The 86,300-nt window shown below is 70.6% G+C and carries 88 protein-coding genes and 1 pseudogene (1 of these 89 only partly in view); 41 read left to right on the top strand and 48 right to left on the bottom strand.

Annotation, left to right across the window (positions count from 1 at the left end):
- Positions 1-536: pseudogene (locus tag FDA94_RS39380) on the top strand (LLM class flavin-dependent oxidoreductase); the annotation flags it as partial.
- On the opposite strand, the gene FDA94_RS23375 reads toward FDA94_RS39380, so the two are convergent.
- A complete protein-coding gene (locus FDA94_RS23375; protein WP_137249214.1) occupies positions 533-904 on the bottom strand; it encodes a hypothetical protein in 372 nt (123 codons plus the stop codon). The pseudogene FDA94_RS39380 and the gene FDA94_RS23375 sit on opposite strands and share 4 nt — an antisense overlap.
- A gap of 9 nt (positions 905-913) precedes the next feature.
- Positions 914-1,114, bottom strand: coding sequence for a carbonic anhydrase (locus tag FDA94_RS23370; protein WP_212735460.1), 201 nt, complete (start codon positions 1,112-1,114; stop codon positions 914-916).
- A 133-nt stretch (positions 1,115-1,247) separates the two neighbouring features.
- On the opposite strand from FDA94_RS23370, the gene FDA94_RS23365 reads away from it, so the two are divergent.
- The gene (locus FDA94_RS23365; protein WP_137249213.1) at positions 1,248-3,983 is read left to right on the top strand and encodes an alpha/beta hydrolase; all 2,736 of its coding nucleotides are present in this window, start codon (positions 1,248-1,250) and stop codon (positions 3,981-3,983) included.
- On the opposite strand, the gene FDA94_RS23360 is transcribed toward FDA94_RS23365, so the two are convergent.
- Entirely contained in the window at positions 3,944-4,633 is a 690-nt protein-coding gene (locus tag FDA94_RS23360; protein WP_137249212.1) for a GNAT family N-acetyltransferase, read from the bottom strand. The two genes, FDA94_RS23365 and FDA94_RS23360, sit on opposite strands and share 40 nt — an antisense overlap.
- Positions 4,634-4,650: 17 nt before the next feature.
- On the opposite strand from FDA94_RS23360, the gene FDA94_RS23355 reads away from it, so the two are divergent.
- On the top strand, positions 4,651-5,259 hold the full coding sequence (locus tag FDA94_RS23355; RefSeq protein ID WP_137249211.1) for a DNA-3-methyladenine glycosylase family protein: 609 nt from the start codon (positions 4,651-4,653) through the stop codon (positions 5,257-5,259).
- Here the strand turns inward: FDA94_RS23355 and FDA94_RS23350 are convergent.
- The gene (locus FDA94_RS23350; RefSeq protein ID WP_137249210.1) at positions 5,247-5,783 is read right to left on the bottom strand and encodes a GNAT family N-acetyltransferase; all 537 of its coding nucleotides are present in this window, start codon (positions 5,781-5,783) and stop codon (positions 5,247-5,249) included. The genes FDA94_RS23355 and FDA94_RS23350 overlap by 13 nt on opposite strands.
- A gap of 109 nt (positions 5,784-5,892) precedes the next feature.
- Between FDA94_RS23350 and FDA94_RS23345 the strand changes: the two genes are divergently transcribed.
- The gene (locus tag FDA94_RS23345; protein WP_137249209.1) at positions 5,893-6,444 is read left to right on the top strand and encodes a 1,2-dihydroxy-3-keto-5-methylthiopentene dioxygenase; all 552 of its coding nucleotides are present in this window, start codon (positions 5,893-5,895) and stop codon (positions 6,442-6,444) included.
- On the opposite strand, the gene FDA94_RS23340 is transcribed toward FDA94_RS23345, so the two are convergent.
- The 3 genes from FDA94_RS23340 to FDA94_RS23330 all read right to left on the bottom strand — a co-directional run bounded on the left by FDA94_RS23340 (position 6,428) and on the right by FDA94_RS23330 (position 9,073).
- Positions 6,428-7,762 (bottom strand): NAD(P)/FAD-dependent oxidoreductase, encoded by a 1,335-nt coding sequence (locus FDA94_RS23340; RefSeq protein WP_137249208.1) that lies wholly within the window; start codon positions 7,760-7,762, stop codon positions 6,428-6,430. The two genes, FDA94_RS23345 and FDA94_RS23340, sit on opposite strands and share 17 nt — an antisense overlap.
- 19 nt (positions 7,763-7,781) lie before the next feature.
- Positions 7,782-8,204: an ATP-binding protein gene (locus FDA94_RS23335; RefSeq protein WP_137249207.1), complete on the bottom strand. Its 423-nt coding sequence runs from the start codon at positions 8,202-8,204 to the stop codon at positions 7,782-7,784.
- Between the two features lie 101 nt (positions 8,205-8,305).
- A complete protein-coding gene (locus tag FDA94_RS23330; RefSeq protein ID WP_137249206.1) occupies positions 8,306-9,073 on the bottom strand; it encodes a SigB/SigF/SigG family RNA polymerase sigma factor in 768 nt (255 codons plus the stop codon).
- Positions 9,074-9,257: 184 nt separating this feature from the next.
- Between FDA94_RS23330 and FDA94_RS23325 the strand changes: the two genes are divergently transcribed.
- Positions 9,258-9,599, top strand: a complete 342-nt coding sequence (locus FDA94_RS23325) for an STAS domain-containing protein (protein ID WP_232320143.1) — start codon at positions 9,258-9,260, stop codon at positions 9,597-9,599.
- Here FDA94_RS23325 and FDA94_RS23320 read toward each other — a convergent pair.
- A complete protein-coding gene (locus FDA94_RS23320; protein ID WP_232320142.1) occupies positions 9,596-10,291 on the bottom strand; it encodes a GAF and ANTAR domain-containing protein in 696 nt (231 codons plus the stop codon). The two genes, FDA94_RS23325 and FDA94_RS23320, sit on opposite strands and share 4 nt — an antisense overlap.
- A gap of 68 nt (positions 10,292-10,359) precedes the next feature.
- Between FDA94_RS23320 and FDA94_RS23315 the strand changes: the two genes are divergently transcribed.
- The 3 genes from FDA94_RS23315 (at position 10,360) to FDA94_RS23305 (ending at position 14,110) form a co-directional block, all read left to right on the top strand.
- On the top strand, positions 10,360-12,135 hold the full coding sequence (locus FDA94_RS23315; protein WP_137249205.1) for a SpoIIE family protein phosphatase: 1,776 nt from the start codon (positions 10,360-10,362) through the stop codon (positions 12,133-12,135).
- A gap of 9 nt (positions 12,136-12,144) precedes the next feature.
- Positions 12,145-12,951, top strand: a complete 807-nt coding sequence (locus FDA94_RS23310) for an MEDS domain-containing protein (protein WP_137249204.1) — start codon at positions 12,145-12,147, stop codon at positions 12,949-12,951.
- A 115-nt stretch (positions 12,952-13,066) separates the two neighbouring features.
- Positions 13,067-14,110, top strand: coding sequence for a glycosyltransferase (locus FDA94_RS23305; protein ID WP_137249203.1), 1,044 nt, complete (start codon positions 13,067-13,069; stop codon positions 14,108-14,110).
- 186 nt (positions 14,111-14,296) lie between these two features.
- Here the strand turns inward: FDA94_RS23305 and FDA94_RS41160 are convergent, their stop codons facing one another.
- Complete coding sequence (locus FDA94_RS41160) at positions 14,297-15,310, bottom strand: PucR family transcriptional regulator (protein ID WP_281286613.1); 1,014 nt, start codon at positions 15,308-15,310, stop codon at positions 14,297-14,299.
- An 83-nt stretch (positions 15,311-15,393) separates the two neighbouring features.
- On the opposite strand from FDA94_RS41160, the gene FDA94_RS23295 reads away from it, so the two are divergent.
- The 4 genes from FDA94_RS23295 to FDA94_RS23280 all read left to right on the top strand — a co-directional run bounded on the left by FDA94_RS23295 (position 15,394) and on the right by FDA94_RS23280 (position 19,407).
- Entirely contained in the window at positions 15,394-16,305 is a 912-nt protein-coding gene (locus tag FDA94_RS23295; protein WP_137249201.1) for a proline dehydrogenase family protein, read from the top strand.
- Positions 16,305-17,957, top strand: coding sequence for an L-glutamate gamma-semialdehyde dehydrogenase (gene pruA, locus FDA94_RS23290; protein ID WP_137249200.1), 1,653 nt, complete (start codon positions 16,305-16,307; stop codon positions 17,955-17,957). The genes FDA94_RS23295 and pruA overlap by 1 nt, the downstream gene beginning before the upstream one ends.
- A 15-nt stretch (positions 17,958-17,972) precedes the next feature.
- Positions 17,973-18,818 carry an ROK family protein gene (locus FDA94_RS23285; protein ID WP_212735459.1) on the top strand — a complete coding sequence of 282 codons (846 nt, stop codon included), beginning with the start codon at positions 17,973-17,975 and terminating at the stop codon, positions 18,816-18,818.
- A gap of 205 nt (positions 18,819-19,023) precedes the next feature.
- Positions 19,024-19,407, top strand: coding sequence for a pyridoxamine 5'-phosphate oxidase family protein (locus tag FDA94_RS23280; RefSeq protein WP_137249199.1), 384 nt, complete (start codon positions 19,024-19,026; stop codon positions 19,405-19,407).
- 45 nt (positions 19,408-19,452) lie between these two features.
- On the opposite strand, the gene FDA94_RS23275 is transcribed toward FDA94_RS23280, so the two are convergent.
- Positions 19,453-20,499 carry a hypothetical protein gene (locus tag FDA94_RS23275; protein WP_137249198.1) on the bottom strand — a complete coding sequence of 349 codons (1,047 nt, stop codon included), beginning with the start codon at positions 20,497-20,499 and terminating at the stop codon, positions 19,453-19,455.
- An 81-nt stretch (positions 20,500-20,580) separates the two neighbouring features.
- Positions 20,581-21,120: a TetR/AcrR family transcriptional regulator gene (locus FDA94_RS23270; protein WP_137249197.1), complete on the bottom strand. Its 540-nt coding sequence runs from the start codon at positions 21,118-21,120 to the stop codon at positions 20,581-20,583.
- Positions 21,121-21,196: 76 nt separating this feature from the next.
- Here FDA94_RS23270 and FDA94_RS23265 point away from each other — a divergent pair, with 76 nt between their 5' ends.
- Both FDA94_RS23265 and FDA94_RS23260 read left to right on the top strand, forming a co-directional pair.
- Entirely contained in the window at positions 21,197-22,249 is a 1,053-nt protein-coding gene (locus FDA94_RS23265; protein ID WP_137249196.1) for an aldo/keto reductase, read from the top strand.
- Positions 22,250-22,258: 9 nt separating this feature from the next.
- Positions 22,259-22,690 (top strand): DUF3592 domain-containing protein, encoded by a 432-nt coding sequence (locus FDA94_RS23260; RefSeq protein WP_137249195.1) that lies wholly within the window; start codon positions 22,259-22,261, stop codon positions 22,688-22,690.
- Here FDA94_RS23260 and FDA94_RS23255 read toward each other — a convergent pair.
- Genes FDA94_RS23255 through FDA94_RS23235 form a run of 5 tightly spaced genes read right to left on the bottom strand, consistent with a single transcriptional unit; the run spans position 22,674 to position 28,674 of the window.
- Positions 22,674-23,711, bottom strand: coding sequence for a YihY/virulence factor BrkB family protein (locus FDA94_RS23255; RefSeq protein WP_137249194.1), 1,038 nt, complete (start codon positions 23,709-23,711; stop codon positions 22,674-22,676). The two genes, FDA94_RS23260 and FDA94_RS23255, sit on opposite strands and share 17 nt — an antisense overlap.
- 19 nt (positions 23,712-23,730) lie before the next feature.
- Positions 23,731-24,591, bottom strand: a complete 861-nt coding sequence (locus tag FDA94_RS23250; protein ID WP_137249193.1) for an LLM class F420-dependent oxidoreductase — start codon at positions 24,589-24,591, stop codon at positions 23,731-23,733.
- A gap of 19 nt (positions 24,592-24,610) precedes the next feature.
- Positions 24,611-25,153 carry a DUF305 domain-containing protein gene (locus FDA94_RS23245; protein ID WP_137249192.1) on the bottom strand — a complete coding sequence of 181 codons (543 nt, stop codon included), beginning with the start codon at positions 25,151-25,153 and terminating at the stop codon, positions 24,611-24,613.
- Positions 25,150-26,433: a DUF1996 domain-containing protein gene (locus tag FDA94_RS23240; RefSeq protein WP_212735458.1), complete on the bottom strand. Its 1,284-nt coding sequence runs from the start codon at positions 26,431-26,433 to the stop codon at positions 25,150-25,152. Before FDA94_RS23240 ends, FDA94_RS23245 begins: the two co-directional genes overlap by 4 nt.
- A gap of 60 nt (positions 26,434-26,493) precedes the next feature.
- Positions 26,494-28,674: a discoidin domain-containing protein gene (locus FDA94_RS23235; protein WP_246060106.1), complete on the bottom strand. Its 2,181-nt coding sequence runs from the start codon at positions 28,672-28,674 to the stop codon at positions 26,494-26,496.
- Positions 28,675-29,128: 454 nt separating this feature from the next.
- On the opposite strand from FDA94_RS23235, the gene FDA94_RS23230 reads away from it, so the two are divergent.
- Positions 29,129-29,989 (top strand): RpnC/YadD family protein, encoded by an 861-nt coding sequence (locus tag FDA94_RS23230; protein WP_137249191.1) that lies wholly within the window; start codon positions 29,129-29,131, stop codon positions 29,987-29,989.
- A 3-nt stretch (positions 29,990-29,992) separates the two neighbouring features.
- Here the strand turns inward: FDA94_RS23230 and FDA94_RS23225 are convergent, their stop codons facing one another.
- From FDA94_RS23225 to FDA94_RS23195, 7 genes are all read right to left on the bottom strand, one after another.
- Positions 29,993-30,943, bottom strand: a complete 951-nt coding sequence (locus FDA94_RS23225; protein ID WP_137249190.1) for a serine hydrolase domain-containing protein — start codon at positions 30,941-30,943, stop codon at positions 29,993-29,995.
- On the bottom strand, positions 30,940-31,401 hold the full coding sequence (locus FDA94_RS23220) for a Clp protease N-terminal domain-containing protein (RefSeq protein ID WP_137249189.1): 462 nt from the start codon (positions 31,399-31,401) through the stop codon (positions 30,940-30,942). The genes FDA94_RS23225 and FDA94_RS23220 overlap by 4 nt, the downstream gene beginning before the upstream one ends.
- A 1-nt stretch (position 31,402) precedes the next feature.
- Positions 31,403-31,621: a winged helix-turn-helix domain-containing protein gene (locus FDA94_RS23215; protein ID WP_062330290.1), complete on the bottom strand. Its 219-nt coding sequence runs from the start codon at positions 31,619-31,621 to the stop codon at positions 31,403-31,405.
- A gap of 33 nt (positions 31,622-31,654) precedes the next feature.
- Entirely contained in the window at positions 31,655-33,046 is a 1,392-nt protein-coding gene (gene rox, locus FDA94_RS23210) for a rifampin monooxygenase (RefSeq protein WP_137249188.1), read from the bottom strand.
- 78 nt (positions 33,047-33,124) lie between these two features.
- Entirely contained in the window at positions 33,125-33,874 is a 750-nt protein-coding gene (locus FDA94_RS23205; RefSeq protein WP_137249187.1) for a lysophospholipid acyltransferase family protein, read from the bottom strand.
- A 28-nt stretch (positions 33,875-33,902) separates the two neighbouring features.
- Positions 33,903-35,555: a thiamine pyrophosphate-binding protein gene (locus FDA94_RS23200; protein WP_137249186.1), complete on the bottom strand. Its 1,653-nt coding sequence runs from the start codon at positions 35,553-35,555 to the stop codon at positions 33,903-33,905.
- 11 nt (positions 35,556-35,566) lie between these two features.
- Complete coding sequence (locus FDA94_RS23195; RefSeq protein WP_137249185.1) at positions 35,567-36,340, bottom strand: cyclase family protein; 774 nt, start codon at positions 36,338-36,340, stop codon at positions 35,567-35,569.
- Positions 36,341-36,460: 120 nt separating this feature from the next.
- Here FDA94_RS23195 and FDA94_RS23190 point away from each other — a divergent pair, with 120 nt between their 5' ends.
- The 9 genes from FDA94_RS23190 to FDA94_RS23150 all read left to right on the top strand — a co-directional run bounded on the left by FDA94_RS23190 (position 36,461) and on the right by FDA94_RS23150 (position 42,351).
- Positions 36,461-36,748, top strand: coding sequence for a hypothetical protein (locus FDA94_RS23190; protein ID WP_137249184.1), 288 nt, complete (start codon positions 36,461-36,463; stop codon positions 36,746-36,748).
- A 12-nt stretch (positions 36,749-36,760) separates the two neighbouring features.
- Positions 36,761-38,155: a sensor histidine kinase gene (locus FDA94_RS23185; protein WP_137249183.1), complete on the top strand. Its 1,395-nt coding sequence runs from the start codon at positions 36,761-36,763 to the stop codon at positions 38,153-38,155.
- Complete coding sequence (locus tag FDA94_RS23180; protein ID WP_137249182.1) at positions 38,152-38,814, top strand: response regulator transcription factor; 663 nt, start codon at positions 38,152-38,154, stop codon at positions 38,812-38,814. The genes FDA94_RS23185 and FDA94_RS23180 overlap by 4 nt, the downstream gene beginning before the upstream one ends.
- Positions 38,815-38,904: 90 nt before the next feature.
- Positions 38,905-39,387: a hypothetical protein gene (locus FDA94_RS40010; protein ID WP_212735457.1), complete on the top strand. Its 483-nt coding sequence runs from the start codon at positions 38,905-38,907 to the stop codon at positions 39,385-39,387.
- Positions 39,384-39,947, top strand: a complete 564-nt coding sequence (locus FDA94_RS23170) for a class F sortase (RefSeq protein ID WP_212735456.1) — start codon at positions 39,384-39,386, stop codon at positions 39,945-39,947. Before FDA94_RS40010 ends, FDA94_RS23170 begins: the two co-directional genes overlap by 4 nt.
- A gap of 55 nt (positions 39,948-40,002) precedes the next feature.
- Positions 40,003-40,995, top strand: coding sequence for a dihydroxyacetone kinase subunit DhaK (dhaK, locus tag FDA94_RS23165; protein ID WP_137249181.1), 993 nt, complete (start codon positions 40,003-40,005; stop codon positions 40,993-40,995).
- Positions 40,995-41,582 (top strand): dihydroxyacetone kinase subunit DhaL, encoded by a 588-nt coding sequence (gene dhaL, locus FDA94_RS23160; RefSeq protein WP_212735455.1) that lies wholly within the window; start codon positions 40,995-40,997, stop codon positions 41,580-41,582. Before dhaK ends, dhaL begins: the two co-directional genes overlap by 1 nt.
- Positions 41,582-41,962, top strand: coding sequence for a dihydroxyacetone kinase phosphoryl donor subunit DhaM (gene dhaM / locus FDA94_RS23155; RefSeq protein WP_137249180.1), 381 nt, complete (start codon positions 41,582-41,584; stop codon positions 41,960-41,962). Before dhaL ends, dhaM begins: the two co-directional genes overlap by 1 nt.
- An 11-nt stretch (positions 41,963-41,973) precedes the next feature.
- Positions 41,974-42,351: a cupin domain-containing protein gene (locus FDA94_RS23150; protein WP_137249179.1), complete on the top strand. Its 378-nt coding sequence runs from the start codon at positions 41,974-41,976 to the stop codon at positions 42,349-42,351.
- Here FDA94_RS23150 and FDA94_RS23145 read toward each other — a convergent pair.
- Positions 42,335-42,631: a VOC family protein gene (locus FDA94_RS23145; RefSeq protein ID WP_137249178.1), complete on the bottom strand. Its 297-nt coding sequence runs from the start codon at positions 42,629-42,631 to the stop codon at positions 42,335-42,337. The two genes, FDA94_RS23150 and FDA94_RS23145, sit on opposite strands and share 17 nt — an antisense overlap.
- A gap of 120 nt (positions 42,632-42,751) precedes the next feature.
- On the opposite strand from FDA94_RS23145, the gene FDA94_RS23140 reads away from it, so the two are divergent.
- Positions 42,752-43,588 (top strand): alpha/beta fold hydrolase, encoded by an 837-nt coding sequence (locus FDA94_RS23140; protein ID WP_137249177.1) that lies wholly within the window; start codon positions 42,752-42,754, stop codon positions 43,586-43,588.
- 63 nt (positions 43,589-43,651) lie between these two features.
- On the opposite strand, the gene FDA94_RS23135 is transcribed toward FDA94_RS23140, so the two are convergent.
- A complete protein-coding gene (locus tag FDA94_RS23135) occupies positions 43,652-43,906 on the bottom strand; it encodes a Smr/MutS family protein (protein WP_061297662.1) in 255 nt (84 codons plus the stop codon).
- A gap of 202 nt (positions 43,907-44,108) precedes the next feature.
- Between FDA94_RS23135 and FDA94_RS23130 the strand changes: the two genes are divergently transcribed.
- On the top strand, positions 44,109-47,360 hold the full coding sequence (locus tag FDA94_RS23130; RefSeq protein ID WP_281286612.1) for a S8 family serine peptidase: 3,252 nt from the start codon (positions 44,109-44,111) through the stop codon (positions 47,358-47,360).
- 48 nt (positions 47,361-47,408) lie between these two features.
- On the opposite strand, the gene FDA94_RS23125 is transcribed toward FDA94_RS23130, so the two are convergent.
- Positions 47,409-47,837 carry a CBS domain-containing protein gene (locus FDA94_RS23125; RefSeq protein WP_062355288.1) on the bottom strand — a complete coding sequence of 143 codons (429 nt, stop codon included), beginning with the start codon at positions 47,835-47,837 and terminating at the stop codon, positions 47,409-47,411.
- 134 nt (positions 47,838-47,971) lie between these two features.
- Here FDA94_RS23125 and FDA94_RS23120 point away from each other — a divergent pair, with 134 nt between their 5' ends.
- Positions 47,972-49,297, top strand: coding sequence for an aminopeptidase P family protein (locus FDA94_RS23120; protein ID WP_137249175.1), 1,326 nt, complete (start codon positions 47,972-47,974; stop codon positions 49,295-49,297).
- Here the strand turns inward: FDA94_RS23120 and FDA94_RS23115 are convergent.
- The gene (locus FDA94_RS23115) at positions 49,291-49,947 is read right to left on the bottom strand and encodes a L,D-transpeptidase family protein (RefSeq protein ID WP_170991081.1); all 657 of its coding nucleotides are present in this window, start codon (positions 49,945-49,947) and stop codon (positions 49,291-49,293) included. The two genes, FDA94_RS23120 and FDA94_RS23115, sit on opposite strands and share 7 nt — an antisense overlap.
- A 96-nt stretch (positions 49,948-50,043) precedes the next feature.
- Here FDA94_RS23115 and FDA94_RS23110 point away from each other — a divergent pair, with 96 nt between their 5' ends.
- Positions 50,044-50,682, top strand: a complete 639-nt coding sequence (locus FDA94_RS23110) for a 4'-phosphopantetheinyl transferase family protein (protein WP_137249173.1) — start codon at positions 50,044-50,046, stop codon at positions 50,680-50,682.
- Here the strand turns inward: FDA94_RS23110 and FDA94_RS23105 are convergent.
- Complete coding sequence (locus FDA94_RS23105; protein ID WP_212735454.1) at positions 50,679-51,617, bottom strand: cation diffusion facilitator family transporter; 939 nt, start codon at positions 51,615-51,617, stop codon at positions 50,679-50,681. The genes FDA94_RS23110 and FDA94_RS23105 overlap by 4 nt on opposite strands.
- A 60-nt stretch (positions 51,618-51,677) precedes the next feature.
- On the opposite strand from FDA94_RS23105, the gene FDA94_RS23100 reads away from it, so the two are divergent.
- The 5 genes from FDA94_RS23100 (at position 51,678) to FDA94_RS23080 (ending at position 56,757) form a co-directional block, all read left to right on the top strand.
- A complete protein-coding gene (locus FDA94_RS23100; protein ID WP_137249171.1) occupies positions 51,678-52,133 on the top strand; it encodes a MarR family winged helix-turn-helix transcriptional regulator in 456 nt (151 codons plus the stop codon).
- 25 nt (positions 52,134-52,158) lie between these two features.
- Positions 52,159-52,797 (top strand): LppX_LprAFG lipoprotein, encoded by a 639-nt coding sequence (locus FDA94_RS23095; protein WP_137249170.1) that lies wholly within the window; start codon positions 52,159-52,161, stop codon positions 52,795-52,797.
- A 22-nt stretch (positions 52,798-52,819) separates the two neighbouring features.
- Positions 52,820-54,313 carry an MFS transporter gene (locus FDA94_RS23090; protein ID WP_246060105.1) on the top strand — a complete coding sequence of 498 codons (1,494 nt, stop codon included), beginning with the start codon at positions 52,820-52,822 and terminating at the stop codon, positions 54,311-54,313.
- A gap of 147 nt (positions 54,314-54,460) precedes the next feature.
- The gene (locus FDA94_RS23085) at positions 54,461-54,913 is read left to right on the top strand and encodes a DUF6220 domain-containing protein (RefSeq protein ID WP_137249169.1); all 453 of its coding nucleotides are present in this window, start codon (positions 54,461-54,463) and stop codon (positions 54,911-54,913) included.
- Entirely contained in the window at positions 54,910-56,757 is a 1,848-nt protein-coding gene (locus FDA94_RS23080; protein WP_137249168.1) for a multicopper oxidase family protein, read from the top strand. The genes FDA94_RS23085 and FDA94_RS23080 overlap by 4 nt, the downstream gene beginning before the upstream one ends.
- Here the strand turns inward: FDA94_RS23080 and FDA94_RS23075 are convergent.
- From FDA94_RS23075 to FDA94_RS23015, 13 genes are all read right to left on the bottom strand, one after another.
- Positions 56,754-57,401 (bottom strand): response regulator transcription factor, encoded by a 648-nt coding sequence (locus FDA94_RS23075; protein WP_137249167.1) that lies wholly within the window; start codon positions 57,399-57,401, stop codon positions 56,754-56,756. The genes FDA94_RS23080 and FDA94_RS23075 overlap by 4 nt on opposite strands.
- The gene (locus FDA94_RS23070; RefSeq protein WP_137249166.1) at positions 57,392-58,639 is read right to left on the bottom strand and encodes a sensor histidine kinase; all 1,248 of its coding nucleotides are present in this window, start codon (positions 58,637-58,639) and stop codon (positions 57,392-57,394) included. The genes FDA94_RS23075 and FDA94_RS23070 overlap by 10 nt, the downstream gene beginning before the upstream one ends.
- Positions 58,640-58,775: 136 nt before the next feature.
- On the bottom strand, positions 58,776-60,182 hold the full coding sequence (der, locus tag FDA94_RS23065; protein ID WP_083950127.1) for a ribosome biogenesis GTPase Der: 1,407 nt from the start codon (positions 60,180-60,182) through the stop codon (positions 58,776-58,778).
- A gap of 16 nt (positions 60,183-60,198) precedes the next feature.
- The gene (gene cmk, locus FDA94_RS23060; protein WP_246060104.1) at positions 60,199-60,876 is read right to left on the bottom strand and encodes a (d)CMP kinase; all 678 of its coding nucleotides are present in this window, start codon (positions 60,874-60,876) and stop codon (positions 60,199-60,201) included.
- A 65-nt stretch (positions 60,877-60,941) separates the two neighbouring features.
- Entirely contained in the window at positions 60,942-62,030 is a 1,089-nt protein-coding gene (locus tag FDA94_RS23055; protein ID WP_137249165.1) for a prephenate dehydrogenase, read from the bottom strand.
- Positions 62,031-62,046: 16 nt separating this feature from the next.
- Complete coding sequence (aroH, locus tag FDA94_RS23050) at positions 62,047-62,406, bottom strand: chorismate mutase (RefSeq protein WP_137249164.1); 360 nt, start codon at positions 62,404-62,406, stop codon at positions 62,047-62,049.
- A gap of 32 nt (positions 62,407-62,438) precedes the next feature.
- Positions 62,439-64,310: a pseudouridine synthase gene (locus tag FDA94_RS23045; protein WP_137249163.1), complete on the bottom strand. Its 1,872-nt coding sequence runs from the start codon at positions 64,308-64,310 to the stop codon at positions 62,439-62,441.
- Positions 64,307-64,849 (bottom strand): SMC-Scp complex subunit ScpB, encoded by a 543-nt coding sequence (gene scpB, locus FDA94_RS23040; RefSeq protein WP_137249162.1) that lies wholly within the window; start codon positions 64,847-64,849, stop codon positions 64,307-64,309. The genes FDA94_RS23045 and scpB overlap by 4 nt, the downstream gene beginning before the upstream one ends.
- On the bottom strand, positions 64,842-65,678 hold the full coding sequence (locus FDA94_RS23035) for a segregation and condensation protein A (RefSeq protein WP_137249161.1): 837 nt from the start codon (positions 65,676-65,678) through the stop codon (positions 64,842-64,844). Before FDA94_RS23035 ends, scpB begins: the two co-directional genes overlap by 8 nt.
- Before the next feature lie 26 nt (positions 65,679-65,704).
- On the bottom strand, positions 65,705-66,595 hold the full coding sequence (locus FDA94_RS23030) for a ParA family protein (protein WP_062432285.1): 891 nt from the start codon (positions 66,593-66,595) through the stop codon (positions 65,705-65,707).
- 103 nt (positions 66,596-66,698) lie between these two features.
- Positions 66,699-67,616 carry a site-specific tyrosine recombinase XerD gene (gene xerD, locus FDA94_RS23025; protein WP_137249160.1) on the bottom strand — a complete coding sequence of 306 codons (918 nt, stop codon included), beginning with the start codon at positions 67,614-67,616 and terminating at the stop codon, positions 66,699-66,701.
- 15 nt (positions 67,617-67,631) lie between these two features.
- Positions 67,632-68,243: an NUDIX domain-containing protein gene (locus tag FDA94_RS23020; protein WP_246060103.1), complete on the bottom strand. Its 612-nt coding sequence runs from the start codon at positions 68,241-68,243 to the stop codon at positions 67,632-67,634.
- Complete coding sequence (locus FDA94_RS23015) at positions 68,240-69,901, bottom strand: CTP synthase (RefSeq protein ID WP_137249159.1); 1,662 nt, start codon at positions 69,899-69,901, stop codon at positions 68,240-68,242. The genes FDA94_RS23020 and FDA94_RS23015 overlap by 4 nt, the downstream gene beginning before the upstream one ends.
- 142 nt (positions 69,902-70,043) lie before the next feature.
- Here FDA94_RS23015 and FDA94_RS23010 point away from each other — a divergent pair, with 142 nt between their 5' ends.
- Together FDA94_RS23010 and FDA94_RS23005 are read left to right on the top strand one after the other, a co-directional pair.
- Positions 70,044-70,706, top strand: coding sequence for an acyltransferase (locus FDA94_RS23010; protein WP_246060102.1), 663 nt, complete (start codon positions 70,044-70,046; stop codon positions 70,704-70,706).
- 39 nt (positions 70,707-70,745) lie between these two features.
- The gene (locus tag FDA94_RS23005) at positions 70,746-71,336 is read left to right on the top strand and encodes a DUF4126 domain-containing protein (RefSeq protein WP_137249157.1); all 591 of its coding nucleotides are present in this window, start codon (positions 70,746-70,748) and stop codon (positions 71,334-71,336) included.
- On the opposite strand, the gene FDA94_RS23000 is transcribed toward FDA94_RS23005, so the two are convergent.
- The gene (locus FDA94_RS23000; protein ID WP_137249156.1) at positions 71,308-72,075 is read right to left on the bottom strand and encodes a class I SAM-dependent methyltransferase; all 768 of its coding nucleotides are present in this window, start codon (positions 72,073-72,075) and stop codon (positions 71,308-71,310) included. The two genes, FDA94_RS23005 and FDA94_RS23000, sit on opposite strands and share 29 nt — an antisense overlap.
- A gap of 28 nt (positions 72,076-72,103) precedes the next feature.
- On the bottom strand, positions 72,104-74,215 hold the full coding sequence (gene uvrB, locus FDA94_RS22995; RefSeq protein ID WP_137249155.1) for an excinuclease ABC subunit UvrB: 2,112 nt from the start codon (positions 74,213-74,215) through the stop codon (positions 72,104-72,106).
- Between the two features lie 166 nt (positions 74,216-74,381).
- On the opposite strand from uvrB, the gene FDA94_RS22990 reads away from it, so the two are divergent.
- Complete coding sequence (locus FDA94_RS22990; RefSeq protein ID WP_137249154.1) at positions 74,382-75,155, top strand: sporulation protein; 774 nt, start codon at positions 74,382-74,384, stop codon at positions 75,153-75,155.
- A gap of 55 nt (positions 75,156-75,210) precedes the next feature.
- Here the strand turns inward: FDA94_RS22990 and coaE are convergent, their stop codons facing one another.
- The 5 genes from coaE to polA all read right to left on the bottom strand — a co-directional run bounded on the left by coaE (position 75,211) and on the right by polA (position 81,927).
- Positions 75,211-75,792, bottom strand: coding sequence for a dephospho-CoA kinase (gene coaE / locus FDA94_RS22985; RefSeq protein WP_137249217.1), 582 nt, complete (start codon positions 75,790-75,792; stop codon positions 75,211-75,213).
- 2 nt (positions 75,793-75,794) lie between these two features.
- Positions 75,795-76,292 carry a GNAT family N-acetyltransferase gene (locus FDA94_RS22980; RefSeq protein WP_137249153.1) on the bottom strand — a complete coding sequence of 166 codons (498 nt, stop codon included), beginning with the start codon at positions 76,290-76,292 and terminating at the stop codon, positions 75,795-75,797.
- A 96-nt stretch (positions 76,293-76,388) separates the two neighbouring features.
- Positions 76,389-77,855, bottom strand: a complete 1,467-nt coding sequence (gene rpsA, locus FDA94_RS22975; protein WP_030450235.1) for a 30S ribosomal protein S1 — start codon at positions 77,853-77,855, stop codon at positions 76,389-76,391.
- A gap of 188 nt (positions 77,856-78,043) precedes the next feature.
- Positions 78,044-79,156, bottom strand: coding sequence for a polysaccharide deacetylase family protein (locus FDA94_RS22970; RefSeq protein ID WP_137249152.1), 1,113 nt, complete (start codon positions 79,154-79,156; stop codon positions 78,044-78,046).
- A 95-nt stretch (positions 79,157-79,251) separates the two neighbouring features.
- Positions 79,252-81,927, bottom strand: coding sequence for a DNA polymerase I (polA, locus tag FDA94_RS22965; protein ID WP_137249151.1), 2,676 nt, complete (start codon positions 81,925-81,927; stop codon positions 79,252-79,254).
- A 75-nt stretch (positions 81,928-82,002) separates the two neighbouring features.
- On the opposite strand from polA, the gene FDA94_RS22960 reads away from it, so the two are divergent.
- The 5 genes from FDA94_RS22960 to FDA94_RS22940 all read left to right on the top strand — a co-directional run.
- Positions 82,003-82,392: a PaaI family thioesterase gene (locus tag FDA94_RS22960; RefSeq protein ID WP_137249216.1), complete on the top strand. Its 390-nt coding sequence runs from the start codon at positions 82,003-82,005 to the stop codon at positions 82,390-82,392.
- A gap of 490 nt (positions 82,393-82,882) precedes the next feature.
- Complete coding sequence (locus tag FDA94_RS22955; protein ID WP_246060101.1) at positions 82,883-84,037, top strand: branched-chain amino acid ABC transporter permease; 1,155 nt, start codon at positions 82,883-82,885, stop codon at positions 84,035-84,037.
- 9 nt (positions 84,038-84,046) lie between these two features.
- On the top strand, positions 84,047-85,036 hold the full coding sequence (locus tag FDA94_RS22950; protein ID WP_137249150.1) for a branched-chain amino acid ABC transporter permease: 990 nt from the start codon (positions 84,047-84,049) through the stop codon (positions 85,034-85,036).
- The gene (locus FDA94_RS22945; RefSeq protein ID WP_137249149.1) at positions 85,026-85,949 is read left to right on the top strand and encodes an ABC transporter ATP-binding protein; all 924 of its coding nucleotides are present in this window, start codon (positions 85,026-85,028) and stop codon (positions 85,947-85,949) included. Before FDA94_RS22950 ends, FDA94_RS22945 begins: the two co-directional genes overlap by 11 nt.
- Positions 85,946-86,300, top strand: the 5' end (the start) of a protein-coding gene (locus FDA94_RS22940) for an ABC transporter ATP-binding protein (protein ID WP_137249148.1). 425 nt of this gene lie beyond the right edge of the window; 355 of the gene's 780 nt are visible here — the first part of the coding sequence; its start codon is at positions 85,946-85,948; its stop codon lies beyond the right edge, outside the window. The genes FDA94_RS22945 and FDA94_RS22940 overlap by 4 nt, the downstream gene beginning before the upstream one ends.

The following is an 86,300-nucleotide window of genomic DNA, read 5'->3' as shown; positions in this document are numbered from 1 at the left end:
CCGCCCTCGACCGGGCCGGCCCCGGCCGCGCGGGCTGGCACACCTCCGGCCAGCTGCGCCCCCGGCTGCCCGGACGTCCCCTGGTGACGACCCTGGCCGGGCCGGGCCTGCCGGTGGAGGTCGCGGCCCGCGCCGCCGACGTCGTGTTCGTCACCCCGCACGACCGCAGGGAGGCCGCCTCGGTGGCCGAGCGGGCCCGGCGGGCGGCACCCGGCGTGACGGTGCTGGCCGACCTGGTCGTGTTCCTGGACGGCGCCGGCCTGAAGGACCGCCTCGACGACCTCGACGGCGCCGCCTTCGACAGCGACGCCCACGTCTACTCGGGCTCGGCGACGGGCCTGGCCCACCTGCTGCTCGACTGGCAGGCGGCCGGGGTCGACGGCTTCCGGCTCCGGCCGGGCGTGCTCCCGCACGACCTGCGGGCCATCACCCGGCACCTGGTGCCGGCGCTCCGCGCCCGGGGCGCGTTCCGCTCGGCCTACCCGGTCGGCGACCTGCGGGAACGCTTCACCCGCCGGTACGCGCAGGTGTCCTAGACGAACTCCTGGCGGGGCGGCGCCACCGGCAGCCGCCCCACCTCGGCGGCGACGCCGACGATGCGGGCGCGGGCCTCGGCCCCGGCCGAGACGGGGGCGTCGCCGTCGACCGCGCCCGCGGCCTCCGAGAGCGACAGCCCCGCCTCCCGCAGCCGGGCCCGCAGTTCCCCGCTCTCGCGCCCGAGTGATGCCAGCCGGCCTTCGGCCGTGCCGAGCTCGATGGCGGCCGACAGCACCTGGGCGAGCAGCCCGGCCGACGCGCCACGCCACTCCGCCAGCAGCCGGGTCCTGCGGTTTCGCGCCTCCGCGGGATCGGCGGCGGCGAGGAGGCGCAGCTCGCGCGTCAGGGTCCGGGTCGCGGGGGACATCTCAGGCCTTCACCTCGCGCGGGCGGCCGGGTCGGCGAGGATCCGGCCGGCGTCGCCCTCCGTCAGGCTGAACAGTCCGTAGACGTTGAGGCGGGCGTCCATGCAGGCCGGCACGGCGACGCCCAGCGCGGGAGGCAGCGGGAGCGTGCCCTTGTCGAAGCCGGCGGCGTAGGTCTCGGCGCCGGCCAGGAGTCGGTCGGTGACGGTCATGGCAGCCACATTTACCCATATTTCCTACAGAGTCAATAGGAAATTCCGGCGAAACATGATCAGGAGCCTCCGGTAACAAACCGCTCATACCGTCCAAATCGCAACACCCGGCTCGTACGAGTAAGGCTCCCCCTTGCGTCACACCCTCCGCGGCACGGCCGCGTTAATGTCCCTCGCCTGCGTGGCCACCTTCACCGCCGCTCCCGCCTTGGCCGCCGCCGAGAACGACTGGACGGTCGACCGCGTGGCAGGCGGTTACAGGGTCACCGTGAACCTCGACGAAAAGCTCCCGATGGACTCGAGCGCCCCCTCGCTGCTCGCCGACGGGAAGGTGCTCGGCCCGGCCACCGAGTCGGCCGACGGGAAGTCCCTCTTCCTCGTCACCGCCGACCCGGCCGTCGCCTCCGCCGACGCGATCACCACCGACGTCCTCGACGAGGCCCCGGCCGCCAGGGCGCAGGCGGCGGCCACCCTCGCGGAGGTCCAGAAGACCGTCCTCCCGGACGACCCCTCCACGCCGGGAACGTTCCAGGTCAAAGAGGGTGTTTACGACTTCGGTGACCAGGCCGTCCCGCTGCTCAACATCGGCGGCATCCGCGGCGAGCTCACCGGCAAGATCTATCTGCCGGTCTCCCGCGAGCGGAAGCCGCTCGTGATCTTCCTGCACGGCCGCCACACCTCCTGCTACGGAACCGGGACCGCCAACCCCAACCGCTGGCCCTGCAAGCCGTCTCCCGACAGCACCTCGCAGCGCGCCACGATCCCCAGCTACATCGGCTACGACCTGCCGGCCCGCGCCCTCGCGAGCAACGGCTACGCCGTCGTGTCGATCTCGGCCAACGCGATCAACTCCAACGACAACCAGCTCGCCGCCGACTACGGCGCGCAGGCCCGCGGCCAGCTCGTCCTCGACACGCTGACCATGCTGGAGAACGCCGACGACGGCGACCCGGTCGAGTACCACGACGCCTTCACCGGCCGCGACGTCACGCTGGCCCAGGCGCTGACGGGCGCGGTGACCCCGGCCGACCTGAAGCGGGCCTTCGACTTCCAGAACGTCGGCATCATGGGCCACTCCCGGGGCGGCGAGGGCGTGGTCGCGGCGGCCACGCTGAACGACGCGCTGCCGCTCTACAAGCAGTTCGGCATCAAGGCGGTGCTGCCGCTGGCGCCGGTCGACTACGACCGCATCTCGCTGCCCAACACCGTGACGGCCACGATCCTTCCGTACTGCGACGGCGACGTGGAGAACCTCATGGGCCAGCACATCGTGGACGACTCCCGGCACGGGTTCGACGACAGCGTGCTGCGCTCGGCCGTCCTGGCGCAGGGCGCCAACCACAACTTCTTCAACACGATCTGGACGCCGGGGCTGTTCCCGGCCGCCACCGGCGACGACTGGTCGGTCGGCGGCACCGGCGCCAACGACCCGGTCTGCAACCCGGCCGCGTCCACCACCCTGCGCCTGACCGCGCCGCAGCAGGAGAAGGTCGGCGCCGTCTACATGGCGGGCTTCTTCCGGCTCGTGCTCGGCGACGAGAAGCGGTTCCTGCCGCTGTTCGACGGCTCGTCCGTCTCGGTCCCGTCGATCGGCTTCTCGGACGTGACCAGCGCCGCCACCCAGCCCGCCGCCTCCCGCAGGGACCTGGCGACCTTCGAGAAGCCCGAGGCGAACGTCTCGGTCACCGGTGAGGCCGCGCTCTGCTCCAGCATGGGCGGCTCCGGCGGTCTCCAGATCCCGCAGGACCAGCCGTTCTGCGCGACCGCGACCAACCAGGCGGCGCTCCCCCACTGGTCACCCGCGACGTGGGCGTTCAACATCCCGTCGTCGCCGATGATGCGCCTGAAGTCGGGCACCGTCACCGTGGCCGCCGGCGCCGACCTGTCCGGTTACGAGCAGCTCTCGGTCAAGATCGCCGCCGACGAGACCGTGGCGACCGCCACCGACGTCACCATCACCGTCACCGACGGCGCGGGCAAGACCTGGTCGTCGCCGGTCTCGGCGCTCAACTCCCGGGCCGTCACCCGCCTGCCCGGCTCCACCTCGGCCTGGCTGAAGAAGATCATCCTCCAGCAGGTCACCGTCCCGCTCGGCACGACCGGCCTGAACCTGAAGGACATCAGCCAGGTCTCCTTCACCGGTACGGGCGTCTACCTGTCCGACCTGTCGGCAGAGAACCGGGCGGTCGGCGCCCGGGTCCCCAAGCAGCAGATCGCGGTGGACGTCGCGCCCGCCCGGGTCGACGAAGGTTCCGGCCCGGGCACGGCGTCGATCGCCGTGGCACTCTCGGCTCCCGCCGACCACGAGGTCACCGGCTACGTCAGCGTCTTCGGCTCGGCCACCGGCCGCGCCGGGATCTCGATGAAGAAGGTCGTCTTCGCGCCCGGCCAGACCTGCGTGACCGTCCCGGCGGGCATCCTCGGCGACACGGTCGCGACGAGCACGGCGTCCACGTCGTTCAAGGTCTCGGTCACCAACACCGCCGGCGCGGTCATGGGCGACGGGGGCTTCGGCACCCTCACCGTCCGCGAGGACGACGGCGAGGTCACCACCCCCGCCTACGGCAAGCCCGGCGACGCGTGCGCCGAGTACGCCGCCTCGCTCACGCCGGGCAACCTCATCGTGACGAACGCGGTCGTCGCGGGCGGCTCGAACCCGGTGAAGGCGAGCGGCTACCGGGCCGGGGAGAGCGTGCAGTTCACCCTGGACGGCGCGGTCCTCGGCCGCGCGGTCGCCGACGCGTCCGGCACGGTCGCCTTCACCGCGGCGATCCCGGCGGGCACCCCCGCCGGGAAGGTCACGATCAGCGGCGTCGGCGCCGGTTCGGGCTACACCGCCTCGGCGGTGTCGCGGGTCAGGGCCTCCTGAGGCCGCAGCACCCGGAACGTCACGTTCCGGGTGACGGTGAACCCGAGTGACCCGTACAGCCGGACGGCGTTGACGTTGGCGGTGGCGGCGTGCAGGAACGGCCGCTCGCCCCGGGCGCGAACGCCCGCCACCACCGCCGACACCAGCCGCGACGCCAGACCCCGCCCCCGGTGGGCGGGGTCGGTGCACACGGCGCTGATCTCCGTCCAGCCGGGCACCCGCAGCCGCTCCCCGGCCATCGCGATCAGCCTGCCCTCCTCGCGGAGGCCCAGGTAGACACCCATCTCGATGGTCCGGGGGGCGAACGGCCCCGGCTGCGTCCGGGCCACCAGATCCAGCATCTCCGGTACGTCGCCCGGCCCCAGCACGCTCAGCGAGGGGTCGGCGGCTCCCTTCACGGCGGAGCCCTCCATCTGCACGCCGGGCAGCTCCAGGAACGTCTCCCAGCCCTCGCCCGCCTCGCCCTGGTTGATCGTCAGCACCTGGCCGCCGAGGTCGGCCCAGTCGCCGGGGCCGAAGGCGTCGGGCACCGCCGCGAAGGGCGACACGTCCAGGGGATAACGCCTGGTCCGGCCGCTGACGACGGCGAGGTGGGCGTGCGGCCCGGTCAGCGCGGCCCAGACGGGGTTGGCGAGAATGTCGGTTTCCACCGCTCCATAATGGCCTGATGAGGCCCTACGACCATCTGGCGGGCGACCCCGTGCTCGCGCGCCTGATCGGTGAGGTGGGCGAACCCGACCCGTACGCGTGGTTCAGTCCCGGGCGGTTCGGCCCGACGAACTTCTCCGGCATGGTCCTGCACGTCGTCAGCCAGCAGATCTCCACGGCCGTGGCGTTCACGTTCTTCGACCGGATCAAGGCCGCGGCCGGCGGTTTCCCCACGCCGGAGTCGATTCTGGCCATGGGCGCCGAGCGGCTCAGGGCCTGCGGGCTGTCGGGGGCGAAGACGGCCTACCTGCTCGACTTGGCCCACCGGCAGGCCGACGGCCTGCTCGACCTGGAGAACCTGGCCGGTCTCGGCGACGACGAGGTCGTCAAGACGCTGACCGAGGTGAAGGGGGTGGGCGTGTGGACCGCGCAGTCGTTCCTCATCGCCCAGCTCCACCGGCCCGATGTGCTGCCGGCCGGCGATCAGGGCATCAGGCGGGCCGTCGAGCGGGCTTGGCAGCTGGAGGGGCTGCCCTCCATCGCGGAGGTGCGGGCCAGGGGGCTGCCATGGGCTCCCTATCGGACGTACGCCGCCGCCCTGCTGTGGCGGTTCTTCTACGGCGCGTAGACCAGGTCCCACTCGTGCGACAGGGCCGCGTAGGTGGTCACGTCGTGCCAGCGGCCCTGCGTCCGGAACAGTTGCCGCAGGGTGGCCTCGGGGCGGAGCCCGGCGTCGAGCATGATGCGCTCCATCAACGGCTGGTCGTGGCGGTGGCAGGCCCAGATCCGGTGGATGCCGAGGTGGGCGAAGGCGTACTCGATGAGCAGGCGGCCCGCCTGGGCGCCGCGCCCCTGGATGGGCGAGCCGGGCAGCAGCACGAGACCGGTGATCATGGCGTTGCTGCCGTAGTCCTCCAGCAGCAGCCCGATCAGCCCGTGGACGGCCTCGTCATCGGGTTCGGTGATGGCCAGGGTGATGCGCCGGTCGGAGCGCAGCCCGGCCAGGAAGGTGGCCCGCGCCCGGTCCTCGTCCATGCGGTCGACGCCCAGATAGCGGGTGAGGACGGCGCTCGTGTAGACCTGCGTGTAGACCTTCAGGTCGGCGGGCCGCAGGCTGCGGAGTCGTACGTCGGTTCCGCGCACATCGATCATCGGACGAGTCTTCCCAGGTCACTGAAGTGTGATGTCATGATCACGGAGCGTAGCAAATGACGTGATCATGCTATGGCGATCACCGGGCCGTGGTGGTTCCCTGGGAGGCATGACCTACCTCACCGTCTACGGCGAAGACGCCGAACTCCTCCAGCGGACCGAGAACCCGGCCGAGATCGCCGCCACCCTGGGCGAGATCGGCGTCCGCCTGCGCCACTGGGACGTCGTGGCGACCGGCCCGTCCGCCGACGACGTGCTGGCGGCGTACGCCGAGCAGATCGCCAAGGTCAACGCCGAGGAGAGCTACACCTTCGTCGACGTCGCCCAGCTCGGCCCCGACGCCGACCCGGAGGTCGCCGCCGGCGCGCGCGCCAAGTTCCTCAACGAGCACACCCACGACGACGACGAGGTGCGCTTCTTCGCCCGCGGCGCCGGGATCTTCTACCTGCACGTGAACGGGAGGGTGCACGCCGTGCTGTGCGAGGCGGGCGACCTGCTGAGCGTGCCGGCCAAGACCACCCACTGGTTCGACATGGGCACGCGGCCCGACTTCTGCGCGATCCGCTTCTTCCACGACGACGACGGCTGGATCGGCGATTTCACCGGCGACGCCATCTCGTCGCGGATCCCCGACTTCGACGCGATCACCGCCGGGCGTTAGCGGCCTCCTCCTGGCTCCTGGTCGCGAACTCGAACTCCTCGCGCGGCCGGGCGAGCGCCCCCAGGGCGACGACCTCGCGCTTGAAGAACAGGGCCAGCGTCCAGTCCATCAGGATCCGGGCCTTCCGATTCAAGGTCGGCATCCGGGTCAGATGGTAGGACCGGTGCATGAACCAGGCCGGGAAGCCGCGCACCTGGACGCCGTAGATGTTCGCGACCCCCTTGTGGAGCCCGAGCGAGGCGACCGAACCGGCGTTCTTGTGCCGGTAGGGCCGGCGCTGCCGGCCGCGCATGGTCGCGATCAGGTTGTCGGCGAGCCGTCTGCTCTGCCTGACGGCGTGCTGGGCGTTCGGCGGGCAGTACTCGCCGGGCCGGGTCAGGTCGGGGACCGCTGCGGAGTCCCCCGCCGCGAAGGCGAAGTCGGTGCCGTCGATCAGGAGTTCGGCCGAGGCGGCCACGCGGCCCCGGTCGCCCGTCGGCAGGTGCTCGACCAGGGGGTTGGCCTTCACCCCGGCCGTCCACACCAGCGTCTCGCACGGGATCGACTCGCCGTCGTCGAGGACCACGACGTCGTGCTCGACCGACTTCACGCGGGTGTTCAGCCGTACGTCGATGCCGCGTTTGCGCAGCTCGTCAGTGGTCCATCTGCCCAGCTCCGGGCCGACTTCGGGCAGGATGTGGTCGCTGGCCTCGACCAGGATCCAGCGCATCGAGTCGCGGCTGATGCCGTGGAAGTAGCGGCACGCGTCGGCCGTCATGTCCTCCAGTTCGGCCAGCGCCTCCACCCCGGCGTAGCCCGCCCCGACGAAGACGAAGGTGAGCGCGCGGGCCCGGACCTCCGGGTCGTCGGTCGAGGCGGCCGTGTCGAGCTTGCCGAGGATGTGGTTGCGCAGGTGGGTGGCCTCTTCGACGGTCTTGAAGCCGATGCCGTTCTCGGCCAGGCCGGGGATCGGCAGCGTCTTGGTGATCGACCCCGGGCAGAAGACCAGGTAGTCGTAGCCGAGGACCCGCTCAGGCCCTTCCATCGGCGCGAACCGGGCCGACTTCCCGGCCAGGTCGATGTCGCAGATCCGGCCGCTCAGGATCTTGCACCGGGGCAGCACCCTGCGCAGCGACACCACCACATGCCGGGGCTCCAGGTTGCCCGCCGCCGCCTCGGGGAGGAACGGCTGATAGGTCATGTAGGAGTCGAGATCGGCGATCGTGATGCCGACTCTGCCCTGCTTGAGCTCCTTGCGCAGCCTGCGCTGGAGCCGGAGGGCGACGTACATGCCGACGTTGCCCCCGCCGACCACCAGAATTCTGGATGAAGGGGTCATTCCAGACCCGTACCCCGCCTCAGAGGGGGAAACGCATCACCACGGTCGACCCGGTCTCGCCGGTCACCACGCGCATCTCGCTGCTGAGCCGCCGGGCCACCCACAGGCCCATCCCGCTCGTCGCGTTCTCACGCGGCGGGGTGAAGCCCGGGGGCGACTCGGACGACAGATGCCAGTGCCGGCCCTCGTCGTGGACGTCGGCGATGAGAAAACCGGGTTCGAACGAGACCCTCAGCCGCGCCTTGGTGGCGCCGTGGGTGACGGCGTTGGTGGTGACCTCGTTGAGGGCGACGAGGAAGTCGTTCACCCGGTCTTCCGGCATCCCCCCGCGTCGGGCCAGCGCAGCCGCGAACTCCCGCACGTCGGGCAGATCGGCGAGGGAGAAGGTGATCTCCTTCGCGGCACCCGGTGCGGGAGGCGGCGCGACGCCGTCCTCGTTCACCCGCTAACGCCTTCCAGTAGTGGCGGCACTCCGAAGAAAGATACCCCGGGCCATCACGGCACGTTGCCCGATATCCCGGGGAATCGGGTCGAAAACCGCCATTAGGCGACAAGCTCCGCGCGCAACTGGTCGAGAACCTTCCGCAGAATCCGCGACACATGCATCTGGGAGATGTCGAACTCGGCGGCGATCTCCGCCTGCGTCATGTTGCCATAGAACCGTAGCAGCAGGATGTTCTTCTCCCGCTCCGGCAGTTCGTCGATGAGGGGCTTGACCGCCTCGCGGTCGATGAGGGTGGCCAGGCTGTCGTCGCTGTCGGGGATCACGTCGCCCAGCGCGGCCGCGTCGTCGTCGGCGCCCATCGGCGCGTCGAGCGAGAGCGTGCTGTACGCCGACGAGGCGTCCAGCGTGAGGAGCATGTCCTCCTCGGAGATGCCCATCCTCTCGGCCAGCTCGGCGACCGTGGGGAACCGGCCGTTCTCCTGGGTCATGTCGGCGACCAGGCGGTTGAGCTCCGACCGGCGCTCCTGGTAGATCCGGGGCACCCGGACGGCCCAGGTGCGGTCGCGGAAGTGCCGCTTGACCTCACCGGTCATGGTGACCATCGCGTAGCCGCGGAAGCTGTGGCCGAGGGTGGGGTCGAAACCGTTGATGGCCTTCATCAGCCCGACGTACGCGGCCTGGAGGAGGTCTTCCATCGGCTCGCCCCGGTGGAGGTAACGCCGGGCGATGTCGCGGGCCATGGGGCGGTGCATCTCGACGATGATCTCGCGCAGCCGGGCGGCGCGCTCATCGGTGGTGCCGGGCTCGTTGAGCTCGACCAGCAGGTCTTCGGCGGTGATTTCGGCGGCCATCAGGTCGGCAGACATGTCGCTGTCTCCTAGGGGAAAACGCGAGACCCCCGAAAACGCGGAAAGGTCCGCGCAGACAGACGTCTCGCTCAAGAAAACGAGACGAAGCCCTCTGCTGGACCTCTTCCGCCATAATGCCCCGAATCGGGGCGTTACACAACTCCCGGGAGGACAGTAAGGTTGCGTCGAAGGAGGCGAGGCGGTGGCAACCCTGACGATGCGATCGAGTGCCGTGGCGGATTTCGTGGTGATCCACATCGACGGGATCCTCGACGCCACCACACGTGAGCAGTTCTCCGACCACCTCGACGCGGTCGCCGACGACCACGGGCCCGACATGATCCTCGATCTGGGCGGCGTGACGTTCATGGACTCGCGGGCGCTGGGGCTGATCGTCCACCACTGGCAGCGGGCGACCGCGGCGGGCGGGCACTTCGCGCTGGTCAACGTGCAATACCCGGCCTCGAAGGTGATGTGGGTGACCGGCCTCGCGCAGCGCCTGCCCATGTTCGAGACCGTCGACGAGGCCGTCGCGGCGGTCTAGTTCTTCGCGTTCTTCTGCTGGTGCTCGGTGACCAGCAGCTTCGCCAGGTCGGCGACCTTGACCTGGTGGTGCTGGGAGATCCGGCGCAGCTCGTCGAAGGCCTCTTCGGGGCTGCATCCGCTGGCCTGCATGATGATGCCCTTGGCCTGGTCGATCAGGGCCCGGCCGGCCATCGCCTCCTGCATCTGGGCCGCGCCCGTCAGCACGTCGTCGAACTCCCAGATGTTGGCCAGCGCGACCGTGACCTGCTCGCGCAGCAGCTCGGTCAGCGGCACGTGGTCGGCGAACACGCCCGGCCGCACCCCGTAGAGGCCGATGACCACGATCGCGCCGTCGACCTCGACCGGCAGCACGAGGATCGAGCGCACCCCGTGGCGGACGGCCGCGGCGGCATAGCGGGGCCAGCGCTGGTCGCGCATGACGTCGCCCACCACGATCGGCCGGCCGCTGCGCAGGGCCTCCCGAGAAGGGCCTTCGCGCAGGTCGCGCTCACGGTCGCTGACGGCGATGAGTTCGCTGTGCGAGGACGCCAGCAGCACCCGGTCGTCCATCCAGAGCTCGGCGGTGCCGCCCGCGCAGCCGGGCACGCCCCTGGCGATGGCCTCGGTAACCCCGCGGAGCACGCTCTCGGCGGAGGTTCCCTCGGTGACCCGTCCGAGGGCGGCGAGATCACGGGCGAGAATGGGAATCACAGGGAACACCATTCCCCTAGTTTGAGGTCTAATCATCCGATGACGGATGCGAGAGGGAGCACACACCGGTGACCGACCTGGAGCAGCGGCTGGGCGAGTTCGCGGCGCGGGTCGCCGACCTGCCCCGCAGCCACGAGCTCGAGACCGCCGAAGGGCTCGTCCGCGACGCCCTGGCCGAGCTGGCGAAGGCGAAACGGCGGCGTGACGGCGGCCCTCAGCGCGAGCAGAAACTGCTCCGGCAGATCTTCCGCACCCTTCCGATCCCGGTGATCGTGATGGACACCGGCGGAACCGTCCGCCGGATCAACAACGAGACCACCCGGCTGCTCGGCAGCCCGGCCGGATACCTGATCGGCCGGGCGTTCCCGCTGCTCATCGAGTCGTCCCGGCGGGCCGTCTTCCGAGCGAGGTTCGCCGAGGCGCTGCGCAGCGAAGAGAGCACGACCTTCGAGACGCGGCTGGCCCACCAGGGCCGGGCCCACACGGTCCGGCTGGTGCTGAGCCGCCTGCGGATGCCCGGCGAGCCGCAGGAGATGGTCGCCGCCGTCGCCCTGCCGACCGACGTCCAGCTGACCGGCCCCGACAGCGGCAAGGACACGCCCGACGAGGCGCTGTTCCTGGAGGCGGCCCGCCGCCACGAGCTGTCGGCCCAGCTCACCCGGCTGCTGCTCGACGACGAGAGCCTCCGCGAGCCGGTCGCGCTGATCCGCGCGGCCCGGCTGCTGGGCGCCGAGACGGCCGACTGGGTGATCGCCGACATGGTCCGCGACGGCGGCCTCCACCGCGCCGCCGTGATCGCGCCGTCGACCCAGCCGGTGGCCAAGCTCCAGCGGGCGGTCGAGGCCCGCGACCCGGCCGAGGCGCCGCTGGTCGCCCGCGTGCTGGCCACGCGCAGCGGGGTCGTCCACGAGATGCTCAGCGACGACAGCCTGCTCGGCGCCGACGTGCTGACCCAGATGAAGGCCGGCTCCCTGCTCTCGGTCCCCATCCAGTCCGACGACGAGGTCGCGGGGGTGCTGACCCTCGTACGGCTGCGCGACCGCCCGCCCTTCGGCCTGGCCGACCTGGGGCTGCTGGAGGAGATCGGGGCCCACCTGGGGCTGGCCCTGCGCGCCCAGCGGAGCTTCCAGCGCAGCTCCAACGCCGCCGACGCGCTGCGCAGCGGCGTGCTCCCCCGGTCGCTGCCCGAGGTGGCCGGGTTCGAGACGGCCGCGATCTACCACCCCGGTTCGGCCATGCGGGCGATCGGCGGCGAGTTCTACGACGTCTTCCCGATGAAGGGCGGCTGGGGCTTCGTCATCGGCGGCGCGGCCGGACGCGGCGAGGAGGCCGCCTCGGTGACCTCGCTGGTCCGCAACGGGATCCGGGTGCTCAGCGCCTTCGAACGCGACCCCGGAGAGGCCCTCCGCAAGGTCAACGACGCCCTGCTGGCCCAGCACACCGGCCTGTTCGTGATGGCCGCCGCCGGCTTCGTCCGCGGCCGGAAGGTCCGCCTGGCCTCCGCCGGGCACCACCCGGCCGCGCTGCTCCAGCCCGACGGCGGGGTGCGCTTCACCGAGGGCGGCGGGGTGCCGCTCGGCTTCGAGGAAGGGGCCGTGCCTGCCACCGAGGAACTGACCCTGACCTCGGGAGAGACGCTGGTGCTCTACTCCGACGGCCTGGTCGGCACCCGCAGCTCGGCCGGGGAGAACTACGGCGAGGCCCGGCTGACCGAAGTGCTCGCGCGCTGCGTCAACCAGCCGCCCTCGGCGGTGGTCAAGGCGATCGAGGAGGACCACCGCGCCTTCTGCGACGACGAGGTCGTCGACGAGGTCACGGTTCTCACCCTGCGTCGTTCCCGCTAGCCTTGCCTGGTGCAGCCCGGTGACCACAGGTCCGTCGCCTATTCCGACGAGGCCGAGTTGGAGCCCGTGCTGGCCCCCTTCATCGGCGAAGGGCTGGCCGGCGCGGACAAGGTGCTGTATTTGACCGATGTGACCCATCCGGCCGTCGTCACGGGGCTGCTGCGCGGCTGGGGCGTCGACACCGCCGGGGCCGTGGGCTCCGGGCGGCTCGACATCCGCCGGCTTGAGGCCTTCGACCCGGGCACGCTGGTCGCCGACGTCGCCGCCGAAGCCGAACAGGCCAGGTCAGAGGGCTACCGGGCGCTGCGGGTGACCGGCGAGATGAGCTGGGCCGTCCGCGTCGGCACCGACCGGCTGACCGAGTTCGAGACCGGCATCCAGCGGGTCTACGACACCGGTGCGGCGCTCGGGGTGTGCCAGTTCGACAAGCGGCTGTTCGCGCCCGGCGTGCTGGCCGACCTGCTCCGGCTGCACCGGCCCGACGACGGCGACCTGCTGCTCGAAACGGCCCTGCTGCGCATCCGGCGGACCTTCGGCCCCGACGGCATCCAGGTCGAGGGAGAGGTCGACGCGACCTCCTCGGCCGATCTGGCCCGCCAGCTTTCCCAGGCGACCGGGACGGTTCCCGGAGATCTTCACGTCGACCTCCACGGGGTCACGTTCATCGACCTGGCCGGGCTGCGGGCCCTGGTCGACACCGCCAAGACCCTCGGTGACCAGCGCGAACTCGTGCTCGGCCCGGTGCCGGAACACGTCAGCCACCTGATGCGCCTGATCGGCTGGCACACTTCGCCGGGCCTGCGCATCGACGCCTGATTCATCTGAAAACTTGCGTTTAAAGCTCATCGGTGTACGGTAAAGACCACAACACAGTTCGTGCCTAAGACGCAGGCACACCCCTTTCATCGCGCTTATCGCCATGAGGTGTGCCATGCATATCGCCATTGTCGCCACGAACAACCTTTCCGTCACCGCCCCCGCCGTCGCCCGTGAACTGGGCCGGGGTCACGAGGTCACCGTCTACACGCGGGACGACGCGCAGATCAAGGGCGTACGGGTCGAGCGGGTGCCCGCCGGGCCCGACAAGAACCTTTCCGAGAGCGACCTGCTCCCCTACATCTCCGACTTCAGCGACGGCCTCAAGCAGCGCTGGAACGCCGAGCGCCCCGACGTCATCCACGCCCACTCATGGACCGGCGGCCTCGCGGCCATCGCCGGCTCCGACGGCCTCGACGTCCCGGTGACGCAGACCTTCCACCACGACGACCGGCCCTCGGCCCAGGTCCTGCGCCTGGAGCGGGCGATCGGCCGCCGGGCCCGCGCGGTGATCGCCGCCTGCGCCGGCGAGGAGTCGCAGCTGATCCAGATGGGCGTCCCGCGCCGCAACATCTCGATCGTCCCGGGCAGCGTCGACATCGAGCGGTTCCGCCGCCAGGGCCCGGCCTTCCCGCGTGACGGCCGCCCGCGCCTGCTGCACGTGGGCGCCACCGGCGCCGGCGCCGTGGTGAACTCCCTGACCTCGATCCCCGACGCCGAACTGGTCGTGGCCGGCGGCGACGACCCGGTCCTGGAGCGGCTGCGCATGCTGGCCCGCGCCCGCGGCGTCGAAGACCGGCTGACCCTCCTCGGCGACGTCCCCCACAACGCGATGCCGAAGCTGATCCGCAGCGTCGACGTGGCCCTGTCGCTCCAGCCGACCGTGCCGACCGGCACCGCGGCCCTGGAGATCATGGCCTGCGGCGTCCCGGTGATCGCCTCCGCGTCCGGAGCCCACCTCGACTCGGTCGTCGACGGCGTGACCGGCTTCCTGGTCCGCCGCCCCGCCGAGGTGACCACCCGCATCCGCGACCTCCTCGGCGACCGCACCCTCCGCTCGGCCCTGGGTTACGCCGGCGCCGACCGCGCCCGCTCGCGCTACTCGCTGGAGCGCGTCAGCCAGGAGCTCCTTCGCGTCTACGAAAGCGCCTGCGCCTGAGACCTCTCCCCTGAGGGAAAACCCGAGCGCCCGCGATGCTCCGGCCATCGCGGGCGCTCGGCCCGTTATAAGACTTCTCTGTTACGGCTTCGCCCGGTCGGCACCGACCGCCAACGAGGGCCGGCCCCCGTAACCGGCGGCAGGCAGCCGCTTCGGCGGGCCTGGCGACGAACCGTCTTTGGCCATTCACAACCTTCTCGCCTTGAGCGACAGGTGCAGCAGTAGGCGGTCCTGGCCGTTGGAGAGGTCCTTGCCGGTGAACTCCGCTGCTCGGCCCAGGCGGTAATAGAGGGTCTGGCGGTGGATCCCCAGCGCGGCCGCCGTCTTCTGCACGTGGCCCGCCCGGTCGAGGTAGGTCTCCAGCGTGGCCGCCAGCTCCTCCGGGAGGGCGGACGTCTCGCCCGCGAGTTCCGCGAGCTCGTGGTGGGGCAACCTCACCAGGTAGCGGTAGACGCCCAGCTCCGACCAGTGGGCGACGGGCTCCCCCGTCTTCTCGGCCACCCGCAGCGAGCTCAGGGCCTCCCGCCAGCTCTCCCACGCGTCCTCCGGGTCCTGACGCGGGTCTCCCGCGCCGACGGGGACGCCGTACATGGCGTTCAGGCGGGTGGCCGCCTCGCGGGCGCGGACCGGTGGGGCCAGGAACGCCGGGTGGGCGCCGGCCTGGCCGGTCAGCACGTCGCGCGGCAGCGACCAGGAGACGGGGACCTCGGCCGGGCCGGCCGCCACGGCCAGCGCGACCAGCGGGCCCTCGATCCCCCGGGCCGCCTCCAGGCGGGCCTGCGGGTTCGGGGAGAACAGGTCGTCGAGGGGGGCGCGGCGGATCTGGGCCTCGTGGGCCAGCGCCGCCGCCAGGCGGGCGAACAGGGGCGCGGCGCGGTCGAGCAGGGCGTCGGGGAGCCTGCCGCTGTCGAGGAGCCACAGGTAGCCGTAGGTGACGCCCTTGTGCCGCAGCGGGACGCAGACGCGGGCGAGGAAGCCGGGGGCCTCGGGGATGCGTACGGGATGGTCGGCCGTAGCGATCCCGTAGGCCTCGAAGTGGGCCCTGGTCGCGGCGGTGGCGCGGCGGCGGAGGATGGACTCCTGGCGGACCTCGTCGACCACGCCGCTCTGCACGCCGTAGGCCACCAGCTCGAAGGCGCGGTCTTCGACGGTGACCGACGCGTCGAGCAGGCGGGCGATCTCGTCGACCAGGTCTTGCATGCTGACATTATTGTGCATTTGTCTGAAGAGACTTGGCCGGATGTCCGTGGAAGGGTACTTTCCGGGCGAATTACGCTGTGTGCATGCTCGGTTCCACGCTCCTCGCCGTGTCGAGGAATCCGCTCGCGCGCAAGGCCGTCACGGCCCTGCCGCCAACCCGGCGCGTCGTCGACCGGTTCGTCGCCGGAGAGGCCACCGCCGACGCCGTGGCCACGGTCGAACGGCTGACCCGGTCGGGGCTCATGGTCACCATCGACCACCTGGGCGAGGAGGTGCGCGACACCGACGCCGCCGTGACGACCACGAAGGCGTACGTGGAACTGCTCGACGCCCTCGCCCCGCTGGGGCTGGGGCACCGGGCGGAGGTGTCGGTGAAGCTGTCGGCCGTCGGGCAGGCGCTCGACGACTCGATGGCCCTCGAACACGCCCGGGAGATCTGCGAGGCCGCGCTGGGCGCGGGGGCCACGGTCACCCTCGACATGGAGGACCACACCACGGTCGACTCCACCCTGGGCATCCTGCGCGACTTGCGGGCCGACTTCTCCGACGTCGGGGTGGCCATCCAGGCCTACCTGTTCCGGAGCGAGGCCGACTGCCACGACCTGCGCGACTCGCGGGTCAGGCTGGTGAAGGGCGCCTACCGGGAGCCGGCGTCGGTGGCGCACCAGAAGAAGAACGACGTCGACCTGGCCTACGTGCGCTGCCTGAAGGTGCTGATGGCGGGCACCGGGCACCCCATGGTGGCCACCCACGACGACCGGCTGATCTCGATCGCCGAACTGCTCGCCGACCGGCACGAGCGGGCCCGCGACACCTACGAGTACCAGATGCTCTACGGCATCCGCACCGACAAGCAGCAGGCGCTCGCCAACTCGGGCGCGCTGGTCCGCGTGTACGTGCCCTACGGCGACGACTGGTACGGCTACTTCATGCGCCGCCTGGCCGAACGACCGGCCAACGTGGCCTTCTTCCTGCGTTCCCTAGGGGGTAAGTGATGGACGCCGTCTCCACGGTCCCGGTCCCGGTCAACGAGCCGGTCCGGTCCTACGGCCCCGGCAGCGCCGACCGCGCCATGCTGGAGGGGCGGCTGAAGGAACTGGCCGCCACGAGCATCGACCTGCCGATGACGATCGGCGGCGAGCGCCGCATGGCGGGCGGGGCCCCCATCCCCGTGGTCCAGCCGCACAACCACGCCTCGGTCCTCGGCACCACCAACGACGCCACCCCCGCCGACGTGCGGGCGGCCGTCTCGTCCGCCCTGGCGGCGGCCCCGGCGTGGCGGGCGCTGAGCTTCGACGAGCGGGCGGCGATCTTCCTGCGCGCGGCCGAACTGCTGGCCGGGCCGTGGCGGGCCACCCTGAACGCCGCGACCATCCTCGGCCAGTCGAAGTCGGCCCAGCAGGCCGAGATCGACGCGGCCTGCGAGCTGATCGACTTCCTGCGCTTCAACGTGGCCTTCGCCCGGCAGCTCCTCACCGAGCAGCCGGTCTCCTCCCCCGGCGTGTGGAACCGGATGGAGTACCGCCCGCTTGAGGGCTTCGTCCTGGCGATCACGCCGTTCAACTTCACCGCCATCGCCGGGAACCTGCCCGCATCGGTGGCGCTGATGGGCAACGTGGTGGTCTGGAAGCCGTCTCCCACGCAGCAGTTCGCCGCCCACTTCACGATGGCGCTGCTGGAGGAGGCCGGCCTGCCCCCCGGTGTGATCAACCTGGTGACGGGCAACGGCTCGGCGGTGTCGGAGGTGGCGATGACCCACCCGGCGCTGGCCGGCGTCCACTTCACCGGCTCGACGGCGACCTTCCAGCACCTGTGGGCGACCGTCGGGGCCAACATCGGTCACTACCGGGCCTACCCGCGCCTGGTCGGCGAGACCGGCGGCAAGGACTTCGTGCTCGCCCACCCCTCGGCCGACCCGGCGGCGCTGACGACGGCGCTGATCAGGGGCGCGTTCGAATACCAGGGCCAGAAGTGCTCGGCGGCGTCGCGGGCCTACGTGCCGCGCGCGATGTGGAACACGATGAAGGACGACTTCGTCTCCCTGGCCGAGTCGCTGACCGTGGGCGACGTGGCGGCCGACCTGTCGACGTTCATGGGCGCCGTGATCGACGCCCGCGCGTTCGCCAAGCACAAGGCGGCCATCGATCGGGCGCGGGCGGCCGACAACATCGCGGTCCTGACGGGCTCCTACGACGACACCACCGGCTACTTCGTGCGGCCGACCGTCCTGGAGTGCGGCGACCCGACCGACGAGATCTTCACGACCGAGTACTTCGGCCCGATCCTCGCCGTCCACGTCTATGACGACTTCGAGGCCACGCTCGCCCAGCTGGAGTCGGCCACGCCGTACGCCCTGACCGGCGCCCTCATCGCCCGCGACCGCTACGCCATCGCGTCGGCCTCGGAGAAGCTCCGGTACGCCGCCGGCAACTTCTACGTGAACGACAAGCCGACCGGCGCGGTGGTCGGGCAGCAGCCGTTCGGCGGCGCGCGGGCCTCGGGGACCAACGACAAGGCCGGCTCGATCCTCAACCTGATCCGCTGGGTCAACGCCCGGACGATCAAGGAAACCTTCGTGCCGCCGGTCGTCCTGCCGCCCTACCGGGGCGACATCCCCCAGACCGGCTGGCAGCAGCCGGAGCTCTGACGGCAGACTGTCGGGGTGATCAGGTACGGAGCCGTCGAAGCGGGCGGTACGAAATGGGTGTGCGCGCTCGCCGACACCGACGGAAACATCGTGGCCACCGAGGTGGTCCCGACGACGACCCCCGACGAGACCATCCCGGCCGCCGTCGACTTCTTCCGGCGTCATCCCGCCCCCGCGGCGGTCGGCGTCGCCACGTTCGGCCCGGTCGACCTGTCGACCGGGCACATCACGGCCACGCCCAAGCCGGGCTGGTCGGGCGCCGACGTGGTGACGCCGTTCCGCGAGGGGCTGGGCGTCCCGGTCGGGCTCGACACCGACGTCAACGGGGCGGCGATCGGTGAGTGGCGCTACGGCGCGGGCCGGGGGCTGCACACGCTGGCCTACATGACGGTCGGCACCGGCATCGGGGTCGGCGTCGTGGTCGACGGGCGGCCCCTGCACGGGCGGACCCATCCCGAGGCGGGGCACATGCTGGTCCCCCACGACACGAAGCGCGACCCGTTCCCGGGGGTGTGCCCGTTCCACGGCGACTGTCTCGAAGGGCTGGCGTCGGGGACGTCGATGCGGCAGCGCTGGGGGCGTCCCGGGCAGGAGCTCGGCGACGGCGAGCCGTGGGAGCTGGAGGCCGACTATCTGGCGAAGGCCGTACACAACCTGGCCTCGACCCTCTCCCCCCAGGCCGTGATCATCGGCGGCGGGGTCGGCGGACGGCCGGGGCTGCTCGACCTCGTGCGGGCCCGCGCCGCCGAGCTGGCCGGGGGCTACCCGCTCGACACGCTCATCGCCGCGCCGGGGCTGGGGAACCTGTCGGGGGTGACCGGCGCGGCCGAACTGGCCCGCCAGGCGCTGAACGCTACCTGAGGACCGGCCGAAGCCCCAGGTGTCGCCCGCGTTGTCGGCGGCCGGCCCGATCAGGACGATCGCGTAGACGATGTGGTCGTTCACGAACGGGTTGGCCGCCAGGGGCAGCGCGTCGACCCACCCGTCCGTCAAAGGACCTTCGGCCCGCCTGGGAGGGGCCCATCGGCCATGTCCGGTGGCCCGCGCGGCGTCCACAGTGGAGGCCATGAGCACCCTGCGCACTCTCACCGCCGACGAATGCCTCGCCCTGATCGCCCCCGGCGGCGTCGGCCGGATCGCCTTCAGCGGCTCCCACGGGCCGACCATCCTCCCGGTCAACTACCGCCTCGACGACGGCGTGATCGTCTTCCGCACGCGCACCGGCGGCGCCATGGACGACGATCTGCGCACCCACGTCGACGACCTGGAGATCGTGGTCGCCTTCGAGGTCGACGCGATCGACCCGGAACACCGGGAGGGCTGGAGCGTGCTGGTCCAGGGCCCCTGCCACCACGCGCCCGGCGCGCCGGGCGACTCGTGGGTCGAGGACCGCGACCACCTGATCACCATCAGGCCGCAGCGGATCACCGGGCGGCGGCTGGAGGCCTAGCGCGTGATGCGGATCTTCCGGTACGCGGGCCGGCTTCGCCGATCGTCAGTCGACGGCGCAGGTCTGGTAGCCGCGACTCACCGTCGTGATGACGCCGTTGACGCCGACGACCTCCAGACGCCAGAGGGCCGAGTCGCCCATGCTCGAACTGACCACCTTGTGCACGGGTGCGCGGCCGCCCGCCGAGGAGGTGATCATGACGGTCTTCCACGGCTCACGCGCCCACCCGGCCTCCTCAGTGAAGCGGGACCAGGCATAGGTGAGCTGTCCGGAGGTGTTGCTCTCGGCGTAGCCCTCCAGCCGGTACTTGAACGGGGTCCAAGGAGTGCACGTGCCGGCGGTGCGGGTCAGGGAGGCGAAGTCGGCGCCGATGCGGTGTTCGCCCGCGCACACCGTGCGGTAGGCCCCCCACTCCACCGCGTCGACATGGGTCTCGGGGCTGACGATCCGCACCGCGATCCAGTCGGCCCCCAACGGATTGGCGACCGGCAGGCGATGGAAGGGAGTGCTCACGGTCTTGGCGCCCGGTTCGGTGAAGACCACCTCGTGCACTCCCTGGGCGCCCCGCAGGTCCGCGCCGTCGTTGGTGATCCACCGGTAGCGGACGGTCTGCGCGATCGGCGAGGTGATCTGCGCGGTGGCCGTGTGCACGACACCGGCGCCGCATGGGCCGAGGTGTTCGGCCGCCGGCTGGATTTCCGGCGCGTGCGGCATGGGCTCGTCGCAGGCCAGGGTGTACGGGATGGTCGCCGTGCTCCCGACGCCGGTCAGCCGGATGGTCGTGGACTTCGGCCCGCGCCCCCAGTAGTGCGTCTTCGTGGTGGTCACGGTCATGGATCCGGCCTCGGCGAAGACCACCTGCTCAACGCGGCCGGTGCCCCATTGGTAGGCGACCGCGCGGGGGCCGTCGACCGTGATCGTGGCGCTGAGGGTGATCTGCGCGGGCTCCGGGTAGCAGGAGCCGGTGTGCGAGGACGGCTGTGCTCCCACGGCCGCCACCGTGGCGTTCGGAATCGGGGTTTCCGCGTAGGCGGGAGCTGCGCCGGCCGTCAGCACGGCCGTCAGCGACACCAGGACACTCCATAACCGCATGTCTCGTCCTTCCAGGAGGGATCGAGATCATCCTGAGGAGGCCAGCTTGCGGCCGGATGGTGGATGAGTTGGAGCGATTCTCTAGCGCGGCCGGGCGCGGAGCCCGTCGAGGATGAGCGCCAGCATGCGGGGCGACCGGTCCTCCGGGCCCGGCGCGGCTCGCCAGAGGGCGCCGCTGAGCTGGAGGAAGTCGCCGGGATCGGCGTCGTCGCGGATGCTGCCGTCCTTCTTGCCCGCGTCGAGGATCTCCGCGATCGCGGCGACAACCGGGCCGTAGGTCCGCTCGGTGATCGCCTGGTGGGCGCCGGGGCTGAGGGCGTCGCCGAGGCCGTGCTTCCTCCGCATGGCCTCGACCAGGTCGGTGGTCCAGCGGCGGAGCGCCTCGATCGGCGGATGCGCGGCCAGCAGGTCGGGCACGGTGCCCAGGATGCGGTCGACCTCGTCCTGGTAGACGGCCAGGAGCAGCGCCTCGCGGGTCGGGAAGTTGCGGTAGAGGGTGCCCGCGCCGACGCCGGCGCGCTGGGCGACCTGGTTCATCGACGTGCCGCCGTCTTCGGCGAACGCCTCGCGGGCGGCCGCGAGGATGCGCATCCGGTTCTCACGGGCGTCGGAACGGACCATCGAGCTCCCGCCTTGCTATGTGGAGAACTCTCCACTACGTTATCCGGAGAGTTCTCCACATAGTTTAGAGGTACAGATGCGCTACATCAAACTCGGCACGACCGGCCTCGACGTGTCCCCCATCGCGATCGGCGCGATGACCTACGGCGAGCCCGGCCGGGGCCACCCGGTGTGGTCGAGGGGCGAGGCCGAGGCGCGGCCGCTGATCAGGCACGCGCTGGAGGCGGGGATCAACTTCTTCGACACCGCGAACATGTACTCCGACGGGTCGAGCGAGGAGATCCTCGGCCGGGCCCTGCGCGACTTCGCCGACCGCGACGCCGTGGTGATCGCCACGAAGCTGCGCCACCCGATGCGCCTCGGGCCGAACGGCCGGGGACTGTCACGCAAGGCGATCATGACCGAGGTCGACCACTCGCTGCGGCGGCTCGGGACCGACTACATCGACCTCTACCAGATTCACCGCAACGACCGTTCGACGCCGTGGGAGGAGACCCTCGACGCGCTGAACGACCTCGTGAGGGTCGGCAAGGTGCGCTACCTCGGCGCGTCCTCGATGCACGCCTGGGAGTTCGCCAAAGCCCTCCACCTGCAAAGACAACATGGGTGGGCGCGGTTCGCGTCGATGCAGGACCACTACAACCTGCTCGCCCGGGAAGAGGAGCGGGAGATGATCCCGTTGTGCCTCGACGAGGGCGTCGGCACCGTCGTCTGGTCGCCGCTGGCCCGTGGCCGCCTCGCCCGCGCGTGGGACGACGCCAACGCGACGGCGCGGTCCGCGACCGACGGCGCGTTCGCGGACCTGCTCTACCCACCGGCGGACGAGGCCGCCAACCGCATGATCGTCGACGCCGTCGGGCGGGTCGCCGACGCGCACGGCGTGAGCCGGGCGCAGATCGCTCTCGCCTGGCTGCGCCGCCAGCCGGTCGTCACCGCGCCGTTGGTCGGCGCCGGGTCGACCCGGCAGATCGACGAGGCCGTGGCGTCACTGGACGTCGAGCTCTCCGACGACGAGGCACGGGCGCTGGAAGCCCCCTACACCCCGCGATGGGACTGGCAGGGCGTCTCGGACGAGGCCCAGTTGCAGGCCATCCGTGACCGGATCCCCGGCATGGCGCTGTCTCGTTAACCTGCCGGGGTGGAACGGGTTGTCCTGGGGCTGATCCTGGAGTTCGTCGGCCTTCATCTGCTGGCTCAGGGCCAGGCCGTGGCGCGGGCGGCGCGGGCCTTCCTGGCGGTCGCGGTCCGCGCCGAGGGCGAGGTGATCGCGCTGCGGGTCAGCCGTGAGGGAGTGGCGCAACGGCCCCGGCCGGCCCACGTCTACCTGCCGGTGCTCCGGTTCCGCACCGCCGAAGGCAGGGTGGTGGAGGCCCGCTCGCCCGTCGGCGGCAACCCGGCGCCGGCCGCGAAGGGCGACCGGGTCGGCGTCCTCTACGACCCGGCCGACCCGAGTGACGTCCGCATCGACACCGTCACCGGCCACGGCACGACGGCCGGGCGGTGGCTCACGGGCCTCGGGGCCGGGCTGCTGGTCGTGGCGTTCGGCGTGGTCGTCAGCGCCGCTTGGTGACTCTCGCCACCAGCACCCGGGCGGCGGCCAGGAGGGCCATGCCGACCGCGCCCACGATCGGCTCCCGCTCCTCCTCCTTCGTGGGGCCGGGGTCGGGCATGGCGGGTTCGGTCTGGTGGGTGCGCGAGGCTTCGAGCTGGGCGGCGAAGGCCAGGCCGAGGAACAGGGCGATCGAGGTCAGGAACGACCAGAGCAGCAGCGCCATCACCGCCGTCAGCGGGCCGTAGGTCTCGCCGAAGCTCTCGTTGAGGCTCGTGTAGAGGGCCAGGCCCATGGTGAAGGTCGTCCAGAGCACGAGGGTGACGAGCGCGCCGAAGGCCAGCCACGTGTGGCCGGGCTGCCGGCGGCGGGGCGCGGCGCGGAAGATGACCGAGGTCGCCACCAAGGCGAGCAGGAAGCCCAGCGGCCATCTGACCAGGTCGAAGGCGAAGCGGAGGCCCGGGCCCCAGTCGTACACGCGGGTGAGGGCCTCTTTCAGGGCGTCGCCGCCGACCATGATGACGAACCCGGCCACCATGAAGGAGCCTGCGGTCGTCGCCAGGACGAGCCCGCGCAGGTATTTGCGGTGGAAGGGGCGGTCGCGTTCGATGCCGTAGATGCGGTTGGCCCCGCGTTCGACCTGGGCCATGGTGCTGACCAGGGCGAACACGGCGGTGCCGAGGCCCAGCCACAGCGCGACCGCGTCGGAGCGCGAGCCGCCGTCGAGGATGTCGCGGACGGCCGCGACGCCCTCTCCCGGGCTCAGCCGGCTGAGGGTCAGCGCCAGGACCTGGCCGAGCTCCTCGGTGTGGACCACCGAGGAGAGCCCGACCAGGGCGATCGCGCCGGGGATGACCGACAGGCACATCTGGAACGCCAGAGCCCGCGAATGGCTCATGCCGTCGCCGTAGCGGAAGCGCACGAACGAGTCGCGGGCGAGCCGCCAGGCGCCGTAGGCGCGCAGAGCGGCCCACGCGTCGTCGGCGGAGAGGTCGTCGCCGGTCATGGACTGGGTTTGGGGGACGAGGGTCGCTGAGCCCACGCCGCCAAGTTACCCAATCTCAGATCAGCTGCACGACCGGGACCACCTCTGAGCCGATCTGCTCCAGCGGGGTCAGCTCGTACACCCCCTTGACCTGGCCGATCGCCAGGCTGAAGCCCATCTCGGCGAAGCCGCCGAGGTCGTCGACGATCTTCTGCGTGCCGTGGGTGGTGTCGTAGGCGTAGTAGACCGTCTTCTGGATGTCGTCGTAGTTGCGGCCGACCGCCTCGCAGTGGCCGCGCAGCACGTCGAGCTTGTGCTGGAGCTGGTCGGACGGGAACAGGTTGCAGGCGTCGCCGTACTGGGCGACCAGGCGCAGCGTCTTCTTCTCGCCACCGCCGCCGATCATGATCGGCGGGTGCGGGCGGGTGAGCGGCTGCGGGGAGTTCAGCGGCCGCTCCAGCTGGAAGTGCTTGCCGCGGTACGGGCTCTCGTCGCCGTCCCACATCCGCAGGCAGATCTGCAGCGCCTCTTCGAGCTGCTCGAAGCGCTCGGCCACCGGCGGGAACGGGAAGCCGAGGCCCTTCGACTCGTCCTCGTTCCAGGCGGCGCCGATGCCCAGCCAGGCCCGGCCCCCCGACAGTACGTCGAGGGTGGTCACGATCTTGGCGAGCAGACCCGGCTGCCGGTAGATGACCCCGGTGATCAGGGCCAGCAGCCGCGCCCGCGAGGTGTGCGCGGCGATCCAGCCGAGGGTGGTGTACGCCTCCAGCATCGGCTCCTCGGGCGCGCCCACGCCCCGGATCTGCCAGAAGTGGTCCATCACCGCGATCGTGTCGAATCCGGCCTGGTCGGCGGTGGTGACGATCTGGGCGAGCCGGTCACTGAGCACCGGGTCGCCGGGGTAGGTGAAACTCGGGATCTGAAGTCCAACCTTCATGCTTACATTCTTACCGCGATTACCTCGCAAGCTCCGACAGGGCCGCGAGCTGATCCGTGCGCGCCGCCGTCATGTCGGCCGCCAGATCGAGCGCCTCCTCGGCCGCGCCGGCCTTCTGCTCACTCGCGGTCACCATGGCCGACTGGTCGAGGTGGCCCTTCAGGCTCTTGACCAGGATCCGATCGAACGCCTTCCCCTTCGCCTTCGCCGCCGCCTCGATCACGATCGGGGTCGGCATGCCCGGCATGTCGTGCCCCTCGTGCGGGTTGGGGCCCGCCTTCGCGCTGGTCAGGATCGCGCGAAGACGGGCCAGTTCGGCCCGGTGGCCCTGGCCGACGGACCCCGCCAGGTCGGCGAGCACGGGGTCCGCGGCCCGGCCGGGGGCCAGGTCGAGCACTTTCAGCATCCGCTCGTTCATCGCCGCCATGAGCTGCGCCCACGCCACATCCGTCGGGTTGTACGCCGCCACGGCCACCACCGGCTTCGGCGGGGGCGGAGGCGGCGGCGCCTCGGACGTGCACGCGACCGCGAAGATCAGGGCGGCGAGAACGAGTCTTCTCATGGCCGGCCGTTGGCCCCGCACTTGATCACCGGACGGATGCAGTCACGCACCCGCTGCCACATCTCGGCCTCGGGCCAGGCGTTGAAGAAGTCACCGTGCATGGTGAACCCCCGGCCGGACGAGAGGCGGATCCGCGACGGGTCGCCGCTGACCGGGTAGCGGAGCACCTGGCGCAGCTTCGGCACCGGCACCGGGTGGGTCGACGGGCACGCCTGGTTGACCGGGTAGGCCATGTGGCTCTTGTGGTCGGGCGAGTCGAGGTTCACCCCGTCCCAGCACTGCGGGAAGTCCAGATAGGACTCCAGCATCGTCCCGGCCGGGCAGTTCACGAAGTCCTTGGACGCGCCCGCCTCGTTGGCGTGCAGACACGACCACCGGGCGATCGTCGTGCTGTCGGGCGCGGTGGCCTTGGCGTTTCCGGCGACGATGCGCAGGCCCAGGGGCAGCGGCTGGATCTGCGCGGTGATGTCGGGCCGCACGCCCTCACCGAGGTAGTAGAACGTCGTGATGACCGGTTCGACGGGCTGGTCGTTGACGTAGAGCGTCGGCACCCAGTACGACGACAGGTCGATGCGCGGGTTGCAGTTGGAGTCGCCCGCGAGGAGCGATTCCACGGTCGAGTTGGCGTTCGTCGTCAGGTTGCCGAAGAACGAGTGCATGTGCGAGGCGCCCGGCAGGTTCGGGTAGATGATCGGGTCGTCGGGCAGCCGGTGGGTGAACGGGCAGTCGGCCAGGAACTCCGACACCCGCACGATCGGGCCCTGCGGCTGCGAGGGGGTGGGCGTCGGGGTCGGCGTGGGGCCGCCGCCGGGGCCGTACACCTCGAACTCCCAGAGCGACACGCCGTAGCCGGTGGCGCGCGCGGTCGTGTAGACGCGGATGTAGCGGGCGGACGTCTGGGTGAAGCCGATCGTCTGCACGCCGCCGGTCTGGGCGGTGCGGGTGGCGACCGTGGTCCAGGTCGTGCCGTTGGACGAGGTCTGGAGCTGGTAGGCGGTGGCGTAGGCCGCCTCCCAGCGCAGCACCACCTGGTTCATCGACGTGGCGGCGCCGAAGTCGACACGGAGCCACTGCGGGTCGGAGAACAGGCTGGACCAGCGGCTGCCGGCGTTGCCGTCGACCGCGTTGGCGGCCACGTGGCCGCCCTCGACGGAGGAGGCCGTGGCGGTCTTGCCCTGGGAGATGGGGGCCGCTTCGGCCCGTTGGGTGACGATCGTGAGCATCGCCAGGATCAGCACGCCGACGGCGGCGATCCTGGCCCACGTGATGGTCAGGGACATCGCGTTACTCCAATGGTGGGGGGTGCCCTCCGGGGGGCACGCGCCCCCCGGAGAGGTCGATCACTGGTACACGCGCACGTAGTCGACGAGCATCTGCTTCGGGAAGCCGGTGGAGGCGTCCGGCGGACCCGGCCAGTCGCCGCCGACGGCGAGGTTGAGGATGATGTAGAACGGGTGGTCGTACACCCACGGCCCGCGGGTCGCCTCGACCTGGGCCTTGCTGAGCGCGAAGACCTGGCGGCCGTCGACGCTCCACGTCATGCCCTGGCTGTTCCAGTCGAGCGACCACACGTGGTAGTCGTCGGAGAAGTCGGCGCCGTTCGGCAGGGTGTTCGGCGCCCCGATCCCGCCGCCGCCGTTGTAGGCCGGCGCGTGGATCGTGGTGTACGACGTCTTCACGTCCTTGCCGAGCACCTCGACGATGTCGATCTCACCGTTGTACGGCCACGGACGGCCGGTCAGGAAGTCGGCGCCCATCATCCAGAACGCCGGCCACAGGCCGTTGCCCTTGGGCACCTTGATCCTGGCCTCGACCCGGCCGTAGGTGAAGTGGAACTTCGTGCCGGTGTTCATCCGGTGCGAGGTGTACTGGCAGGTCCCGCCCGGGCACGACGACCCCGGCGTGACCTCCTGGCGGGCCTCCATGACCAGCTGCCCGGCGCCGTTCATGTTGGCGTTGTTGTTGTTGGTGTAGTACTCCAGCTCGTTGTTCGGGCCGGTGCCGGGGTCGGGCCGCCACTTGGCCGCGTCGGGCTTGGTGCCCGCCGCGCCGTTGAACTCGTCGCTCCAGACCAGCTGCGGGGGGTTGCGCGGGTCGGGCGGCGCGGCGGGCGGGGTGTTGGGGGCGCCGCCGGTGCCGTACACCTGGAACTCCCACAGGCTGTAGCCATAGGGGGTGGCGCGCTGGGTGCCGTACATCCGGACGTAACGCCCGCTCCCGGTCACGGGGATCGACTGCTTGAAGCCCGTCCCGGTGGTCGTGGAGTAGATGTTGGTCCAGTTGGTGGCGTCGTTGGAGGTCTGGATGTTGAACGACCGCGCGAACGCCGGGTCCCACTGCAGGACCACCCTGCTGATCTGGGCCGCCGCGCCGAGGTCGACGTAGATCCAGCCGGGGTCGACCCAGCCCGTGGTCGAGCTCGTCGCCCAGCGGCTGGCCGGGTCGAGGTCGAACGCGCGGGCCGGCGTGCACTCCCAGCAGTTCCCGTCGCTCTGCGACGTGGAGGCGACGGCGGGCTTGTTGTACGACAGCAGCCGTTCCCCACCCGGGTCAGGTGATGGAGAGGGACTCGGGCTGGGGCTGGGGCTCGGCGACGGGCTCGGCGACGGAGACGGGGACGGGCTGGTGGTGGTGCCCGTCCTGACGGCGATCTCGAAGAGGCTGACGCCGAAGGGCAGCGCCCGGTTCGACATCACGATCCGCAGGTAGCGGCCGCTGCCGCTCAGCGTGACGTTCTCCGTGCCGCCGGCGCCGGTGGTCGTCGCGTAGATCTGGGTGAACGTGGTGTTGTTCGGCGAGACCTGCACCTGGTACGTCCGCGCGAACGCGGCCTCCCAGACCAGGGTCAGGCCGCAGATCGACGTGGTGGCACCGAGGTCGATCGTCACCGACTGGGGCTCGCCGTAGGCGCTGGCCCACCGCGTGCCGGCGACGCCGTCGACGGCGTTGGCCGCCACGAAGGTCCCCTCGGTGGAGGTCGCGGTGATCGGCTTGCCGAGGGCGGCGTTGCCGCCGCACGTGCCGGTCGGGCCGGTGGACCCGTAGATCTGGAACTCCCAGAGGGAGTAACCCCAGGCGGTGCCCCTCTGGGTGCCGTACATCCGGACGTAGCGCCCGGTGCCGGTCACGTTGAGGGTCTGGACGCCGCCCGTTCCGGCGGTGGTGGTGTGGATCGTCGTCCAGGTGGTGCCGTTGGCGGAGGTCTGGATCTGGAACGCGCGCCCGTAGGCGGCCTCCCAGTTCAGCACGACCTGGCTGATGGTGGCCGAGGCGCCGAGGTCGACCTGGATCCACTGGGGATCGGAGAAGGCGCTGGCCCACCGGGTGCCGGTGCTGCCGTCGACGGCGGCGGACGCCGCGAAGGCCCCCTCGACGGAGGAGGCGGTGGCGGTCTTCCCCTGCGAGATCAGGGCGTCGGCGGCCTGGGCCGGCTGGATGGCGACGTAGGAGGCGAGCAGCGCCAGCGCTGCCGCGATGAGCACGCCCAGGCGTAACCGGCCCGGACTGCGCGATGAACTCAACGTGTCTCCTCGGGAGGGCGGGGGGTGAAGTTCGGGGAGCGCTCCCTGGGCCCTGAGGTTCTCCTTTTGTTCCGATATCTGTCAAGTATCAAATTAACTCTGACGTAACGAATACGAAAGAGTTAACTGAATCGGAGAGCGCTCTCCCGTTGCGATCATGACCCGGACGAGGAGCGTTTGAGCTTTGAATATCCGATGGAACGGTTTCCGGTGACGTCACGGGCCGATTCGCTGACTGGGGCCGGTACGAGCCATTGACGAGCACAGCCAGCCCGGGCCACCCTGGTGAGGGAACGTTCTCTTCATGATCGTTTAACCGCTACCCGGAGCGGTCGCCATAGATTCGTGCACCAGCTTGTACGTCCACTAGACCTATAACGCTTCGATAACACACCGGGTTTTCCCGGTCGCGGTGCGTAATGTCTCAGGCATGCCTCCGACCACCGAGCACGAGATGTGGCTGGACCTGTTCGCCAACAACCCCCGCCTCGCTCCCGACCTTTTGCTGGAGACCTTCGGCATCGACCTCCCCCACTACGAGGAGGCCCGGGTCGAGACGCCGGTCATGAACGAGACCACACCCGTCGAGCTCCGGGCCGACCACGTGATCGTCCTCCGCAATCGGGGGCGGCCGGTTCTCGTCTGCGTCGTCGAGATGCAGCGCGACCACGATTCACGCAAAGAGTGGACCTGGCCGAAATACCTCACGGCCGCCCGGGCCCGCCACAGGTGCCAGACGATCCTGCTGGTGATGTGGCCCCACGCCCATGGAGCCGAACGCGTCTCCACGCCGATCGCCCTGGGGCCTTCGTCCGTGGTGACGCCCCATGTCATCGGACTGTCCGCCATCCCCTTGGTGACAGACGAGGCGCAGGCCATCGCCAACCCCGAGTTGGCGACCCTTTCGGCGCTGGCCCACGCCGAGGGCCCTCACCGCGAAGCGGTCCTGGCCGCGACCAGCGCGGGCGTCCTGGCATTCGGGAAAAAGGACGCCAAAGAAGCCAGAACGTACACTGACTATCTCTCTGAGGCGTTGAGCGAATCGGCCTCCGAGCTGTGGAGGACACTGATGGGTGTGGCATCCAAGGAATACCGGAGCGCATGGGCCCGCGGCTACGTCGCGGAAGGCAGAGCGGAAGGCAGAGCGGAAGGCAGAGCGGAGGCCGTTCTGGCGATTCTCGCGCACCGGCAGCTCGTGGTGACCGACGAGATCCGCGACCGCATTCTCGCCTGCACCGACCCCGACCTCACGCGAACGTGGCTGGATCGCGCCTTCCACGTCGACAGTGCCGAGGAACTCCTCCGGGACGCGTGAACTTCACGACCGGAAGGCCGCCTCCAGCAGCTCCGTGAAGATCGCGATCGGGTCTGACCAGTCGCCGTTCGTGTTGGCCACGAGGATCTTCCGGCCGTCGCGGCTGCCGTACGCGTACGTCCACGACCCGAAGATCGCGCCGCCCATCCCCCACACCGTCTCTCCACCCGACAGCGTGAGCGACGAGATCCCCAGGCCATAGCGGCCGGTCTCCAGCCAGTCGGTCGTCGGGACCGTCGTGAACATCTCGTCCTGGAGGTGCGGGGGAAGCAGGTCGCCCCGCAGCAGTGCGGTGAAGAAGTCGCCCAGGTCGGGGATGGTGGAGATCATCCCGCCCGCCGCCCAGAAGGGGGACGGGTTCAGTTCCGTGAGGTCGTGGGTCTCCGCGTCCGGGGAAGGGTCGTGGAGGCGGCTGTAGTGACGGCCGTGCGGGCCACGGAAGCCCGCGTCGTCTCCGACCGGCAGGTAGGTGCCGGGAAGGGCTTCCGTGATCCGGCCGAGCGCCCGGCTCAGCGGCCGGCCGGTGATCGATTCGATGAGCTGCCCGATGAGGGCGTAGTTGGTCTGGGAGTAGTGCCACCCCTCGCCCGGAGGGAACGCCGGAGGTTTTGCCAGGCCGATGGCGACCAGCTGGGCGGGGGTCGGGCATTCGTACTGGTTGACCTCGTCCTGGAACCGCAGATAGTCGGCCAGGCCGCTGGTGTGTGACAGGAGCTGGCGCAGGGTCGTGCCGCCCGGCTGCGGGTCGTCGAGGCCGGCCAGGCCGTCGGCGACCAGGGTGAGCATCAGGGTGGCGACGAAGGTCTTGGTCGTGCTGCCGATGCGGAACTCGTGGTCGCGCTCGCGGGGTGCGCCGGCCGTGCCGAACCAGCGCTCGTCGCCGTCGCGGAGCTCGGCGGCGATGCCGGGCAGGCCGCCTTCGGCGACGGCGCGGTCGAGGATGTCCTGGATCACGCGGGCTCCCCGGAGAAGCGAGCGAGAAGGGCGGGCCGGTCGAACCCGGCCAGGGCCAGCGCCCGGGGGACGGTGCCGATTTCGGCCTGCAGGATGCCGAGCAGAAGGTGGACCGGGCGCAGGTCCTTCTTCCTGCGCGCCCAGGCGAAGGCGCGGTCGAACGCGAGCTTGGCCGACGCGCCCAGGGTGGTCGGCGGGTCGCCCACGCGGGTCGGCTTCGGCAGGTGGTACGCCGCCGCCGACACCCCGACCGTCTGGAGGCTGTGCTCGAACTCCTCCTGGAGGGCGGCGCGGATCTGGTCGTAGCCGAGCCCGGCCGCGATGAGCTCGGCGTTCTCCCCCACGACGGCGATGCCGAGCAGGAGATGGTGGGCTTCCAGGGTGGCCGAGCCGTCGTCGAAGGCCTCCAGCCGTGCTTGCTGGATGACCGAGTTCAGGTAGTGGTCGATGGCGGCCACGTCAACGCCTCCTCAGTGACACACCGGCTTCGATGAGCCGTTTGGCGTGTTTCTTGTGGACCGCCTGGCGGGTGATCCCCAGCGCCTCGGCCACTTCGGGCCAGCTCCATCCGTCGCGCATGGCCTGCTCGACGGCGGCCTCCTCCAGTTGGTCGGCGAGACGGCGGAGCGCGGCCACGGCGGCCAGGGCGTCGGCGGGATCGCTGAGTTCGGGCGGCATGCGAGCAACCGTAGTTGACTAATTTCGGATTAGTCAACCGGAGTTGCTAGCACCGAACCACTTCTCCAGATGCGCGTTCAGGTCCTGCTGGTCCTCCCCCACCCAGGCCACGTGCCCGTCCGGCCGCAGCAGCGCCGCCGGAACGCCGAGGTCCTCACGGAGGACGTCGACCCGGTCGGCCCACCCCTCCACCGAAAGCCGGCCGGCCAGCAGACCCCGCCCGCCGTGCATCGACGCGTAGAGCGACCCGTGGTTCCGCATCCGGCGGCCGAGCAGGTCGTGGCCGTCGCCGAAGTCGTAGCGCACCCCGATCGCGGTGATCTTCTCCAGCAGGAAGCGGGTCACGTTCTCGAAGTCCATCAGCTGCGACATCAGCGTCCTGACCGCCTGGGGTCCCGGCTCGGTCGACAGCAGGAGCATCTGGGCGGCCGTGTTGACCAGCACGTCGGCCGCCACCGGGTGGCGTTCCGCGTGGTAGGTGTCGAGCAGCCCCTCCGGAGCCCACCCGTTCACCTCGGCCGCGAGCTTCCAGCCGAGGTTGAAAGCGTCCTGCACCCCGAGGTTGAGGCCCTGCCCGCCGGTCGGCGGGTGGATGTGCGCGGCGTCGCCCGCCAGCAGCACCCGGCCGACGCGGTAGCGCTCGGCCAGCCGGGTCGCGTCGCCGAAGCGGGAGAGCCAGCGGGGCGAGTGCGCGCCGAAGTCGGTGCCGGCGTAGGCCACCAGCTGGCGGCGGAAGTCCTCCAGCGTCGGCGGCGCGGTGGAGACCTCCGCGGCCGGGACGCCGACCCGGTAGACGCCGTCGCCCTGCGGGATCGCGCCGAACTTCAGTTCCTTCGTGCGGACCTCGGCCACCACGGCCGCGATCGTCTCCGGCGACGCGGTGAGTTCCATCTCGCCGAGCAGGGTGTCGACCCGGCTGGGCTCGCCGGGGAAGGCGACGCCGAGCAGTTTCCGCACGGTGCTGCGGCCCCCGTCGCAGCCGACCAGGTAGCGCGCCCGAAGCGAGGTGCCGTCGGCCAGTTCGGCGGTGACGCCGTGGTCGTCCTGGGTCAGGCCGGTCAGTTCGGCGCCGCGCCGGATCTCGGCGCCGAGGCCGGTGGCGTGCTCGGTGAGCAGACGTTCGGTGACCACCTGCGGGATGCCCAGCAGGTAGGGGCAGGCGGTGTCGAGCACCACCGGCCACGGTTTGACGATGCCGGCGAAGTGGCTGGTGAGCGGGTACTGCTGACCGTGCGCGAGGAACCGGTCGAGCAGGCCGCGCTGGTCCATGATCTCCAGGCTGCGGACGTGCAGGCCGAGCGCCTTGGAGTGGGTGACCGGTTCGGCGAGCCGCTCCACGAGGACCGTCTCGACGCCGTGCAGGCGGAGTTCGGCGGCCAGCATCACTCCGGTCGGCCCCGCGCCGACGATGATGACGTCAATCATGAGCGGTGATTCTGCAGGACACCCCGGGTCTTGTGGCAAGACCCGGGGTGCGCTATAGCTTGGAAGTGGCGGGGAGGTTCAGTCGCCGCGGTTCTCGCGTTCCTTGCGCTCCGCCTCGTCCAGTGCCGCCGCCTCTTCGGGGGTCGGGGCCGTGCCGCCGAGATGGGCGGGCTGCCACCAGGCGCCGGTTCCGTCGTCGGGGTAGGACCGCTGGGCCTTGTCGACCAGTTCCGACAGGCGGCGGTGGAGTTCGGCGGCCGCGGCGTCCATGTCTTCACGGCGCTGCGGGCGCATCGGCTCGCCGATCGAGATCGTGACCGGGATGTTCCGCTGCGCGATCTTCCGGGGGCGGCCCTTGGTCCAGAGCCGCTGGGTGCCCCACAGCGAGATCGGGACCAGCGGCACGTTGGTGGCGGCGGCCATGCGGATCGCGCCGTTCTTGATGTCTTTGACGGTGAACGACTGGCTGATGGTCGCCTCGGAGAACACGCCCACGACCTCGCCCGCCTTGAGGGCCTTCAGCGCGGCGATGTAGGCCCCGGCGCCCTCGGCGCGGTCGACCGGGATGTGGTGCATCCCCCGCATCAGCGGCCCGGAGATCCGGTGGTCGAAGACCTCCTTCTTGGCCATGAACCGCACCAGGCGCCGCGACGGCCGCGCCGCGAAACCGGCGAAGATGAAGTCGAGATAGCTGATGTGGTTGCTGACGAGGACCGCTCCGCCGGTGGTCGGGACGTTGTCGGCGCCCTCGATGTTGATCTTCATTCCGAGGACCTTGAACATCGTCAGGGCAGCCCCGATCACCGGGGGATACACGATCTCAGCCATGCGAGAACCGTAACCTACGCGCGCCCGGTCAGTGCCCTCTGAACGCCTCCTCCAGCCACCACGAGCCGCGTTCCCGCGTCACCTTCGCGTGGATGAGAAGCGGCAGGTCACGCGGCCCGTCGAGCCACTCACGCACCGCATCCAGATCGGCCGTGGAGGTGACCGTCACGGCCGCGCAGCCGAACCCGCGCCCGATGGAGGCGAGGTCGACCGGCGGGAAGGTGACGGTGTCGTGCGGGGCCCCGCGGAAGTGGTGGACCTCGGCGCCGTAGCCCTCGTCGTCGTACACGACCACGACCATCGGCAGCCCCAGCCGCACGACGGTTTCGAGCTCGGCGACGCCCATGAGCGCGCCGCCGTCGCCGAGGGCAGCGACGGGCAGCCGGTCGGGCCGTGCGAGCGCCGCGCCGATCGCGGTGGCGAGGCCGAGCCCGATCGACTGGAACGACTGGGTGAAGCAGAACCCGTGCTCGTCGGGGACGTCCAGGAACATCGCCGGATATCCCATGAAGTTGCCCGAGTCGACCGACACGATCCGTTCGGCCGGCAGCAGCTCGTCGAGCCGGATCGTCAGGGTGCGGGGGTCGATCCGCCCCGCGCCGCTCTCGTCGTCGTAGGCGACGTCCTGCCAGCGCCGTCCCGCCGCGATGCGTCCGGCCAGCTCATCGCTCCGGTATCCGGCGCGCTGAGCCTCGATCAGCTCCGTTACGGCTGTCGCACACCCTGCCACCTCCCCGACGACCCCGAAGCTCACCGAACGGTGCGCCCCCAGGGCCGAGGCGTCGAGGTCGACCTGCACCACGGTGGCCGTCGGGGAGATGAGCGCGCCGTGCCGCATCGTCCACATGTTCAGCGCGCACCCCCAGCCCACGATGAGGTCGGCGTCGCGGATCAGCTCGGCCGCGAGCGGCGTGGCGAACCCGCCGGAGACGTCCAGGTCCCAGGGGTTGCCCTTGAAGAGGCCGCGCGCGACGGCGGAGGTCGCCAGCAGCGCCCCCACCCGCTCCCCGAGCGCCTCGAGCTCCCGCCGGGCCCGCCGGGCGCCGCGCCCGGCGACGAAGACCGGCCGCTCGGCGGCGGCGAGCGCTTCGGCCAGCCGCTCGAACGACCCGAGGTCGGCGGACACGAGCGGCGCGTCCTCGTGCGCCGCGAAGGGCTCGACCGGCCCGGGGGCGTCGTTTCCGGCCCGCTGGGCCTGCACGTCGAGCGGCAGGTTCAGCAGCACGGCCCGCCGCTCGCGCCGGGCGAGCCGGTAGGCGGCGGTCGCCTCGGCGACGGCCGTGCCGGCCGAGGTGATCCGGCACGACAGGGCCCCGACGGCATGGGCGAGCGCCGCCTGGTCGACCCAGAAGTTGGACAGCGGCGAGGTCACCTCACCGGCGAGCACGAGCAGCGGGGTGCGGCTCTTGGCCGCCTCGGCCAGCCCGGTGATCATGTTGGTCAGCCCCGGCCCCTGGTGCACGGTCACCACGCCGACCTCGCCCGACATGCGGGCGTAGGCGTCGGCCATGGTGGCGGCGCCGCCCTCGTGGCGGGCCGCGACGTAGCGCGCTCCCCCGGCCACGAGGGCGTTGGTGACGTGGAAGTTCCCCGAGCCGACGACCCCGAAGACGGTCCGGACCCCTTCGGCGGCCAGCGCCCGCCCGATCGCCTCGTCGGCGTTGACGTCGGGCGGATTCACGGCGCGAGGCTTCACCGCTCGACCAGGGCCAGCACCCGGACCGGCGACCCCGACCCGCCCGCGATCGGCAGCGGCGGCGCGACCACCACGGCCCCGGTGACCGGCAGCCGGTCGAGGTTGCGGAGCTGGGTCAGGCCGTACTTCCCGGCGCCGAGCAGGAACGAGTGGCACGGGAAGGCCGGGTCGAAGGAGTGGGCCGCGCCCGCGTCGGTGCCGACCGTCTCGACGCCGAGCCCGACGATCGGGGTCTGCTCGGCCAGGTAGCGGGCGCACTCGACCGAGATGCCGGGCGTGTGCGGGCCCGTCTCGTTGGCGTTGAGGAACTCGGCCTGGTCGTGGGCGCGGACGTCCCAGCCGGTCCGGTAGAGGAGCCAGCCGCCTTCGGGCAGCGGGCCGTGCTCGGCCTCCCACGCCTTGACGTGCTCGATCTCCAGCAGGAAGTCGGGGTCGGCGGCGGCCTGCGCGGCGAAGTCGAGCACGACGGCGGGGGCGAGCAGCTTCGAGGGGGCGACCTGCGAGACGTCCTCGCCGTCGCGGGCGGTGACCCAGTGGACCGGCGCGTCGAAGTGGGTGCCGGTGTGCTCGCCGGTCGAGATGTTGTTCCAGTACCACCCGGGGCCGCGGTCGTCGTACCGGCTGATCTCCTGCAGCGTGAACGGCACGGTGTTTCCGAACGGCTCGGGGAGCATCAGGATCGGGGTCGACTCGGCCAGCGGCGCGGTCAGGTCGATCACCTCGATCGAACCGCCCTGGATGCCTTCGACGAGATCACGCAGCACCGACATGAGAGAACCCTTTCCGTGAGCTTCCGGTGATCTTCCTACAGGTTCGGCGGCGCGGGGAAGATGAGAGTCTTCTCATCGTCCTCCCATGATGTTCTCCCGAAACGGCCCGACACTGGGGCCATGGGTCGCAGGGTGTCGGTGCTGTTGCTGATCGCCGGGGCGGTGGTCGCCGCGCTGGCGGTGTCCGGCGTCTTCGCGGCGTTCGGCGACGACGGCCCCCAGCTGGGCGGCCCTGTCGTCGTCACGGTCGAGCCCCCCGAGGCGAAGCCGGTCGAGACGCCCGCACCCCGCCCGTCGACGTCCCCGGCGAAGAAGACTCGTGGCGAACCGGTCAAACCGCCACCCCCGAAGCAGGGCGGGGACGACGACGACGGAGATGACGACGATGACGACGGTGACGACGACTGATCGCGGGGTTCGATGAGCGCCCGTGCCCGGATCGTGGGCTGGATGCTCTTCCTGGTGGCGCTCGCCCTGTCGGTGTCGTTGTCGGCGACGTGGAGCATCCTGCTCAGCCGCCTCGACGCCCGCGTCAGCGCCGAACTGGAGAACGAGACCGAGAAGCTCCGCCGGTACGTCGCCAACGAGACCGCCGCCGGCCCGCCCGCCAGCGTGAAGACGCTGCTCGACGGGTGGCTGTCGGTGAACCCGCCCGACCGGTGGGAGACCTACTTCACGGTCGTCGGCGGCCGCATCGAGTCGATCCCCGGCGGCGACCGTCCCCCGGCCGCGCTCGACGCCGACGAGGACCTCGTGCGGAGCGTCGCGCGGGTCACCGATCGGCCGGTGGCCGGCTGGACCGACAGCGCGGCCGGGCGGGTGCGCTACGCGGCGATCCCCGTCCAGATCACCGGCGACCAGACCATCGGGCAGTTCGTGGTGGCGGTCTTCTACGACCACCATCGCGAGGAGGTCGTCGCGTCGGTCCAGGTCCTGGCGATCACCGGCCTGGCTGCCCTGACGCTCGCGGGCGCGGCCGGATGGTTCGTGGCCGGACGGGTGCTGGCCCCCATCCGCCTGGTGCGCCAGACCGCCGAGGCCATCTCCGACAGCTCCGACCTGACCCGGCGGCTGGAGGTCACCGGCAACGATGACGTGGCGGCGCTGGCGGCGACCTTCAACCACATGCTCGACCGGCTCGACCAGGCCTTCGCCGCGCAGCGCACGTTCGCCGACGACGCCGGCCACGAGCTGCGCACCCCCATCACCGTGATCCGGGGCCACCTGGAGCTGATGGGCGACGACCCGCACGACCAGCGCGACACCCTGGCCCTCGTCAACGACGAGCTGATCCGGATGAACCGCCTGGTCGACGACCTGCTGACGCTCGCCAAGGCGGGCCAGCCGGGCTTCCTCACCCTCGAACCGGTCGAGCTGGCCGAGCTCCCGGTGGCCGTGGTGGCCCGTGCCCGCGGCCTGGCCGACCGCAAGTGGCGCGTCGACGAGGTCGCCGAGGAGTACGCGATCGCCGACCAGCAGCGGCTCACCCAGGCGTTGATGCAGCTCACGGCCAACGCGGTGCGCCACACCCAGGAGGGCGACCTGGTCGCGGTCGGGTCGGCGGTCCGCGACGGGCACGTCGTGCTGTGGGTGCGCGACAGCGGCCCGGGGGTGCCCGTGGAGGACCGCGAACGCATCTTCCGGCGGTTCGAACGCTCCCGCGTCACCGGTGAGGGCTCTGGTCTGGGCCTGTCGATCGTGCGGTCGATCGCCGAGGCGCACGACGGCCGGGTGTTCGTGATGGACGCCCCCGGCGGGGGCGCCCAGTTCGTCCTGACGTTCCCGATGGTGGCGGAGAAAATGGAGATGGCGTGAACAGCATCCTGATCGCCGAAGACGAGGACCGCATCGCCGCGTTCCTGGAGAAAGGCCTGCGGGCCAGCGGTTTCGTCACCACCGTGGTGACCGACGGCCTGGCCGCCTACGAGCACGCCAGGGCCGGCCACTACGACCTGATGATCCTCGACCTCGGCCTGCCGCTGAGCGACGGCTTCACCGTCTTACGCCGCCTGCGCGCGGCCCGCGCCGAGATCCCCGTGATCATCCTGACCGCCCGCGACAGCGTCGGCGACACGGTCGCGGGCCTGGAGGGCGGCGCCGACGACTACATCGCCAAGCCGTTCGCGTTCGAGGAGCTGCTGGCCCGGGTCCGGCTGCGGCTGCGCAGCGAACGCGCCCCCGAGGCCACCGTGCTGCGCGTCGGCGACCTGGCCCTCGACCTGCGCACCCGTCGCGCCCACGCGGGGGAACGCTCCATCGACCTGTCGACCCGGGAGTTCGCGCTGGCCGAGGCGTTCTTCCGGCATCCGGAGCAGGTCCTGTCGCGCGAACAGCTGCTCAGCCAGGTCTGGGGCTTCGACTTCGACCCCGGTTCGAACGTCGTGGACGTCTACGTGCGCTACCTGCGCCGCAAGATCGGCTCCGACCGCATCGAGACCGTGCGCGGCACCGGCTACCGACTCAAGGCCCGATGAGACCGCTCTCACGCGGCTCTCAGAGAAGCCCAACCCCCGCTCACGAGGCTGATCTCAGCACCGGAACACGAACCCGAACAGGGAGCTGAGATGAACCTCGAAGCACGCCGAGCCCTCCTGGCCCTCGCCGCCTTCGCCACCGTGGGCGCCGCCACCGTCGCCCTCCCGTCCGCCGCTCAGGCGGCCCCCATGTGGACGGCCACCACGGCCGACGACGATGACGACCGCGGCGACGACGACGACGACCGCCGCGGCGGCGACGACGACGACGACGACGACCGGCCCAGCGGCGGCGTCGAGACCGGCAAGGGCGGCGCCTCCGACGACGACGATGACGACCGGGCGCGGGGCGGGGTCGACGCGGGCGCCGGCGGGACCCAGGACGACGATGACGACGACCGGCCCAGCGGCGGCGTCGACACCGGCATGGGCGGCACGGCCGACCTGCGATTCGTCTCGGCCGAGGAAGGGACGAACCCGTGGGTGCCGCTCGGCGTCGCCGGGATGGCCGGCGTGGGCGCCGTCACCGGTCTGATCGTGCTGGCCCGGCGGCGTCAGGGCGCCCAGTCGTGAAGACGTACACGATGAGGGCCGGGGCTTTTCTGGCCGGTGCGCTGCTGCTCGCGGCGTGCGCCGGGGAGGGCGCACCGCCGGCGCGGGCGGCCGTGGCTCCCGCGAGTGTGGCGCCCGCCAAGGACGTCGCGAACCCGACCCGGGTCCGCATCCCGGCCATCAAGGTCAATTCCGCGATCATCCCGCTGAGGCTCGACAAGAAGGGCAAGCTCATCGCCCCGAAGCGGTTCGACGTGGCGGGATGGCACAAGTCGGGCCCGGAACCGGGTGAGAAGGGCGTCGCGGTCATCGCCGCGCACGTCGACTCGAAGTCGGGCCCGGCGGTCTTCTACCGGCTGCGCGAGCTGAGGGCCGGGCACAAGATCACCGTCAACCGGGCGGACGGATCGAGCGTGACGTTCACGGTCTACCGGGTCGCCCGCTATCCGAAGAACAACGTCCCGAACAAGCTGGTCTACGCCTCCGGCGGCGGCGCCCAGCTCAGGCTGATCACCTGCGGCGGCACCTTCGACCGCAGCCGGCGCTCCTACCGCGACAACATCGTGGTGTTCGCCCGCTGATCGCCGGGAAGGGGAAGCCGTGAGAACGGCTTCCCCTTTCGCCGTGGAGGCACACGTGAAGAAGCTCATCAACGCCGTCGGCGACGTCGTGCCCGACACGCTCAGGGGCATGGCCGCCGCTCATCCGTCGCTGCGCGTCGACGTCGAGAACCGGATCGTGCTGCGCGCCTCCGGCCCCACCTCGGGCAAGGTCGGCCTGGTCTCGGGCGGCGGCTCGGGCCACGAACCGCTCCACGCGGGCTTCGTCGGCTTCGGCATGCTCGACGCCGCCTGCCCCGGAGAGGTCTTCACCTCCCCCGTCCCCGACCAGATGATCGAGGCCACCAAGGCCGTCGACGGCGGCGCCGGGGTGCTCCACATCGTCAAGAACTACACCGGCGACGTTCTCAACTTCGAGATGGCCGCCGAACTGTGCGCCGACGAGGGGGCCAGGGTGCTGAGCGTCCTGGTCGACGACGACGTCGCCGTACGGGACTCGACCTACACCGCGGGCCGCCGGGGCACCGGCGCGACGGTGTTCGTGGAGAAGATGGCCGGCGCCCTGGCCGAGCAGGGCGCGCCGCTGGAGGCGGTGGCCGCGATGGCCCGCACGGTCGACGACCGCAGCCGCTCGTTCGGGGTGGCGTTCTCGGCGGGCACGGTCCCGGCGGCCGGCAAGCCGACCTTCGACCTGGGCCCCGCCGAGATCGAACTCGGCATCGGCATCCACGGCGAACCGGGCCGCTCACGCGAGCGGTTCCGCGAGGCGCGGGAGCTCGTCCGCCTGGCCATGGACGCCCTCAACACCGACCTCCCCTTCTCCGGCGACGTGCTGGTGATGGTGAACGGCATGGGCGCGACCCCCCTCATGGAGCTCTACGTGGCCTATGGGGAGGTCGACGCGTACCTGCGGGAGAAGGGCGCGACCGCCACCCGGTGCCTGGTCGGCAATTACGTGACCAGCCTCGACATGGCCGGGTTCTCCATCACGACGTGCCTGCTCGACGCGGAGCTGACCTCGCTCTGGGACCACCCGGTGGAGACCCCGGGCCTGCGGTGGGGACGCTGATGGACACGGCCTTCTTCCTGCGCTGGATCGCCGTCGTCACCGAGCGGGTCCGCGCCGACCGCGACCACCTGACCGACCTCGACCGCGCCATCGGCGACGCCGACCACGGCGCCAACCTCGACCGGGGCTTCACCGCCGTCGAGGAGGCCCTGGCCGCCAAGCCCCCCGAGACCCCCGCCGACGTGCTGACGACGACGGGCACCACGCTGATCCGCAAGGTCGGCGGGGCTTCCGGTCCTCTGTACGGCACTCTGTTCCGCACCCTCGGCCGTTCGGTCGGCGACGTGCCCGAGGTGAGCCGGGAAGAGCTGGCCGAGGCGTTCGCGCAGGCCCTGGCCGCCGTGATGAAGCTGGGCTCGGCCCAGGAAGGCGACAAGACGATGATCGACGCGCTGGCTCCGGCCGTCCAGGAGATGAGAACGTCGTTCGACGCCGCGGCACGGGCGGCTCTCGACGGCGCGCGGGCGACGACCCCCCTGCGCGCCCGCAAGGGCCGCGCCAGCTACCTCGGAGACCGCAGCATCGGCCACCAGGATCCGGGCGCGACGTCGATGGCCCTCATGATCGACGCGCTGAGGGCGGCCTGATGGTCGGCATCGTGCTGATCTCGCACAGCGCCGGCCTGGCCGAAGAGGCGGTGGCCCTGGCGGTGGGCATCGCCGGAGAAGACGCCCCGATCCGCCCGGCGGGCGGCACCGACGACGGCGACCTGGGCACCAGCCTGACGAAACTGGAGGAGGCCGTCGCCGAGGTCGACCAGGGCGACGGCGTGGTCGTCATCATGGACCTGGGCAGCGCCGTCCTGACCGCCCGCACCTTCATCGAAGACCGCGCCGATGTGGTCCTGGCCGACGCCCCCTTCGTCGAAGGGGCGATCAACGCCCTGGTCACAGCGGGAACCGGCGCCGCCCTCGACGAGGTGGTCGCCGCCGCCGAGGAGGCCAGGACGATCGGCAAACTCTGCTAACCTCGCCGCTCGTGACAGAACGGGTGTACGTAGGCAACGCGAACGCCGACGCGCTCCTCGACCGAGGCTGGCTGCTCGGCCACTTCCGCCCTGCGGGAGACGCCCGGCACAGCGACGAGGTCGAGATCAAGTGGGGCGTCCACCCGGCCGGCGAGGAACGCGCCCAGTGGGTGAGGGGCGAGTCCCGTACGGCGATGATCGTCCTGATCAGCGGCCGCTTCCGCATGGTGCTGCCCGACCGGGACGTGGTGCTGGAGAAGCAGGGCGACTACCTGGTGTGGGGCCAGGGGGTCGACCATTCGTGGGTGGCCGAGGAGGAGTCGGTGGTCCTGACGGTCAGATGGCCGTCGGTCCCGGGCTACCAGGCCCCGGTCAGGCCGAGATCCTGACGTCGACCGTCCGGCCGTCGGGGTCGGTGACGGTGTGCCGGCCGGGCTCCCGGCCGGGGCCGCCCGGCAGGGAGAAACCGAGGCGGAGCCGGCCCGTGGGCGGTCTGCCACCGGCCGGATAGAGCTCGAAGACGGTGGACCCGAGCGTGGCGGAGAAGTGCTCGGGTCCGGCGCCGTGCTGTTCCTTCCGGAAGGTGAGGCCGATGCCGGTGTAGAAGGCACGGCACTCCTCGACCCGCTCGGTGTAGACGACGACCAGGTCGATCACCCGGGGTTCCATGATCTGCACATCCGTTCGTATAGTCCCTTTCGCCTGACGGTCTCATTCTCCGGGCCCAGTCCGTCGACGTCCTGCTGGACGACCGCCCGAGGTTTTGCGCGTGGTCGTTACCATCACGGCATGATCGAGCTGGACGTCGAGGTGGCCGCGGGCCGCACGCTGCACGTGTACGACACCGGCCCGGCGGGGGGCGAGCTGCCGCCGGTTCTGTGGCATCACGGCACCCCCAACCTGGGGGCGCCTCCCGAGCCGCTCTTCGCCGCGGCCGACCGGCTGGGGTTGCGCTGGGTGTCGTTCGATCGGCCCGGCTACGGCCGGTCCGCCGTCGCGCCGGGGCGCACCATCGCCTCCGTCGCCGCCGACGCGGCAGCCGTCGCGGACGCGCTCGGCATCGGCCGGTTCGCCGTCATGGGGTACTCCGGCGGCGGGACGTACGCTCTGGGGTGCGCCGCCGTCCTGGGCGATCGCGTCCGGGCGGTGGTGAGCCTGGCCGGCATCGCCCCGTACGACGCGGACGGGCTGGACTGGTTCGCCGGGATGCTCCCGTCCGGGGTGGCCGCCCTGGGAACGGCGGCGGCGGGCCGCGAGGTGAGGGCGGTCCTGGATGAGTCGGGTTTCGACTACGACTGCGAGTTCACTGCGGCCGATCTGGCCTTCTTCGAGGGGCCGTGGGGCTGGCTGGGGCAGGTGAGCGAACCGGCTCTGGCCGCCGGCCCCTACGGTCAGATCGACGACGACGTCTCCTACACCCATGCCTGGGGCTGCGACCCCGGCAGCATCAGCGCCCCCGTCCTGCTCCTGCACGGCACCGCGGACCGGGTCATCCCCGCCTCTCACGGGACCTGGCTGGCGGCCCACTGCCCTGGCGCCGAACTGCGGCTCCACGCGGACGACAGCCACTTCACCATCGCCGGCCACGCCGAAGAGGGCCTGGACTGGCTTGGCCGGTGGAGCTGAAGGGATATCTCACCGCGGTGCGGCAGCCTTCTTCGCGAATGTGACTCGTGCCCTGCCGAAGGGTTACTTGTGCCGGAAGTACACGAACAGGCGGCCGTGGTTCTTCGCGTCCTTGTCGATCCGGTGGTAGAGCGCCTTGATCTCCTTCTGGTCGAGGAAGCGCAGCACCTTCTTCTTCAGCTGGCCCGACCCCTTCCCGGGGATGATCTCGACCTCGGTCGCCTTCTTGTCGATGGCCTCCTGGATGATCCCGCGCAGGGCCCGGTCGATCTGGTCGCCCTTGTTGAAGATGTCGTGCAGGTCCAGCTTCAGCTTCATGGTCAGGAGTCTAGGTCGCGGCCACAGGTGGACACTAGGCGTCGCAAATCCCTCTGGTTAGACTCCGGGTCAGATTAGACCGTTCCAAACCACGCCCAGGGGAGCGGTTGACCTCCCCCGCGCGCGGCGTCCCGCAGCATCCATGGGAGGTTACGTGTCAAAGAAGTCACGGTTAGCCGCCGTAGCCGCAGGATTGACCCTGGTGGTCTCGGCCTCACCCCCGGCCACCGCGAGCCCCTCGCCCAGCCCCAAGCTCACCGCCACCCCGCTGACCAACCCCGAGAGGGTCACCGGCGCCAAGTCGCCCACGGGTCAGCTCGCGAAAAGCGACCAGGCCTTGATCCGGTCGCGGTCGGCCAGTCCGGTGAACGTCGTGGTCAAGCTCGACTACGACGCCCTGGCCGCCTATGAGGGCGGCGTCGACGGGCTGGCGGGCACCTCGCCCTCGGTCACCGGCAAGGCGCTCGACCTGCGCAGCACCGCGGCGAAGAACTACCTCAGGCACATCGAGGGGATCGAGAACACCTTCCTCGCCGAGTTACCCAAGCGGGTGGGGGGCGCGAAGGTCGGCCAGCGGCTGCGGACCGTCTACGGCGGGGTCGCGCTGACCGTCCCGGCGAACAAGGCCGCCGAGCTGTTGAAGATCAAGGGGGTGGCGGCCGTCCAGGAGGACAAGGTGGTCCAGCCGCTCACCGACTCCAGCCCGGCCTTCATCGGGGCGCCCGCGGTCTACTCGAAGCTGGGCGGGGCGCCGAACTCCGGCAAGGGGGTCATCGTCGGAATCCTCGACTCGGGCGCGTGGCCCGAGCATCCGCAGTTCGCCGCCTCCGGGAGCATCCCGGCGCCGCCCGCCAAGGCCGACGGCACGGCCCGGACCTGCGACTTCGGCGACAACCCGCGCACGCCGGCGGCCGACGTGTTCGCTTGTAACAACAAGCTGATCTCGGGGCAGCCGTTCCTCGATACCTACAACGCCGTCGTCGGCGGCGAGGTCTACGGCGACAGCGCCCGTGACTCCAACGGGCACGGCACGCACACCGCGACCACCTCGGCCGGTGCGCCGGTGGCCGACGCCGATCCGCTGGGCATCCCACGCGGGCCGATCCACGGCATCGCGCCGGCCGCGCACGTCGCGGTCTACAAGGTGTGCGGGGCCGAGGGGTGCTACCAGTCCGACTCGGCGCAGGCGGTGGCGCAGGCGATCCTCGACGGCGTGCGGGTGATCAACTTTTCGATCGGGGGCGGCGCCGATCCGTACAGCGACCCTGTCGAGCTGGCGTTCCTCGACGCCTACGCGGCGGGCGTGTTCGTGGCGGCCTCCGCCGGGAACGCGGGGCCCGGGGCGGCGACCGCCGAGCACCTGAGCCCGTGGGTGACGACCGTGGCGGCCTCGACGCAGACGCGGACGTTCCAGTCGACGATCTCTTTGTCGGGCGGGACCTCCCTCAAGGGCGCGAGCGTGACCGAGGGGGTGCCCTCGAACCTGCCGGTGGTGCTGGCGTCGGCGCCGCCGTACAACGACGCGCTGTGCCTCACCCCCGCTCCCGCCGGGCTGTTCAGCGGGAAGATCGTGGCCTGTCAGCGCGGCCCGAACCGGGTGCTGAAGGGCTTCTCGGTACGTCAGGGCGGCGCATCCGGCATGATCCTCTACAACGCCGAGCCGCTCGACGTGATGACCGACAATCACTGGCTGCCGACCGTCCACATCGACAAGCCGGCCTCCGACCGGCTGCTCGCGTGGAAGGCGGCCAACCCGGCCGGCACGGCGTCGTTCACCCGGGGCGCCAAGACCACCTGGCAGGGTGACGTGATCACCACGTTCTCCTCGCGCGGGCCGGGCGGCGACTTCCTGAAGCCCGACGTGACCGCGCCGGGCCTGCACATCCTGGCCGGTACGACCCCCACTCCCGAGTCCCCGCTCGAAGGCCCTCCCGGCAACCTCTACATGTCGATCGCGGGCACCTCGATGTCGTCGCCGCACGTCGCCGGCGCGGCGGCGCTGCTGTTCGCGCTGCACCCGACGTGGACGCCCGGCCAGGTCAAGACCGCGCTGGAGACCACGGCCAAGACGAGCGTCGCCAAGCAGAACGGCGCCACCCCGGCCGACGCGTTCGACATGGGCGGCGGCCGCATCGACCTGACCAAGGCCGGCGACACCGGGCTGACGCTCGACGAGTCGGCCGAGAACTTCGCCACCTCGGCGGCCGACCCGCTGAACCGGATCGACCTGAACCTGCCGTCGGTGAACGCCACCACGATGCCGGGCCTCATCACCGCCAAGCGCACCTTCACGAACGTCACGAACGCCACCCTCACCTACACGGCGACCGGCAAGACGGTGAGCGGCGCGTCCATCGTGGTCGTGCCGCCGGTGTTCACGGTCAAGCCGGGCAAGAAGCAGACCGTGCAGATCGTGATCGCCGCGCCCGACCTGCCCGACGGGCAGTACTTCGGCCAGGTCGACCTCAGCCAGGTCGGCGGCGCCCGGCAGCAGCACCTGCCGGTGGCGTTCGTCCGCGGCGAGGGCGCCGTGCCGGTCGAGCAGACCTGCGCGCCCACCACGATTCCGCGCAACACGGGCGAGTCGACCTGCACGGTGACCGTCCGGAACGACACGCTCGAAGACACCGAGGTCACCGCGCTGAGCACGCTCAACTCGCGGCTGCGGCTCAACGCGGTCACCGGGGCCACGAAGGTCGGCACCCAGATCGCCACCGCCAAGAAGACGCTGGCGGGCCGCGAGCCGGACGCCCCGTCGATCGCCCCGGGCGAGCTGTTCGGCTACCTCCCGCTCGACGCCTTCGGCGTCGCGCCGGTCCCGGTCGGCGACGAGGAGGCGCTCAACTTCACCGTCCCGGGCTACCGGTTCGCCGGGCAGACCTTCACCCGCCTGGGCATCACGTCCAACGGATACCTGGTCGCGGGCGGGGCCGACGGGGCGCAGGACGTCAGCTTCGTCCCGCAGGACCTGCCCGACCCCGACCGGCCGAACGGGGTGCTGGCCCCGTTCTGGACCGACCTCGACGGCACGGGCGCGCCCGGCGTCTACGTGGCGACGCTGACCGACGGGGTCGGGACCTGGATCGTCGTCGAGTGGCGGGTCAACCTCTTCGGCACCGGCGACCTGAAGACGTTCCAGGCGTGGATCGGGGTCGACGGGGCGGAGGACGTCACGTTCGCCTACCCGTCGCCGATCGCCTACCCGGGCGACGCCTACGGGCTGACGATCGGCGCGGAGAACGCCGACGGCACCCGGGGCGGCCGGATTCCGGCGGGCGCCGGGGCCGCCTCCGACTACCGGGTCACCAGCGCGCCGGGCGCGCCCGGCGCGTCGCTGACGTACACCCTGAAGGTCAAGGGGGTGTCGGCCGGTGAGGGCACGATCACGACGGCGACCTCCACCGAGCAGGTGAAGGGCGTGACCGTCGAGGTCGACAAGATCACCGTCCAGTAGAACGGCGACGGCCCGGCGGGGATCCCGCCGGGCCGTCTTCCCAGGAGGTCAGCCGTGCAGATAGCCGACGAGGTGGGCGCGCTCGGTCTCCAGTTCCTCGATCGCGCTCTTGACGACGTCGCCGATGCTGACGATGCCGATGAGGCGTCCGTCTTGGACGACCGGAACGTGCCGGAATCGGTGAACGGTCATGGTCTTGCGTAGATCTTCCACGTTCTCGTCGGGGCCGCAGGTGCGGACCTCGACCGTCATGATGCTGGAGACGGGCTCACTCAGCACCGCTCCGCCTCGCATGTGCAGGTGCCGGACGATGTCCCGCTCCGACACGATGCCCGCGATCGCGTGGCCGTCGGCGGAGACGACCACGGCGCCGATGTTGTGCTCGGCCAGCAGGCTGAGCAGGTCGGTCACTGTGGCATCCGGGGGAACGGTCACCACGTGGGCGCCCTTTCCCTGCACGATCGTCCCGATGAGCAATCGACACCACCCTTCTGCTTGTCTCCTCAGGCAACAACCTGTGGTGACGCTGCGTCAAGAGCGGGGCCGGATTTTTCACTTTCCCCGAATTCACTCTTAATGTGCCGGTGGAATGTGAAATACCATGCAAGGTCATGACGACCGAGAACACCGGTTCCCATGACCTTCCGATCACGCCGGAGCTGGCCGCGTTCATGACGACGGGCTGGGCCGACACGCGCCACGACGATCTGCCGCAGCTGCCCGTGGCGGCGTACACGCGGAAGCGGAGGGCCCGGCTGGCCCAGCGGTTCCCCGGTGAGCGGCTGGTGATCCCGGCCGGCGACCTGAAGGTCCGCAGCAACGACAGCGACTACCGGTTCCGGGCGCACAGCGCGTACACCTATCTGACCGGCGCGCAGGAGCCCGCCGACGTGCTGGTGATCGAGCCGTCCGGCGAGGCCGTGCTCTACCTGCGGCCCCGGTCGCCCCGGTTGGAGGGCGAGGAGTTCTACCGCGACCGGCGGTTCGGGGAGTTCTGGGTGGGCCGCCGTCCCGACCTCCGGGAGGCCGGTTCCCTGTACGGCCTGGACACCGCCCACATCGACGACTTCCGCCCCGGCGGCCGGACCCTCGACCAGGACGACGAGCTCACGTCCTACCTGTCGGAGATGCGGCTGGTCAAGGACGAGCACGAGATCGCCGAGCTCCAGCACGCCGTCGACGCGACCGCGCGGGGCTTCGAGGACGTCGTCCGCGCCCTCCCCCAGGCGCTCGCGCACCCCCGGGGCGAGCGCTACGTCGAGGGGATCTTCGGCCTGCGGTCGCGGCTGGAGGGCAACGCGACCGGTTACGACTCGATCGTGGCCTCGGGCGCGCACGCCTGCGTGCTCCACTGGATCCGCAACGACGGGCCCCTCAACCCCGCCGACCTGCTGCTCCTCGACGCGGGGGTGGAGACCGACGGCCTCTACACCGCCGACGTCACCCGCACCTTCCCGCTGTCGGGCCGCTTCTCACCCGTCCAGCGCCAGGTCTACGAGCTCGTGTACGAGGCCCAGAACGCCGCCATCGCCACCCTGCGGCCGGGGGCCCGCTTCCGCGACTTCCACCTGGCCGCGATGCGCGTGATCGCCGACGGGCTGGCCGGGTGGGGCCTCAGGTCCGACTTCGAGACGGGTCTCTACCGCCGCTACACGTTGTGCAGCAGCGGCCACATGCTGGGCCTGGACGTCCACGACTGCGCCAGGGCCCGCGCCGAGACCTACCTCGACGGCGTGCTCGAAGAGGGCATGGTGCTGACCGTCGAACCCGGCCTCTACCTGCAGCCCGACGACCTGACGCTGCCGCCGGAGCTGCGCGGCGTCGGGGTGCGGATCGAGGACGACCTGGTGATCACCGCCGACGGCGCCCGCCTCATGTCCGGCGCGCTCCCCCGATCGCCCGACGACGTCGAGGCGTGGCTGGAGGGGCTTCAGTAGATCCACACCTTCCCGCCGATCGGCAGGCTGCCGGTCTTCCAGAGCCAGTTCATGGCCTCGTACGACACCCGGACGCACCCGTGCGAGGCCGGCTTCGGCGGGACGTACCCCGACCCGTGGATGGCGTAGCCGCCGTGGAAGTACTTGGGCCGGTAGAGCAGGCCCAGCGGCGACTTCTCCATCTTGTCGACCTGCCGCTGCACGGTGAACACGCCCCGGGGCGTGGTGGCGATCTTGCCGCCGCCGTACGGCTTGCCGTTCCCGCTGGAGGTGTTGAAGACCTTCACCACCTTGCCGCCCCTGACGACCATCATCAGCTGCCGCCGCAGGTCGACCTCGACGAGGTTCCCGCTGGTGCTGCGCGCGACCGGCACCCAGCCCCGGCGGATCTTCCGGTCGACCTCCTCGCTCCAGCGGGCGGTCGTCTTCAGCCCGTTGACCTTCTGCACGGCGAACATCGCCTGCGCCAGGTCGGGCCCGTAGTAGCCGTTCCACGGCCCGGTGAAGTACCCCAGAGCGGACAGATCCTTCTGCAGCCGCCGGTTCGCCGCGCTCGTCGTGCCCGGCTTCGGGACGTCGGTCTGGTGACGCTGCGTGACCTTGTACGGCCCCCGATCGGCGTGCGCCGCGACCGCCGGCGCCACACCCACAGCGGCTCCCACCAGCACAACCAGACATTTCGAACGGCTCATTGCTTACCCCCCGTAGTTCACTTGATCGACATATACCTCCAATACGCTGAGGTGATGCGCGCCCCTCTGGCCGTCGCCGGTTACACCGACGAAGTCCTGGACGCCGTCGGCGGGACGCTCACGAAGACCGAGCGGGCCCGCGCCGACCGGTTCACCCGGGAGCAGGACCGGCTCGATTTCGTGGCCGCCCACCTGCTGGTCCGTTACTGCGCGGCGAAGATCCTCGACATGCGCGCCTGCGTGCTCACCCTCGAACAGCGCTGCGACCGCTGCGGCCGCCCGCACGGCCGCCCCTTCATCACCGAGGCGCCCGAGCTGTCGGTCAGCCTCGCCCACACCGCCGGGTACGTCACCGCCGCCGCCGGACCTGGGAAGGTCGGCGTGGACGCCGAGCACGCGACCGGCGGCCAGGCCGACGAGAACCTGGTCTCGCTGGCCCTCACGCCGGCCGAGGCCGGGCTGGTCGGGATGGACAACCGGCGGCTGATCCGCCAGTGGGTGCGCAAGGAGGCGCTGGTCAAGCGGGGCGAGCTGGCCCTCGACCGGCTACGGGACGCCGACCTGTCGAAGCTGCCGTTCGACGGGCGTACACACGAATGGGAAGGCCGTCACCTGGTCGAGTGGACCGCCGGGACCGTGATCGCCACCGCGATCTTCGACGAGCCGGGCGAACTCCAGCTCATCGGCGGCTAGAAGCGGTCTTCGGCCGAGGAGGTCGGGTCGAGGAACACCTCGCGGATCTCCGGGAACTCGCCTCGCAGCCGCCGCTCCACCTCGGCCGACGCCGATTCGAGCGCGGCCCCGGTCGCCTCGTCGACGAAGTCGATGCGCGCCGCGACCAGGATCCGGTTGGGCCCGATGACCACGGTCAGCAGCTCGACCACGCGCTCGACCTCGGGCAGGACCTCCAGGTGGGCGAGGATCCGCCGCTCCAGCGTGACCGACGCCGACCGGTTCAGCAGCAGGCCGGCGTTGGCCCTGATCAGGGTGACCGCCACGAACAGCAGCAGCAGGCCGATCGCGACCGACCCGGCGCCGTCCCACGCGGTGTTCCCGGTCAGCTGGGTCAGGCCGAGGCCGGCGAACGCGATCACGATCCCGGTCAGCGCCGCGCCGTCTTCGAGCACGACGGCCTTCATCATCGTGTCGGAGGTCCGTTTGAGCAGCGCGAACGGCCGCGTCTCCCACCGCGTGGCCGACTGGCGCAGCTGCCGCAGCCCTTGGTACATCGAGACGCTCTCAAGGACGAACGAGACCGCGAGCACGATGTAGGCGAGGGTGAAGTCGGTCAGCTCCTCGCCGTCGAAGATCGTGTGGAACCCGTGGGTGATCGAGAACCCGGCCCCGACCACGAGGGTGAAGCACGCCGCCATCAACGCCCAGAGGAACGCGGCGTTGCCGTAGCCGAGGGGATGAGCCCGGTCGGCGGGCCGCTCGCCGCGCTTGATCGCGGTGAAGAGCAGAACCTCGGTGACCGTGTCGGCGGCGCTGTGCGCGGCCTCCGACAGCATGGACGCCGACCCGCCCACCACCCCCGCCACCAACTTGGCGACCGCGATGGCGAGATTGGCCCCACCTGCGACGACGACGGTCAGGAGGGAGTCACCGCCATCCGTTCTGTCGTTCATGTTCGACATCGTGTCATGCTCCCGTGTACGGCGGTGACAGACGATCTTTAGACTGGAGGGATGGCAGACCCCCGCTGGCTGACGGCCGACGAGCAGAGAGCCTGGAGGGCCCATCTCACGGCCCACCGGCTCCTCACCCACCGCCTCGACCGCGAGTTGCAGGAACACGGGCTGTCGTTCAACGACTACGAGATCCTGGTCAACCTGTCGGAGAGCCCCGACCACCGGATGCGGATGAGCGACCTGGCCGACGCCACGGTCCAGTCGCGCAGCCGCCTGTCGCACCAGATCTCCCGCATGGAGCAGGCGGGCCTGGTGACCAGGGAACTGTGCGAAGACGACCGGCGTGGCACGTTCGCGGTCCTCACCCCTCTTGGCTACCACACGATCGAACGTGTCGCCCCCGACCATGTGGCCGGGGTGCGCGCCCACTTCATCGATCTGCTGAACCCCGACCAGATCCGGGAGGTCGAAGAGATCTACACACCCGTCGTGGCACATCTCCAGGGGCGGTAGCGCCCGGGCGGCTAGCATCCCTGGCGTGAGAAGAATCCTGTGCTTGGCGGCCTTGGTGGCCTTTGTCACGGCCTGCTCCTCCGCGACGACCGAGGGCGGCCTCCCCGCGGCGCCCGACGTCCTGAAGAAGTCGGCGGCGGCGATGGGCGCCGTCAAGACGGTGTCCTTCTCCCTGACGACCGAGGGCAACCCGCCGATCCCCGTGAAGACCGCCGAGGGCGACCTGACCCGCGAGGGCGACGCCAGGGGCAAGCTCCAGATCATGATCGGGGCGCTCCAGGAGCTGGAGTTCGTCCTGGCGGGCGACGCCGTCTACATCAAGGGCCCGACGGGCGGCTTCCAGAAGTCGATGTCCCGGGCCCAGCTGGCGGCGCTCTACGACCCGAGCGCGGTGGTGACGGCGGTCCCGACCCTGCTGTCGTCGGCGAAGGGCGCGACGATCGAGGGCGAGCAGAACGGGGTCTACACGGTCAAGGTGACCCTGCCGGGCGAGCCGCTGAAGAAGATCGTGCCCGGCGTGACGGGCGACCTTCCGGGGACCCTGATGATCGACAAGGCGACGAGCCGCGTGACGGCCATCGACCTGCCCCTGAACGGCGGCACGGTCAAGGTCGCCCTCACCGACTACGACGCCCCGGTGACGATCGAACCCCCGGCGGTCTGATTCAGCGGTTAACCTCGGCCTCGTGGAGTCTGTGGAGGAGCAGTCCCGGGTCGTGACGGCGGCGCGGGCGAACCGGCGCGTCGTCCTCGGGGTCACCGGGGCCGCCGTGCTGCTGGCCGCGCTCGACGCCTATGTCGTGGTCACCGTTCTGGTCGACATCGCGGCGTCGGCGAACGTACCCGTCAACCGGCTCGAGCGGGTCACGCCGGTGGTCACCGGGTTCCTGCTCGGCTACGTCGCCGCGATGCCCCTCCTCGGGCAGTTCTCCGACCGCTTCGGGCGTCGGGCGGTCATCCAGGTCTGCCTGGCCGGGTTCGCCCTCGGGTCGCTGATCACCGCGCTGGCCGCCTCAGTCCCGCTGCTGACCGCCGGGCGGGCCATCCAGGGCATCGCGGGCGGCGCCCTGCTGCCGATCACCATGGCCCTCATCGGCGATCTCTGGGACGCCCGCAGGCGGCCCACCGCCCTGGGCGCGGTCGGGGCGGCGCAGGAGCTCGGGGCGGTCCTGGGGCCCCTCTACGGCGCGGGGCTCGCGGTCGTGCAGGTCGGGTTCCTCGACGGATGGCGCACGATCTTCTGGATCAACCTCCCGCTGACCGCGCTGGCGGCGGTGGCGGTGCATCGCTACGTACCGGCCGGAACCCGGACCGCCACCAAGGTCGACGTGCCGGGCGGGGTGCTGCTGGCCCTGGGGCTCGGGCTGCTCGTGGCCGGGCTCTACAACCCCGAGCCCGGCGAGCGGGTGCTGCCCTCGTGGGGAGTCCCCGCGGTCGTGGCGGGGGCGGTCGTGCTGGTGGTGTTCGTCGCCTGGGAGCTGCGCACCCGCACCCGCATCCTCGACCTCACCGGCATCCGCAAACGGCCGGTGTTCGCCACGCTGGCCGTCAGCTTCCTGGCCGGGGCGGCGCTGCTGGTGACGCTGGTCGACGTGCAGCTGGTGGCGCAGACGCTCCTGGGCGCCGACGCGACCGGCGGGGCGCTGGTGCTCACGCGGTTCCTGGTCGCGCTGGCCGTCGCCGCGTTCGCGGGGGGCGCGCTGGCGCGCAGGTTCGGCGACCGTCCGGTCACCGTGGCGGGCATGGTCGTCGCGACCGCCGGTTACGTGCTGATCAGCCGGTGGCCGGTGGTGCCGGGCGCGCTGTCGATCAACGTCGACCTCGTCGTCGCCGGGCTGGGGCTGGGGCTGGTCATCGCGCCGGTCAGCTCGGCCATCCTGAAGACCATTCCGGCCGCGCAGCACGGCGTCGCCTCGGCCGCCGTCGTGGTCGCCCGGATGATGGGCATGCTGCTCGGGGTGGCGGCGCTGTCGGCCTACGGGTTCCACCGGTTCCAGACGCTCACCGCCGACCTCGACACCCCCCTGCCGTTCGGGGTCTCGCCCGAGGCGTACCAGAAGCAGCTCGAGGTCTACACCCAGGCGGTGCAGGCGGCGCTGCACACCGAATACTCGGAGATCTTCCTCATCACCGCGGTGCTCTGCGGCATCGGGGCCGTGGTCGCGGTCGCGATGGAGTAGGGGGATACTCAAGCCACCTCGACAGAGCGGGACGAGGATCACAGAAGGCCGTGATCCCGGGCGTTCAGGACGCCGGTCCCATGTGCTCGGGACACCCCTTGGCCCACAGTTGGCGCCAGCGACACCACTCTGTCTGGGGGATCCCACATGCGTAAGGTCTTCTTCGGCTTCACGGTGATCATGTTCATCTCCGTGATCGCCCAGTTCTACTTCGCGACGTTCGGCGCCTTCGAGCGGCCCGCGCCCGCCTTCGGCGCCGAGGACGCCGCGATCATGCCGCACATCCTCAACGGCACGATGGTCCTGCCGATCCTGTCGATCCTGACCACGATCGTGGCCGCCGTCGCCAAGGCCGGGGGCCGGCTCATCCTGCTGTCGATCACGCCGCTGCTGCTGATCGTCGTCCAGCTGTTCGTGATCTTCGAGATCGCCGGGCTGCTGGGCGCCACGACCGACAGCACCAGCACCGCGAGCCTGGTCGTGCTCGGCTTCCACGCCCTCGACGGCGTGGCGATCCTGTGGGCGTCGGTCGTGCTGATGAAGAAGGCCCGCGACCTGACCAAGGCCGCGGCGCCCGCGCCCCAGGCCGCCGTCGCGTGACCACCGCGCTCGCCGGCGGCCTCGACCAGATCGTGCTGGTCGTCGCCGCCGTGCTGTGGCCCGCCGCGGCCGGATTCGCGTTCGCCGCGTTCCGGCCGCCGCACGACCCGCGGTTCCACCTGGCCGCCCTGGCGCTGAGCGCCGGGGCGGTCGTCGTGAGCGGGGTGCGGGTGGCGCTGACGGTCCGGCTCATGCAGGCGGGCTGGTGGTTCGTCGCCGAGAAGGTGCTGCTGGCCCTGCCGCTGCTGCTCGTCCCGATGGTGTACGCCCTCACGACCACCGTCCCCGCCCTCCTGCGGCGGGAACGGGACCTGCGGAGGGCCTACCCGCTGATCCTGACCGCGATCGGCGCGATCGCCGGGGTGGCCTGCGACGTGGTCGTCTCCTACCCGGTGACCCCGTCGTCGGCGCTGGTCGTGATGCTGGTCGGGGGCGGCGCGGCAGCACTGGCATGGCGGCTGGTCGCGCGCGGGGGCGGCGACCGGTGGCGGATCGCCGGGTTCGCGGTGGCGCTGACCGGCGTCGTGTGGGCGATCACGGGCAGCTTCTCCGGCGCCCCGATGCACGCGGGCCACGACACCGCCGCCGGCGGCGTCTCCGTGGCCTCCCTGCGCGGCCCCGCCGACCCCGGCGCGCGGAAATACACCCTGACGGCCAAGGCGTCGAGCCTGACCGTGGGCGGCCGGACGGTGGAGACCTGGTCGTTCAACGGCCAGAACCCCGGCCCGACGCTGCGGGTCAGGCAGGGCGAGACGCTCGAGGTGACGCTGCGCAACGAACTGCCCGGCGACCAGGGCGTGACGATCCACTGGCACGGCTACGACCTGCCCGCCGGGGAGGACGGCGTGCCCGGCGTCACCCAGGACGCCGTCAAGCCCGGGGGCGAGCACGTCTACCGCTTCAGAGCCGACGATCCCGGCACCTACTGGTACCACTCGCACCAGAACTCCAGCATCGCCGTGGCCAAGGGCCTGTTCGGGCTGCTGATCGTGGAGCCCGCCGAAGGCGACCACACGGTGGCGATCCATTCGTACGGCAACGTCCAGACCCTGGCCTTCGACGACCAGCCCCCCACCGACCGCCGGGTCGCGGCCGACATCCCGCCCGGCACCCCGGTCCGGCTGCGGATCGCCGACACCGACAGCGTGCCGGTGACCCTGGGCCTGTCGGGCGTGGACTTCCGGCTGGCCTCCGTCGACGCCCGCGACGTCGCCGGCGCCACGCCGCTGCGAGACCGGCGGATCAAGCTCGCCGCGGGCGGCCGCTACGACCTGGCCTTCACCATGCCCGACGGCCCGGTCATGCTGAGCGTCGAGGGCCATCCGGGCCTGGCGCTGAACGGCCAGACCGCGCCCGCGACGGGCGACCTGCTCGACGTCACCCGCTACGGCACGCTGCCCGAGCTCCGCGAGGAGTTCGACCAGGAGATCGTCTGGGTCCTCGACAAGACGTTCGCCATGGTCGACGGGGTGCCGAGGCTGGCCCACACGGTCAACGGGAAGGGCTATCCGAACATCCCGACCCCGATCGTGCGCGAGGGCGAACGCGTCAAGATCACGATCGTGAACCGTTCGGGCGACCTGCACCCGATGCACCCGCACGGCCACCACGTCGAGGTCCTGTCGCGCGACGGCCGGGCCGCCAACGGGATGCTCGTCGACACCTTCGACGTCGAACCGGGCGAGGTCTGGGTCGTCGCGCTGACGGCCGACAACCCCGGCCTGTGGATGTCCCACTGCCACGACCTGGCCCACGCCGTCCAGGGGATGGAGTTCCACGTGGCGTACGAGGGGATCACTACCCCCTACGACATCGGCGGGCCGACGGGGAACCACCCGGCCTAGGACCGGAGGAAGGCCAGCACCGCCAGCACCCGGCGGTGCTGGTCGGCGTCGTCGGCGTACAGGCCGAGCTTGGCGAAGATCGAGCGGATGTGCTTCTCCACCGCGCCCTCGCTCACCACCAGGTGACGCCCGATCGCCGGGTTGGAGCGGCCCTCGGCCATCAGGCCGAGCACCTCGCGCTCCCGGGGCGTCAGCAGGGCCACCGGGTCGTCGCGCCGCCGCCGGACCATCAGCTGGGAGATGACCTGCGGGTCGAAGACGGTGCCGCCGGAGGCGACTCCGCGCAGCCCGGCCATGAACTCCTCGACGTCGACGACGCGGTCTTTCAGCAGGTACCCGACCCCGCCCCGGGCGTCGGCGAGCAGGTCGTCGGCGTAGGACACCTCGACGTACTGCGACAGGATGAGGACCGGCGCCCCGGGCACCTCCTTGCGGGCCGCCACGGCGGCGCGCAGGCCCTCGTCGGTGAAGGTCGGCGGCATCCGCACGTCGACCACGGACACGTCAGGCCGATGCGCCGCGACGGCGGACACGAGCTCATCGCCCGTCCCCACCGTCGCGACCACCTCACAGCCGAACTCTTCGAGGAGGCGTACCAGACCCTCCCGGATGAGCACGGCGTCGTCGGCCACCACTACCCGCACGGAACCTCCGCCACAATCAGGGTCGGTCCCCCGGCGGGGGACTTCACGGACAATTCGCCGTCGACCGCGCGCAGCCGGTCGGCCAGACCGGACAGCCCGTGGCCCTTGGCGACGTGCGCACCGCCGACTCCGTCGTCGCCGATGGTCAGCAGCAGCGAGTCACCCGTGCGGTCGAGCATGACCCGGCACAGGGTGGCCCGGCTGTGCTTGGCCACGTTGGTGAGCGCCTCGGCGGTGACGAAGTAGACGGTGTTCTCGACCAGCGCCGCGAACCGCTCCTCGATCCGGACGTCGAGCTCGACCGGCACGGTGCAGCGGGCCGCCAGCGCCGACAGCGCCGGGTTGAGCCCCCGGTCGGCCAGGATCGGCGGGGCGATCCCCCGTGACAGGGCCCGCAGCTCGTCGAGCGTCTCGCGGGTGGCGGTGATCGCCTGCCCGATCGTCGTCGAGGCGGCCGCGGCGTCGCGCTCCAGCAGCCGCTGGGCCCGCGACAGCTCCATCGCCAGGTGGACGAGCCGCTGCTGCGGGCCGTCGTGGATGTCGCGCTCAAGGCGGCGCAGCGCGTCGGCCTCGGCGTGGGCGGCGGCGTGCCGGCCCTCGGTGAGGTCGTCGATGCGGCCCTGCAGCTCGGCCATGCCGCTGAGCATCGTCCGGCTCAGGTTGGCCTGCAACGTGGCCATGAAGCGGATCACCGGGAAGATCACCAACGCCGAGAGCAGGCCCATGACCAGGTAGAACGTGGCGTTGGTGAGGTAGCCACCGTCGAAGCCCAGCAGCTCGGGCAGCTCCTGGTTGCCCGGGATCCGGCTGGTGAACCAGCCCCAGAGGGGGTAGGTCAGCCCGCCCAGCACCAGCCCCCACATCGTGACCGACAGGCAGAACGTGACGATCGCGATCGGGAACACGATGATCAGGTGCAGCGCGTCGAGCCACGACTGGGGAGTCATGAGCGGGTTGACCAGCCGGCGGACCCAGCCGGCGTCCGCCGGAGAGGCGGGGTAGCGCGGACGGTGCACCGGCCGGTCGAGGACCAGCGCGATGCGACCCCGCTCGATGTCGCCGAACAGGCGGGCGATGAGCAGGGTGACGGCGATGACGGCCACCCCGACGCCGACGACGAGGGTCCCGGCCCCGGCCGAGAGCCCGGCGACCATCAGGCAGAACGCGACCGTCGCCAGGGGGAAGCCCAGCATCAGGTAGCCGGTGTCGGCGGCCAGGCGGCGCAGATGTGTTCTCATGCCCATCAACTTAGAAATCGGCGGCACTCCTCACGATCCCGCGTACACCCGACCGATGGTAGGGCTGGCACCACCATCACAGGCCCCTGAAACCGGCACGGGCCGCGCCCGGAGGCGCGGCCCGTGCAGAACGGTCCTACTTCTTGCGCTTCTCCCTGATCTTCATGGTGACCTCGATCGGGGAACCCTCGAAGCCGAACTCCTCGCGCAGCCGCCGCTCGATGAAGCGCCGGTAGGTCTCCTCGAGGAACCCGGAGGTGAACAGGACGAACTTCGGCGGCTCGGTCGCGGCCTGCGTCGCGAACAGGATCTTCGGCTGCTTGCCGCCGCGGACCGGCGGCGGCGTGGCCTGCACCAGCTCGGTGAGGAACTGGTTGAGCCGCGCGGTCGGCACCCGGGTCGTCCACGAGTCGATCGCCCGCTCCAGCGCCGGGACCAGCTTCTCGACGTGGCGACCGGTCTTGGCGGAGATGTTCACGCGCAGCGCCCACGGGGTGCGGACGAGCTGGCGCTCGATCTCCTTCTCCAGGTAGTAGCGCCGGTCTTCGTCGACCAGGTCCCACTTGTTGAAGGCCACGACCATGGCCCGGCCCGACTCGATGACCAGCCCGATGATGCGCAGGTCCTGCTCGGTCAGCACCTCGGAGGCGTCGATCAGCACGATCGCGACCTCGGCCCGCTCCAGCGCGGCGCGGGTGCGCATGGCGGCGTAGAAGTCGGCGCCCTTGAGCTCGCGGTCGCGCCGCCGGATGCCGGCGGTGTCGATGAAGCGCCAGGGCACCCCGCCGAGCTCGATCAGCTCGTCGACCGGGTCACGGGTGGTGCCGGCCATCGGGTCGACCAGCACCCGCTCCTCGCCGGCGACCCGGTTGAGCAGCGACGACTTGCCCACGTTGGGCTTGCCGAGCAGGGCCACGCGGCGCGGGCCGCGCTGCTCGCCGAACTTCAGCGGCGGGGTCTCGGGCAGCGCGTCGAGCACCACGTCGAGCAGGTCGCCGCTGGAGCGGCCGTGCAGGGCCGACACCGGGTAGGGCTGCCCAAGGCCGAGCGACCACAGTTCGTTGGCCTCCAGCTCCTGGAGCTGGTTGTCGACCTTGTTCGCGGCCAACACGACCGGTTTGCCCGCCTTGCGGAGCACCCCGCCGACGGCCTCGTCGGAGTCGGTGATGCCGACCGTGGCGTCGACCACGAACAGGATCACGTCGGCCAGCTCGGCCGCCACCTGCGCCTGCTCGGCGATCTTCAGGGCCATGCCGGTGGCGTCGGGGTCCCACCCGCCGGTGTCGACCAGCGTGAACCGGCGTCCCCTCCAGTTGGCGTCGTAGGTGACCCGGTCGCGGGTCACGCCGGGAACGTCTTCCACGACCGCCTCCCGGCGGCCGATGATGCGGTTGACCAGGGTCGACTTGCCCACGTTGGGGCGACCCACCACCGCCACGACGGGCAGCGGACCCGAATCGGGCTCGTCGTCGTGGCCTCCCTCGACATCGAGGGTGGCCAGTTCGGCCTCGATCCAGCCGTCGTCGTCGTACTCCGCGCTCATCGCGGCATTCCTCCTGTCAGCGCGCCTCGATCGGGGCGCGCTCCTTCACGAGCCGCAGGATCTCGGCGATCACCTCGTCGAGCCCCAGCTCAGTGGTGTCGACCTCGACCGCGTCGGCGGCCATGGTCAGCGGGTCGGCCTTGCGGGTGGAGTCGAGCGTGTCGCGGCGGGCCATGTCGGCCACCTGCGCCTCGACGGTCGACCCGCTCAGCTCGGCGTTGCGCCGGCGCGCGCGGGCCTCGGCGCTGGCGGTCAGGTAGATCTTGACGGGGGCGTGGGGGGCGACGACGGTGCCGATGTCCCGGCCTTCGACGACCATGCCCTCGGGGGTTCCGGCGATCAGCTCTCGCTGGAGGGCGACCAGATGGGCGCGTACTTCGGGGACCGCGGCGACGGCCGAGACGGCGCCGGTCACGGTCGCCTCCCGGATCGGGCCGTTGACGTCGATCCCGTCGATCGTGACGCCGGAGTTCTCGGGGTCGGTGGACATCTCCAGCACCGGCTCGGTGGCCCGCGCCGCGATGGTCTCGGCGTCGGCCAGGTCGATGCCCTGGTCGAGCACCCACCAGGTGACCGCCCGGTACATCGCCCCCGTGTCGAGATAGCGCAGGCCCAGCGCGCGGGCCACCCCGCGAGACGCGCTCGACTTGCCCGACCCCGAAGGCCCGTCCATGGCGACGACCAGACCCGGCACGGTCCACTCCCCTGTTCTCGTATGTGTTGCGACCTCAGAAAGGCTACCGGCCCGTGGAGGACGGCTCAGCCCTGCAGCTGCCAGCCCTGCGCCCGCAGCGCGGTCGCGAAGGTCTCGGCCGCCTCCGGCTGCACCGACAGCTCCACCGCGCCCAGGGGAAGCCCGGGCACGTGCTCCAGCCGCACGTCCTCGATGCTGACCCCGGCCTGCTCGGCCACCTGGAACAGCCGCGCCAGCTCGCCGGGACGGTCGCCGATGACCACCTGGACCACCGCGTAGGTGCGCGCGGGCCCGCCGTGCTTGCCGGGGATGCGGCCGGTGCCGGTCACGCCCCGCCGGAGCAGGTCGGTGACCTCGTCCATCGGGGTGCCGTCGATCGCGAACTCGCGCAGCGACTGCGCCGCCAGCTTCAGGTCGGCCGCGACCGCCTCCAGGACCTCCGCCACCGGGGTGGCGTTCCCGGACAGGATCCCCGTCCACAGACCGGGATCGCCGGCCGCGATGCGGGTCACGTCGCGGACGCCCTGGCCGCTGAGGCCGAGCGCCGTGTCGGGGGCCTCGGCCAGCCGGGCGGCCACCGCCGCCGCCGTCACGTGCGGCGCGTGCGAGATCACCGCCACGGCCCGGTCGTGCTCCTCGGGCCCGACGGTGACGGCGTTGGCCCCGCAGAGCGCGACGAGCTCGGACACGGCCTCCCGTGCGCGCGGACCCGACTCGATCGTCGGGCACAGCGCCCACGGGCGGCCGAGGAACAGGTCGGCGCGGGCCGCCCCGGGGCCGGACTTCTCCCGCCCCGCCAGCGGATGACCCGCGACGAAGACCGACAGGTCGCACCCGAGCACGGCCGCCTGCGCGATCGGCAGCGCCTTCACGCTGGCCACGTCGGTGTAGAACCGGGCGGCCTCGTTCTTCTGCAGTTCGAGCAGCTGGTCGGCAACGAACTGCGGGGGCACCGCGATGACCGCGACGTCGGCCCGCTCGGCGCCGTCCCAGGGTTCACCGGCGCCCAGTTCGCTGGCCAGCCGTACGGCCCCCGGGTCGCGGTCGGTCAGCAGCACCCTGATGTCACGGCGGCGCAGCGCCAGCGCCAGCGACGTGCCGATGAGGCCCGTGCCGACGACCAGAGCACTGCTGAGTGAGCCACCCTCGGTCATGGATTTCCTCGGTGATCTATTGAGCGATGTCGACCCGCAGCGCGACCGCGCCGCGCAGGTAGACGTGGTGGATCTCCTGGCGCGGGCGGTCGACGGCGATGTGGGCCATCAACCGCACCACGCGGGGCAGCGCGCCCGGAACGCCGATCTCCGACGCGCAGAGCAGCGGCACGTCGTGGAAGCCCAGCTTACGTGCGGCCAGAGCGGGGAACTCGGCGGTCAGGTCGGGTGTCGCGGTGAAGATCACGCTGATCACCTCGTCGGTGGTGAGCCGGTTTCGCTCCATCACTTCGGTGACCAGCTCGGTCGTTCCCGTGATGATCGACTCACGGTCGTTCCCGTCAACCTGGATCGCGCCGCGGACCGCCCTGACCATATGCCTGACTCCTATCTGATCGTCCGCAAAGGCTACAGCTTGACCGATGCGTAGAGCTCGCCGACTTCGTGCAGGCTGAGCGCGCGGATCGTGCCCGGCTTGAGCCGGCCGAGCTTGACCGGCCCGAACTCGATGCGAGCCAAGTCGATCACGCGGTGCCCGGTCTCCTCCAGGAGGCGCCGCACGATGTGCTTGCGTCCCTCGTGCAGCACGACCTCGACGAGCGCCTGCTGACCGTGCTCCTGCACGACGGTGAACGAGTCGACCTTGGCCAGCCCGTCTTCCAGCTCGATGCCCTTGCGCAGCGTCCGGTGCAGGTCGCGCGGGATCGGGCCGGGCACCTTCGCCCAGTACTTCTTCGGCACCCCGTAGCTGGGGTGGGTCAGCCGGTGGGCCAGCTCGCCGTCGTTGGTGAGCAGCAGCAGCCCCTCGGTCTCGGTGTCGAGCCGCCCGACGTGGAACAGCCGGGGGGCCAGTTCCTGGACGTAGTCGGCCAGGCACGGCCGGCCCTCCGGGTCCTCCATCGTGGAGACGACGCCGATGGGCTTGTTGAGGGCGTAGTAGACGAGGTCGGGCGCGGTCGGGATGCGCTTCCCGTCGACGTGGATGATCTGCTTGGCCGGGTCGACCCGCGCCCCGAACCGCCGGACCACCTGGCCGTCGACGGTGACGCGACCCTCACCGATCATGTCCTCGCACGCGCGCCGCGAGGCGACGCCCGCCTGGGCGAGCACCTTCTGCAGCCGCTCGCCGCCGGGGATCTCGGTGGTGTCGCGCTCGTCGGTGTAGCCGGGCTCCCAGAAGTCGGGGTCCCGCTTCGGCTGGGCCGCCGTCTTGAAAGGCTGCGCGGCCGCTTTGGGCCGGGCCGGCTTCCCGACGGTCTGTACGTCGTCACGACGCCCGCCCCGGTCGGCGCGCATCGGCCGGTCGGCCTTGCCGAACCTGGCCCTGGTGCCCTTGGCGGCGGGGTTGCCCCGATCGTCGCGGGACTCGAAGGACCGCTCGGAGCGGCCGGGGTTGTCGTCCCGGAACGACCGCTCGGGCCGCACCGGCCGGTCGCCGTAGGACCCACCGGCCCGCTGCGGCCGGTCGCCGTAGGACCCGCCGGCCCGCTGCGGCCGGTCGCCGTAGGACCCACCGGCCCGCTGCGGCCGGTCACCGTAGGAACCGCCGGACCGCTGCGGCCGATCGCCGCCGGAAGGACGGTCGTCACGGAAGGAACGCTGAGGGCGGTCGCCACCGGAGGACCGCTGCGGCCGGTCACCGTAAGAACGGGCCGGGCGGTCATCGCCGTAGGAACGGGCCGGGCGGTCACCGTAGGAACGGGCGGGACGGTCATCGCCGCTGGACCGCTGCGGGCGGTCACCGTAGGAACGGGCCGGGCGGTCATCGCCATAGGACCGCTGCGGGCGGTCGCCGTAAGAGCGGGCGGGACGGTCATCGCCGCTGGACCGCTGCGGCCGGTCACCGTAAGAACGGGCGGGACGGTCACCGCCATAGGACCGCTGCGGCCGGTCACCGTAAGAACGGGCCGGACGGTCATCGCCGCTGGGCCGCTGCGGCCGGTCGCCGTAGGAACGGGCCGGGCGGTCGTCGCCGTAGGACCGCTGCGGGCGGTCGCCGTAGGAGCCGGAGCGGGGGCTGTCGTCGCGGGAAGAACGCTGCGGCCGGTCGTCGCGCGATCCGTAACTCCTGTCGCCGCGCGGGGCGCGGTCGTCGCGGGGGCGGAAGTCGCGACCGCCGCGGTCGTCGCGGGAGCCGGAGCCGCCGCCCGACGAGCCGCCGCCGAATCCGCCGCGCTTGGCGGGCCCGCCCGAGCCGGCGCCGCGGGAGCCTGAGCGGCCCGCGCGGAAGGAGTTGCCTCGACCGCGTCCATCACCGGACGGGGTGCTGCGCTTGTTCACTTGGGTTGCTCCTCAAGGGTGTCAACGTCGTCGGGGAGGAAGGGCGCCAGTTCGGGGAGCTCCGACAGCTCCCGCAGGCCCAGCCTCTCCAGGAAGTAGCTGGTGGTCCGGTAGAGCACGGCCTGGCTCTCCGGGTCGGTCCCGGCCTCTTCGACGAGGCCGCGGGCGGCGAGCGTGCGCATGACGCCGTCGCTGTTGACGCCGCGGATCGCCGCCACCCGGGCCCGGCTGACGGGCTGCCGGTAGGCGACCACGGCGAGGGTCTCCAGGGCGGCCTGGGTCAGCCGCGCCTGCTGGCCGTCGCGCACGAACCGCTCCACCAGGGGAGCGCATTCGGCGCGCGTGTAGAGGCGCCATCCTCCGGCGACCTCTCTCAGATCAAAACCCCTCCCGGCGGAGGTGTATTCCGCCGACAGGTCGCGCAGGGCGGCCGCGACCTCGGCGGTGGGCCGTTCGAGCACCTGCGCGAGAGTGATCTCGGCGACGGGTTCGTCGACGACGAGCAGGATGGCCTCAAGGCCCATCGTGAGCTCAGTCATCGCCCTCTCCCTGTCGCGTCTCGTCGTAGTCGTCGCCGACGAGCACGGTGCCGTCGGCGGTTCCGGTCCAGGTCACGTACAGGTCCCCCAGCGGCTCGGCCTGCTCGAAGGAGACCGCCGCCTCGCGGAACAACTCCAGAACGGCGAGGAACCTCGCCACCACTTCGAAAGGGCCGGTGCAGTCGGAGGTCAGCGCCCGGAATGTCGCGGTGCCCGCCCGGCGCAACCGCTCGACCAGGATAGCGGCCTGTTCGCGTACCGAGGCGAGCGGTTGGTACATGTGCGTGACGGAAACCGTCGGCGGCAGCTTCGGGGTGAACGCCCGGCGGGCGATCTCGGCCAGCCGGTCGGGCCCGATCCCGAGCACCAGCTCGGGCAGCAGGTTGGCGAACGCGGGCTCCAGCGGCACCAGGCGCGGGAACCGCAGCGCCTCGTCGGCCATCCGGCCGGCGAAGATCTTCGCCACCTCCTTGTACGCCCGGTACTGCAGCAACCGGGCGAACAGCAGGTCACGGGCCTCCAGGAGGGCGAGGTCCTCTTCGTCCTCCACCTCGCCCGTCGGCAGCAGCCGGGCCGCCTTGAGGTCGAGCAGGGTGGCCGCGACCAGCAGGAAGTGGCTGGTCTGGTCGAGGTCCCATTCGGGCCCGCGCGAGCGGATGTAGGCGATGAACTCGTCGGTGACCTTGCTGAGCGAGACCTCGGTGATGTCGAGCTTGTGCTTGGCGATCAGCCCGAGCAGCAGGTCGAAGGGCCCCTCGAACACCTCAAGGTGGACGTGGAACCCGACCTGCTCCTCTTCCGGCGTCGCGGTGGTCTCCGGCTCGGTCACCGAGCCATTGTGCCGTGTACTGGAGATCAGAGGCGCGCGGGCCAGCGGGCCAGCACCTCGCGGGCCAGCTCGCGGTAGGCGGTGGCGCCCATCGAACCCGGGTCGAACTGGGTGATCGGCTCACCGGCCAGGGTGGCGTCGGGGAAGCGCACGGTCCGGTTGATGACCGTGTGGAAGACCTTGTCGCCGAACCCCTGCATGATCGTCGCCAGCACCTCGCGGGCGTGGAGGGTGCGGGGGTCGTACATGGTGGCGAGGAGGCCGTCTATCTCGAGGTTCTTGTTGAGGCGTTCCTGGACCTTGGAGATCGACTCCATCAGCAGGGCCACGCCGCGCAGCGCGAAGAACTCGCACTCCAGGGGGATCATGACGCTGTGGGCGCAGGTCAGCGCGTTGACCGTCAGCAGGCCCAGCGAGGGCTGGCAGTCGATCAGGCAGATGTCGTAGTAGGGAAGCAGGGGCTCCAGGCTGCGCTGAAGCGCGTATTCCCGGGCGACCTCGTTGACCAGCCGGATCTCCGCGCCGGACAGGAAGATGTTGCTGGGGAGCAGGTCCATCCCCTCGACGCTGGTGCCGAGCAGCACGTCTTCGGCGGTGACGTCGGGCTCCTCCATGAGGAGGTCGTAGATCGTCGTCTCGAGCGGGCGGGGGTCGATGCCCAGGCCCACCGACAGGGCGCCCTGCGGGTCGAAGTCGACCAGCAGCACCTTCTGCCCGACCTCGGCTAACGCGGCCCCGAGGTTGATCGTGGTGGTCGTCTTGCCGACGCCGCCCTTCTGGTTCACCATGGCGACGACCCGCGCCGGGCCGTGGTTCTCGGGCACGGGCGGCTCGGGGAAGACGGGGCGGGGGCGCCCGGTCGGACCCAGGGCACCCGGGTTCCCCGCGGTCCACGTCTCGTCTGTGGTCGCAGTCACCTGTTGAACCTCCCTGACGGTCCCGAATCGGACCGAATCTAGAGGGTAGTCACGTATGCGGCAAGGCGCCGCGCCCAAGCAAAGCCAGGGTAATGGAACTGAATCACCTGCGGGCACGGGGATGCGCGGCGGCGTACACCTCTCGGAGCCGGTCGACCGTCACCAGCGTGTAGACCTGGGTGGTGGTCACCGAGGCGTGGCCGAGCAGCTCCTGGACCACCCTAACGTCCGCCCCGCCGTCGAGAAGGTGGGTTGCGAACGAATGGCGCAGCATGTGCGGCGACACTCCCGACAGACCGGCCCGCTCGGCGGCCGACTGCAGGACCTCCCAGGCGCCCTGACGGGTCAGCCGGCCGCCCCGGGCGTTCAGGAACAGAGCGGGCGTTCCCCGGCCGTGAGAGGCGATCTGGGGACGCGCACGGACGAGATAGGCGTCGAGGGCTGACCGGGCGTACCGGCCGAGGGGGACGATCCTGGTCGTCCCGCCCTTGCCCCGCAGAACCACCTGTGAGGCCGTGGCGATGTCGTCGACGGCCAGGCCCACCGCTTCGGAGATGCGGGCGCCGGTTCCGTACAGGACCTCCAGAAGGGCCCTGTTCCGGAACGTCAGGGGAGACTCGTCGGGACCCGAGGCGGCGATGAGGCGCTCGACGTCGTCGACGGTGATCGCCTTCGGGAGCCGGCGCAGCGTGCGCGGGGGGCGCACCTGGTTGGCCGGGTCGTGCCCCGAGACGCCCTCGCGCAGCGCGAACCGGTGGAGCCCCCTGACGGCCGAGACGGCCCTGGCCGCCGAACTGGCGACCAGGGCCGGATGATCGTCGTCGCCCTCCCGCAGCGCGGCCAGGAAGGCCACCACATCCGACTCGGCGACCTGGCCGATGGAGGCCAGGCCGCGCGAAGTCAGATGGTCGACGTAACGACGCAGGTCACGGCGGTATGAGGCCAGCGTGTTCGCCGAAAGGCCACGCTCCACCGCCAGGTGGGCGAGGTAGCTGGTGAGTACGGCTTCCGGCGAGCTCAGCGTAGGTCCCCTGGTTCAGGCCTCCGGCGCGCTCGCGGCCCGCAGGCCCTTGTAGTCGTCGGAGGATGCGGCGTACGCGGCGAGAATACCGGCGATGGCGGGGGAATTGTGGATCATTCCGGCCAGCGCCTTCTCTACCGCTTCGTCCAGAGGTACCCATTCCACCGGCATGTCGATCTCTTCGTGATGCCGGACGTAGGTGTTCTCTTCGTCAGGGATCCTTTCCAGATCCCTGGCCAGGAAGACGCGGATGCGCTCGTCGCTCATGCCGGGCGAGGTGTAGAGGTCGACCAGCGTGTGCCAGGTCGCGGCCCGGTATCCGGCCTCCTCGGCCAGCTCGCGCGCCGCGCAGTCGACCAGCGGCTCCCCCGGCACGTCGCGGATGCCCGCCGGGAGCTCCCACAGCAGTCTCTGTACGGGGTGACGGTACTGCCGCAGCAGCAGCACCCGGCCGGCGTCGTCGACCGCGGCCACGGCCACCGAGCCGGGGTGCCTGACGTAGTCGCGGTCGGCGGTCTCCCCGCCCGGCATCACGACGGTGTCGGTCACGGCCGAGATGATCCGGGCCGAGAACCGCTCGCGCGACGCGGTGACCTCCCACGTCTCGCGCGCGTCGGCCACGGTCACTTGGCCTTCACCGCCTTGGCGCGGCCCTCGGCGTGCGCGATCGAGGCCGCGATCAGGCCCCGGAACAGCGGGTGCGCCCGGGTCGGGCGCGAGCGGAACTCGGGGTGGGCCTGCGTGCCGATGAAGAAGGGGTGCAGGTCGGAGGCGAGCTCGGCGTACTCGACCAGGCGGCCGTCGGGCGACAGGCCCGAGAAGACCACGCCGACCTTCTCCAGGCGCTCGCGGTAGGCGTTGTTGACCTCGTAGCGGTGGCGGTGCCGCTCGTCGGCCTTGGCCTTGCCGTAGAGCTGGCGGGCCAGCGAGCCCTCGCCGAGCTTGGCGGTGTACATACCCAGCCGCATCGTGCCGCCCATGTCGCGCTCGCCGGCGACGACGTCCTCCTGGTCGGCCATCGTCGAGATGACCGGGTGCTTGACGTCGGGGTCGAACTCGGCGCTGTTGGCCTCCTCGATGCCGGCCAGGTTGCGGGCCGCCTCGATGACCATGCCCTGCATGCCCAGGCAGATGCCGAGCAGGGGGATCTTGTTCTCGCGGGCGTGCCGGATCGCGCCGATCTTGCCCTCGATGCCGCGTACGCCGAAGCCGCCGGGGATGAGCACCCCGTCGACGCCGTCGAGCTCGCGGGCCGCCCCTTCCTGGGTCTGGCAGTCGTCGCTGGTCACCCACCGGATGTTCACGCGGGCGTCGTTGGCGAACCCGCCCGCGCGCAGGGCCTCGGTGACCGACAGGTAGGCGTCGGGCAGGTCGACGTACTTGCCGACCAGCGCGATGGTGGCCTCCTTGGACGGCTTGTGCACCCGCTTGAGGAGTTCGTCCCACTCCGTCCATTCGACGTCGCGGAACGGCAGGCCCAGGCGGCGCACGACGTAGGCGTCGAGGCCCTCGGCGTGCAGCACCTTGGGGATGTCGTAGATCGAGGGGGCGTCGATGGCCGAGACCACCGCGTCCTCGTCGACGTCGCACATCAGGCTGATCTTGCGCTTGAGCGAGGTCGTGATCGGCCGGTCGGACCGGCACACGATCGCGTCGGGCTGGATGCCGATGCTGCGCAGGGCGGCCACGGAGTGCTGGGTCGGCTTGGTCTTCAGCTCGCCGCTGGGCCCGATGTAGGGCAGCAGCGAGACGTGCAGGAAGAAGACGTTGTCGCGGCCCACCTCGTGGCGCACCTGGCGTACGGCCTCCAGGAAGGGCAGCGACTCGATGTCGCCGACGGTCCCGCCGACCTCGGTGATGACGACGTCGACGTCGGGGCCCGCCATGCCGCGGATGCGGTCTTTGATCTCGTTGGTGATGTGCGGGATCACCTGGACGGTGTCACCGAGGTACTCCCCGCGCCGCTCTTTGGCGATCACGTTGGAGTAGACCTGCCCGGTCGTCACGTTCGCCGAACCGTGCAGTTCGGTGTCGAGGAAGCGTTCATAATGGCCGACGTCGAGGTCGGTCTCCGCTCCGTCGTCGGTGACGAAAACTTCACCGTGCTGGAACGGATTCATCGTTCCGGGGTCGACGTTCAGGTAAGGGTCGAGTTTCTGCATCGTCACGCGAAGGCCACGGAGCTTGAGCAGCCGGCCGAGACTCGAGGCCGTGAGGCCCTTGCCGAGGCTGGAGGCGACGCCGCCGGTGACGAACAGATGTTTGGTGCTAACGGCGTTGCGCAAGGGGTCTCCCGTGGTCCGAAAAAGTGTCGGCCATGTCCACGGGCTTCGAGCCTATCAAATCCTGGTGTCCCCAGCTCACCCACGTGCGGGAACCCGCCATAGGCGGGGATTTCACAAGAAGGTAACTTGATCCGTTATGTCGATGCGGCAACGGTTGATGGGCCGTCTGATCCACCGGATGTGGGCGTACATCCGGAGGGCCGGGGCCCTCACCCCCCTCTCCCCCGCCGGTTACCGGTTCCGCAAGCTGGGCGACGGCGTCTGCATCGCCTTCCCGGTGGGGGCCATCTTCGGCGAGCAGTGGATCGAGATCGGCGACCACACCCTCATCGGCGAACGCGTCTCCATCTCGGCCGGGATGGGCCCGGGCGTGGACCTCGGCCCCGACTCCCTCGTCCGGATCGGCGGCTCCTGCTCCATCGGCCGCGGCAGCCACATCGTCGGCCACCAGTCGATCGACATCGGCGACCACGTCTTCACCGGCCCGTACGTCTACATCACCGACCAGAACCACGTCTACGACGACCCGTCGATCCCGGTCGGACGCCAGTGGCCGCGTAACAATCCGGTCAGCATCGGCGAGGGCTCCTGGCTCGGGACGGGGGCCATCGTCCTGCCCGGCACGAAGATCGGCCGGCAGTGCGTCGTGGCCGGTGGGGCGGTGGTCAGGGGCGAGTTCCCCGACCACTGCGTGATCGCCGGAGTGCCCGCCAAGATCGTGCGGCAGTACTCCCCCGAGGAGGGCTGGGTGGCGCCGGAAGTCCGGTTGATGCGGATCGCGGGAAGTTCCGGGGATATTTCGTAATAGTGGGTCGTTGTCCCCTCGAAGGGAGGTCGATCTGCTGTGTTCGCGACCCTGACCGGCTTAGGACTCTCGACGGCGGCCGGCCTGAACGCCTACATCCCGCTCATGGTGGTCGGCGTGCTGGCCAACGTGACCGACGCCGTGCGGCTGCCGTCCGAGTACGCGTGGCTGTCGAACGGCTGGGTCCTCGGCGTCATCGGCGTGCTGCTGCTGGCCGAGTTCGTCCTGGACAAGGTGCCCGTCGTCGACCACGTCAACGACATGATCCAGACGGCGGTCCGCCCGGCCGCGGGCGGCGTGGTCTTCAGCGCCACCTCGGCGGCGTCCCAGCTCGACAACTCGACGTGGATGGCCGAACACCCGGCGGTCGGCTGGATCCTGGGCATCGTGACGGCGCTGATCGTCCACCTGGTGAAGTCGGGCGCCCGCCCGGTGGTGAACGCCACGACGGCCGGCGTGGGAGCCCCCGTCGTGAGCACCGTGGAGGACGCCGGCTCGCTGTCGCTCAGCCTGGTGGCGGTGTTCCTGCCCGTGCTGGTCCTGGTCTTCCTGGCGGGGATGATCGCGATCGGCTGGATGGCGCTGCGAAGAGTCGGCCGCTTCAGGAAGGCCCGGGCGTCTCGAGAGTGAGCAGCGTGTCGGAGAACTCCGGCGCCGGCGCGCCGGGATCGGCCGCCACGGCCCTCTCCAGCCGCCGGAAGCCCTCTTCCAGCTCCTCGGGGCCCAACTGGGAGAAGAACGACAGCGTGCGCAGCCGCAGCCGCCGGAGCACCTCCTCACGGGTGCCGGAGGAGGGCTGGACGACGGTGCCGAAACGCGCCACCCGCCACCCCGCCGACGTGAAGATCTCGATGACCTCGTGAAGCGGCTGGAACAGCGCGGCGTCGATCTCGAAGCCGCGGTCGAAGTGCTCCAGCCACCACGGCCGGGGGTGGTGGTCGCTGAAGTTCGCCCGCAGCAACAGCCGCCCACCGGGCCGGAGCACCCTGGCCAGCTCCCGCGCCGCCCGCTCCTTCTCCTGGACGTGATGCCAGGACAGGAACATGAGCGCGTAGTCGGCACTACCGGACGCCACCGGCATGTCTTCGGCGGACCCCGCCAGGTAGCGCACGAGGGGATGCCTGGACTGCTCCTGCGCGACCTCCCGCATACGCACCGACGGATCGACCCCGATCACCGGCCCGAACTCCTCCGCCAGCGCGGGCGTGAACCGCCCGGTCCCCGACCCGACGTCGAGCCCGTCCAGCGGACGCCGCTCAGGGAGCACCGCCGCGAACGCGCCGATCCACACCTCCCGCTGCCGCTCGGTGAGCGCCCGCCCCCGCGCGTAGTCGCGGTACTGCTCCCTGTCGTAGTCGACCCGCCTCATCACCGCTCCCGCGTCAGGTGCGCCGGGGTCACCCGACCCCGGCGGTCTTCATGTCTCGCACCTCGCGCTTGAGTTCCTTGATCTCGTCGCGCAACCGGGCCGCGACCTCGAACTGGAGGTCGGCCGCCGCCGCGTGCATCTGTTCGGTCAGCGACTCGACCAGCGACTCGAGCTGGGCCCGGGGCATGTCGCCCACGATCGCCTTGGCGTGCTGGCCCGCCTGACGCGACTTCAGGCCCGGCACGGGAGCCTTGCCGCGCGACTGCTGTCGGCCGCCGCCGCCGAGGAGCTCGGCCGTGTCGGCGTCTTCGCGGTTGAGCGAGTCGAGGATGTCGGCGATCTTCTTGCGCAGGGGCTGCGGGTCGATGCCGGCCGCCTCGTTGTAGGCGATCTGCTTGGCCCGGCGCCGGTTGGTCTCGTCGATCGCCCGTTCCATGCTGGGGGTGATCTTGTCGGCGTACATGTGGACCTGGCCCGAGACGTTTCGGGCCGCGCGGCCGATCGTCTGGATCAGGGAGGTCTCCGACCGGAGGAAGCCCTCCTTGTCGGCGTCGAGGATGGCCACCAGCGAGACCTCCGGCAGGTCGAGGCCCTCGCGGAGGAGGTTGATGCCGACCAGGACGTCGAACTCGCCCACCCGCAGCTCGCGCAGCAGCTCGATGCGCCGCAGCGTGTCGACCTCGCTGTGCAGGTAGCGGACCCGGATGCCGTTCTCGAGCAGGTAGTCGGTCAGGTCTTCGGACATCTTCTTGGTCAGCGTGGTGACCAGGACGCGCTCGTCGCGGTCGGCGCGGGCGCGGATCTCCTCCATCAGGTCGTCGATCTGGCCCTTCGTGGGCTTGATCACGACCTCGGGGTCGACCAGGCCCGTGGGACGGATGACCAGCTCGACGAACTCGCCCTTCGAGCGGCCCATCTCGTAGGGGCCCGGCGTGGCCGACAGGTAGACCGTCTGGCCGATGCGCTCCAGGAACTCCTCCCACTTCAGCGGCCGGTTGTCCATCGCCGACGGCAGCCGGAACCCGTGGTCGACCAGGGTGCGCTTGCGGGAGGCGTCGCCCTCGTACATCGCGCCGATCTGCGGGACGGTCTGGTGGGACTCGTCGAGGACCAGCAGGAAGTCTTCGGGGAAGTAGTCGAGCAGGGTGTAGGGGGCCGTGCCGGCCTCACGGCCGTCGATGTGGCGGGAGTAGTTCTCGATGCCGGAGCACGAGCCGATCTGGCGCATCATCTCGATGTCGTAGGTCGTGCGCATGCGCAGCCGCTGGGCCTCCAGCAGCTTGTTCTGGCCCTCCAGCTCGGCCAGGCGCTGCGACAGCTCGGCCTCGATGCCGTTGATCGCGCGCTCCATGCGCTCGGGACCGGCCACGTAGTGCGACGCCGGGAAGATGTAGAGCTCGGTGTCCTCGGTGATCACCTCGCCGGTCAGCGGGTGGAGGGTGGCGAGCTTCTCGACCTCGTCGCCGAACATCTCGATGCGGACGGCGAGCTCTTCGTACTGAGGAATGATCTCGATCGTGTCGCCGCGGACCCGGAAGGTGCCCCGGGTGAAGGCCAGGTCGTTGCGGGCATACTGCATGTCGACCAGGCGGCGCAGCAGGCGGTCGCGCTCGATCTCCTGGCCGACCTTCAGGCGCAGCATGCGATCGACGTATTCCTGCGGGGTGCCCAGGCCGTAGATGCACGACACCGACGCAACCACGATCGTGTCGCGGCGGGTCAGCAGCGAGTTGGTCGCCGAGTGGCGCAGCCGCTCGACCTCCTCGTTGATCGAGGAGTCCTTCTCGATGTAGGTGTCGCTCTGCGGGACGTAGGCCTCGGGCTGGTAGTAGTCGTAGTAGCTGACGAAGTATTCGACCGCGTTGTTGGGCAGCATCTCGCGCAGCTCGTTGGCGAACTGGGCCGCGAGCGTCTTGTTGGGCTGCATCACCAGGGCGGGCCGCTGGAGCTTCTCCACCAGCCAGGCCACGGTCGCGGTCTTACCGGTTCCGGTCGCGCCCAGGACGACGGTGTCCTTGTCGCCCGCGCTCACACGGCGCTCAAGGTCGGCGATCGCCGACGGCTGGTCACCGGACGGCGACATCTCTGTGACGACCTGGAAGGGCGCCACCTTGCGCTGCAAATCTGTTACCGGCCTCACGACTCCATAACCTACGCGCCCCCACCGACAATTCCGGGGTCACCCGTTTGCAAGTGGGCGGCAAGCCAGCCCCGTTAGGTTACAAACGCACCAGGTTGGGGAACCCGGCGGCACGAACCGGCCGTTGAAGCGATCAACCGTCACAATTAAGTAGGAGCCTCCCGAAATGGTCTTCCGCAAGCTCATGGCCGCCTTCGGCGCCGGCGTCGAGGTCGACACCGTCCTCGCGACCTCGACCGTCCGTCCCGGCGAAACCCTCTCCGGCCAGGTCAACTTCGTCGGTGGCGGCAGCGACTACAGCGTCGAAGGAATCTTCATCGACTTCACGGCCGTCGTCGAGGTCGAGAGCGGCGACAGCGAGTACAACGCCAACTACAGCTTCCTGCGCCAGCAGGTGGCCGGGCCGTTCCACCTGACCGCCGGTGCCCGCCACTCCGCGCCGTTCCAGATCCCGGTCCCGTGGGAGACCCCGATCAGCGCCATCGGCGGCCACCCGCTGCGCGGCATGAAGCTCGGCGTGAAGACCGAACTCGCCCTCGCCGGCGCCCTCGACAAGGGCGACCTCGACCCGCTGTTCGTCACCCCGCTCCCCATCCAGGAGCACCTGATCATGGCGCTCGACCGCCAGGGCTTCCGGTTCAGCAAGGCCGACCTCGAGCGCGGCACCCTCCAGGGCTCCCGCATGCCGTTCTTCCAGGAGATCGAGTACTACGCCGGCCCGCAGTGGAGCCGCCACTTCAACGCCCTCGAACTGACCTTCATCACCAACCCGCACTCGATGGACGTCATCCTCGAGGCCGACAAGCGCGGCGGCTTCATGAGCTCCAGCCACGACACCTACAACCGCTTCACGGTCCCCCTCAACGGCAACCTGGGCGCCGCCGAGCAGGCCCTCAACAACGGCCTCCACCAGATGGCCCAGCGCCGCGGCTGGTTCTGACCTTCGGTTCTCCGGTACGGCTCCCGCTGGGCGGGAGCCGTACCGCGTCGGAGGCTCAGGTCGACGTCAGCCGCGCCCACACCTCGTCGATCTGGCGGTCGAGCTCGGCGAGCCCGCCGTTGTTGTCGATCACGAAGTCGGCGACCGCCAGCCGTTCCTCCCGGGTCGCCTGCGCCGCGATCCGGGCCCGCGCGTCGGCCTCGGACATGCCCCGGTTCTCCCCCAGCCGCCTGATCCGGATCTCGTCGGCCGTGTCGACGACGATCACCGTGTCGAAGGTGGGGGCCAGCTTGTTCTCCGCCAGGAGCGGCACGTCGTAGACCACCAGGCCGCCCTCGGGCACGTCGTCCAGCAGCTCCTGGACGCGGGCGCCGACCCTCGGGTGGACGATCCCGTTCAGGACCGTGAGCCTGGCCGCGTCGGAGAAGACGATCGAGCCGAGCTTCTCCCGGTCGAGCGACCCGTCGGCACGCAGCACGCCCTCGCCGAAGGCCGCGACGATCTCGGCCAGCCCGTCGGTCCCCGGCTCGACCACCTCGCGGGCGATCTTGTCGGCGTCGATGACGACCGCGCCCCGTTCGCCCAGGCGCCGGGCGACCTCGCTCTTGCCCGACCCGATGCCGCCGGTGAGCCCGATTTTCACGGCTCGGTGACCCGGCGCATGTGCACCATCGTCAGATGGTCCTGCACGCGCTCGCGCCGGGTCTCGCCGTAGCCGAGGCGCTTGTAGAGGCGCAGGTTGGCGTCTGACAGGTGGCCGGTGAACAGGTCGAAGGCGCGGACGTCGGGGTGCTCCGCGACCACCCGCTCGTGGAGGGCCTCGAGAAGGGCGGTGCCGATGCCCTCCCCCTGGCGGTCGGGGGCCACGACGAGGCGGCCGACGACGCAGGCGCGGCCGGCGGTGGTGCCGGGGGTCACCTCGGCGACCAGGCCGCGGACGGCGCCGACCACGCGGCCGTCGTCGACGGCCTTGAGCAGGACGGCGCTCTCGACGGCCTTGCGGAGCTGTTCCAGCGACTCGACCAGCGGCGCGATGAAGGGGTCGCCGTAGAGCTGGGCCTCGCTGACATAGGCGGCGCGCTGGAGGGTGAGGATCTCCCCGGCGTCGAGGGGCTCGGCGCGCTCGATGATGACCATCGCGCCACACTACCGGGCCCGGCGCCTTTACAAAGTAGATCGGATTCAAACGGAAAGCCCCGCCCACCGGAGTGGACGGGGCTCTCGTCGAGCTACTTAGCTCTGGCCACCCGCGAGCTTCTCGCGGAGAGCGGCCAGCGCCTCGTCGGAGGCCAGGGCGCCACCGGTCGACTGGCTGGTCGTCTGGGTCTCGCCGCTGTAGGACGACGGCGCGGCCTCGCTGGCCTCGGCGTCTTCAGCGCGGGCCTGCTCGACCTGCTTCTTGTGCGCCTCGAAGCGGGCCTGGGCCTCGGCGTACTGCCGCTCCCACTCCTCGCGCTGCTTGTCGAAGCCCTCGAGCCACTCGCCGGTCTCGGCGTCGAAGCCCTCGGGGTAGATGTAGTTGCCCTGGTCGTCGTAGGTCGCGGCCATGCCGTAAAGGGTCGGGTCGAACTCGACGTCGACGCCGGCGCCCTCGTTGGCCTGCTTGAGCGACAGGCTGATCCGACGACGGTCGAGGTCGATGTCGATGATCTTCACGAAGATCTCGTCGCCGACCTGGACGACCTGCTCCGGGATCTCCACGTGGCGCTCGGCCAGCTCGGAGATGTGGACCAGGCCCTCGATGCCCTCCTCGACCCGGACGAACGCGCCGAACGGCACCAGCTTGGTGACCCGGCCGGGAACGACCTGGCCGATCTGGTGGGTGCGGGCGAACTGCTGCCACGGGTCTTCCTGGGTCGCCTTCAGCGACAGGGAGACGCGCTCGCGCTCCATGTCGACGTCGAGGACCTCGACCGTGACCTCCTGGCCGACCTCGACGACCTCGGAGGGGTGGTCGATGTGCTTCCAGGAAAGCTCGGACACGTGGACCAGACCGTCGACGCCGCCAAGGTCGACGAAGGCGCCGAAGTTGACGATCGAGGACACGACGCCCTTGCGGACCTGGCCCTTCTGGAGGGTGTTGAGGAAGGTCTGGCGGACCTCGGACTGGGTCTGCTCCAGCCAGGCGCGGCGCGACAGAACCACGTTGTTGCGGTTCTTGTCGAGCTCTATGATCTTGGCCTCGAGTTCACGGCCGACATAGGGCTGCAGGTCGCGCACGCGGCGCATCTCGACCAGGGACGCCGGGAGGAAGCCACGCAGGCCGATGTCGAGGATGAGACCACCCTTGACAACTTCGATGACCGTGCCGGTGACGATGCCGTCCTCGTCCTTGATCTTCTCGATCGTGCCCCAGGCGCGCTCGTACTGGGCGCGCTTCTTGGACAGGATCAGACGGCCTTCCTTGTCCTCCTTCTGGAGAACCAGGGCCTCGACGTGCTCGCCGACCTCGACGACCTCAGCGGGGTCGACGTCGTGCTTGATCGAAAGCTCGCGCGAGGGGATGACACCCTCGGTCTTGTAGCCGATGTCGAGCAAGACCTCGTCTCGATCGACCTTGACGACGGTGCCTTCGACGATGTCGCCATCGTTGAAGTACTTGATGGTCTCGTCGATCGCGGCGAGGAAGGCCTCCTCGGAACCGATGTCGTTGACCGCTACCTGCGGGGTGTTCGAGGTGGCCTCAGTGCTGCTCGTCATGTGTGGAATTGCTCCGAACCGGACAGATGTCGTTGAGTCGAGGCGCAGCAGGCCTGCTTCGTTCAAGCCGGGGATCAGGATTGAGCGAGCGCGAGCCCGCTCCCTTCGAGGCGCGCGCGAGCCCACAGCGCAGCGATCAGCATATGAGACCTGGCGAGCAGGGTCAATCCGAAGGCCCGGGACGCAGCTTAATAGTAGATAACCTTTTTGCCACGCTTCGACGCAACATTGGCGCGAAGTTGGCGCGGCACAGAGAGAGTGTCCGGGTCTCCGTCGGCCGTGTAGCGCTCGCCGGGATGCTCGTCGAGCCACTTCAGCCAGTAGGTCGAGCACCACTTGCGGCAGTCGCCGGCCAGCCCGTTCGACTGGATCCGCTGGATCTCACGGGGGTCGTAGCCCTTGGCGAAGGGCGACTTCGACGGCTCGGCCCCGGCCAGGAACACGCCCTCGTACCGGTACTTGTCGCCGTCCCACGACCCGCCGCGGCCCAGCGACCCCTTGCGGGGACGGGAGCCGAACGGTAGGGCGAACGTGGAGAAATCTTCCACTCCCAGTTGCCTGAGCAGCCGCTCCCCGCGCACGATCTGCTCGCTGACCTTCTTGTTGGACAGGCTCCGCAGGTCTTTGTGGGCGTAGGTGTGGTTGGCCACCTCGAAACCGTGGTCCATCAGCCACCGTACCCCCGCCTTCTGGGCGTCCTCGCCCTTGAGGCCGAAGGGCTCGCGGTTGACGTAGAAGGTCGCGACCGGGCGGAACGAGGGGTACTTCCCGGCCACCGCGAGGATGATCTCGACGGCGGTGTCCTTCATCGGCAGCCCGTCGGCCCCGAGCGCGAAGTGGCTGGGGTTCCCGTCGTCGAAGGTGAGCACGACCGGGTGGGCCCCGGCGGCGACGTCCATCCGCCCCTCGACGAACTCGGCCGCCGTGACGGGCACGTAGCCGGCCCGCGCCAGCCGCTCCAGCTCCACCCGTAACTGCTTGGGCGTGCGGTCGATGGACGCGCTGCGGTCCCACCGGATCCGGTGGTACATGAGCACCGGCACGAGCCCGACCTCGTTGGCCTTGACCCGCCGGGCCGACTCTTCGGTCGCCCGGACGGGGGCGGGCAGCGCGAACGCGGGTAATGCGAGCTGGGGCGGGGCCTCGCTGCTCTGCCCGGGCTTCTTCTGGGCCTCGGTGTGGGGCAGGCCGGCGCGGGGCGGGGCGGCCGGTCCGCGCATGAGCGAGAGCGCGATCAACCCGAGCGTGACCACCACGACGTTGGCCACACCGGTCAGGGACACAACCTTCCGCACAGTCATCTGACCCTAGTCGTGATCGCCGCCCAGAAGGAGGCGAAAACCCACAAAGGCCGTCTCGGGGCGGAGCCGTGACGGAAGGAGGCGACTCCGCTTCCTCAGTGGCCCGCGTCCTCCCAGTTGGGACCCACGCCCACCGACACGTCGAGCGGGACGGTCAGCTCGTAGGCCGCCGCCATCTCCTTCACGACCACCTGGCGGAGGTCGTCGAGCTCCCCGGGGTGGACCTCGAAGACGAGTTCGTCGTGGACCTGGAGGAGCATGCGGGAGCGCATGCCGGCGATCGCCCGCTGCACGTTCAGCATGGCGACCTTGATGATGTCGGCCGCGCTGCCCTGGATGGGGGCGTTGAGGGCCATGCGCTCGGCCATCTCGCGGCGCTGGCGGTTGTCGCTCGTCAGGTCGGGCAGGTAGCGCCGACGGCCCAGGATGGTGGAGGTGTAGCCGTCGGTGCGGGCCTGGGCGACGATGTCGTTGAGGAAGTCGCGGATGCCGCCGAACTCCTCGAAGTATTCCTCTTTCAGCGTCCTGGCCTCGGCGACCGGGATGTTGAGCTGGCCCGAGAGGCCGAAGTCGCTCAGGCCGTAGGCCAGGCCGTAGTTCATCGCCTTGATCTTGGCGCGCATCTCGCCCGTGACCGTCTCGGGAGTGGTGTCGAAGACCTTGGCGGCGGTGGCGGCGTGGAAGTCGTGGCCCGAGCCGAAGGCCTCGATGAGCGAGCGGTCGCCGCTCAGGTGGGCCATGATGCGCAGCTCGATCTGGCTGTAGTCGGCCGTCAGCAGGGTCTCGTAGCCGGGACCGACCACGAAGCCCTTGCGGATGCGGCGGCCCTCGGCGGTCCGGATCGGGATGTTCTGGAGGTTCGGCTTCTCCGACGACAGGCGGCCGGTCGCGGCGATGATCTGGTTGAACGTGGTGTGGATGCGGCCGTCGTCGGCGATCTCCTTGATCAGGCCCTCGACCGTGGTGCGCAGCTTCTGCTGGTCGCGGTGGCGGAGCATGATCGTGGGAAGCTCGTGCTCGGTCTGGGTGGCCAGCCAGGCGAGCTGGTCGGCGTCGGTGCTGTAGCCGGTCTTGATCTTCTTGGTCTTCGGCAGGTTGAGCCGCTCGAAGAAGATCTCCTGGAGCTGCTTGGGCGAGCCCAGATTGAACTGCTCCCCCACCGCCGCGTGGGCGGCGTCGACGGCCATCTTCACGGCGGCGGCGAACTCGGCCTCCAGCGCGGCGAGGTATTCGGCGTCGGCGGCGATGCCGGCCCGCTCGACCTCGGCCAGCACCCGGACCAGCGGGAGCTCCACGTCGGTCACCAGGCGGGTGCCGCCGCGCTGGGACAGGTGGCTCTCCAGCGCCTCGGCCAGGTCGAGCACGGCCACGGCCCTCATCGCCAGGTCGCGGGCGGCCGTGTCGTCGGCGTCGTCGAACAGGCTGGTCTGGCCGTTGGCCGCGGAGGTGTTCTCGAGCGTGCGGTGGAGGTAGCGCAGCACCAGGTCGTCGAGCGGGAAGGAACGCTGGCCCGGCATCGCCAGGTAGGCGGCCAGGGCGGTGTCGCAGGTGAGGCCGCGCAGGTCGAGGCCCTGGGCCCACAGGCCGAGCAGCGGGCCCTTGCTGTCGTGGACGGCCTTCTCGATCGTCTCGTCGGCCAGCCAGGCGGCCAGGTCGGCCTCGTCGTCGGCGGTCAGCCGGGTGAGGTCGAGGTAGGCGGCCGAGCCGCCGGCCGCCGCGAAGGCCAGGGCGTCGATGCGGCCGGTGCCGCTGCCCCACGCCCCGGCGAAGGCCAGCCCCGTGCGGCCGGCGGGCAGGGCGCCGAGCCAGGCGGCCACGCCGCCGGGCTCCAGGGTGACGATGTCGGCCTCGAAGCCGCCCTGCACCTCGGGCTCGGCGGTGCCGAGCACCTTGAACAGGCGCTCGCGCAGCTCGCCCCGGATCTGGAGGCTGTCGAGGAGCTTGTTGATCTCCTCGCGGTCCCACTGGCCCATGGTCAGGCCGGCCGGCTCGACGTCGAGCGCGACGTCGCGGCGCAGCTCGGTGAGCATGCGGTTGTGGATGACCTGGCCGAGGTGCTCGCGCAGCTTGTCGCCGACCTTGCCCTTGACCTCGTCGGCCCGGCGGACCAGTTCGTCGAGCGAGCCGAACTCGCTGATCCACTTGGTCGCGGTCTTCTCGCCCACGCTGGGGATGGACGGCAGGTTGTCGCTGGGGTCGCCGCGCAGGGCGGCGAAGTCGGGATATTGGTTCGGCGTCAGGCCGTATTTCTCGACGACCGCCTCGGGCGTGAAGCGGGTCATGTCGCTGATGCCCCGGCGGGTCATCAGCACGGTGACCTTCGGGTCGACGAGCTGGAGCGCGTCGCGGTCGCCGGTGACGATCAGCACGTCCATGCCCTCGCCGGAGGCGCGGGTGGCCAGGGTGGCGATCAGGTCGTCGGCCTCGAAGCCCGCCAGCGACAGGTGGGGGACCTTGAGGGTGTCGAGCAGCTCGTGGATCAGCAGCATCTGGCCGCGGAAGTCTTCGGGCGTCTCCGACCGGTTGGCCTTGTAGTCGGCGTAGGCCTCGTGCCGGAAGGTCGGCTCGCTGCGGTCGAAGCAGACCACCAGGTGGGTCGGCGCCTCGTCGCGCATGATGTTGGTCAGCATCGACAGGAAGCCGTAGACCGCCTCGGTGTGCTGGCCGTCGGTCGTCATGAGGTTGGCGTCCTTCAGCGCGTAGAACGCCCGGTAGGCCAGGGAGTGGCCGTCCAGCAGCAGCAAACGGGGGGTCTCTTCGGTCTTCGGCACGCTCAGAGCCTAGTCTCCCCCTACGACAGAACCACCCTGAAAGGAAGAGCCTTGACCCAAGAGCTCGTCGCGCTGATGAACGCCGCAGGGACAGGCCATCTGCCCGACCGCATGGGCATCGAGTTCCTCGAGGTGACGGCCGAGAAGGTGGTCGCCAGGATGCCGGTCGAGGGCAACACCCAGCCGTACGGGCTGCTGCACGGCGGCGCCTCGGTGGTGCTGGCCGAGACGGTCGGCTCGATCGCGGCGATGTTCCAGGCCGGCGAGGGCCGGGCCGCGGTCGGCATCGAGATCAACGCGACCCACCACCGGTCGGCCAGGTCGGGCCACGTCACCGCGACCGCCCTCCCCCTGCACCGGGGGCGCACGCTGGCGACGTACCAGATCGAGGTGGTCGACGACGAGGGCCGCACGGTGTGCACCTCACGGCTGACCTGCATGCTTCGCGATCAAGCCGGTTCCTGACATCCCGACATCACAAAGCGGCATCAGCCTGCACAGGGGCCACCGCTGTCGCTACTGTCTTCATCTTGAGGGGCCCGTGGCGGGCTGAGTAGACAACGTGCAGCGCCGGGGAAGCTCTGCACGGCCCCAAAGGTCAGCCACGGGCCCTCGCCATTCCCCCGGCTCGGCCACCCCCACCTGCGGGGACGATGCAAAACGCACACGACACAGCCAGGTCACCGATTGGTGACGAACTGTCCGTAAACGGGCGTTCGGCTCTATGCTCCGGCCATTACACCGTGGACCTATCGCGGTGTCCCGTGTTCGGGATGGCGAGGCACAACCCCGTCATGACCTACGAGGAGCACCATTGCGCAGAGCCGTGATCGCGTTCACGGCCTTCATGGGTGGACTCATCTTCGTCTTCTTGGCCGGAGCGTCCACAGCGTGGGCGGCCGAAGGCGAAGAAGTCAAAGGCACACTCAGAATCCAAGGCCAGCCTGTAGCAGGCGTGAAAATCACCGTGGCGACCGACGCAGACGCGCCCGTCGGAGAGGCCACGACCGGAGCGGACGGGGCCTGGAAGGTCGCCGTCGACAAGGCCGGTTCTTACAAGGTCACGCTGGACCAGGCCACCCTTCCCGCAGGGAAAGCGCTGCGAGACCCCAACCGTGGGACGCTGACCGTCCAGGTTTTCGAGGGTAACGCCCGCAACGTGCTGTTCGGATTGGTCGACGCGAACGCCCCACCCCAGGGGCAACAGGGTGACGGGGGCGGCAGCTCCTATTGGACCCGTGTGGCCCAGCTCGTGTTCGAGGGCCTCAACCTCGGCCTGATCATCGCGCTCGGCGCGGTCGGGCTCTCCCTGATTTTCGGTACGACCGGTTTGACCAACTTCGCCCATGGTGAGCTGCTCACCATCGGCGCTTTTCTCGCGTTCTTCTTCAACACCGTGGTCGGCCTCCACCTGCTGATCGCCGCGCCGATCGCGCTGGTGATAGCGGCCGCCCTGGGCTGGGGACAGGACCGGTTCTTCTGGGGCCAGCTGCGGCGCCGCAAGACCGGCCTGATCTCCATGATGATCATCTCGATCGGCCTGGCCCTGTTCCTGCGGGCCCTGCTGCTGTTCCTGTTCGGCGGCGGCGGCGAGTCCTACGACCAGTACGTCGCCCAGGCCGGCATCCAGATCGGCCCGATCTCGGCCACGCCCAAGAGCCTCATCGCCATGGGCATCGAGATCGTGGTGCTGATCGCGGTGGGCCTGGCCCTGACGTACACCCGGCTCGGCAAGGCGACCCGCGCGGTCGCCGACAACCCGGCGCTGGCCTCCTCGTCGGGCATCAACGTCGACCGGGTCATCCGGCTCGTCTGGGCGTCCGGCACCTGCATCGCGGCGCTGGCGGGCATCCTGCTCGGCACCACCCAGAACCTGAACTTCCAGATGGGCCAGCAGGTCCTGCTGCTGATGTTCGCCGGCGTCACCCTCGGCGGCCTGGGCACCGCGTTCGGCGCCCTGGTCGGTTCGCTCGTGGTCGGCATGTTCGTCCAGGTCTCCACGTTGTGGATCCCGCCGGAGATGAAGACCATCGGCGCGCTGGTCGTGCTGATCATCGTGCTCATGGTCCGGCCGCAGGGCATCCTCGGCCGTCGCGAGCGGATCGGCTAGGAGGCACACATGGACTGGACACTCATCTTCAGCCGGGCCGTGGAAGCGGGCATCGGCTCCGAGGCCATCATCTACGCCCTCGCGGCGATCGGCCTCAACGTGCAGTTCGGCTACACCGGCCTGCTCAACTTCGGCCAGGCGGGATTCCTGGCCATCGGCGCGTACGCCATCGCGGTGACCGTCTCCACCTTCGGGCTGCCCTTCTTCCTGGGCGTCGGCATCGGCCTGCTGCTGGCCGTCCTGATGGCCCTGCTGCTGGGCATCCCGACCCTGCGGCTGCGGGCCGACTATCTGGCCATCGTCACCATCGCCGCGGCGGAGATCGTCCGCCTCGTCGTGCGGTCGGTCGCGCTGTCGGACACCTTCGGCGGCACCGACGGCCTCCAGGCCTTCTCGGGCTCGTTCTACGACATGAACCCCTATCCCCCCGGTGAGTACGGCATCCCCCCGATCATCGGCTTCGACAACCGGTCGATGTGGGTGCTGACGGTCGGCTGGGTGCTCGTGGCGCTCGCCTCGTTCGTCCTGTTCATGGCGATGAAGAGCCCGTGGGGCCGCGTGCTCAAGGCGATCCGCGAGGACGAGGACGCCGTGCGCAGCCTCGGCAAGAACGTGTTCTCGTACAAGATGCAGGCGCTGGTCATCGGTGGCGTCATCGGCTCGATGGGCGGCTTCATCTTCGCCCTCAGCCGATCGGCCGTGCAGCCCGACCTGTTCTCGACCGACCTGACGTTCTACGCGTACACCGTGCTGATCCTCGGTGGCGCGGCCCGGATCCTCGGTCCGATCGTCGGCTCGATGCTCTTCTGGTTGCTGCTCATCTTCATCGGCACCGGGATGGAAGAAGCCGTCAACAGCGGCGCGATCACCTTCATCACGGTCAACCAGGTCGGCGCGATCCGCCTGATGCTCGTCGGCCTCGGCCTCATGCTGCTGCTGATCTACCGGCCGCAGGGCATCTTCGGGGACAAGAGGGAGATCTCAATCGATGCACGCTGAATCGCTCCCGGCCGGCAAGGCGGCGGCCCTCAAGGCGTTCGAGGGCATGGCCGCCGAGCCCGGGGTCCCCAAGCCCGACCCGATCCTCGTCGTCGACAACGTGGTGCGCCGCTTCGGCGGTCTGACCGCCGTGAACGTCAACCACGTCGAGATCCAGCGGGGCAGCATCACCGCCCTGATCGGCCCCAACGGCGCCGGGAAGACGACGTTCTTCAACCAGCTGACCGGCTTCGACACCGCCGACGAGGGCCAGTGGACCTTCAACGGCCAGGCCATGAACGGGGTGTCGGCCTACAAGGTCGCCCGTAAGGGCATGGTCCGCACCTTCCAGCTGACCAAGGCGCTCTCGAAGCTCACGGTCATCGAGAACATGCGCCTGGGCGCCCAGGCGCAGAAGGGCGAGAACTTCTTCCGCGGCCTGATCCCGGGCCTGTGGCGCGGCCAGGAGGACGAGATCACCCTCCAGGCCGAGGACCTGCTCCAGCGCTTCAAGCTCGACGCCAAGCGCGACGACTTCGCCGGCAGCCTCTCGGGCGGCCAGCGCAAGCTGCTGGAGATGGCCCGCGCCCTCATGGGCAACCCCGAGCTGGTCATGCTCGACGAGCCGATGGCGGGTGTGAACCCGGCCCTGACGCAGTCGCTGCTCGGCCACGTGAAGAACCTGCGCGAGCTCGGGATGACCGTCCTGTTCGTCGAGCACGACATGGACATGGTCCGCGACATCTCCGACTGGGTCATCGTGATGGCCCAGGGCGAGGTGATCGCCGAGGGTCCGCCCGACAGCGTCATGTCGGACGAGCGGGTCGTGGACGCCTACCTCGGCGCCCACCACGACGCCCCGCTCTCGGCCGAGGAGGAGGAGCGGCAGCTCCACGAGGCCGAGGCCGAACTCGACAAGGAGAGCACGGAATGAGCGCCGCCGACCCGAACGCGATCGTCGACCGCTCGGCACACGTGGCGGCCGCCGGAGACGCGCTGCTGCGCTGCGACGAGCTGTTCGCCGGCTACCTGCCGGGCGTGAACATCCTCAACGGCGCCGACCTCTACGTGAACGAGGGCGAGCTGATCGGCATCATCGGCCCCAACGGCGCCGGTAAGTCGACCCTGCTCAAGGCGCTGTTCGGCCTCGTCGAGGTGCGGACGGGCTCGATCACCCTCAAGGGCGAGAACATCACCGGCCTGAAGGCCCACGCGCTCGTGGAGCGCGGGGTCGGCTTCGTGCCGCAGACCAACAACGTGTTCCCGTCGCTGAGCGTCGAGGAGA

This window comes from Herbidospora galbida, assembly GCF_005233835.1.
GTDB classification, from domain to species: Bacteria; Actinomycetota; Actinomycetes; order Streptosporangiales; family Streptosporangiaceae; genus Herbidospora; species Herbidospora galbida.
The sequence above is the reverse complement of the archived record's forward strand: the minus strand, read 5'-3'. Positions and strand labels throughout refer to the sequence as shown.

Excerpts from the sequence above, each read along its gene's own strand:
- FDA94_RS23105 (WP_212735454.1), bottom strand. The coding sequence starts at position 51,617 with ATGAACGACAGAACGGATGGCGGTGACTCCCTCCTGACCGTCGTCGTC.
- dhaM (WP_137249180.1), top strand. The coding sequence starts at position 41,582 with ATGGTCGGCATCGTGCTGATCTCGCACAGCGCCGGCCTGGCCGAAGAG.
- rox (WP_137249188.1), bottom strand. The coding sequence starts at position 33,046 with ATGATTGACGTCATCATCGTCGGCGCGGGGCCGACCGGAGTGATGCTG.
- FDA94_RS23070 (WP_137249166.1), bottom strand. The coding sequence starts at position 58,639 with ATGAGAACACATCTGCGCCGCCTGGCCGCCGACACCGGCTACCTGATG.
- FDA94_RS22980 (WP_137249153.1), bottom strand. The coding sequence starts at position 76,292 with ATGGTCATCATCGAGCGCGCCGAGCCCCTCGACGCCGGGGAGATCCTC.
- FDA94_RS22945 (WP_137249149.1), top strand. The coding sequence starts at position 85,026 with ATGCACGCTGAATCGCTCCCGGCCGGCAAGGCGGCGGCCCTCAAGGCG.
- FDA94_RS23120 (WP_137249175.1), top strand. The coding sequence starts at position 47,972 with ATGACGACCGAGAACACCGGTTCCCATGACCTTCCGATCACGCCGGAG.
- FDA94_RS23110 (WP_137249173.1), top strand. The coding sequence starts at position 50,044 with ATGCGCGCCCCTCTGGCCGTCGCCGGTTACACCGACGAAGTCCTGGAC.
- FDA94_RS23355 (WP_137249211.1), top strand. The coding sequence starts at position 4,651 with ATGAGGCCCTACGACCATCTGGCGGGCGACCCCGTGCTCGCGCGCCTG.
- aroH (WP_137249164.1), bottom strand. The coding sequence starts at position 62,406 with ATGGTCAGGGCGGTCCGCGGCGCGATCCAGGTTGACGGGAACGACCGT.
- FDA94_RS41160 (WP_281286613.1), bottom strand. The coding sequence starts at position 15,310 with ATGCAAGACCTGGTCGACGAGATCGCCCGCCTGCTCGACGCGTCGGTC.
- FDA94_RS23370 (WP_212735460.1), bottom strand. The coding sequence starts at position 1,114 with ATGACCGTCACCGACCGACTCCTGGCCGGCGCCGAGACCTACGCCGCC.
- FDA94_RS23245 (WP_137249192.1), bottom strand. The coding sequence starts at position 25,153 with ATGAGAAGACTCGTTCTCGCCGCCCTGATCTTCGCGGTCGCGTGCACG.
- FDA94_RS22950 (WP_137249150.1), top strand. The coding sequence starts at position 84,047 with ATGGACTGGACACTCATCTTCAGCCGGGCCGTGGAAGCGGGCATCGGC.
- FDA94_RS23305 (WP_137249203.1), top strand. The coding sequence starts at position 13,067 with ATGCATATCGCCATTGTCGCCACGAACAACCTTTCCGTCACCGCCCCC.
- FDA94_RS23230 (WP_137249191.1), top strand. The coding sequence starts at position 29,129 with ATGTGGCTGGACCTGTTCGCCAACAACCCCCGCCTCGCTCCCGACCTT.
- rpsA (WP_030450235.1), bottom strand. The coding sequence starts at position 77,855 with ATGACGAGCAGCACTGAGGCCACCTCGAACACCCCGCAGGTAGCGGTC.
- FDA94_RS23240 (WP_212735458.1), bottom strand. The coding sequence starts at position 26,433 with ATGTCCCTGACCATCACGTGGGCCAGGATCGCCGCCGTCGGCGTGCTG.
- FDA94_RS23280 (WP_137249199.1), top strand. The coding sequence starts at position 19,024 with ATGAGCACCCTGCGCACTCTCACCGCCGACGAATGCCTCGCCCTGATC.
- FDA94_RS23345 (WP_137249209.1), top strand. The coding sequence starts at position 5,893 with ATGACCTACCTCACCGTCTACGGCGAAGACGCCGAACTCCTCCAGCGG.
- FDA94_RS23375 (WP_137249214.1), bottom strand. The coding sequence starts at position 904 with ATGTCCCCCGCGACCCGGACCCTGACGCGCGAGCTGCGCCTCCTCGCC.
- FDA94_RS23185 (WP_137249183.1), top strand. The coding sequence starts at position 36,761 with ATGAGCGCCCGTGCCCGGATCGTGGGCTGGATGCTCTTCCTGGTGGCG.
- FDA94_RS23265 (WP_137249196.1), top strand. The coding sequence starts at position 21,197 with ATGCGCTACATCAAACTCGGCACGACCGGCCTCGACGTGTCCCCCATC.
- FDA94_RS23190 (WP_137249184.1), top strand. The coding sequence starts at position 36,461 with ATGGGTCGCAGGGTGTCGGTGCTGTTGCTGATCGCCGGGGCGGTGGTC.
- dhaL (WP_212735455.1), top strand. The coding sequence starts at position 40,995 with ATGGACACGGCCTTCTTCCTGCGCTGGATCGCCGTCGTCACCGAGCGG.
- FDA94_RS22970 (WP_137249152.1), bottom strand. The coding sequence starts at position 79,156 with ATGACTGTGCGGAAGGTTGTGTCCCTGACCGGTGTGGCCAACGTCGTG.
- FDA94_RS22990 (WP_137249154.1), top strand. The coding sequence starts at position 74,382 with ATGGTCTTCCGCAAGCTCATGGCCGCCTTCGGCGCCGGCGTCGAGGTC.
- FDA94_RS23135 (WP_061297662.1), bottom strand. The coding sequence starts at position 43,906 with ATGAAGCTGAAGCTGGACCTGCACGACATCTTCAACAAGGGCGACCAG.
- FDA94_RS23085 (WP_137249169.1), top strand. The coding sequence starts at position 54,461 with ATGCGTAAGGTCTTCTTCGGCTTCACGGTGATCATGTTCATCTCCGTG.
- FDA94_RS22960 (WP_137249216.1), top strand. The coding sequence starts at position 82,003 with ATGAACGCCGCAGGGACAGGCCATCTGCCCGACCGCATGGGCATCGAG.
- FDA94_RS23055 (WP_137249165.1), bottom strand. The coding sequence starts at position 62,030 with ATGACCGAGGGTGGCTCACTCAGCAGTGCTCTGGTCGTCGGCACGGGC.
- FDA94_RS23340 (WP_137249208.1), bottom strand. The coding sequence starts at position 7,762 with ATGACCCCTTCATCCAGAATTCTGGTGGTCGGCGGGGGCAACGTCGGC.
- FDA94_RS23205 (WP_137249187.1), bottom strand. The coding sequence starts at position 33,874 with ATGGCTGAGATCGTGTATCCCCCGGTGATCGGGGCTGCCCTGACGATG.
- FDA94_RS23330 (WP_137249206.1), bottom strand. The coding sequence starts at position 9,073 with ATGTCTGCCGACCTGATGGCCGCCGAAATCACCGCCGAAGACCTGCTG.
- FDA94_RS23250 (WP_137249193.1), bottom strand. The coding sequence starts at position 24,591 with ATGAAGGTTGGACTTCAGATCCCGAGTTTCACCTACCCCGGCGACCCG.
- FDA94_RS23215 (WP_062330290.1), bottom strand. The coding sequence starts at position 31,621 with ATGCCGCCCGAACTCAGCGATCCCGCCGACGCCCTGGCCGCCGTGGCC.
- FDA94_RS23145 (WP_137249178.1), bottom strand. The coding sequence starts at position 42,631 with ATGGAACCCCGGGTGATCGACCTGGTCGTCGTCTACACCGAGCGGGTC.
- FDA94_RS23350 (WP_137249210.1), bottom strand. The coding sequence starts at position 5,783 with ATGATCGATGTGCGCGGAACCGACGTACGACTCCGCAGCCTGCGGCCC.
- FDA94_RS23195 (WP_137249185.1), bottom strand. The coding sequence starts at position 36,340 with ATGTCGGTGCTGCGTGATCTCGTCGAAGGCATCCAGGGCGGTTCGATC.
- scpB (WP_137249162.1), bottom strand. The coding sequence starts at position 64,849 with ATGACTGAGCTCACGATGGGCCTTGAGGCCATCCTGCTCGTCGTCGAC.
- FDA94_RS40010 (WP_212735457.1), top strand. The coding sequence starts at position 38,905 with ATGAACCTCGAAGCACGCCGAGCCCTCCTGGCCCTCGCCGCCTTCGCC.
- FDA94_RS23000 (WP_137249156.1), bottom strand. The coding sequence starts at position 72,075 with ATGAGGCGGGTCGACTACGACAGGGAGCAGTACCGCGACTACGCGCGG.
- FDA94_RS23295 (WP_137249201.1), top strand. The coding sequence starts at position 15,394 with ATGCTCGGTTCCACGCTCCTCGCCGTGTCGAGGAATCCGCTCGCGCGC.
- der (WP_083950127.1), bottom strand. The coding sequence starts at position 60,182 with ATGAGCGCGGAGTACGACGACGACGGCTGGATCGAGGCCGAACTGGCC.
- FDA94_RS23275 (WP_137249198.1), bottom strand. The coding sequence starts at position 20,499 with ATGCGGTTATGGAGTGTCCTGGTGTCGCTGACGGCCGTGCTGACGGCC.
- FDA94_RS23010 (WP_246060102.1), top strand. The coding sequence starts at position 70,044 with ATGCGGCAACGGTTGATGGGCCGTCTGATCCACCGGATGTGGGCGTAC.
- FDA94_RS23100 (WP_137249171.1), top strand. The coding sequence starts at position 51,678 with ATGGCAGACCCCCGCTGGCTGACGGCCGACGAGCAGAGAGCCTGGAGG.
- FDA94_RS23270 (WP_137249197.1), bottom strand. The coding sequence starts at position 21,120 with ATGGTCCGTTCCGACGCCCGTGAGAACCGGATGCGCATCCTCGCGGCC.
- pruA (WP_137249200.1), top strand. The coding sequence starts at position 16,305 with ATGGACGCCGTCTCCACGGTCCCGGTCCCGGTCAACGAGCCGGTCCGG.
- FDA94_RS23140 (WP_137249177.1), top strand. The coding sequence starts at position 42,752 with ATGATCGAGCTGGACGTCGAGGTGGCCGCGGGCCGCACGCTGCACGTG.